Source organism: Nostoc sp. (assembly GCF_036919675.1).
GTDB lineage: Bacteria > Cyanobacteriota > Cyanobacteriia > Cyanobacteriales > Nostocaceae > Nostoc.
In genome coordinates, this window is record NZ_JBALCP010000033.1 from 1 (window position 1) to 115343 (window position 115343).

Annotated in this window: 94 protein-coding genes, 1 tRNA gene and 12 pseudogenes (1 of these 107 running past the window's edge); 50 read left to right on the plus strand and 57 right to left on the minus strand. The window is 42.5% G+C overall.

What is annotated here, in order from left to right:
* Positions 1-1647, minus strand: a 1647-nt coding sequence (locus V7K49_RS04970) for an alkaline phosphatase family protein (protein ID WP_335204735.1), incomplete at its 3' end; no start/stop codon positions are given.
* Positions 1648-1818: 171 nt separating this feature from the next.
* Between V7K49_RS04970 and V7K49_RS04975 the strand changes: the two genes are divergently transcribed.
* Positions 1819-2037, plus strand: a complete 219-nt coding sequence (locus V7K49_RS04975) for a hypothetical protein (RefSeq protein WP_334865712.1) — start codon at positions 1819-1821, stop codon at positions 2035-2037.
* 41 nt (positions 2038-2078) lie between these two features.
* Here the strand turns inward: V7K49_RS04975 and V7K49_RS04980 are convergent, their stop codons facing one another.
* Positions 2079-5180, minus strand: a complete 3102-nt coding sequence (locus V7K49_RS04980; protein ID WP_335204804.1) for an esterase-like activity of phytase family protein — start codon at positions 5178-5180, stop codon at positions 2079-2081.
* A gap of 833 nt (positions 5181-6013) precedes the next feature.
* On the opposite strand from V7K49_RS04980, the gene V7K49_RS04985 reads away from it, so the two are divergent.
* Positions 6014-7549, plus strand: a complete 1536-nt coding sequence (locus V7K49_RS04985; RefSeq protein ID WP_335204736.1) for an FAD-dependent monooxygenase — start codon at positions 6014-6016, stop codon at positions 7547-7549.
* Positions 7550-7979: 430 nt separating this feature from the next.
* Here the strand turns inward: V7K49_RS04985 and V7K49_RS04990 are convergent, their stop codons facing one another.
* From V7K49_RS04990 to V7K49_RS05010, 4 genes are all read right to left on the minus strand, one after another.
* Positions 7980-13436 carry a phytase gene (locus V7K49_RS04990; RefSeq protein WP_335204737.1) on the minus strand — a complete coding sequence of 1819 codons (5457 nt, stop codon included), beginning with the start codon at positions 13434-13436 and terminating at the stop codon, positions 7980-7982.
* 252 nt (positions 13437-13688) lie between these two features.
* Positions 13689-13937 carry a hypothetical protein gene (locus V7K49_RS04995; protein ID WP_335204738.1) on the minus strand — a complete coding sequence of 83 codons (249 nt, stop codon included), beginning with the start codon at positions 13935-13937 and terminating at the stop codon, positions 13689-13691.
* A 310-nt stretch (positions 13938-14247) separates the two neighbouring features.
* The gene (locus V7K49_RS05000; protein ID WP_335204739.1) at positions 14248-15030 is read right to left on the minus strand and encodes a COP23 domain-containing protein; all 783 of its coding nucleotides are present in this window, start codon (positions 15028-15030) and stop codon (positions 14248-14250) included.
* A 441-nt stretch (positions 15031-15471) separates the two neighbouring features.
* On the minus strand, positions 15472-16350 hold the full coding sequence (locus V7K49_RS05010; RefSeq protein WP_442948637.1) for a phosphodiester glycosidase family protein: 879 nt from the start codon (positions 16348-16350) through the stop codon (positions 15472-15474).
* A gap of 452 nt (positions 16351-16802) precedes the next feature.
* On the opposite strand from V7K49_RS05010, the gene V7K49_RS05015 reads away from it, so the two are divergent.
* Positions 16803-17123 (plus strand): hypothetical protein, encoded by a 321-nt coding sequence (locus V7K49_RS05015; RefSeq protein WP_335204741.1) that lies wholly within the window; start codon positions 16803-16805, stop codon positions 17121-17123.
* A 282-nt stretch (positions 17124-17405) separates the two neighbouring features.
* Here the strand turns inward: V7K49_RS05015 and V7K49_RS05020 are convergent, their stop codons facing one another.
* The 3 genes from V7K49_RS05020 to V7K49_RS05030 form a co-directional block, all read right to left on the minus strand.
* The gene (locus V7K49_RS05020; protein ID WP_335204742.1) at positions 17406-19607 is read right to left on the minus strand and encodes a PAS domain S-box protein; all 2202 of its coding nucleotides are present in this window, start codon (positions 19605-19607) and stop codon (positions 17406-17408) included.
* A gap of 534 nt (positions 19608-20141) precedes the next feature.
* On the minus strand, positions 20142-20549 hold the full coding sequence (locus V7K49_RS34525; protein WP_442948638.1) for a Uma2 family endonuclease: 408 nt from the start codon (positions 20547-20549) through the stop codon (positions 20142-20144).
* 389 nt (positions 20550-20938) lie between these two features.
* A complete protein-coding gene (locus tag V7K49_RS05030) occupies positions 20939-21631 on the minus strand; it encodes a TetR/AcrR family transcriptional regulator (RefSeq protein WP_335204743.1) in 693 nt (230 codons plus the stop codon).
* Between the two features lie 123 nt (positions 21632-21754).
* Here V7K49_RS05030 and V7K49_RS05035 point away from each other — a divergent pair, with 123 nt between their 5' ends.
* The 10 genes and pseudogenes from V7K49_RS05035 (at position 21755) to V7K49_RS05080 (ending at position 31020) form a co-directional block, all read left to right on the plus strand.
* Positions 21755-22504: an SDR family NAD(P)-dependent oxidoreductase gene (locus V7K49_RS05035; RefSeq protein WP_335204744.1), complete on the plus strand. Its 750-nt coding sequence runs from the start codon at positions 21755-21757 to the stop codon at positions 22502-22504.
* Positions 22449-22904 (plus strand): aldo/keto reductase, encoded by a 456-nt coding sequence (locus tag V7K49_RS05040; RefSeq protein WP_335204745.1) that lies wholly within the window; start codon positions 22449-22451, stop codon positions 22902-22904. The genes V7K49_RS05035 and V7K49_RS05040 overlap by 56 nt, the downstream gene beginning before the upstream one ends.
* Positions 22905-23019: 115 nt before the next feature.
* The gene (locus V7K49_RS05045; protein ID WP_334865700.1) at positions 23020-24363 is read left to right on the plus strand and encodes an adenylosuccinate synthase; all 1344 of its coding nucleotides are present in this window, start codon (positions 23020-23022) and stop codon (positions 24361-24363) included.
* Positions 24364-24566: 203 nt separating this feature from the next.
* Positions 24567-25178, plus strand: a complete 612-nt coding sequence (locus V7K49_RS05050; protein WP_334865698.1) for a 50S ribosomal protein L25/general stress protein Ctc — start codon at positions 24567-24569, stop codon at positions 25176-25178.
* A gap of 98 nt (positions 25179-25276) precedes the next feature.
* Positions 25277-25852 (plus strand): annotated as a pseudogene (locus V7K49_RS05055) (adenylyl-sulfate kinase); the annotation flags it as partial.
* Positions 25853-26412: 560 nt separating this feature from the next.
* Positions 26413-27957 (plus strand): group II intron reverse transcriptase/maturase, encoded by a 1545-nt coding sequence (locus V7K49_RS05060; RefSeq protein ID WP_335204746.1) that lies wholly within the window; start codon positions 26413-26415, stop codon positions 27955-27957.
* An 86-nt stretch (positions 27958-28043) separates the two neighbouring features.
* Positions 28044-29012, plus strand: a pseudogene (locus tag V7K49_RS05065) (bifunctional aminoglycoside phosphotransferase/ATP-binding protein); the annotation flags it as partial.
* Between the two features lie 13 nt (positions 29013-29025).
* Positions 29026-29532 carry a hypothetical protein gene (locus tag V7K49_RS05070; protein ID WP_335204747.1) on the plus strand — a complete coding sequence of 169 codons (507 nt, stop codon included), beginning with the start codon at positions 29026-29028 and terminating at the stop codon, positions 29530-29532.
* Positions 29533-29946: 414 nt separating this feature from the next.
* Positions 29947-30738 (plus strand): YdcF family protein, encoded by a 792-nt coding sequence (locus tag V7K49_RS05075; RefSeq protein ID WP_335204805.1) that lies wholly within the window; start codon positions 29947-29949, stop codon positions 30736-30738.
* Between the two features lie 60 nt (positions 30739-30798).
* Positions 30799-31020 carry a hypothetical protein gene (locus tag V7K49_RS05080; RefSeq protein WP_094329446.1) on the plus strand — a complete coding sequence of 74 codons (222 nt, stop codon included), beginning with the start codon at positions 30799-30801 and terminating at the stop codon, positions 31018-31020.
* A 5-nt stretch (positions 31021-31025) separates the two neighbouring features.
* Here the strand turns inward: V7K49_RS05080 and V7K49_RS05085 are convergent, their stop codons facing one another.
* The gene (locus V7K49_RS05085; protein WP_442942239.1) at positions 31026-31247 is read right to left on the minus strand and encodes a ferredoxin-thioredoxin reductase variable chain; all 222 of its coding nucleotides are present in this window, start codon (positions 31245-31247) and stop codon (positions 31026-31028) included.
* Between the two features lie 1071 nt (positions 31248-32318).
* Between V7K49_RS05085 and V7K49_RS05090 the strand changes: the two genes are divergently transcribed.
* On the plus strand, positions 32319-34679 hold the full coding sequence (locus tag V7K49_RS05090; RefSeq protein ID WP_335204748.1) for a CBM96 family carbohydrate-binding protein: 2361 nt from the start codon (positions 32319-32321) through the stop codon (positions 34677-34679).
* A gap of 399 nt (positions 34680-35078) precedes the next feature.
* On the opposite strand, the gene V7K49_RS05095 is transcribed toward V7K49_RS05090, so the two are convergent.
* Both V7K49_RS05095 and bchI read right to left on the minus strand, forming a co-directional pair.
* Complete coding sequence (locus V7K49_RS05095; protein ID WP_273767702.1) at positions 35079-35375, minus strand: hypothetical protein; 297 nt, start codon at positions 35373-35375, stop codon at positions 35079-35081.
* 144 nt (positions 35376-35519) lie between these two features.
* Positions 35520-36644 carry a magnesium chelatase ATPase subunit I gene (gene bchI, locus V7K49_RS05100; RefSeq protein WP_335027218.1) on the minus strand — a complete coding sequence of 375 codons (1125 nt, stop codon included), beginning with the start codon at positions 36642-36644 and terminating at the stop codon, positions 35520-35522.
* Between the two features lie 439 nt (positions 36645-37083).
* Between bchI and V7K49_RS05105 the strand changes: the two genes are divergently transcribed.
* Positions 37084-38307: a glycoside hydrolase family 10 protein gene (locus V7K49_RS05105; protein ID WP_335204749.1), complete on the plus strand. Its 1224-nt coding sequence runs from the start codon at positions 37084-37086 to the stop codon at positions 38305-38307.
* A gap of 88 nt (positions 38308-38395) precedes the next feature.
* Here the strand turns inward: V7K49_RS05105 and avd are convergent.
* The 5 genes and pseudogenes from avd to V7K49_RS05130 all read right to left on the minus strand — a co-directional run bounded on the left by avd (position 38396) and on the right by V7K49_RS05130 (position 42187).
* A pseudogene (gene avd, locus V7K49_RS05110) lies at positions 38396-38752 on the minus strand (diversity-generating retroelement protein Avd).
* 99 nt (positions 38753-38851) lie between these two features.
* The gene (locus tag V7K49_RS05115) at positions 38852-40837 is read right to left on the minus strand and encodes a caspase, EACC1-associated type (RefSeq protein WP_335204750.1); all 1986 of its coding nucleotides are present in this window, start codon (positions 40835-40837) and stop codon (positions 38852-38854) included.
* Position 40838: 1 nt separating this feature from the next.
* A complete protein-coding gene (locus tag V7K49_RS05120) occupies positions 40839-41231 on the minus strand; it encodes a sugar ABC transporter permease (protein WP_335204751.1) in 393 nt (130 codons plus the stop codon).
* Between the two features lie 465 nt (positions 41232-41696).
* A complete protein-coding gene (locus tag V7K49_RS05125; RefSeq protein ID WP_334865678.1) occupies positions 41697-41921 on the minus strand; it encodes a type II toxin-antitoxin system RelE/ParE family toxin in 225 nt (74 codons plus the stop codon).
* A complete protein-coding gene (locus tag V7K49_RS05130) occupies positions 41921-42187 on the minus strand; it encodes a type II toxin-antitoxin system ParD family antitoxin (RefSeq protein ID WP_335204753.1) in 267 nt (88 codons plus the stop codon). Before V7K49_RS05130 ends, V7K49_RS05125 begins: the two co-directional genes overlap by 1 nt.
* A 79-nt stretch (positions 42188-42266) precedes the next feature.
* On the opposite strand from V7K49_RS05130, the gene V7K49_RS05135 reads away from it, so the two are divergent.
* The gene (locus V7K49_RS05135; RefSeq protein ID WP_335204809.1) at positions 42267-42545 is read left to right on the plus strand and encodes a hypothetical protein; all 279 of its coding nucleotides are present in this window, start codon (positions 42267-42269) and stop codon (positions 42543-42545) included.
* A gap of 53 nt (positions 42546-42598) precedes the next feature.
* Here the strand turns inward: V7K49_RS05135 and V7K49_RS05140 are convergent, their stop codons facing one another.
* Positions 42599-43336 carry a Ycf66 family protein gene (locus tag V7K49_RS05140; protein ID WP_335204754.1) on the minus strand — a complete coding sequence of 246 codons (738 nt, stop codon included), beginning with the start codon at positions 43334-43336 and terminating at the stop codon, positions 42599-42601.
* A gap of 215 nt (positions 43337-43551) precedes the next feature.
* Here V7K49_RS05140 and gndA point away from each other — a divergent pair.
* A pseudogene (gene gndA / locus V7K49_RS05145) lies at positions 43552-44973 on the plus strand (NADP-dependent phosphogluconate dehydrogenase); the annotation flags it as partial.
* 285 nt (positions 44974-45258) lie between these two features.
* On the opposite strand, the gene V7K49_RS05150 reads toward gndA, so the two are convergent.
* On the minus strand, positions 45259-46419 hold the full coding sequence (locus tag V7K49_RS05150) for a serine/threonine-protein kinase (protein ID WP_335204756.1): 1161 nt from the start codon (positions 46417-46419) through the stop codon (positions 45259-45261).
* 267 nt (positions 46420-46686) lie between these two features.
* A complete protein-coding gene (gene cax / locus V7K49_RS05155) occupies positions 46687-47820 on the minus strand; it encodes a calcium/proton exchanger (RefSeq protein WP_335069382.1) in 1134 nt (377 codons plus the stop codon).
* A gap of 546 nt (positions 47821-48366) precedes the next feature.
* Here cax and V7K49_RS05160 point away from each other — a divergent pair.
* Positions 48367-51081, plus strand: a complete 2715-nt coding sequence (locus tag V7K49_RS05160; protein WP_335204757.1) for a DUF3536 domain-containing protein — start codon at positions 48367-48369, stop codon at positions 51079-51081.
* Positions 51082-51134: 53 nt separating this feature from the next.
* Here V7K49_RS05160 and V7K49_RS05165 read toward each other — a convergent pair whose 3' ends face one another.
* The 6 genes and pseudogenes from V7K49_RS05165 to V7K49_RS05190 all read right to left on the minus strand — a co-directional run bounded on the left by V7K49_RS05165 (position 51135) and on the right by V7K49_RS05190 (position 54564).
* Positions 51135-51380: a hypothetical protein gene (locus V7K49_RS05165; RefSeq protein WP_335069310.1), complete on the minus strand. Its 246-nt coding sequence runs from the start codon at positions 51378-51380 to the stop codon at positions 51135-51137.
* 36 nt (positions 51381-51416) lie between these two features.
* On the minus strand, positions 51417-51662 hold the full coding sequence (locus tag V7K49_RS05170) for an HNH endonuclease (RefSeq protein ID WP_334971769.1): 246 nt from the start codon (positions 51660-51662) through the stop codon (positions 51417-51419).
* A gap of 4 nt (positions 51663-51666) precedes the next feature.
* Positions 51667-52764: a Gfo/Idh/MocA family protein gene (locus tag V7K49_RS05175; RefSeq protein ID WP_334866495.1), complete on the minus strand. Its 1098-nt coding sequence runs from the start codon at positions 52762-52764 to the stop codon at positions 51667-51669.
* A 32-nt stretch (positions 52765-52796) separates the two neighbouring features.
* Positions 52797-53729, minus strand: coding sequence for a beta-1,6-N-acetylglucosaminyltransferase (locus tag V7K49_RS05180; RefSeq protein WP_335204758.1), 933 nt, complete (start codon positions 53727-53729; stop codon positions 52797-52799).
* Positions 53730-53902: 173 nt separating this feature from the next.
* Positions 53903-54104 (minus strand): annotated as a pseudogene (locus tag V7K49_RS05185) (DUF1822 family protein); the annotation flags it as partial.
* 145 nt (positions 54105-54249) lie between these two features.
* Complete coding sequence (locus V7K49_RS05190; protein WP_335204759.1) at positions 54250-54564, minus strand: hypothetical protein; 315 nt, start codon at positions 54562-54564, stop codon at positions 54250-54252.
* 275 nt (positions 54565-54839) lie between these two features.
* Between V7K49_RS05190 and V7K49_RS05195 the strand changes: the two genes are divergently transcribed.
* Both V7K49_RS05195 and V7K49_RS05200 read left to right on the plus strand, forming a co-directional pair.
* Positions 54840-56351, plus strand: a complete 1512-nt coding sequence (locus V7K49_RS05195) for a BamA/TamA family outer membrane protein (RefSeq protein WP_335204760.1) — start codon at positions 54840-54842, stop codon at positions 56349-56351.
* A 325-nt stretch (positions 56352-56676) separates the two neighbouring features.
* On the plus strand, positions 56677-56913 hold the full coding sequence (locus tag V7K49_RS05200; protein ID WP_335204761.1) for a hypothetical protein: 237 nt from the start codon (positions 56677-56679) through the stop codon (positions 56911-56913).
* 249 nt (positions 56914-57162) lie between these two features.
* Here the strand turns inward: V7K49_RS05200 and V7K49_RS05205 are convergent, their stop codons facing one another.
* Positions 57163-57321: a hypothetical protein gene (locus V7K49_RS05205; protein ID WP_335204762.1), complete on the minus strand. Its 159-nt coding sequence runs from the start codon at positions 57319-57321 to the stop codon at positions 57163-57165.
* A 460-nt stretch (positions 57322-57781) separates the two neighbouring features.
* Here V7K49_RS05205 and V7K49_RS05210 point away from each other — a divergent pair, with 460 nt between their 5' ends.
* Both V7K49_RS05210 and V7K49_RS05215 read left to right on the plus strand, forming a co-directional pair.
* The gene (locus V7K49_RS05210) at positions 57782-58285 is read left to right on the plus strand and encodes a sunset domain-containing protein (RefSeq protein WP_335204763.1); all 504 of its coding nucleotides are present in this window, start codon (positions 57782-57784) and stop codon (positions 58283-58285) included.
* 403 nt (positions 58286-58688) lie between these two features.
* The gene (locus tag V7K49_RS05215; RefSeq protein ID WP_335204764.1) at positions 58689-59123 is read left to right on the plus strand and encodes a hypothetical protein; all 435 of its coding nucleotides are present in this window, start codon (positions 58689-58691) and stop codon (positions 59121-59123) included.
* Between the two features lie 146 nt (positions 59124-59269).
* On the opposite strand, the gene V7K49_RS05220 is transcribed toward V7K49_RS05215, so the two are convergent.
* Positions 59270-60178, minus strand: coding sequence for a polysaccharide deacetylase family protein (locus tag V7K49_RS05220; RefSeq protein WP_334865649.1), 909 nt, complete (start codon positions 60176-60178; stop codon positions 59270-59272).
* A gap of 543 nt (positions 60179-60721) precedes the next feature.
* Between V7K49_RS05220 and V7K49_RS05225 the strand changes: the two genes are divergently transcribed.
* Positions 60722-61780, plus strand: a complete 1059-nt coding sequence (locus V7K49_RS05225) for a serine hydrolase (protein ID WP_335204765.1) — start codon at positions 60722-60724, stop codon at positions 61778-61780.
* Between the two features lie 7 nt (positions 61781-61787).
* Here V7K49_RS05225 and V7K49_RS05230 read toward each other — a convergent pair whose 3' ends face one another.
* Positions 61788-62933 carry a SpoIID/LytB domain-containing protein gene (locus tag V7K49_RS05230; protein WP_335204766.1) on the minus strand — a complete coding sequence of 382 codons (1146 nt, stop codon included), beginning with the start codon at positions 62931-62933 and terminating at the stop codon, positions 61788-61790.
* Between the two features lie 87 nt (positions 62934-63020).
* Positions 63021-64013, minus strand: coding sequence for an alpha/beta hydrolase family esterase (locus V7K49_RS05235; RefSeq protein WP_335204767.1), 993 nt, complete (start codon positions 64011-64013; stop codon positions 63021-63023).
* A 537-nt stretch (positions 64014-64550) separates the two neighbouring features.
* Between V7K49_RS05235 and V7K49_RS05240 the strand changes: the two are divergent.
* Together V7K49_RS05240 and V7K49_RS05245 are read left to right on the plus strand one after the other, a co-directional pair.
* Positions 64551-65738 (plus strand): annotated as a pseudogene (locus V7K49_RS05240) (DUF2252 domain-containing protein).
* 99 nt (positions 65739-65837) lie between these two features.
* A complete protein-coding gene (locus tag V7K49_RS05245; protein WP_335204768.1) occupies positions 65838-66479 on the plus strand; it encodes a phosphatase PAP2 family protein in 642 nt (213 codons plus the stop codon).
* 210 nt (positions 66480-66689) lie between these two features.
* Here the strand turns inward: V7K49_RS05245 and V7K49_RS05250 are convergent, their stop codons facing one another.
* Together V7K49_RS05250 and V7K49_RS05255 are read right to left on the minus strand one after the other, a co-directional pair.
* Entirely contained in the window at positions 66690-67556 is an 867-nt protein-coding gene (locus V7K49_RS05250) for a M48 family metallopeptidase (protein WP_335204769.1), read from the minus strand.
* Positions 67557-67963: 407 nt separating this feature from the next.
* On the minus strand, positions 67964-69076 hold the full coding sequence (locus tag V7K49_RS05255) for a phospholipase D-like domain-containing protein (RefSeq protein ID WP_335204770.1): 1113 nt from the start codon (positions 69074-69076) through the stop codon (positions 67964-67966).
* Positions 69077-69619: 543 nt separating this feature from the next.
* Here V7K49_RS05255 and V7K49_RS05260 point away from each other — a divergent pair.
* The 3 genes and pseudogenes from V7K49_RS05260 to V7K49_RS05270 all read left to right on the plus strand — a co-directional run.
* Positions 69620-69838 carry a hypothetical protein gene (locus tag V7K49_RS05260; RefSeq protein WP_335204771.1) on the plus strand — a complete coding sequence of 73 codons (219 nt, stop codon included), beginning with the start codon at positions 69620-69622 and terminating at the stop codon, positions 69836-69838.
* A 170-nt stretch (positions 69839-70008) separates the two neighbouring features.
* Entirely contained in the window at positions 70009-70329 is a 321-nt protein-coding gene (locus V7K49_RS05265) for a phospholipase D-like domain-containing protein (RefSeq protein WP_334872554.1), read from the plus strand.
* An 82-nt stretch (positions 70330-70411) separates the two neighbouring features.
* Positions 70412-70675 (plus strand): annotated as a pseudogene (locus V7K49_RS05270) (transposase); the annotation flags it as partial.
* A gap of 169 nt (positions 70676-70844) precedes the next feature.
* On the opposite strand, the gene V7K49_RS05275 reads toward V7K49_RS05270, so the two are convergent.
* The 7 genes and pseudogenes from V7K49_RS05275 to V7K49_RS05305 form a co-directional block, all read right to left on the minus strand.
* Positions 70845-71102, minus strand: a complete 258-nt coding sequence (locus V7K49_RS05275) for a hypothetical protein (protein WP_335204772.1) — start codon at positions 71100-71102, stop codon at positions 70845-70847.
* Positions 71103-71489: 387 nt separating this feature from the next.
* Complete coding sequence (locus V7K49_RS05280) at positions 71490-72125, minus strand: hypothetical protein (protein ID WP_335204773.1); 636 nt, start codon at positions 72123-72125, stop codon at positions 71490-71492.
* A 43-nt stretch (positions 72126-72168) separates the two neighbouring features.
* The gene (locus V7K49_RS05285) at positions 72169-73323 is read right to left on the minus strand and encodes an Arm DNA-binding domain-containing protein (RefSeq protein WP_335204774.1); all 1155 of its coding nucleotides are present in this window, start codon (positions 73321-73323) and stop codon (positions 72169-72171) included.
* A gap of 187 nt (positions 73324-73510) precedes the next feature.
* Positions 73511-73583 (minus strand) — tRNA-Phe (locus V7K49_RS05290).
* A gap of 74 nt (positions 73584-73657) precedes the next feature.
* Positions 73658-73990 (minus strand): annotated as a pseudogene (locus V7K49_RS05295) (metal ABC transporter permease); the annotation flags it as partial.
* Positions 73991-74083: 93 nt separating this feature from the next.
* The gene (locus V7K49_RS34530) at positions 74084-74284 is read right to left on the minus strand and encodes an ATP-binding cassette domain-containing protein (RefSeq protein WP_442948639.1); all 201 of its coding nucleotides are present in this window, start codon (positions 74282-74284) and stop codon (positions 74084-74086) included.
* 9 nt (positions 74285-74293) lie between these two features.
* Positions 74294-74579: pseudogene (locus V7K49_RS05305) on the minus strand (metal ABC transporter solute-binding protein, Zn/Mn family); the annotation flags it as partial.
* Positions 74580-74860: 281 nt separating this feature from the next.
* Between V7K49_RS05305 and V7K49_RS05310 the strand changes: the two are divergent.
* Positions 74861-76480 (plus strand): iron uptake porin, encoded by a 1620-nt coding sequence (locus V7K49_RS05310; RefSeq protein WP_335204775.1) that lies wholly within the window; start codon positions 74861-74863, stop codon positions 76478-76480.
* A 152-nt stretch (positions 76481-76632) separates the two neighbouring features.
* Here V7K49_RS05310 and V7K49_RS05315 read toward each other — a convergent pair whose 3' ends face one another.
* On the minus strand, positions 76633-77319 hold the full coding sequence (locus V7K49_RS05315) for an Npun_F0296 family exosortase-dependent surface protein (protein WP_335204776.1): 687 nt from the start codon (positions 77317-77319) through the stop codon (positions 76633-76635).
* Positions 77320-77539: 220 nt separating this feature from the next.
* Between V7K49_RS05315 and V7K49_RS05320 the strand changes: the two are divergent.
* Positions 77540-77818, plus strand: a pseudogene (locus V7K49_RS05320) (carbohydrate porin); the annotation flags it as partial.
* A 365-nt stretch (positions 77819-78183) separates the two neighbouring features.
* On the opposite strand, the pseudogene V7K49_RS05325 reads toward V7K49_RS05320, so the two are convergent.
* Positions 78184-78717 (minus strand): annotated as a pseudogene (locus tag V7K49_RS05325) (DUF6745 domain-containing protein); the annotation flags it as partial.
* A gap of 481 nt (positions 78718-79198) precedes the next feature.
* Positions 79199-79492, minus strand: coding sequence for a hypothetical protein (locus V7K49_RS05335; RefSeq protein ID WP_334872541.1), 294 nt, complete (start codon positions 79490-79492; stop codon positions 79199-79201).
* A 462-nt stretch (positions 79493-79954) separates the two neighbouring features.
* On the opposite strand from V7K49_RS05335, the gene topA reads away from it, so the two are divergent.
* From topA to V7K49_RS05370, 8 genes are all read left to right on the plus strand, one after another.
* The gene (gene topA, locus V7K49_RS05340; protein WP_335204778.1) at positions 79955-82606 is read left to right on the plus strand and encodes a type I DNA topoisomerase; all 2652 of its coding nucleotides are present in this window, start codon (positions 79955-79957) and stop codon (positions 82604-82606) included.
* 258 nt (positions 82607-82864) lie between these two features.
* A complete protein-coding gene (locus V7K49_RS05345; RefSeq protein ID WP_273767644.1) occupies positions 82865-83005 on the plus strand; it encodes a hypothetical protein in 141 nt (46 codons plus the stop codon).
* A gap of 7 nt (positions 83006-83012) precedes the next feature.
* Entirely contained in the window at positions 83013-83480 is a 468-nt protein-coding gene (aroQ, locus tag V7K49_RS05350) for a type II 3-dehydroquinate dehydratase (RefSeq protein WP_335204779.1), read from the plus strand.
* Positions 83481-83906: 426 nt separating this feature from the next.
* Entirely contained in the window at positions 83907-84848 is a 942-nt protein-coding gene (locus V7K49_RS05355) for an ADP-ribosylglycohydrolase family protein (protein ID WP_335204780.1), read from the plus strand.
* 594 nt (positions 84849-85442) lie between these two features.
* Positions 85443-88178 (plus strand): HD family phosphohydrolase, encoded by a 2736-nt coding sequence (locus V7K49_RS05360; RefSeq protein ID WP_335204781.1) that lies wholly within the window; start codon positions 85443-85445, stop codon positions 88176-88178.
* An 83-nt stretch (positions 88179-88261) separates the two neighbouring features.
* Entirely contained in the window at positions 88262-88486 is a 225-nt protein-coding gene (locus V7K49_RS05365) for a toxin-antitoxin system HicB family antitoxin (RefSeq protein WP_335204782.1), read from the plus strand.
* Between the two features lie 101 nt (positions 88487-88587).
* Positions 88588-88764 (plus strand): DUF6888 family protein, encoded by a 177-nt coding sequence (locus tag V7K49_RS34535; protein ID WP_442946547.1) that lies wholly within the window; start codon positions 88588-88590, stop codon positions 88762-88764.
* A complete protein-coding gene (locus tag V7K49_RS05370; RefSeq protein ID WP_335204783.1) occupies positions 88764-88988 on the plus strand; it encodes a DUF6887 family protein in 225 nt (74 codons plus the stop codon). Before V7K49_RS34535 ends, V7K49_RS05370 begins: the two co-directional genes overlap by 1 nt.
* Positions 88989-89172: 184 nt before the next feature.
* On the opposite strand, the gene V7K49_RS05375 is transcribed toward V7K49_RS05370, so the two are convergent.
* From V7K49_RS05375 to V7K49_RS05395, 5 genes are all read right to left on the minus strand, one after another.
* Entirely contained in the window at positions 89173-89535 is a 363-nt protein-coding gene (locus tag V7K49_RS05375; RefSeq protein ID WP_335204784.1) for a hypothetical protein, read from the minus strand.
* A 188-nt stretch (positions 89536-89723) separates the two neighbouring features.
* Positions 89724-90497 carry a hypothetical protein gene (locus tag V7K49_RS05380; RefSeq protein WP_335204785.1) on the minus strand — a complete coding sequence of 258 codons (774 nt, stop codon included), beginning with the start codon at positions 90495-90497 and terminating at the stop codon, positions 89724-89726.
* 492 nt (positions 90498-90989) lie between these two features.
* Complete coding sequence (locus V7K49_RS05385) at positions 90990-91445, minus strand: DUF2442 domain-containing protein (protein ID WP_335204786.1); 456 nt, start codon at positions 91443-91445, stop codon at positions 90990-90992.
* Complete coding sequence (locus V7K49_RS05390; RefSeq protein ID WP_334871627.1) at positions 91438-91683, minus strand: DUF4160 domain-containing protein; 246 nt, start codon at positions 91681-91683, stop codon at positions 91438-91440. Before V7K49_RS05390 ends, V7K49_RS05385 begins: the two co-directional genes overlap by 8 nt.
* A 179-nt stretch (positions 91684-91862) precedes the next feature.
* Positions 91863-92519, minus strand: a complete 657-nt coding sequence (locus tag V7K49_RS05395) for a TetR/AcrR family transcriptional regulator (protein WP_335204787.1) — start codon at positions 92517-92519, stop codon at positions 91863-91865.
* 143 nt (positions 92520-92662) lie between these two features.
* On the opposite strand from V7K49_RS05395, the gene V7K49_RS05400 reads away from it, so the two are divergent.
* From V7K49_RS05400 to V7K49_RS05410, 3 genes are all read left to right on the plus strand, one after another.
* Complete coding sequence (locus V7K49_RS05400) at positions 92663-93166, plus strand: Rieske 2Fe-2S domain-containing protein (RefSeq protein WP_335204788.1); 504 nt, start codon at positions 92663-92665, stop codon at positions 93164-93166.
* Positions 93167-93229: 63 nt separating this feature from the next.
* Complete coding sequence (locus tag V7K49_RS05405) at positions 93230-93616, plus strand: hypothetical protein (RefSeq protein WP_335204789.1); 387 nt, start codon at positions 93230-93232, stop codon at positions 93614-93616.
* Positions 93617-93692: 76 nt separating this feature from the next.
* On the plus strand, positions 93693-95054 hold the full coding sequence (locus V7K49_RS05410; RefSeq protein ID WP_335204790.1) for a cytochrome P450: 1362 nt from the start codon (positions 93693-93695) through the stop codon (positions 95052-95054).
* Here V7K49_RS05410 and V7K49_RS05415 read toward each other — a convergent pair.
* Positions 95045-95323 (minus strand): hypothetical protein, encoded by a 279-nt coding sequence (locus V7K49_RS05415; RefSeq protein ID WP_335204791.1) that lies wholly within the window; start codon positions 95321-95323, stop codon positions 95045-95047. The genes V7K49_RS05410 and V7K49_RS05415 overlap by 10 nt on opposite strands.
* 38 nt (positions 95324-95361) lie before the next feature.
* Between V7K49_RS05415 and V7K49_RS05420 the strand changes: the two genes are divergently transcribed.
* Together V7K49_RS05420 and V7K49_RS05425 are read left to right on the plus strand one after the other, a co-directional pair.
* On the plus strand, positions 95362-95592 hold the full coding sequence (locus tag V7K49_RS05420) for a hypothetical protein (RefSeq protein WP_335204792.1): 231 nt from the start codon (positions 95362-95364) through the stop codon (positions 95590-95592).
* Complete coding sequence (locus V7K49_RS05425) at positions 95585-95776, plus strand: hypothetical protein (protein WP_335204793.1); 192 nt, start codon at positions 95585-95587, stop codon at positions 95774-95776. Before V7K49_RS05420 ends, V7K49_RS05425 begins: the two co-directional genes overlap by 8 nt.
* A 387-nt stretch (positions 95777-96163) precedes the next feature.
* On the opposite strand, the gene V7K49_RS05430 is transcribed toward V7K49_RS05425, so the two are convergent.
* From V7K49_RS05430 to V7K49_RS05440, 3 genes are all read right to left on the minus strand, one after another.
* Positions 96164-97399: a DUF445 domain-containing protein gene (locus tag V7K49_RS05430; protein WP_335204794.1), complete on the minus strand. Its 1236-nt coding sequence runs from the start codon at positions 97397-97399 to the stop codon at positions 96164-96166.
* A gap of 171 nt (positions 97400-97570) precedes the next feature.
* The gene (gene ubiE / locus V7K49_RS05435; RefSeq protein WP_334871620.1) at positions 97571-98263 is read right to left on the minus strand and encodes a bifunctional demethylmenaquinone methyltransferase/2-methoxy-6-polyprenyl-1,4-benzoquinol methylase UbiE; all 693 of its coding nucleotides are present in this window, start codon (positions 98261-98263) and stop codon (positions 97571-97573) included.
* A 125-nt stretch (positions 98264-98388) separates the two neighbouring features.
* A complete protein-coding gene (locus tag V7K49_RS05440; protein ID WP_335204795.1) occupies positions 98389-99345 on the minus strand; it encodes a response regulator in 957 nt (318 codons plus the stop codon).
* A gap of 428 nt (positions 99346-99773) precedes the next feature.
* On the opposite strand from V7K49_RS05440, the gene V7K49_RS05445 reads away from it, so the two are divergent.
* From V7K49_RS05445 to V7K49_RS05455, 3 genes are all read left to right on the plus strand, one after another.
* On the plus strand, positions 99774-100862 hold the full coding sequence (locus V7K49_RS05445; RefSeq protein ID WP_334871618.1) for a RuBisCO accumulation factor 1: 1089 nt from the start codon (positions 99774-99776) through the stop codon (positions 100860-100862).
* Positions 100863-101792: 930 nt separating this feature from the next.
* Entirely contained in the window at positions 101793-102545 is a 753-nt protein-coding gene (aqpZ, locus tag V7K49_RS05450; protein WP_335204796.1) for an aquaporin Z, read from the plus strand.
* Between the two features lie 706 nt (positions 102546-103251).
* A complete protein-coding gene (locus V7K49_RS05455) occupies positions 103252-105681 on the plus strand; it encodes an ATP-dependent helicase (protein ID WP_334871616.1) in 2430 nt (809 codons plus the stop codon).
* Between the two features lie 610 nt (positions 105682-106291).
* On the opposite strand, the gene V7K49_RS05460 is transcribed toward V7K49_RS05455, so the two are convergent.
* The 3 genes and pseudogenes from V7K49_RS05460 to V7K49_RS05470 form a co-directional block, all read right to left on the minus strand.
* Positions 106292-106960: a DUF1345 domain-containing protein gene (locus V7K49_RS05460; RefSeq protein ID WP_334871615.1), complete on the minus strand. Its 669-nt coding sequence runs from the start codon at positions 106958-106960 to the stop codon at positions 106292-106294.
* Between the two features lie 408 nt (positions 106961-107368).
* Positions 107369-108250 (minus strand): SDR family oxidoreductase, encoded by an 882-nt coding sequence (locus tag V7K49_RS05465; protein ID WP_335204797.1) that lies wholly within the window; start codon positions 108248-108250, stop codon positions 107369-107371.
* 244 nt (positions 108251-108494) lie between these two features.
* Positions 108495-108623, minus strand: a pseudogene (locus V7K49_RS05470) (DUF1499 domain-containing protein); the annotation flags it as partial.
* 164 nt (positions 108624-108787) lie between these two features.
* Between V7K49_RS05470 and V7K49_RS05475 the strand changes: the two are divergent.
* The 3 genes from V7K49_RS05475 to V7K49_RS34540 all read left to right on the plus strand — a co-directional run bounded on the left by V7K49_RS05475 (position 108788) and on the right by V7K49_RS34540 (position 111177).
* A complete protein-coding gene (locus V7K49_RS05475; protein WP_335204798.1) occupies positions 108788-109936 on the plus strand; it encodes an alanine--glyoxylate aminotransferase family protein in 1149 nt (382 codons plus the stop codon).
* 452 nt (positions 109937-110388) lie between these two features.
* Positions 110389-110832 (plus strand): hypothetical protein, encoded by a 444-nt coding sequence (locus tag V7K49_RS05480; RefSeq protein WP_335204799.1) that lies wholly within the window; start codon positions 110389-110391, stop codon positions 110830-110832.
* 240 nt (positions 110833-111072) lie between these two features.
* Positions 111073-111177 carry a PEP-CTERM sorting domain-containing protein gene (locus tag V7K49_RS34540; protein ID WP_442948636.1) on the plus strand — a complete coding sequence of 35 codons (105 nt, stop codon included), beginning with the start codon at positions 111073-111075 and terminating at the stop codon, positions 111175-111177.
* A 301-nt stretch (positions 111178-111478) separates the two neighbouring features.
* Here the strand turns inward: V7K49_RS34540 and V7K49_RS05485 are convergent, their stop codons facing one another.
* Positions 111479-111883, minus strand: a complete 405-nt coding sequence (locus tag V7K49_RS05485; RefSeq protein WP_335204808.1) for a response regulator — start codon at positions 111881-111883, stop codon at positions 111479-111481.
* Positions 111884-112012: 129 nt separating this feature from the next.
* Between V7K49_RS05485 and V7K49_RS05490 the strand changes: the two genes are divergently transcribed.
* Positions 112013-112345 (plus strand): hypothetical protein, encoded by a 333-nt coding sequence (locus tag V7K49_RS05490; RefSeq protein ID WP_335204800.1) that lies wholly within the window; start codon positions 112013-112015, stop codon positions 112343-112345.
* 670 nt (positions 112346-113015) lie between these two features.
* Here V7K49_RS05490 and V7K49_RS05495 read toward each other — a convergent pair.
* Positions 113016-114443, minus strand: coding sequence for a DUF456 domain-containing protein (locus V7K49_RS05495; RefSeq protein WP_335204801.1), 1428 nt, complete (start codon positions 114441-114443; stop codon positions 113016-113018).
* Positions 114444-115338: 895 nt separating this feature from the next.
* Positions 115339-115343, minus strand: the 3' portion of a protein-coding gene (locus tag V7K49_RS05500) for a VOC family protein (RefSeq protein ID WP_335204802.1). It continues 355 nt past the right edge of the window; 5 of the gene's 360 nt are visible here — the last part of the coding sequence; its start codon lies beyond the right edge, outside the window — the gene reads right to left on this strand; it ends in the stop codon at positions 115339-115341.

Sequence of the window (115343 nt, forward strand, 5' to 3'; positions counted from 1 at the left end):
GACGGGTGCATAGTCTACATAGCCTTGTTTAAAGTCAGGGCCAATAGCCTCCATGTTATTGAAGGTGTCACCTCGACCAAAGCGGAACTGCATCCCCTGCCCTTGCTGCAAAGTTGTGTCAGCAATCTCTACCTCAGCTTGAGGGTTATTTGGGTTATTTCGGTCTGTGCTAAAGGTTTTGAAGTTGATAACAATAGATGGAACTGGTGTTTGAGCATCACCTTTTAGCCCGATCGCACTCAGTGGTAAAGCACCTGGAATAGTTCCATAGGCGTCGTCTACAAAAATACCACTGATGTAGTCTTTTTGTGAGAGCAAATTCACTACCTGTTTGGCTTGGTCAGCATTGCCATTAGGTAAATAAATTAGGTCAGATCCCCCATTCGCAGCTACAACTATCTTTGTGCCTAAGTCAAGTTGGCCATTAATTACCTGACCTGTACCACCAATTACACCATTCCCAGAAATAGGACGTTGACCTTGTGTGGCATCAACAGTCGCATACTGGATGTGCTTCAGGTCTGGGGGGAGGGTCGTAGGGTTAGGATCGTATAGGGGTAGACCTAGATCATGAGCCAAATCAATCGCAACAAAGCCTGCTGGTAAAAATCCCTGATTTACGCCGGTATATGTTTGGGTGGCAGCATAACTTGTAGTTTTTGTGCCTTGGCTATCAATAACTTGTTTGCTGATGGTAGAAAAACCGTGGTCGGAAGTAATAAAGACATCAGTAGTTTTGTCTAAGCCTGTACTCTTGAGATAGTCAAGAAGTTGCTTTAGATTATTATCAGCATTTTTGACCCCAGCTTTTGAAGTAGTACCATTGATACCTGGTGTCAAGGTGTTTAAGCTATCACCCTGATTGTGCTGACTACCATCGGGATCTCTTGACCAGTACACCAATGCGAATGGTTTACCCTCTTCCTGAAACTTGGGTAAAATTACTTTAGTAGTGGCATCTGCAAAGTATTGTTGTTGAGCCACATTGGCATTCAGGGTGCCAGGAGTTGTATTATTACCAGCTGGCTGGACTCGCGTTGTCGGTTTTACATCTAGACCAGCGGCTTGTAAGCGATTGACAATATCTGGAGCAAGTGGAACAGCAGAAGGTGAACCAGCGGCTGTAGTCGGCGGTGTTACACCATTTGTACTGTCATCAATAATTATTGTATTCGGAGTAGGAATAGTACCTGTAGTACCACCTTCTCGGTTAACTTGTGTGACATCTTGGATGGCAACGGGCCCTAATTTACCAACTGCTGCTGTGTTGAAACCCTGCGATCGCGCATAAGCTAGGAGTGACTCTTCATCTAAAAAGTTGTTACCGGGAAACTTTTCGTCAATATCCCCCAGAACAGAATCATTTTCAATGAATGGCGTCACACTACCATTGGCATTAGGACTAGGAAAACCAGTGTAGATAGTGTTACTAAAGTCACCTGTATCACCAAGATAATGCCCCGTTGCGATCGCAGAAGCATTCGGGGTAGTAAATGTCGGAAACAGCGAATGACTATTGGCAAAACTAACTCCCTGCTGACGGACACTATATAAAGTTGGGGTATCAGTGGGGTTTACGGAACCGTTACGCAATCCATCTGCAACAAAAATAATGACATTTCTACCGTTGCCCTTTGTATCAGTCATCCCGACTACTCCTTAAGTATTGTGAGCTACGATTAATCACAGCAATTGTGTGTCTGTAGAGTGAGCAATTAATTACACTTAACCCAAGCGAAAAATTCTTGACTACAAAAACCTGAGTAGTATTTGGCGACAAAATGCTTAGTGTCCACATAAATTGGTGGAGACAATTAAATGAATATAACTTTGGTCACTGCCTCAAAAGATAGTTGTTCAATGTTTAAGGAAAGTTATAAACAAGTTAAGGTTTTGGACAAAAAGCAGAAGGTTCCTTACGAACAAAAAGATCCCCGACTTCTTCAAGAAGTCGGGGATCTGAGCCTTTCGGTGGAGAGCAAATCAAATATGATTGCTATATCACTCCTCTGCATTAGTAAAATCGCGAGAGCTTAACTAATTTTGAATGTTTAATCTAAGCTGTAATCATTTTTCGGCTAAACGACACTAGCAGAAAAAACGAAATCATTTGCAGTCAGGCTAGTTGATGTAATTCCAACTAATGAAGCCAACTCTATATTTCCAGTTTTCACTAAGGTGTTACTACCCTGTTGCAATAGTGTTAGGGCACTAAACTGAGTCATACCAATACCACCAAGCCCAATTTTATCAATGCCGATTGTAAAATCAGTCACGATGTTCTTGCTAGTTGGCAAACTAGCGTTAGCAATCCAGAATTGATCAGCACCAGCACCGCCACTGAGGCGATCGCCACCTCCTTGACCAGCAAATAGCACATCATCACCATCGCCACCAAATAGCAAATCATTGACATTAGAGAAGAGTTTGTCATCACCGGAACCACCGTAGAGATGGTTATTGCTACCGCCACTGCTGAGGGTATCATTGCCTGAGCCACCGAATAATGATTGACGAGAACCTTCAATTACTGTGAGAGTATCATCACCTGCCGCCCCAAGTAAATTATTACTACCACTGGCTTCCACTACGGTAATAACATCATTACCATTGCCACCATCAGCATTGGTATTTTGAGCCGGGCCATTTTGACCAATAAATAGCTGATCATTACCCTCTCCACCGGATACTGAGGAGTCACTGCCGACTAGCACCGTGTCTTCACCCTTTCCAGTCTGGATTGTGTTACCTTTTGTACCTTCTACAAAATCTGCTCCATCACCTGTGAATAGGGTTTGATTTGGCTGAACGGTAATATCATTGCTGCTAGTGGAGCCAAAATTAATTTTTTCAGCTTGAGGTTGACCTAAGCCAGGAGCAAGGTTAAGGGGCTTTTCCAACTTCAGCAGGAGAATTTCATTGTTGTCTATTACTGGATGCTGAGGATCATTGCCAGGACGACCTGTAGAGAAGGGATAATTGTTGTCATTAGCTACCAAAATGGTGTTTTTGTCAACAACCAGAACATTTTCAATGGTTTGGAATGGGAAGTTGAAGGTGGTCTTACCGTCCCCATTCAGGTCGTTGGGGTCTTGGATGTTTAACAAGTCTGCAACTTCTTCTTTAGCTACATAGCCATTAGAATCTGTTTTAGATAGGTCTACTTTGTAGATTTTCTTGAATTTAGCCGCAGCCCCTTGATTGTTATCCCGCTCAATAACTAGGTACTCATTATCATTAATGACTGCTAAATCCCCGATCGAATTTGACGGATTATCCAATCTGTAGTAACGTAACTGATTACTGTATTTGTGGCTAGCAATGTCAAATTCGTTAATCCGCAAAGCACCAGGAGTATCGCCCTGAACAGTCCCCTCTAGCAGTAGGTAGAGCTTAGTTTTGCTGGCGTTAATTGCTCCACCTTCAAAACCTTTGGAGCTACCCAAGTTAGCAAAAGCATCTCCTGAGAGAACATCGGGGTTTTGTGGCGATCGCACCACATTATACTGAGGATCATCTCTGAGTTGATCTCGTACTTTATCGCCAATATCTGGAAAGTCTGTAAATAGCGCATCTACCCCTAATTGATAGAACTGCTGAATTTCTAGTGCTAGCTTGCCTTTGTAATCTGCTGCTAAGTATTGATCTTCTGCACGGAAGGTGTAAGGGTGAACTTGCAAACCTGCGTTGTGAGCATCTTGAATTAAGGTAGTGGGAGGTAACGTTGTTTTGTCAGCATCATTTACTACCCCGTCTCCATTCACATCATCAGCTTTGCCATCGCCATTGGCATCAGTACCTTTGACGCTAACAATCATCCGCTTCCAGGGGCCAATGCCATCAGCATAGGTGGCAACTTCAGTCAAGCCTTTTGGAGTTCGTAAGTCGCCATAGGTGCGAGTGTCACCACTCACCTTCAGGTCATAAGGCTGACTTTCTATGATCTTACCGTTGATGTCAATGTCACTTGCATCTAGAAGTTGAATAAGTGGGATATTCACCCCTGCCGCAGGCATAATGCTATCATGCAACTGTTTGAGATTACCCACTTCAAAGGACTGGATGAAGATCCGACTAGGATCAGTGAAGTTATTTGCCTTCAGTGTATCGATTAGTAGCTGACTAATGTTTCGGTTAATTTTGTTTGTGGTACCTACATAGGTAGCTTCTTGAGCCAAGTATGTCGGGTGCTTAGTTTCAGGATAGATACCAATCTTTTTACCTGTTGTCGCTTCTACATTTTTAACTAGATTGATGATTTCCGTGAAGGTAGGAATTTCAAATTGATCATCAAAGGAGTGATCTCGGAAAGGTAGACGTTCTTCTGCCCGTAAAGTCTTGATTTCAGCTAAAGTGAAGTCTTCAGCAAACCAACCTGTAATTGTGTTTCCATCTAAACTTACTGTTTTCTTGCGATCGGCAAACTCTGGATGTTTGTAAACATTTGTGGTTGTGTTGTTGAAATTGACAGTGCCATCAGCGTTCAAAACTGCTAAAGCAGGCTCATGGCGAGCAATTAACACGCCATCTTTTGTAACTACCAAGTCAGGCTCAATGAAGTCAGCGCCTCTCTCAATTCCTTGCTTATAAGACTCTAAGGTATGTTCTGGACGATAGCCAGCTGCACCCCTATGACCAATAACTTTAGGTGCTTCTCCATCTAGAGTCTTGAATTGGTCAGGTGTAGCAATGGGAGCCTCTAATAACTTACCAGTGGCATCAAAATGTAGCAGGTAGGGGCCAAACTCGTCTCCAACCCAGATTGTCCCGTTTTTATCAAAGACGAATGACTCTACATCAAAGTCTGCACCAGTCAGTAATCTTCCATTAGTTCCCTCATTCACAATTTGGAAAGGAACCTTGTTGTTAGGGTCAGATAGTTGGATGTAATCTAAAACTTTAACACTACCATCTCCATTCTCTGTTCCCTTGAAATTCGGGTCTAGACGATTGATTCGCAGTAGAAAATCTGCACTATTATCTTTGCTACCGTAACCATTATCTGACAGGAAGTAGAAAGAGTTACTATTAGCGAATTGTACACCACTGAAGCCTTGAATTGGCTGTCCTGGGAAAGATCCCGTTCTGCCATTGGCTGAGACTTCCTTACCAGAAGCCGGGCCATCACTAAAGGTATCAGCGGGTAAAGAGGCAAAGCCTACTAACTTAGTTGCCATAATTAGAATGTTTTTTGGTAATTTTGATTTAACTGGATTACAAGCTATTCAAGTTCTCTCATACATTAGTTGTGGGAAAAATAACTTATGTTCTCACGCTAAAAACCGGAATTACGGGTAAATTTGAGAATTACAAAAATATAGTTCGGGCAAGTCCGTTAAGTCCGATTTCGTCTGAACGCCGAGAATACATTTACAAAAACGTATTTTCTCAGAGTTATTGAAAGCTTGAGAACTGATAATGTAATGTCAACTACTAATCTCTGTTAGGGAGTCATGAGTTTGGAAGACTGAGATTTAGAATTTCAATCTGTCGATAGTAGTTATGAGAAAACTTAGCTAGCACTAAAGATGTTTCCATGAAAAGATTAAGATAAGAATAAATTAAACAGAAGAAGTGATTAAAATCCACTCATATCAAAAAATAATATTTATTAAAGTTTATAAATCAATATAGTTCAGTTAAGTATTTTTTTCTTCTCTCTGTGTTCTTAGCGCCTCTGCCAGAGGCTTTGCCAACGCGCAGCGTCTCGCAGAGAAGGCGCGGAGGATGCAGAGAGAACAAAGAAATGCTTAACTGAACTGTATTGATAGCAATTCTAAATAAGTTGTAAGAGCCTGTTTACGATCTTTTTTTGCAAAAAGGCTGAAATGTGCGTAAACTGAGAGGATGAGAGAAAGCTAAGTGAAGCACGCCAAGAAACAACGAAACATTTCATTAATGCTTTTCAAAGCAATCATACGAACTAACTTTTATGGACACGGATGTGCTTGTTGCCGTAGCCGGACTACATGTCATCTCTGCCAACCAATAGGTGATACAAACTGAAACACTCATGAATAACAACAAAAAGCAATCGGTTTACGATGTCATCATTTCCGGGGCTGGCCCCGTAGGACTTTTCCTTGCTTGTGAACTGGCTTTAGGCAAATGTTCAGTCCTGATAATGGAAAAGGCAGAGAATCCGCATTCGCCATTGAAGCAACTTCCTTTCGGGATCAGGGGACTCTCGGCACCAACTATTGAAGCGCTTTACCGTCGCGGGTTGCTAAAAGAACTTGAGATACATAAACGCCTTAAAGACCCTCACAAAACCTCAGCCCTTGGACAAGGGTCACAACCCCGTCGTCAGGGAGGACACTTCGCGGGCATTCCATTTCTTGACAGCAATATTGACCCTTCACAGTGGAAGTATCGCCTCCCAAGCTCAACCGACACCAGTTTGATATCTGAAATCGAGGAGCTTGAATCTGTGCTGTCTCGCCGAGCAGAAGTCTTGGGTGTAGAAATCAAGCGCGGGCTTGCTGTGACTGGCTTTCATCAAACTGAGGACGGAGTCACTGTTCAGTCCGGTGACCAATCTTTCAAGGGTAAATGGCTCGTGGGTTGCGATGGAAGCCGTAGTGTTGTTCGCAAGGCGGGCGGTTTTGAATTCGTCGGTACGGAGCCAGAATTTACTGGCTACTCTGCCCAGGTTGACATCGCCAACCCGGAGAAGCTAAGTCCGGGCCGAAACGTGACACCAACAGGCATGTACTTCCAATCCCAGCCAGGTTACCTAATAATGCAGGATTTTGATGGCGGGGCATTTCATAATGCAGAAAAGCCAATCACGCTTGAACACGTGCAGGAGGTTCTACGCCGCATCTCGAACACCGACGTTACTATCAATGTTCTGCATATCGTGACCACGTGGACTGACCGAGCACGGCAGGCTACAACCTACCGCAACGGACGGATTCTTTTAGCTGGCGATGCCGCGCACATTCATTCGCCGTTGGGAGGTCAAGGGCTTAACCTTGGACTGGGCGATGCCATGAACCTGGGCTGGAAGCTCGCTGCAACCATCCAAAAGAAAGCGCCGTCAGGCTTGTTGGACAGTTATCATACTGAACGACACCCAATTGGTGCACAGGTTCTGGATTGGTCACGCGCCCAGGTTGCAATCATGAGACCAGGCCCACATGCCCGCGCGCTGAATGCAATTGTCCGCGACCTTATGAATACTCGCGATGGTGCCACCTATATTGCAGGAAGGGTGTGGGGCGTTTTCACACACTACAATTTTGGTGGCGACCACCCTCTAGTAGGCCACAGCGTTCCCAACTTTGAATTCAAAGACGGTGCAAGAATTGGCGAGCTCATGCACGATGGCCAAGGGATACTGCTTGATTTTGATATGAATGCATCACTTGAGACTTTGGCGACTGAGTACAGTGACCGAATGAAGTATGTTTCGGGCCGGACGAAAGAACAATTAGGCTTAAGCGCTGTACTGATACGCCCTGATGGGATTATCGCCTGGGCCTCTGAGAGCGAACCTAATGGGGAATCAATCAGACAAGCTGTTGCTCTCTGGTTTGCTCGATAGCCTTAAGTTCCAATATCATCAAATCCATCTAAAGTTGTATTAATTCCGCAATAGGACTGCTATATACTAAATATTTATGCTTTGAGATCCAAACTATTTCTGATCCTTCTCAAAAGATAAAACTTGAATTTTTGCAGTTTTAATTTACTAGCGATCGCATCAATTTTACAGTTACTTGTAAGGCAATACGCTTGGGATGACGCAAGGCGAACAATCTAAGTACAGTTCATATTTAATTAATTCGTAGCGAATAAAATTTGCAATACCTTGCAATGCCAATGCATCCCAATACAATGTTAATGCATCCCAATACAATGTTAATGCGTCCCCCTGCAATGCCAATGCATCCCGATACATTGTTAATGCATCTTTTTACAATGCCAATGCATTGGGATGCGTTAAAAACGCTACGCTTTTACACAAAACTGTACTAAGGCACGACACTAGCAGAGAAAACGAAGTCATTTGCAGTCAAGCTAGTTGAGGTAATTCCCAGTAATGAAACCAACTCTGTATTTCCGGTTTTCACCAGAGTCGTACTACCCTGTTGCAATAAGGTTAAAGCACTAAACTGAGTGATGCCAACACCGCCAAGCCCGATTTTATCAATCCCGACTGTAAAGTCAGTAATAATGTTCTTGCTAGTTGGCAAACTGGCGTTAGTAATCCAGAATTGATCAGCACCAGCACCACCACTGAGGCGATCGCCACCTCCTTGACCAGCAAATAGCACATCATCACCATCGCCACCAAACAGGAAATCATTGAGATTGGAGAAGAGTTTGTCATCACCATCACCACCGTAGAGACGATTATTGCTACCGCCACTGCTGAGGGTATCATTGCCTGAGCCACCGAATAATGATTGACGAGAACCTTCAATTACTGTGAGAGTATCATCACCTGCCGCCCCAAACAAATTATTACTAGCATTAGCTTCCACCACGGTAATAACATCATTACCATTGCCACCATCAGCACTGGTATTTTGAGCCGAGCCATTTTGACCAATAAATATCTGATCATTACCGTCATTCCCGGATACTGAGGAATTATTACCTGCAAGTACTGTATCATCACCGTTTCCAGCCAGGATTGTGTTACCTTGAGCGCCTTCTACAAAGTCTGCTCCGTCACCTGCACTAAAGAATTGTCCTGGCTGAAGATTGACAGTATCGCTGTTACTAGAACCAAAACCGTCCGGGAAAGTAGGCTGTACACCTGTCAGGTTATTGGGTAGTTCGAGAATGCCAAGTTTTTCAGCAGCCGTATTACCCGTAACGTTGAAGTCGTTGTCGTTAATCAAGGCTAGAGTGTTGGGTGCTACCAGTGCTAGACCTTCTAATTTTTCCACTCCGGTATAACCCAACTGAGCAGCATTAGCGATTAGGCTCTTAGTGACAGGGGTAATATTGGCAGCAGCTAACTCAGCAGTGGTAAGTTGTTCAATAGTCTTACCAGCTGGCAAGGTAAAGTTAGCAGGGTTGTTGATGTTGGTCGCCCCGGCTAAATCAATTTGGTAAATTAGTTTATTACCAGCAGATGTAGCATTGTCGTCTCGCTCAACTACCGCAAATTTGCCGTTAGCCAAAGAGACTGCATCACCAATCTTATCGGTTCCTGGTAAACCTTGTAGGCGATATAAATACTCTCCTGTTACTTGCTTGCTGACAATATCAAACTCCAAAATTCGCAGATTGAGAGAAGCTTTGGAAGTCGCATCATTGGCAACATCGGGATTATCGATCGCACTCTGAATAAAAGCATATAATTTATTACCTTCCAGCGCTACAGCTTCAAATCCCCGGTTATTGCGGCGTTGGGCATAAACTGCTGGCAATACCTCAGTGCCAAAAGTTCCAGCTGGTTGATCTGGATTGGGTGCTGTGGCAGTTCCTTGGGGAATAAAGCGGTCAATCAACTTACCATCAACATCAAAGTGGTAAATTGCCGGACGGTATTCATCTACCATCCAGTAATCTCCATTTTTCGCAACTACAATCCCTTCTAAGTCTGCACCCAAAGGATCGTTTGCTAGGGGTTGGTTGTCTAAGTCCACGGCAATTTCATCTGTATAGGCGGTACCATTTGCCCCAGCTTGCAAATTAGGTAGTCCAGTTAATGGCGTCGTCCCATCTTGGCGGAATAGCTTTGTTGTGTTGGTAATATTGATTTCACCTGTACTGCGGTTGAGTTCAAAGCTGACTACTTCAGGCTGGAAGTTGGGTAAGAAAAATGGTCTGTTTGAACCATTAGATTCTCCATTGGGGCCACGGTCTGTATTGGTGACAAATTTCAAGTTGCCATTTGCTGCAAACCCTTGGAAATACAACCCGGAGAAACCACCCAAGAAAATATCTTGACCTTTAGAGGTTGTTCCTAATTTAGGTAAGTCTTCAAATTCATAGATCGTCAGCTTGGGTTGGGCAACAGGATTGCGGGGATCGTAACTTGTGGTGTCAATATTTAGAGAATTGGGGAAGGTATTGGCTATATTCTCCCAAGGCACCAACTTAAAGTTAGAGTTGACGTTTTCACCATCGATTGTCTTAGCAGGTTCATTGGAGCCATCTTGAGTAACAAATAAACCAAATGGGAAGTTAGGCCCCAGTGGCACGTTAATTACATCTGCGCCGTCTGACTCTTGTACACTGTCAATTGAGCCATTGTTACCAATAGCAAAGTTACCCACATATTCGTTATTGCCTTCACGGGTGTAGGCAACAAAGGTGCTATCGCCTTGGCTGGATGCTAGCAGATAACCTGTGCCGTTTTTGCCGTAGTAGATGGTCAACCCTTCTGCGTCATCGGTAAGGTGAGAACCACCCTCAAAACGGACGCGATCGATCAGCTTGCCTGTTGTGCCACCATCTGGTTCTGCCTGGAATTTCCAGATGCCCACATCTTCTTGGGCTATGTAGAGAAAGCCGGTTTCTTGGTCAACCACCATACCCTCTGTTTGGGGAGAACGCCCTGCTGTCGTCGGTGAGGGGATGGTGAACTCCCGCACCAGTTCAGCGCCAATTTTGCCATTACCTTTGTCAATTAGTTTGAACTGAGCTATATCTCCAGTTTGGCGGCGACTGGTAAAGACATAGTAATCATTAGTTACGGGGCTACGGTATAAGGTAAGTCCGTAAGAACTGCGAGTTGATGCAGAATAGGGAGGTTCAAAAGGTGATGCTTGGAAGATAGTGCCAATATTGCGATCGGTGATATCTTCCAAATAGTGACCAGGGGGGCTGGGGTTGGGGTTAATTTTGAAGATTGCTAGTTTATCATTGCCGCGATCGCTAGCTACGGCAATATCAATAGATTGATTGCCTAATTTAAAACCGTATTGCAGGTCAATGTTGTTGTACCGAATGCCACCGGGATTAAGTGTCTGCAACAAATTACCAGATAGGTCATAAACCCGCAGTCCAGCATTTTTTACTGAGGTTAATATTAAACTATCAGCAGCATTTGTGGCATTAACATAGATGGCAGGGTCATCAGCATCAGCCCGTTGAGATGTGGGGAGCGCCGGATCATCAAATAAATTAGGACGAGTTTCTACTGTAGGTGCAGCGGTGGGAACTAAGTCTGCACCTAAAGTGAGGATTTGGGTAAATTGGGTGCTACTAAAGTTGTTGTCACTCACTAGCACAATCGACTGACGACCATCTGCTAGTTTGGGGCCGAAGGCAAGACCCTCAATGTTATCTACTCCATTCGGGTGATTGGCGTCAGTGGGTAGATTCAGGTCATTTAAATTTAACAAAAGACGCTTTTGAGCAGGTTTAATAGCTGCTAGTTGCTCAGCACTCAAATTATTCAGAGAATTGTAGAAGCTAATATCAGTTGCACCTTGCAAAGAAACTTCATAAATTTTGATGGTGTCCCCTACACCTTGGGCAAAGGAGCGTTCTAACGCAAGGAAAGTACCACGATTATCTATTGCCAATAAATCCGCCAACCCATTGTCAGCGGAGCCTGTGCTAGGGTTAGGTGCTTGAGCGATCCCTACGGGGGGCTGCGCCAACGCATCGGTGATGTAAAGGTATTCCTTTTCTGGCTGTCCAGTAACCAGATTGTATTGCAGAATCCGGGAACGGCTACCACTGGTGAGTGAAGCTTTTAATCCATCTTGGGATAGCGCGTTTTCAGTAGCGGTGAATAGGGTTTTCTGGTCAGGTGTAATCGTGAGGCTTTCAAATGCCAAATTATTATAAACACCTGATATCTGCGTATCACCTGCATTTACAATCCCATCGCCGTTAGTGTCTTTTACTACTGGTAGGAATTTGCTGGGGATAAGTAGCGAGCGCACTTCTTGCCCTGTTGTAAGGGAAAATTCCTTAATAAAGGGATTAGTAACGCGACTAGCAGTAGGATTAACTTCGCCTTCCAAAGAGATGAAGACTGTCCCATTATTGGTTAAAGCAATGCCTTCAGGGTCAAGACTGTTGGTTGCAAAAAAGTTGCCTTTGGTATCTTTCAGAGGCGTGACATTGGTAAAAGTCACCCCAGTATCAGCAGTGAAGGTATAAAAACGGGCAGGGGCAACTTGGGAGCGATCGTCTGAGATAGCGTAGTAGCGGTTATTAGCCGCATCATAAGTGACACCTGACAGTCCACCTAATGGAGTAGAAACTCCATTCACAGTTCCCGCAGCACCAGCAGGAATAAAGCTAGTAGCGAAGGTAGTCTGTCTTTCAAAGACCACATTAGAAATGGTTTTACCTGCTTGAGTTGGTCTAGTTTGCACATCTGCGAATACCAAGCGATGGTCAGAACTGGGGAAGGGAAAAATACCTACTGGGGAGAATGTCGGCTCAGTATTCAGCGGCCAAAATATTCCTGAGTTGGCAATTGTCAGGTCAGCGGACGGTAGAACGTAATCAGTCCGCAGGTTTCCGGGAGTTGTATCAGCAAAGTCAGCGGTATCAAAGCTAGGATTACCTTTTTGGCTAGCGTTTGCACCAGCTTGTAAGTTTGCTTGTTGGGGGCCACCAAGACTGGCAGGGATGACATTGGTATTGATATTGGGATTTTGTAATAGTTGCCGGATAGCGTTGTTATAACTGTCACCATCTACGGGGTCAGCATTTTGATCACCCATAATCACAAAGTCTAAACCAGCAACAATACCGCCCGTTTTACCGATATCATCATAGATGTAATCGCCTTTACCAGGAGTTATGTAATCTGCCCAAAAGCGGATCTCATCATGGTTGCGCTTGCCGTTGCGGTCTTCCGGCCCATCAAAGGTTGGGGGTGTGGGGTGGCTGACGAGGACATGAATTGTTTTCCCATTCACCTGAATGGGTACATCCCAATGGCTCTTGGAGGAGAGGCGTAGAACTTTGAGTTCCTGGTCAGAATACCAATCATTTGGCTGTGGTGTTGTGGGATCATCGGGAAGCAAAGCATTGGGCATATCCTTCCAGAGGAAGTTTTGGAAGGTGCGGATGTTGGCAGTGTCAATGGGATATTTGGACAACAGCAACATCCCGTATTGACCAGGAAAATCACCGAATCCGAAGGCATCATCGCCATATCCTGATTTGCCTGGGGTTGTAACTACTGCGCCGTTGTTGTTCAAGTCAAATCCAGAGGCAATACCCGTGTTGGAGGGAGCGATGTAGAAGTAGGGGTAGTCAACGGAAGTCGCACCGTTTTGGCTGATGGCTAAATAATTTTGCCGGAATAGTTTAACTGCCTCTTGGGAGTAGTCAAACTCATTAATTAGCAGCACATCCGGGTTGTTACGCTGGATTATTTCCGCAACAGCTTTTGCCTGAGCATTATCAGGGGTTGACAAATCGGTCACTAATTGACCTTGGGTGTTGCGGTTTAGGGAAGCATTGAATTGGGAAAAGCGGATTGTATTAGTAGTTACCATAAGTTAGTTCTGGAGTAGATTCAAAGTGGGTAAAGATGAGCAAACATTTGAGGCTGAAGAAATGATACTTATTTAGCTCTAACTCCCAATTTTGTCGATATCAATAATTAGTCTGTAAGCGATTTAGTAGTGCTGAGAAACAAACAGCATCAGAAGTCTGAGGGCTAGTACCGCAAGGCGGAAGTCAAAAGTCAAAAGTCAAAAGTCAAAAGAAATACAGCGTAAACGTTTCGTTGATTTGAAATGGGTTGTTTATTTCCGCCGCGCTGTAGTAGTACTGATAATGTCAATGCCACATTCAAAATCCGAAACGTGAAGAAGTTGGAGTGTAAATGTCATTTTTATTACCAGTAAAAGACCGTTGACTGCAAAGATGTACTTTGCAGTTAGAGTGATGGCTATGCCAACACCCTCTGGTGCGTCCGCTACGCGTAGCTTACTTAAGAGCAGGGGTACGGTGAAGGCAATATTAATATGAACAAGATAAAATACGTCTTCCAAACCACTATTCTTAGAGCTTGTGAGAAGACAGCTACATGACTTTTTAGTATTAGTTCTTAATTGGGCATCCTCAAACTATCCCAGTTAGATTAAGAAACAGCTAGCAAAAGGTTAAGACAAAAAATGATTGCAAGTTTGGGGATGCTTTTGTCCCACAGCAATTATTCTCAGCGTGACACTCGCAATCACAGGCAGATTAGAAGTAATTTACCGGACATAATATTAATCAGCGGTTTTTCACTGGATTTGAATTAAGGTGGGTAACAGCCCACCTTAATTCAAATCTGTATTTCAGTATTTCGGTTAGATATTAGCGGAAATTTTGAGGATTTAGACGAGCACCGTTAGGCTGAGACTGACGACGAATTGCTACTCCACTCCGTAAATTGTTTCCGGTGCCGCCATCTTTGCGATCGAGGAAAGGTTTTAGATTAATCCCACTTCTAGATGAACTAACCCGATTATTACCACTGCCTAGAAGTGTGCGTCCTAAATTATATAATTCGTTGCCTCCACTACTGCGATCGCCATAAGTATTAACGGCTATAGTCTGCTGTCCACTGTCAGCAGTAGTCAAGTTTTGGAAAACACTATTGCGGATAACATAGGGGTCTTTCCCAGGCGGTACTGTCAACACAATTCTACAGGTTGGGTTAGCTTCAGTTGTGACGCAGACAATATTTTCGTTATTTTCTACAGCTGTCTGGAGTTCTTGTAAGCCATCTGGGCGATAAAGTTCTAAACGACTGGCAATTGCTGTACAACGCCTTTGTGCATCCCAACCACCGCCCAAAGTCGCAGGTGCCGCCCAAGGAAAGAATTGTCCGGATTGACTTTGTGGCTGATACATGACAGTATACTGACCATTGTAAGTCTGACAGGTAAACCGAGTTGTACCGTCAGGTGAGGGTGAAGGTGGTATGCCTGTCGATGTGTCTATTGGTACTGGTGCTGAACTGCCGCCTGATGGTACTGTTGGTACTACTACACCCTCGCCAGTAGAATCATATTGTGCGATTGCTGCTGAATTGCCCAGACACAAAGATAAGCCAAGACTGCCTAAAGATATAAATCGTAGCAGTTGTGATGACATAAATCATCCTCCAGTAGAAATAGGTAGGGAATTGATAGTTTAAATGACGAAATAATTCTGTTTTTTGATTCATCAAAAAGGCTATTTTTTTCCTCTCTTGCTTTTTTCTCTTCAAGTAGCTTTTTCACTGTGCTTGAATTTCTGCATGATGCCCGACTCCTTTATAGGCATAACGGTTGTAACTACTACGGATAATGAGATTTTCTAAATCACTAACTCGTTTATTACCACCTGGGTGAGAAGATAATCAACTAGGAGGAGCATTTTTTTTTGTTTTTCTAACGTCACCATTAAATTATGCAAGCCAGTGACAACAATTAGGCGTGTGCCTAGTGTATCTGCCTGACGTTCCCTGTCACGGCTGTGAGCGGAATAAATACTTGTGCAAATTTGGAATTAAGAGTGAAAGTAAAGATTTGCTCCCTCAGATAACGTTTTATACTAGTTTTCCTGAACCAGCAAAACTGACTTCACGGGACGCTTGATAGGATTTCCCTCCAAATCAACCTTCCCGTAAAAGGTTTTGCCATTGTAATAAAGCGAAGACGAACTCCCTCCATCCAGATTCATCGCTTTATCAGCACCAAGGGTTTTCATCAAATCAGCTAATGCTGGCAAGGACACCCCAGAGTTCGCGGAAACCGAGGGTTTTTGAGCCACCATAACTAAAACAACGCTGCCATCACGGGTGATACCCACGGCAGTTCTGGCGTTGGGTTGGTTGCTACCAAGTGCATCTCGTTTATTGGCATTATCCACAAAGCCCTCTTTTACTAAGGTGAGTTCTGGTAACAGGCGTGGGCCTGCGCCTATGGCATCGACTAACTGACAACCTGCTGGTGGTGACTGACTGTGTAGGGCAATCGAATAGCGGATAGTTTGCCCACATAAGTAGCGGCGGAATTCTGTGCGATTGAATATTTGACTCAGGTAAGGTTTTAAGTTGGGATTATTCACCAGCCGCTCGTTTTCCTTGGGATTAGCTACTAACTTCCCTTGTATGACAATATATGATGTAGATTTTTGGTTGGCTGGGTCAAAAAAGCCTGCGTTCAAGATAGCTATGGCTCGATGCTTATGGGCAAATTCCTCTATAGTGGCTACTTTCTGTGATAGTGCAGGAGTTACCAAAAATCTGCTATTAGCTGGAATTAACAGGATGTGAGCGATGCTTTGGGGCAAAGTGCGCTCAAAGTAGCGGATAGTTTTTGATTGTGAAGATGCAACAGTTGGTATTGACGGTATTGAGGAACGCAAATTAAACCACAACACCATTGCAAAACTAATTAATATCAAAGCCAGTAGTTTGATTTTTCTCACTTTTAAACTCATTTGTGGTTAGCTCAAACAAAGTTGATTTAATTGAAATACTTTAAGCTTAAAAATAAGCGATTAACTTGGATTAGATGATGTTTTAGTTATAAACAGTCAACCAAAATCCATTGTCAATACTACTCGGTTAAAAAGATTTGTAGGTTGGGTTGAACGGAGTGAAACCCAACAAATCCCTGAAAATGTTGGGTTTTGTTCCTCAAACCAACCTACACCGAAGTGATTTTTTAGGCTTAACCGAGCAGTCTTGGATCCGTTGTGAGTGATTTAGAACAAGCCCATATTCAGGATATTGAAACAATACCCGTTTGTTAGCAAAGATTTCCAAGTCGTTATGTTACCCATTTGTTAGAATTAGGATGTTGCAAAACACCTATCCCTCATAGGGATTGAAACGCTTGAAACTTACTAAATCCCTATTGGGGATTGAAATTAAGACCATGTTACAAACCACAAACCTGAAAAATATTTCCAAAAAATTAGCTATAGCCAGAAATTGTGCTTCTTTCAAAGAAAATGAGGCAATGAGAGCGATCGCATATAGCATGGATTTACTACTACCTGGTTTGTATATATGGTTACTTGGTTTTAGTTTTCGCATTGGTGGGAGCGTACCAGATGATATTCCCTATAAATATCCCGGTAAAATTCACGAGTTAACTGGAATTGCTTTAGTATTACCAGGATATAGAATTTTTACAACTTACCAGGGTAGCTATGACCCTAAACAGACATCAAATACAGGGGATAACAGCTTTTAATTGTACAGTTCTCGACTCAAATACTTTTGAAACCTTAATGACTCAGGCAGGATATTCAATCTCAGGTAGCGCACCTGCACAGTCTAATAGAATAAAAGTATGGTGGATTCATAACGAATACCCAAGAGTCGAATCTGTATATAGTCCAGACAAGAGAATAGTGATAACGGCGTATCATATTAACTAATATTTTTTGTTTCTATTAATCAATTTCCAACATGGGCAGAAAGTTTTGGTTGATAGGATTTTTGTAGTTTGTGATAGTTTCACTAGCAAAATCAATTAGCCATCTCCTATAACCGATTCCAATTCTTGAGAGAGCGAATGTGTGTCTCTGGATGTTGAGGCAGGCAAGTAGACTGTAAATTGAGTCCCTCTACTTATCTGACTGTAAACATTGACAAAACCACCGTGATTCTTAATGATACCCAACGCCGTGGAAAGTCCTAAACCTGTACCTTTGCCTACCTCTTTAGTAGTGAAAAATGGTTCAAAAATCTGTTTCTGGACTGACGACGACATCCCCATACCAGTATCTGTCACTACGATCGCAATATAAGAACCCACTTTAGCATCAATATTTATCTGGGTAGAATGTTCACCAATCACCACATTTTCCGCCGCAATCCTTAAAATGCCGCCATTGGACATAGCGTCGCGGGCGTTGACTACTAAATTAATCAGCACCTGATGTAGTTGAGTTGTGTCTCCACAGACGTTCCACAGATTTTTGGGGATATCTGTTTGATAAATGATGGATTTAGGGAATGTTTGAGCGATAATTTGCTCAATTTCTGCCATCAATGGCTGAATTTGGACAATTGTCTGTTTACTTTCGATGCCCCGCGCAAAAGATAACACTTGCTTGAGCAAATTAGCGCCACGTTTAACATTATTTTCTAAAGTTTGCAGTATTTGCTGACTCTGCGAATCAGGCAATTTCTTCTGCAAGAGTTGAACTGACATTAAAATTGGGGATAGTATATTGTTGAGGTCATGGACGATGCCACTAGTTAAAGTGCCGATACTCTCCAAACGTTGCGATCGCAGAAGTTGAGCTTCCAGTTGTTTCTGCTCCGTAATTTGGGTGTTCACACTCAAGATGGATTTGGGTTGTCCATTATCATCTCGGATCAGTGTCCACCGACTTTCAACGATAATTACTTTACCTTCCCTTGTCAGTTGATGCAACTCACCCCGCCACTCACCCGTATTCATCACCCTTAAGTAAGCATCTTCTACCTGTGGTGAAATCTCTTTATATAAAACTTGCAAAACATCTTTACCCACAACTTCCTCAGCTTTCCAGCCGTACAGACGTTCAGCACCTTTATTCCAAAATAATATTTCGTTATGGATATTTCGCACCAGAATCGCGTCAGTTGATACATCTAGCAACGCAGCTTGTTCACGGATTTTCTGTTCTGCCTGTTTTTGCTGGGTTATATCTCGCGTCAGTGCCAAATAGATAAATGTACCATCAGATTCGTTACGCAATGGTACAGCATAGGTTTCCATGTAGCGGTGGGTGCCTTTAAATCCAACGATTTCAAACTCCAAAGTCCCCTTGTTACCTTGGCAAATACTTTTATGCAAGTCGGCAAAGGCTGCTCTATACTCTGGCACAATTACGGCATCAATTGGTTTACCAATCAAGACATCAGCACTTTCCACTTCCATCATTGCCAGCCCGTAGGCATTAATTTCTAAAAGGGTGCCATCCCTGGCAATTAACTTGATGCATTCTGGTTCTGCATCTATCATGGCTCGTAAACGATTTTCGCTTTGGCGTAGGGTCAGTTCCGTCTGCTGAAGTTGCCTGATATAACGCCACAACAAGTCATACAGCAGCGTCACCAGCACCAAATCCACAATAGCAGCGATAAAAAATGTAACTATCGCCTTTTGGGAACTTGCTTGTAACTGCTGCATTCCCTGCTGTAATAAATTTTGCTCCGCCTTTAAAGAGTCGTGAATTAGCTGCTGGATTCCTTTGCCGATTTGCTTGTCTTTATCAGATAATATTTGCTGCCGAACTGCTTCTAATCCCTGGTTTTGTCTGAGGTAAATTTCTTGTTGCAGAATGTTGAGCCTGTTAGTAATTTTTGGCTCCAGCAAAGAAATCCACTGCTGCTTTTGATGGTTATCAGTAGTTAAATTTCTGAGAATCTGAATATTGCTATTAGTTTGTTGATAGGCTGCAAGATAGGTTTGTAGATCATCTGCATCTGCTGTAATTAGGTAATTACGTTGTGCAGTTTCAGTATCTTTGAGTAGAGATTGGATACTTTCAAGTTGGGTAATAACTTCATAGGAGGATGTCACCCATTGCTGATTGTGAATCAGCTTAACAGTGTTGCTATAGGAGACTACAGCATTAGTCAATACAACTGCCAATGCTAGGATAAATATTGCTTTCAGCTTTTGAACTCGATACCATTTTTTGATCATGCGATCGCCCTTTCTGCCGCAGATGACCTCCATCAATTAAGATTAAAGATTAAAAACAAATACTGAGAATATTTTAAGGATTTTGATAGCACGGGTAACAAAATACAATCTGTTAAAGTTGTAAATATTTGGATTGTTGGGGATGATGATTTATACATAATAGTCATAAATAAATCCGCTGATTTTTAATATAAATTCATTTTTAGCAGTATTATAGCCAATGCAGTTAGGTTCAGATAATTTTCCTATCAATCACATCTGTAGAGACGTTTGATTGCAACGTCTATTGTTTGGAATTGTAATTAACCCCACACTATCCGTAAATCCAAAACAAAACCAGGTAATATATCTTCTCCAGACAAGCTGGTGAGGGACTCTAATACTTCTTTTGGTTGTCATTATGTATAAATTTCGACGTGTTTTTTGAAAAATTAGCTAACCAAGTCACACTTTTGCATCCGTATATTCGCCCATCTTGGCTTGCATCTCGCTCAAACTATCAAATGGAGATTAGCTCTAAAACAAAATCAGGAGCGATGGGAGGAAATTTCTCGCGCTATTCAGTACTTAGTGCATTCCATCTTTGTAATTGTATCCAGGATACATCGGGAGAACGATTGGGGAAAGTTTAAAGCAAGTGGAAAAGTCGAATACTTTTCCAAATTGGGTTTGTTCGTTCCACAGAATAAACCGTGTAGTAAGCTTGGCATTGCATTTTCCAGTTTCTCCCCCCGTTGCTGGCATTACAATTAATTCTCCCTTGGCGTTGCGCTCGAATTTGACATCAGGATTATCCCCAGACAGTTGGTAAAATTGGTCGTTGGTAAGTTTGACGACGTGATTAGGGGTGTGAGTATCAATGGAACAGAAAACCGAGATAAGAAAATCGAGAAGAAAAATAATCAGCTTCGCTAGCCATGTACATACATAGCTGAAAGCATTATTGCAAGAGGGTTTTATAATTTTAGTTAGTATAAAAACAGCGCCTGAATTGTTACATAATTTAAGAACAGATTACCGGGATAAGCCGGAATTCTTAGAAGAAATCGTCCAAAAAGCTGTCCAACTCTTCGCGTGCGTATGGGTCGCGCTGCGGGTCGCAGTTCTCCCCTCACCCCATACTTGGCATCTCGCCAAGCGAGGCATCACGGGAGGCATTACCAGGGGTCGTCTCAGAAAACGGAAAAACAAAGCACGTTAAGACCGCCGCGATGGGTATGACCGCAAGAGGCAACCGGCCAGTCAACTTTGACACGCCTCAGCAAGGTTTCGATCAACTCGTATCATTCGCTTGACTGATAACGCATCTCGCAATCGGCCATACGTCCTATACCTTCCCTGCTTCCGCGCTGCGGTGTGGTTGCTTACAACCGATCTGGCCTGTCGGTCGGTGTCGTGTTCAGATCCGAGCCAACTGACTCGCGCTCGGAAGGCGTGTTCACCGATGGGCTGGCGGTGTATCGCAACCCGTCGACGAGCAGAGCAACCATGCGGCGCGCGTAGTCGGTTTGGTCGTCGTGAGCCGACATACACAGGCTCGCAACCGCTCTCAGTAGGTCGTCTGGCTCGATATCGGTACGCACCTCACCCGCTCTAGCCGCTGCGTCGAGCAATGCTCGTAGCGCGGGCCTGAGTCGCTTATCGAAGTAGGTGGGCAAAGTGTTGAATGCCGGGTTTCCAGAGTGCAAGGCTGTTGCAAGTCCGCGTTTGGTCGCGATGAAGTCCGCGTAGCGCTGCATCCAAAGAGCCAGCGCCTCGCCCGGCGCATATTCCGCCGCCAGGATCGGTGCGGCGTCAGCACAGCCGTCGACTTGGTGACGGAAGACCGCCACGATCAGGTCCGAGCGTTGCGGAAAATGGCGATACACGGTGCCCACGCCGACACCCGCCTTGACGGCGATCTCCCGTACAGGAGCGTCCACTCCCGAAGTGGCGAACACCGCCAGCGCCGCTGCCAGCAACGCGTCCGTATTCCGTTGCGCGTCGGCACGCAAGGGTCGGGACTTCGGGGCTTCGCGCCCGTGGTCATCACTTTTCCCGTCCGCCTTCTTGCTCATTTTCACTCTCCACTTGACAATACGGAACACTGTTCCGTATGATGCGGAATGTAGTTCCGCTTGAGCCAATTTAGCACAGCACAGCGGCGTAGACCACACATCGATGCAAAAAAGGAGATTACTATGCAGGACAAACCCGTCGCCCTGGTCACCGGGGCCAACAAAGGAATCGGTATTCAAATCGCGAAGGATCACGCGGCGCACGGCTTCACCGTGCTCGTCGGGTCGCGTAATTTCAAGGATGGGGAGACCGCGGCGAAGAGCATCGGCGCGGATGCCCACGCCGTCCAGCTTGACGTCACGGATCAGGCCTCCATCGATGCCGCAGCGACGCGCATCCGGAACGAGTTCGGCCGCCTCGACGTGCTCATGAACAATGCGGGCATATCGCATGCGCCCAAGCAGAGCGGGCAGTTCGCGGAAAGCGCGAAGTCCGGTCTCCTGACCGTCGCGCCTCTCGACGACGTGCGCGCGGTGTTCGAGACGAACGTGTTCGGCGTCATTGCCGTCACGCAAGCGATGCTGCCGCTCCTGCGTGAAGCGCCAGCTGGGCGCATCGTCAATACCGCAAGCTCAGGTGGCTCGCTCACGTTAAACTCAGACCCCGCGAACCCGCACCGCGCCATGTTCGGCAACTACTCAGTGTCGAAATCGGCGGCTCACGCAGTGACGCTCGCCTTTGCCCTTGCCCTCGAATCGACAGGCATCAAGGTCAACGCCGCGTGCCCCGGTTTCACCTCTACGGCTCTCAACAACTTCGCGGGCACGCGCACCGTCGAACAGGGCGCACGTGAAGCCGTCCGCCTCGCGCTCATCGGTGCGGACGGTCCGACGGGCACGTTCTCAGACGAGGACGGCCCGGTCCCATGGTGATGTAGTCTCGATCGAACGACTTATTCCAATAGTAGAGGAAACCGGGCTGTCGCTAATGCACATGGCATTGCCCTTCGTGATGGCTCACACCGGCGTAACGTCGGCGATCATCGCTCCGCGCAAGATGGAGCACCTCGACGATTTACTCGCGGCCTCCGAGGTCATCCTAGACGACCAGGTTCTCGACCAGATCGACAAGATTGTTGCGCCTGGCACCGATGTAGGATCGCTCGACGCGTCCTACAACCTACCCGCGATTATGCAGTCGAACCTGCGTCGCCGACCAACCGCCGAGCGCACTGCCTCCTTTATGCCTCTTAACCCGTCCATCGCAGTGGCTCCCCATGAGCGACTGGCGTCCGGCGAGCCACTCTTATTGCAACTCGCGTGTGGTTTGTAACCGCGCTTTTAACTGAATTGAGAACAGCAAAGTTATTCTGGAATAAGCTTGACATGATTCAAACAATATGTTAATAATTATAGTTTGTGGAAACTTTACTTCTTAATATAAGCTCTTGGCTAACGTCATTGTCATAGGTGCCCAATGGGGCGATGAAGGAAAAGGTAAAATAACTGACTTACTCAGCCGTTCAGCAGATGTTGTAGTACGTTACCAAGGGGGTGTCAATGCTGGACACACGATTGTAGTAAAAGGTCAGACCTTTAAACTACACTTGATTCCCTCTGGTATTTTGTATCCAAATACCGATTGCATTATCGGCTGTGGAACAGTCATCGATCCACAGATTTTGATCGCAGAAATCGACCAACTAAAAGAATTAAATATTTCCACTGACCACCTGCTGATATCTGAGACAGCCCACGTAACCATGCCTTATCATCGGTTGATTGATCAGGCATCGGAAGAACGACGTGGAAGCCATAAGATCGGCACAACAGGTCGGGGCATTGGGCCGACTTATGCTGACAAATCTGAACGTACAGGCATTCGAGTTTTAGATTTGATGGACCCCGATGGGCTACGTGAGCAGTTGGAGTGGACGATTAATTATAAAAACGTCATTTTAGAAAAGCTTTACAACTTGCCGCCTCTAGATGCACAAGAGGTGATTGAACAATATCTGGGTTATGCAGAACGCTTGCGACCTTACGTTATTGATACATCGTTAAAAATATACCATGCGATTCAGCGACGGCGCAATATTTTGTTTGAAGGCGCACAAGGCACGCTTCTGGATTTAGATCATGGAACTTATCCCTATGTCACCTCCTCTAATCCTGTGGCCGGGGGGGCTTGCGTTGGTACAGGTGTAGGGCCGACAATGATTGACCGAGTAATTGGGGTGTCGAAAGCCTATACGACACGAGTGGGAGAGGGGCCATTTCCCACCGAATTGGATGGAGAGTTGGGAGAATTGTTGTGCGATCGCGGTGCCGAATTTGGCACAACCACCGGACGTAAACGGCGCTGTGGCTGGTTTGATGCCGTCATCGGTCGCTATGCCGTGCGGATTAATGGCATGGATTGTATGGCGCTCACCAAACTGGATGTCCTCGATGAATTAGAGTCAATCCAAGTTTGTGTCGCCTATGACATAGATGGCGATCGCACCGAACACTTCCCCACCAGTTCCCGTAAATTTGCCAGATGTCGCCCCATCTATAAAACCTTACCAGGATGGCAAGTGTCAACAACTCACTGCCGCACCCTAGAAGAGTTGCCACAGCAAGCACTGGACTATCTAAAATTCCTCGCTGAATTGATGGAAGTCCCGATCGCGATCGTCTCACTAGGAGCTAGCCGCGATCAAACCATAATCGTAGAAGACCCCATCCACGGGCCCAAACGCGCTTTATTGCAGGCCGACGGCACACCTGCTACCTTGCTAAGTGCTTAGTTAAAAGTTAAGAGTGAAGGAGTTAACAGTTAAAAGTGAAGAGTGAGTAATTAAATCAAAACTCCAAACTCCTGTACAGACGCGATTAATCGCGTCTACTCCAAACTCCTGTAAAGACGCGATTAATCGCGTCTCTACTCCAAACTCCTGTAAAGACGCGATTAATCGCGTCTCCTAACTCTAATTAACAACTAACAACTTCTATGGCTATTACAGTCGAATCTCAAAAACGCCCAGAAGGCAGCAAGCCCAGAGCTTTACGCCGTTCTGGACTGATACCTGCCAATTTGTACGGTCACAAGGGTACAGAGTCAATTTCTCTGACCATTGATGCCAAAACTGTTGAGCGCTTGCTCAAGAGAGCTTCAGTCAACAACACCTTGATTGATTTAAACATTACTGATGTACCTTGGCGCGGCAACGCCCTGCTACGGGAACTTCAGCTCCATCCCGCAAAAGGTACGCCCTACCACCTCAGCTTTTTCGCGGTTGCTGGTCACGGCGACACCACTGTAGAAGTACGCTTGCGTTTTGTGGGAAATCCAGTTGGTGTTAAACAAGAAGGTGGTGTGTTAGATACTGTTGTCACGGAATTGCAAGTGAGTTGTGCGCCTGAGAATATCCCAGATGTAATTGAAATCGATGTTTCTAACCTGCAAATTGGAGACAGCTTGAGTATTAGTGATATACCCTTTCCTGAAGGTGTGACACCTTTAGCGGAATTGGAGCGACTTGTTGTCAGCGTTTTGCCACCGCAAATTGACGCTGATGCTGAAGAGGCAGAGGCAGAGACAGAGGCAGAGACAGCTTCGTAAGCTAGTTAAACTGTGTAATAATTTTTGATGATGCCAGGGGGAAACTCCTGGTTTTTCGTATTTGAACCGCATAAGCGCAGAGAGCATAGAGGAAAGAGATGACAGAAGCGACTCTTCCAGCTTTAATTCAGCAAATGTTGCAACCGGGATTTTATCCCCATGCGGTAACAGAACCCATTCAACTAATTCAAACCCACATTTCTTATGTGCTGTTAACTGGAGATTACGCCTATAAGCTGAAAAAACCTGTGAATTTTGGCTTTTTGGACTTTTCTACCTTAGATAAGCGGCAGCATTTTTCTCAGGAAGAGTTGCGGTTAAATCAGCGGGGTGCTGGTGAACTGTATTTAGAAGTTTTGCCCATAACTCAGGTAGGAGAGCAATACCAGCTAGGGGGAACGGTTGAGGCTGTAGAATATGCGTTGAAGATGCGCCAGTTTCCTCAAGAGTCGCTATTAAGTACACTTTTTGAAGAGGGTAACTTAAATGAGACACATTTAGAAGAGTTGGGACGGGTCGTGGCTCAATACCATGCCCAAGCACAGACGAATGATTATATTCGCAGTTTTGGTGAAGTGCCAAAAGTCCAGGCTGCATTTGACGAGAATTATCAGCAAACTGAGAAGTATATTGGTGGTCCCCAAACTCAGGCGCAGTTTACAGAAACAAAGCAAGTGCGATTCGTTGATTAGTGAATCACGGTAATCAATCCGTAAATAACTAATCCAGCCCGACAGCAGATTACTGTCATCAAAGGCTGAACTCTCGGTCAGATGTAGGTGAAAGCCCTACCAATCAGACTCAGATTTGACTCCTTAACTGCCCACACCGAACAAGCTCGGTTCTTGTAGAGTGAAGCTGGGAACAGGGCGCAATCAGACAGCCGTTGCGGGTTGACACTGGCGCTAATAGGGAGTTCCCACGGTGAAACCGGGTCAAGAAAAACAACTTAGTTTCAAGCAGGGCGTAACACAAAATCCCTGACTTCACTGGAGAATTAATTCCCGCCGCATCTTTGTTTAATAACGGCAAGAGTCAAGGGAATCCAGTAGTTGAAATGACCACACCTAACGGAACAATCAATCTCTCCGAGGGAACGAATAAAAACGAATTGTCGGTCTAGGGGCAGTCGAACCCCAAGTAGCCCAGACGAGCGGAGGAATCCCCACAATTCGGGTAGGACAGACCGTAATTGGTCTGAGGTGTTCAGAAAATACAAACTCCAGAAGAGAAAATGATTAGACACAGTTACAGAACTAGTGAATCTTGGAGAGCATTACCGTGGAAGAAATTCCGCCGAAATCTTTTCCGCCTTCAAAAGCGCGTATTGAAAGCTGTTCAAGTTGGAGACAAGCGGAAAGCCCGGTTACTCCAAAAGCTTATTCTAAAATCAACCTCGGCTCGATTTCTTGCAATAAGACAAGTATCTCAGCTAAATGCTGGTAAAAAGACGGCTGGCATTGATGGTAAGAAATCCCTCTCATTTGAAGAACGCTTCAACCTTGAAGAACTACTGAAAATGAATAGTGGAAATTGGAAGCATCAAGGACTACGGGAAATTCCCATCCCTAAGAAGGACGGGACTACCAGAATGCTTAAGATACCTACCATCGCGGACAGAGCTTGGCAATGCCTTGCAAAATATGCACTGGAGCCAGCACACGAAGCCACTTTCCACGCCAGGAGCTACGGGTTTAGAACTGGGCGCTCTGCCCATGATGCACAAAAGCACATCTTTGACAACCTACGCTCACAAAGTAACGGAATAGATAAAAGAGTTATAGAACTCGATATCGAAAAATGCTTTGACCGGATTAACCACTCAGCAATTATGGATGAACTCATCGCCCCGAAAGGCTTAAAACTCGGTATTTTCCGATGCCTCAAGGCAGGAGTTAACCCAGAATTCCCCGAACAGGGTACACCACAAGGGGGAGTAGTTAGCCCACTACTAGCTAACATCGCGCTCAACGGGATTGAGAGTATCCACAGACACAAAGATAAATGGAGAAAGTGGAGAGAACCATCAATCCGGTATGCGGATGATATGGTTATTATACTTCGACCCGAAGATAACGCGATAGAGATACTTGAAAGAATCAGCGAGTTTCTCCGTAAACGCGGAATGAATGTAAGCCAAAAGAAAACCAAAGTTACCGCCGCGACAGATGGGTTCGATTTCCTCGGCTGGCACTTTAAAGTCCAGAAAAACGGAAAATTTAGAAGTGTTCCCTCAGTGGATAATTACAAAGCATTCCTAAGACAAGTAAAACACATCGTCAACAACTCGAATTATGGTGCTACCACAAAGGCTGAGAAATTAGCCCCGGTAGTTAGAGGCTGGAGAAATTACCATAAGTTCTGCAAGATGGAAGGCTCCAGGAATTCCCTGTACCACATTCAGAAAAGAACATACACGGTATTTAATAAGGAAGCCAAGAAAGACCGCTACTCTAGCAAGAAATTACTAGATAAGGCGTTTCCAGCAGTTCCCTACTCCGAAAATAAACACGTCATGGTGTCAGGAATAAAATCCCCCTATGACGGTGATATAGCCTACTGGAGCGAACGTAAAAGTAAGCTCTACGACGGTGAAACCTCTAAAGCCCTGAAAAAGCAAAGCCATAAATGTGCTTCCTGCGGTCTGAAATTTTTCGATGAAGAACGGGTTCACCTGCACCACATCGACAGAAATCACGCCAACTGGAAGAAAAATAATCTTGAAGCAATTCACGAGAGTTGCCACGATTACAAGCACATGAGCAAAAGCGCAAGCTGAGAACATCGGAAGCTGGGTGCGGTGAAAGTCGCACGCCCAGATTTAATTGAGAGGTGCGGGGAATAATATCCCCCATCGACTCAACCTATACAGATAACTTTTTTGCAGAACGTCCAGAATTATTTGCTAGCAGAATTCACAACAATTATATTCGTGAATGTCACGGGGATTTACACCTGAGAAATATTGCGCTGTGGCACGATAAAATCTTGCTGTTCGATTGCATTGAGTTTAACGAGCCGTTTCGGTTTGTTGATGTCATGTACGATGTGGCGTTCACGGTGATGGATTTGGAAGCACGGGGGCGTCAAGATTTAGGTAATGCTTTTTTGAATTCCTACATAGAGCAAACTGGAGACTGGGAAGGTTTACAGGTGCTGCCCTTGTATTTGAGTCGTCAGGCTTATGTTCGAGCAAAGGTAACTTCATTTTTGCTAGACGATCCGAGTGTACCTGCGACAGAAAAGGAAGAAGCGACAAAAACCGCCGCTGATTATTACAAACAGGCTTGGGAGTACACTAAACCAAAACTGGGACAACTGATTTTGATGTCGGGGTTGTCGGGTTCTGGTAAAAGTACCATAGCAAGGTATTTAGCCCGTCAACTGGGAGCGATTCACCTTCGGTCTGATGCGGTGCGGAAACATTTAGGGGGAATTCCCCTGTGGGAAAAGGGTGGCGATGATTTGTATACACCTGAGATGACCGAAAAAACCTACACACGCCTGTTGTCATTGGGAATTATCCTGGCTCAACAAGGTTTTTCAGTGATTTTGGATGCCAAGTATGATCAACAGCAGTTACGGCAAGAAGCGATCGCTCAAGCTACGAAGCACCAACTTCCCCTTCAGATTATCCAATGCACAGCACCCCTTGAAGTTCTAAAAGAGCGTCTGAATAACCGCACTGGTGATATCGCTGATGCTACCGCCGATTTATTAGCCTCACAACTGAAACAAGCTGAACCCTTCACTGAAGAAGAACAATCCTACGTAAAGATTTTGGATACAACTCAACCACAACAGGCACAATTAAAATTAGTAATTCCCCAATAGGTTTTTTTATCCTATGCCAGACAAAAAGAACGACTTTTTCAGTATTTCTCCCAGCTTCTTTTCTCAGCTGTTATTTGGGGCATTTTTAACATTTATATTAATAATGACCGGCTCTGCACCAGCCCTGAGCATCTTCTTAGGAATCATGGGGGGTTTCATCCTCACCTGGATCACAAATTTAACCAGTAATAGCGCCCAGCCCCCAACTGTAGCCTCTTCTGATGGCGTTGATACAGGACTGAAATACTGGTTATTTTTCATGCTTGGCTTTGTATATTTAGGGTATCCAGCACCCATGAGTATCTTGCTAGGTGGATTAGGCGCTTTAGCTGGAGGCTGGATTACTGCTTGGTGGGGAAGTAAGGAAGAAATTAGAACTCAGTTGCAAGTTGAAGAATCAGAAGAGGGCGAAGTTGAACCAACGAACGAGAGGATCAACAAACGGCAAACAAGAAGAACCGCCCGCCGTTACCGTCGCACTCCTGGAAGTAGTTTCAATTTCAAGTTTTGGGAAAAGTAATATTAGGCATTGGGCACTTGTACTGAGCGAACGCAAGAGCGTCTCGTAGAGAAGCCGTTGGCGCAGCCTCTCCAAGAGTTGTATTTGGGCATTGGGGCTGAGTCTTTAATACTCGTGAATGAGTCTTTAATACTCGCTGACGAGTCTTTGATACTCGTGAACAAGTCTTTGATACTCGCCAACGAGTCTTTAATACTCGCCAACGAGTCTTTAATACCCGTGAATGAGTCTTTGAACTCCGTTAATGAGTCTTTAATACTCGCTGACGAGTCTTTAATACCCGTGAATGAGTCTTTGAACTCCGTGAATGAGTCTTTAATACTCGCTGATGAGTCTTTGAACTCCACTCCCTTGCCCCCTGCCCCCTGCTTCTTTCCTAGCCCCCAGTCCTCTGACTATGCCCCATGCCCTAATATGTTTTTATATCTTTCCAAATTACTGCCACTATTCTTTTATCCACTAGGACTAGCCTGCGTCAGCTTGGTAGTAGCATTAGTCACGTTGTGGAAACGACCGTTCACTGCGGCGATCGCAATTGCCTTTGCCCTAACTTTATTGCTATTTTGTAGTAATGCTTGGATTGCTAAATCATTAGTGCGATCGCTAGAATGGCAAAATCTCCCACCCGCCCAAATGCCAGTTGCAGAAGCAATTGTGGTTTTGGGTGGCGCAACCAAATCAGCTTTTTTCCCAAGACCTACTGTCGATTTGAGTGAATCAGGCGATCGCGTGATTTATGCTGCACAACTATATCGCCAAAAAAAAGCGCCTATAATCATTCTCAGCGGGGGTCGCATTGATTGGCGTGGAAGTGGTTCACCAGAGTCGGCAGATATGGCAACAATACTCACATCTATTGGTATCCCAACTGAGGCAATTGTCCAGGAACCTGAATCTCTGAATACTTATCAAAATGCAGTAAATGTCCAAAAAATTTTGTCATCTCGTGGCATTCGCCAAGTATTATTGGTAACATCCGCAATGCATATGCCGCGATCGCTTCAGATTTTCCAGCGTCAAGGAATTAATGCCATTCCTGCACCCACTGACTTTCTTGTGAGTGAGGGTGAACTGCAAGAACTCGGCAGCACTCCCAAAGCCGCTATACTGAATTTATTACCTGATACCGACAACTTGCACGAATTTACCAGCGCTTTAAAAGAGTACATTGGTTCTTTAGTTTATCGCTTACGCGGTTGGCTCTAATCAAATTATGAATTATGAATTATGAATTTTTAACTCCGAACTCCTAACTCAATTAACATTATGTCTAAAAATTTACCTTATATTATGCCATCCCCTCAACCCCAAGTTGAGGAAGCTTTTGCTGCTTACCAAACAACCCACCAGTTCTACCACGAAGTTCGGTCACGGTCAGAGTTTCAGCGTTATTGTGAATGGTATTATACAACAGCAGAACAGCATCGGCAAGAGCTTAAAAGAATGCGCGGCGAACTGAATATTTTCCAGTGGTTTCGCCGGCGATAAGTGATTTAGATGACTTCTAACTCATTTTCACGTAAATGGGCTTTAAACTTTTTACTAAACTGGACTACAATCGGCAGATTAGCGCTTACCGGTCTGCCTCGCCATTGGGTGGCAATACCTACGACATCACCTTCTGTGCCTTTGATGTCAAAAGCCTGACTCCGATGTTCAGGATGATGATACACTACTACCGAATCTTTAACACGGACGCGATCGCCAACTTTCATAACAACATTTACACCTTGCATTTGCTTTTCCACAAGTATCTGCTACAAAATATATGATTAAATCGCTTAAAATTTGATTTAATCGCCTATTTCTTGACGCTTCACAGGGGTGTAACGCGACGGCGCGTTTAACCCTCTGCATCCAGGCACGTTTTAGCTATCCGTGCATACTTTTGCAAGTTTTTGCCGCGTTAATACGTATCGCTCTCACCCTCCGTTTTACCCCAAAACCAGGGAAACGAAAGAAAATGAAGCGATATCAAATGTGCTTAGTACTTTGGCAAGAGATATAACCCTTTTATCTTCACTCTAGGATGTTCCCCAGGTCAACTCTCTCACCAATTTTCATGTATAGCAGACAAGGCTTACTCTAATTCCCTCCTTAGAAGGAGGCTTAGGGGGCATAAAGTTTTATAAGATGCGATAGAGTCTAACCAAAATTTGCTTGCTTACAGCTATTTTCAGGTAAATAGACCACGCGGTAGGGGCGCAAGGCCTTGCGCCCCTACTACGACAGATGTGGTTCAAATACATGAAAACTGCTGTAAGAAATCGCGGAAGCTAAAATCGTACAGACAGTAGCGGCTGCATCAATTTGTTGGAGTGATTAAAACTCACGCCAATTTTCCAGAACTTTTTCGACATCGTATTCATCAATATCAATTGTGCTATAGTAATCCGATTTTATTGTGTGAAAAAATCCAAGTATATGTAGGGGAGCCAGCCGTGTGGGCGCGTTTTCCGACTTGAGTGGACTGGCGTTGTGTTATTGCTGAGAGTACAGCACCCTACGTGTATTTCAAAAATCAATCAAATATGAGTCCTGTAGCAATTGCTGCTGATATTGCAATTGAGTTCGTAGTAAGCGGCTCCAGCCCTTTTTTGTCCGCTACGCGAACACTACAAACCTTTAATTATTTACGCCGTCCTACTTACTCGATTTCAAACACCTGACTGTTATTTCTAAAGATAGAAGGACAATCAGCAAATTTATTTAGCGCCTCACAAAAGTATTTTTCACTTTGTAACACTTTTACCGTTTTATAGTTCGTATCGAATTGGAAGCTACCCATGCTGTCTTGGATTCATTGTTCTCTTTTAACATCTTTTTTATTTGCCGGAGTTCTCCAGAGCCTTCCGGTACAGGCTCAGGACACTTTGATGTTTCATGGCAACCGTCAACGTCATGGCTGGAACAATGCAGAGACAATTCTCACTCCTGCAGTAGTTCGCAACGGTGGTTTCGGCCGACTCTGGGACTCGCCACGCTTTAACAGCGTAACTATCAGTGGGGTCACCTACGCGCCGCATCTCTACGCCACGCCGCTCTATGCCGATAAGGTTTTCATTTCTACAGGTTCTTTCACTGGAACCTTCAACGTCGTCTTTGCTGCAACTAATAATGGCGATGTCTATGCAGTCAATGCGATCGCAAATGGCACTGTTGCAGCTGGTACAATCCTCTGGCACACCAGTTTGGGTAAACCGGTTGTCGTGCCGATCTCCTCGCTTCTGGAAGGGCCAATCCCGATGGGTGTCCTGAGTACTCCAGTGATCGATCGCACCAACTACTCTCCAGGGCGGCTTTATGTCACAAGTGTGGTTGACAACGGCACAGGGGGTGAGTGGCGTGTCTTCGCACTGAATCTGAGTAACGGTACTACCGCTCCCGGTTGGCTGACTGCGGGTGTTGCAATCAACAACAGGGCACTCAACATAAACAACATCAACAAAAACGGTGGCAACGGGAAGGCGACCTTTGAAGCGGCAACTCTGATGTCGCAGCGCGGTGCGCTCAATATCAGTTCCCTCGGCAGCAAGCTCTACATTCCGTTTGGCGGCTATAACGACACTGCGGCTGGCTGGCTGGTCGTGATCGACACTACAAAAGCAAAGATCCTCAGCGCCTTCTCCGGCGGTCAGTCGTCCCAGGTAGTCAACGGCGGGATGTGGGGCGCAGGCGGCGTCAGCATCGACAACGACAAGAATGTTTATGTGACGACGGGGAACAGTAACCACCCGAACGATGACACTACCCCCAATACCTGGGGTGAGTCGCTGCTCAAATTTGACTCACTGTTGACTAGCTTGAAGGGCAGCTACACACCTGCCAACTATATAGCTCTAGAGATTGGCGATATTGATATTGCTGCCAGTTCTCCGGTTGCGATCGACCTTGATCCGGCCACGACGGACGCACCAAAATTAGTTGTCTTCGGTGGCAAGCAAGGCACGATGTACCTAGTCAACCGGGTGTCGCTTCCAGGCAGCCTGACTAACCGTTCTGCAACTAGCTCTCCGGAGAAGTCGCTGCTTGCCTCGCCCATTGCCCATCCGCTGAATATCTTTGGCCCCGATTCCGATCTGCGTGGGAATTCTGAATATGCAAAGATGCGGAGCACACCAGCCTATTTTAACAATGGCAGCACTAACTATCTGTATATCTCCGGTGTCAGCAAGACAACTGATGGCGATGGTGGAGCGACAATAAACAGCGTGCCACCATCCATCGTGCGGCTGCGGATCTCCCCGTCTGGTGGCTATAACAATGGGGTCGTCGGGCGCTGGCCCTATCTGATCAACGATTTGAGCAACAATAATCTGCTCTTCCTTTCGCCCGGCGCACCGGTAGTCACCAGCAACAAAAGCAATAACCCGCTCGTCTGGGTGCTGGCGGCGAATGTGCGGCGCTCATCCTCGCTGCTTAGTCCGACCACACCGCATCCAATCCTCTATGCAATCGACGGCAACGATCTCACCCTGCTCTGGAACAGCTCCAATTCCTGGAACTTCTGGAGCGATCCAACGACCTGGCATCAAAATGAGGCGCAGCTTCAAGTCGGTGGTAAGTATAGCACTCCAACCATTGCCCACGGAACGGTCTTCGTTGGTACTGACCGCATTCAAGCTTTTGGCCTGCCTGCCACCACCCCGAAAGTGCTGACTCCGACTGCTGACACCTACGTCCGCGATGGGATCTATGCCTCCACCAACTTTGGCACTGCCAGTACGCTTGAGGTGAAGACCACCTCTGCTGTTGGTTCGAATCGCAACGCTTACTTCGCGTTCAGTCTCAACGGTGTCAGCAGTATCAGCCGTGCGACACTACGCATCTGTGTCGATACGAGCGACGGCACAAGCATTCCGCTCGATGTCTTTGCGGTGAGTGCGCCCTGGTCAGAGAGCACGATGACCTGGAACAATCAGGTTGGATTGGGCACATCACCACTGAATCCAACCCCCATTTCACTTAATGGAACGCAGTACATCTGGTACGAATTCGATGTTACCAGCTATGTGCAGGCGCAAAAGTCTAGTGGTGCGACAGCAATTAGCTTTGTGCTGCACAGCAAAAACAATGGAGGCACCAATATCAACCTCAAATCCCGCGAGGCGAGTGTCAATCAACCACAGCTCGTGATCAATCCTTAATCTGTCACCAATGGTTAAGAAAAAATTTGTTTTGTCAATAGTAATTACGCTGTAAATAATCTATAGTATCGAGTATCCAATTAATCTTTATAATGGGTTTTTCAGGTAAGGATGAACGATGCTTTTAAATATGACGCGTTGACGCAAAGCGGCTTGTCTTTGGCATCGCTGGCTTAAAATTTGTGTTTGCAACCTCAATTTTTGACGGAATTTTAAGCAGTATTACTTGTTAGCAAACGGTTAATGATATTAACATGTGACGAATTGGGTGAGCAGATTCATCTAGTTGAGTTGCTAGCTAGCTCCTACTTTGGTGCAAGATGTGGTGTAGATTTATTTATGGTGCGATCGCCATAATATATCAACAGAACATTCCATAAATAACCGTAGTTGCATGTATTACTGTTGGTAAAACAATTCCCCGAATTGATAGAGGCTGATGATAAGCAATAGCGATGCTGTTAGTTGGGTAATTCGCGTCTGGGGTGAGGGGGCGATCGCTTCCCGCACTAAGATAGAAATAGATGCCCCAACTACTAGGCTCAAGCCTAAGATTAAATAGGGTCTGTCGGGTAAAATAGTGGCTATTGCTAGCATAGCGATCGCTAATAAGAGCATCAATAATTCTACAAACCTGGGCGGATTGTATTGACTAGATAGAACGAAGCTATTGAACCAAAAAGACCAAAATCTCATAGTCAGTGTTGAATGTTGTTAGCGGATAGCTATGGTTTAGCCCGTGCTGACTTAGGAGTTAGACTCTGCCAATTTTGGATTTTAAATTTTCGATTTTTCCTTCAATCCAAAATCCAAAATCCAAAATCCAAAATTAATTGCCTCCTAACCCCTAGCCCCTAACTTTTGACCTGTGCCATTTTTTTGTGCAGTATCACTTTCTGGTAGTTCAACGCCAAAGACGCGGCTAAAAGCTTTAGCGACTTTGTAGCCCGAATCAATCGATTCTAAGGGATCTTTCCGCAGTCTGTGACGCAAGCATAGAGTAATTACGCGGTGGATATCATCAACTGTAACTTCAGTGCGTCCTTCATATGCTGTTAAGGCTTTGGCGGCGCGGTTACTAACAATGTCACCCCGCAAACCATCTACATCCAGTTCAGAGCAGACTTCAGAAATTTTTACCCGCAGATCATAGTCAATTTTCACCTCTGGCAAAAGCTGTTGGGCATTAACAATTTGCTCTTGTAATGCTTCTTGTTCGGGTTTGTACTTTTCGAGAAATACTGGAGGATTTTGGTCAAAATCCGCCCGTTGTTCCACGATTTGCACCCGCAAGACTGGTTCTTTTACTGTGTGGATTTCTGCGTGCATCCCAAAGCGATCGAGCAGTTGAGGGCGCAGTTCGCCTTCTTCAGGGTTTCCAGAACCCACAAGAACGAAACGCGCTGGGTGACGGATAGAAATACCTTCCCGTTCTACAGTGTTCCATCCACTGGCAGCGGAATCGAGTAGCACATCTACGAGGTGGTCATCTAGTAAGTTGACTTCATCTACATAGAGAATGCCTCGGTTAGCCTTTGCCAGCAGTCCTGGTTCAAAGGCTTTGACACCTTCAGATAAAGCTTTCTCAATGTCGATTGTGCCGCAAACTCGGTCTTCTGTAGCTCCTAGCGGCAGGTCTACCATTTGGACTTTTTTCTGAGCTACAGGAATTTCTGCCCCTTGTTCTAACAGTTGGCGGACTTCATCGCTCATCAAGTCGGGGTCGCTAGGATCACTACTGAAGGGGTCATTGGCAACCACGGAGATTTCTGGCAGCAGATCCGCCAGCGCCCGGATAGTTGTGGATTTACCGGTGCCGCGATCGCCCATGATCATTACACCACCAATTTTGGGATCAATCACGTTCAATAGCAGCGCCAGTTTCATTTCTTCCTGGCCGACAATTGCCGTAAAAGGAAATACTACGCGACGCGCACTTGCCGTGGATTGAGCAGTTGGACTCACTAAATTACCTTAACAATATTTTTCTTATTACAGTTCTTTATTGTGACACAGGTAGGGCGTGGGAGAAATCAATTCAAAATTCACTCATCCAAAATTCAAAATTGTTCGCGCAGCGTCTGGTAGAAAAGAAAAAGGCTGAGGGAGATGTAGCTTTAGCTTCGTGCAGCGTGGGAGTTCAGACAGATGAAGTATGACCAATCCCCAATGCCCAATAGACATTGGGCACTAATGACTACTAGCTGCGTCAAACATCTTATAACTTTGCTAGGTCTGCTTTAGTTTTTCTGGTGCAAAAGTTCCATAAGCAGGGAATGAACAACTACCAACTCATCAATCCTGTAGTAAGCATAAATACTTGTAGACTATATGAATGGTTAGTAGATTCAATCATCAAAGCGAGCAATGGGGTGTGTAGGTAGCTAATGCATCATTCAAATCTATGAAATTACCTTTTCTTGTTCAAAGTTGGCGGCGTAGATGCACAGCAGCTTGTCGTCAGACATTGCTCAAGTATCTTTTTCCGATTCTCATTTTAATATCCTTTGTTACGGTATTGCTGGTAGATAACTTCATGCCTGCGATCGCACAGTTACCGCGTCAGGAAATTCGCGGGGTTTGGATGACCACCAATGATTTTGACACCCTCAAGAGTCGCGATAAAGTACAGGATGCGGTGAGTGAACTACAACGGATGAACTTCAACACAATCTATCCTGTGGTGTGGAATTCTGGCTATGTGATGTATCCCAGTGCCCTAGCACAACGTGCAGGTATTCAACCTTTTGTCAACAAAGGTTCAGATGGGCATGATATTCTGGCAGACCTGATTACCCAAGCCCATCACAAAGGATTGCTAGTAATTCCCTGGTTTGAATTTGGTTTTATGGCTCCCCCAACCTCAGAACTGGCACTGAATTATCCTGATTGGTTCACACAAAAGCGGGATGGTAGCCAAATTTCCATCAGTGCAGCTGGTGAGGTGATGTGGCTCAATCCCTTCCATCCACAAGTGCAACAGTTCATCACCAATCTCGTGCTGGAAACTGTCACTCAATATGATGCTGATGGCATTCAGTTTGACGATCATATGAGTTTGCCCTCCGAATTTGGCTACGATCAATATACAGTTGCCTTGTACACCCAAGAAACCAATAATGCTCCTCCAACCGATGCCCAAGATGCGGCATGGATACAGTGGCGGGCAGATAAAATTACGGCGTTCATGGTACAACTTAACCAAGCTGTGAAGCAGAGAAAACCCCAGGCGATTTTCTCCGTTGCTCCCAATTACTATGATTTGGCTTACAAGTTTCACCTGCAAGATTGGCTGAGTTGGATGCGGCAAAATATTGTAGACGAGTTAATTGTGCAAGTTTATCGTCCAAATCTGCAAAGTTTTGTGGCAAATATTTCCCGCGCAGAAATTCAAGAAGCGCAACAAATAATTCCAACTGGAATTGGCATTATGACAGGGTTACGAAATAATCCAGTTCCCATGCGGCAAATTAAGTCTCAGGTGCGGGCTGCCCAAGAACGCGGTCTAGGCGTAACCTTCTTTTATTATGAAAGTCTTTGGAACGATTCTCTAGAACCCTTAAACGAGCGACAAGTTGGATTTGAAAGTTTCTTTACCTCTCCTGCACTCCGTGCCAGAGTTGAATAACTTTTCTATTTTAAAATGATGTTACTGTTCCGTATTTTTTCATCAATTTAACCCACGGAGGTGAGTTTTGTCTGTGTAGCCGCGATTTCTAATCGCCAGGTATATTTGTTTTGATTTTTTGCTGTTTTATCCATCCACCCAAATCGATACCGATATCATTTAAAAGTTTTTGAGCATATTCATAACGCTCTGTTTTAATTAAGTTAAATTCTAAAAGTAACCGAGTTTGATAACGTAAAATATCTAGCTTACTATTTCAACCTTCTAATTGAGCTAATTTTTGCCTTGCATACCGTGCTACAATTAAATTATCTAATAGGTCATATAGTTCTGTAATAATCCGATTTCCTAGTAAAAATTTATGGTCTCTAGGAAGGTGGTTTAAAATTGGCACATACCACTTGATTAAATCGTATGTTTTCTGTATTATAGGTAAATCAGCCATACATACAAAATTAAAAAATTGATCGCGCAGAGCGCGAGACATTAAGAAGGGTAAAGAAATAAAGAGTAGAGTGCTAAAGGGCAAAAGTGTAAAGAGCTACTAAGTCCCGCCCCCAACCACCACAACCCGAAAACCCACGTTGCTATCCCTGACGGCACGCGCGTCCCTGCCGCGATTCACCGAGCAGCAATTACTGGGAAAGTTGTACCAAGAACAACCACGCAGTAGCCGATTATCATTATCACCTATCCAAGCGCTTCCATCTTTTGGCGCTTCGTTATAATTTTCGTGCCACTCATCCAGACACCATTCCCATATATTACCATGCATATCAAATAAACCAAAGGGGTTAGCAGGGAATTTTCCTACATTTGTTGTTTGCTGGCGAAATTTACCCTTTGGGCCCTGAGCATAATTACCTGGATATACTGTTCCCTTATAATCCCAGTCAGTACCTCGATAATTTGCTAAATCAGTTGTAATCGTTTCGCCAAAATAAAACGGCGTAGTTGTTCCCGCCCGACAAGCATATTCCCATTCTGCTTCACTGGGTAAGCGATAGATTTTCTGAGTTTTTTGAGATAGTCGAGCGCAAAACTCAATTGCATCATCCCAAGAAACCTGTTCAACAGGTCGATTAGCACCTTTAAAATTGGATGGGTCGTTTAAATCACTATTAACCTTGGGTAAGGCGGCAACAGATGCCCATTGACTCTGAGTTACTGGAAATTTCCCCATGAAAAAGGGTTGAATGGTGACGGGGTGTTGGGGACTTTCAGAGTTATATCGTTCTGGATCATTGTCTGGCGAACCCATGAGAAATTTACCGCCCGGAATTGCAACCATCTCCAGAACTACACCATTACCCAAGTTTTCTGTAAAAAACTCAGCGCGTCCCTGACTGCGGTTGATGGGTTGTCCCTGAACATTTACCGTCACTATATCAAAGTCAAACTGATTGGCTTGATTTTGTTTAATGGCTTCAGGTAATTGTTCCACAGATAAAGTTGGTTTTCGTTGACCAATAATCCGTGCTTCTATTGATGCTACATCTTCATCTCTCAAACTTAAATGTTGTTGATAGTCTCTCAGGTCGTTGAAAGTTGTTTCACTTAGGGTTGGCTCACTTTCAATTGTCTCAACCAGTGTTAACTCGTACTCTTCTAATTTTCTCTGATACTCTCGATATGGTTGTTGAACTTCAGCTTCAATAGCATCAGCAACATCAGAAGCAAGGTTAAAGGTTAGGCGCAATGAGTCTAACAGGCGACGGGCTGGAATGGTAAACTTACCAGCGCGATTGAAACGTTCTACTTGCTTGCGATATTTCAGGCTGGGGTCATCCTTGGGCGACTTTGCCAGAAAAATCCGATAACCATCCTTAAAAGGATAAAATTCTGGTGTCATAGCCGGAGATGCTTCTTGCACTTTGCTTTTCGCATACCTATGCAATTCATCTACCGCAATCAAGCCATCCCCGTCTATATCAGCTGCACCTTTCTCAATTCCTTCTACCAGATAGTGAGTGTAAATCGAAAGCTCCAAGCCATCGGACTCAAAAGCATATTGTGTGGAAGTGGAAGCAGTGAGAATTGCCCTCCCCTCGCCCCCTAAATATTGTTGCAGGTCAATAGTACCACTATCTTTAGCTGTCAAACCCTTGGCAAAAGCACCACTAAAGCAGCAATCTAAAATTATTACCAGTCGTTTGGACTTGCTGTGGTTCATCCAACTATGTACACTTGTGGCTCCTACAGCTGAAGTGGGGTTTAATTTTCCCTGATTTTTCACCGTGATGGAAGTCGATAAGTAAAAATCACCACTTTCGACTGTCACGCCATGACCAGAAAAATAGAAAAGCACCAAATCATCTTTCTGACAATTGGCATACAAGTTATAAATAGCACTTTCCATCTCCTGCCGTTGGGGATTTTTCAGCATCGTGACATCCGCTTCGGCAAAATCACCCATTTCTGGGTTTACCAAAACTCGCCGCATCGCCTCGACATCGTTAACAGCATTTGGTAGCCGTGCTAACCCTGGCTCATATTCACTAATCCCTATCAGCAGTGCGACTTTTGCCATGTTAGCTGTTTGACTTATTGTTCAAAAAATCCTGTGCTTTCTCTAGAGCAAATTCAAACTCTTCTCGACTACTGGCTTCGACGTTAAGTTCTCTACCATCAGGGGCTTTCACCCCAATTTTAATTGGTTTGTTGCCGAAGCGATCGCTCAAAAATTTAAACAAACTCTTGATATTAGAAGCGTTAACTTGTGCTTTTAACAATCCCCACACAAAGCCGCTGATATTTTTTGTCCCCTTGGGTGCGTTTTCCACTGCAACTAAATCTGCATCTTCTACCCCGTTGACTTCTCTTAACTGAGGTAATAAATTTTGTACTTCTGTTTGCAACTCCTCATTGTCTAAACCCAGTTCAGCTAGAGAAATCGTCACCGGAACATTAGATATCGCTGCCATGTGAATCGCTTAAGTATTTTTAGGGTCTTTTTTAATGATTGTATCGGTAATTCTGGCTAATTTAGTTAGGACTTACGCATACTCTACGATTCTTGGCGTTCTTGGCGTCTTGGCGGTTCGATAAATTAAGCTTTTTGGCAATTTTGTGTAAGTCCTATTAGTAAATATCCGGGGAGCCATGCTTACAGCAAAGACTTCACCCGACGCTAATTTTACGTCGTAACGCACTCTACTGGACTAAAATATCTGAAGTGGGGGATTATGGTATTGCGATCGCTCATGGAAGGCGAGGCTTTTTCTGATATTGCGATCGCTGTATGATTTTATATATTGTGATGGGACTGCGAACACTGCATAAAATCGATAGGGTAATTTTTATCAAAAATCTACTTATCGTCCACATCTGCAAATATAGATTTTAAATCCCTATAACCGTTAACTACTCGCACAATCACAACACTATCTTCAAAAACTTGATAAAACAATAATGTAGCTATCTAAGGATATTCCTCTAAGGCTTGGATCAAACTTTGTGTAACTTCGTCCTATATTCGGGAATTGAGCTATGTTTTGGCACTTCTTATTAAATCCTTGAATAAATCTTTCCCCTGCGTTAATATTGCGAACTAGAAAATAATCCAAAATTTCATCTAAATCTTGGCTTGCTTCTTTGGCAATAAAATATTCCATTATCCTTGAGTCTCACGCGCTTTGCGTAATTTATCCGACAGTCGCGCCATCACAACTTCACCATCTACTACGTCTCCACATTCGATAGAAGCAAGCCCAACAGCTATTTTTTTCTGGATTTCTTCTTCCCATTCCTGATAACCCTTCTCCCATTCTTCCAGCAGTTTCAATGCTTTAGCAATCACATCTTCAGCATTTTCATATCTCCCTGTAGCAATTCGGGTTTGTATAAATTGCTCGTATTCCGCTTTAAGTTGGATGTTCATAATTTTTATCCCTAATTAGTTAAGAGCGTTCCCCAAACTATGCTCTAAAATTTATCTAAATTCATTAAAGCCTTAATTTATGCTTGTTACCGAACTCATACCGCTGCTTAAAGAATTATCCCACACTGATAAACTCTTACTAATACATTTTCTGGCAGCCGAATTGTTGAAGGAATCAAGTTTAGTCCCATTGGATGCTCATAATAAAATAGCAAGTCTTGGCTTATATGATTCTTTTGAAACTGCTAGAGATAGAAACGCCCCATTGATTTTAGGATACATGAATTTCTTTTTAGCGTTTGATGTGTGCTTCTATCGTTCTGAATTAGCATTTGAAATTACCCCTAAAATAGTCTGATGGAAATAGTGAAACCCAACATCATATTAGGTTAACGTTGGGTTTCACTGCATTCAACTAACTTGATTCGGTGGTATTGCTTCCGGTGGTGTTTCCACTGGGGGAGCGAGTACCGCATCTGGCGCAATTTCTTCTACGGAAATCGGTTGCTTGTCCTCAATTTCAACATTTGCCTGCGCTGCTTCCACCAATTCCGGAGATGGGGGATGTGGTGGAATCGCTTCCGGTATACTCTTGGTTTTTGCTTTGGTGTCGGTAGTAACTGTCTTCTCTGCTGGTTGTTCTGGTAGAGAAATAGTTTTGTCGATAATCTCAACAGCAGGTTTCTCTGCCAGTACAGAGGTAATATCTTCAGGTTTGGGGGTTGTAGGTGGCTTTTTACTCACAGTCTGTTGCACCTTATCTTTCACGCCACTGAAGGTGCTACCAAGACCTTTTTGCAACTGGCCCAGCCGTTCCTGAAGGGACAACTTATTCACCTGTTCCTGAATGCCAGTTTTCACCGTCTCAGGACTGGGTACTTGGGTTTGTTGTGCCTGCGGAGTCAGTTGCCGACGTAATGATAGAGTTTGCCAGCCAAACCAGACCAAAAGAGCCACACTAGCCACATGACCCAGCAACAAACCCCCAGTAATGCGGGGTGCAAACACCCATAAGACTAAGGCATAGAATAGTCCTACACCACTCCAGATAAAGTCATTCTTGCGGTGGATTTCTGGGAAAAAGAAAGCTGCTATATAAATGGCTAAACTACCAAGACCGACCACCAAAGCTAGGACATATGCCAGCATTATTTGGTTACTCCTTACTACGTCCTTTGACTATTTCAATTTTGCAAATTTTGCAAGTTAATAGTTGATTTAGATACAATTTAAAATTAATTATCCGTGTTAGTTGTGGATTTTTGTCGTTTATTCAACTCTTAAGGTCTTCTTTAGGAGAGAACGGAAAATCTCGGACTACGCTTAAAGTAAAAGGATCTGCAAGAGTTAGCCAGAAATTTTTTATGACACTACAAAGCTTTGGTGTGATTGGATTAGCCGTTATGGGTGAGAACATCGCTCTAAACGTGGAGCGCAATGGCTTCCCAATCGCAGTATACAACCGCTCGCGCGATAAAACCGACAGATTCATGGCAGAGCGTGCGCCAGGACGGAACGTTAAAGCCGCCTTTACCCTGGAAGAATTTGTCGCTGCATTGGAACGTCCTCGCAAAATCCTAGTGATGGTGCAAGCTGGTAAGCCAGTAGATGCAGTAATTTCTCAACTCAAACCCTTGTTAGACGAAGGCGATATCATTATCGACGGTGGCAACTCTTGGTTTGAAGATACAGAACGACGCACTCAGGAATTAGAACCCGCTGGACTTCGGTTTATCGGTATGGGTGTCAGCGGTGGTGAAGAAGGTGCGCTAAATGGCCCCTCACTGATGCCTGGAGGTACAGAAAGCTCCTACGAGTATCTCTCACCAATTTTTAATAAAATTGCTGCCCAAGTTGACGATGGGCCTTGCGTAACCTATTGCGGTCCTGGTGGTGCCGGTCACTACGTCAAAATGGTACACAACGGCATCGAGTATGGCGATATGCAGTTAATTGCAGAAGCATACGACTTGCTGAAAAATGTTGCTGGACTAGACCATAATCAGCTACATGAAGTTTTTACCGAATGGAACACCACCGACGAACTGAATTCGTTTTTGATTGAAATTACAGCAAAGATTTTCCCATACATTGACCCAGATACAAATCTACCCTTAGTCGATTTGATTGTTGATGCCGCAGGGCAAAAGGGAACTGGACGCTGGACAGTGCAAACTGCAATGGATTTGGGAGTTGCTGTACCAACAATGATTGCAGCGGTGAACGCCCGGATAATGTCTTCTTTCAAAAAAGAGCGGGTAGAAGCATCCAAGATACTTACAGGTCCTTCTGGCAAGTATGAGGGAGATACCAAAGCCTTTATCAACATGGTGCGAGATGCCCTGTATTGCTCGAAAATCTGTTCTTACGCCCAGGGCATGGCGTTGTTGGCTACAGCTTCAAAAACCTACAATTTTAACTTGCATTTAGGTGAACTGGCGCGGATTTGGAAGGGTGGCTGTATTATTCGCGCTGGATTTTTGAATAAGATTAAGAACGCATTTAGCGAAGATCCAGCGCCACCTAACCTGCTATTGGCTCCGGAATTCAGGCAGACAATTCTCGACAGACAAACAGCTTGGCGCGAAGTGTTGGCAACAGCAGCAAAACTGGGAATCCCAGTGCCAGCATTCAGTGCATCATTAGATTATTTTGACAGTTATCGACGCGATCGCTTGCCCCAAAACCTCACTCAAGCCCAACGCGACTACTTCGGGGCGCACACCTACGAGCGACTTGATAAGCCTGGATTCTTTCACACCGAATGGACACCGATTTCTGAAGCATCCGTGCACACTTCCACACCGCAACCGATGCAAGCTACAGAACCTACAACACCTACAACACCTACAACTTCTCCAAAAGTTTAAATAGTTTTAGTTTGTAAATTTGAAAGTGGCTCTTTCAGAGTCACTTTTTTTGTCACTTATCAGCTAATGCACTTTTAACTTACATCTTTTTCATTTTAGAGAAAAGGTATCAATCTTTCTCCTCTGTTCCTCTGCTCCTCTGCTGCTTAAATGTGTTTTCTTAGATGTGTAACAGCTTATGTCCTCCCTAATACCTTAATATTAAGAGTTGTTATTACCAAGATATTTAGCTTTTAATTCTTCTAATTCTTCATCTATTTGGCTTTTACTAGAAGGCTGGATTGATTGTGTTTTCGGTTGATTTTGATTGTTATTTTGGGGTTTAGCTTTGCCAATAAATAAAGTTTTCATTTCCTCTAATTCTAAATCAATTTGGCTGGGAGTTTTCGGGACAACCGCAGGTAAAGAAGTCGGTTGTGTAGTCAGGGTTTTTGCTGGGGGAGCAAGCGTGGCTGCTGCTTGCGGCTGGTGATTTAAGTCTTTGAAAACTTCATCTACTGTTTGATAACGCCGCACTGGAATACTTTCTAGCATCTTGTTGAGAATGCGACTCAATTGATTACTGATGGGAGTTTGCAAGTATTGCTGCCATACCCAAGTATCGTTGTTGGTATCATAGGAATCGAAGGGCGATCGCTTAGTTAATAAATTAATACAAGTAGCACCCAAACTGTAAATATCACTGGCGAAAACAGCCCTACCTCTCATTTGTTCAGGTGCAACATATTCTGGACTACCAATACTAGTACCAGTTTGATTTAAGGCAGTGCCAGTGGCCGATTTAGCAGCACCAAAATCTACTAATACTAGTTTGCGTTGGGCTTCGCCCTTGCCGTAGACATCGCTTTCGCGGATAATATTTTCTGGCTTAATATCGCGGTGAATTACGTGTCTGGCATGACAAAATTGCAAAACTGACAATAAATCATTTAATAGTTGCCGGATTTGTATTTCATTGAAAGCACCTCTATATGCCAATTCCTGGGCTAAGTTTTGCCCGTCGATAAATTCTTGGACAAGATACTGCCGGTCTTCTTGGGTAAAATATGCTAGTAGTTCGGGAATTTGGGGATGTTTGCCCAATTCATCTAACTGCACCGCTTCTTGGTTAAATAACTCTACGGCTTTTGCAAGAGTGTTAGTGCCTTGGGATTGGGGATAAAATTGCTTAATTACGCAGCGTGGTTTTGAGGGTTTATCCTCATCCACAGCTAAGAAGGTTTTGCCAAAACCACCTTGTCCGATTGGTTTGATAGCACGGTAACGTTCTTTGAGGAGTAGCTTAGAACCGCAAGTCCGGCAAAACTTCACATCAGCAGGATTTTCCGGCTTGGGACAATGGGGATTAAGGCAGTAGCTCATACAGGCGATCGCTCTTATATGTCTTTATTTTCTCCTGTCCCTGGCAAAAGGGTGTAATCAACAGATTTTGGATTTTAAATTTTGGACTTCGACTTCTCTACGAGACGCTCTTGCGTTCGCTCAGTCGAACGATTTTGGATTTGTGTCATCCAGAAGCAGTGAAAGCGTGTAGCGGAACGTTAGTCTGGCATGAACCAAAAGAATCTAAAATCTAAAATCATCAAGAGCGATGTCTACGACGGGCTACGCCTACGCACTGCTAGCTAACTACCCCATACCTTCCATAACTGGATGGAAGTAGAAGGCGAACCCCAACACTGTATAAGCAGCTAATAATAAAGTGCCTTCCAGCCAATTGGACTTACCATCAGAACTAATACTGTTTGCAATCAACACTGACACAACCACAGCTACTAATTCAAAAGGTTTGAAATCCAAATCCATTGGTTTACCCAATATCCGCCCTGCTATAACTAACACGGGCGCGACAAATAGGGCAATCTGCATACTTGATCCCACAGCTACCGAAAGGGAAAGATCCATCTTATCTTTCATCGCCACGGTGACTGCTGTGGCGTGTTCAGCCGCGTTACCGACGATGGGAACCAAAATCACCCCTGTAAACAGCGCCGTCAAACCTAGCTGAGATGTGGCCACCTCCAGAGAATCCACTAGCATTTCTGACTCAATTGCTACTAGCAAGGTACACACTAGCAGCACGCCAACCCACAACGCTATATTTGGTTTAGCATGAGATATTGATATTTCTTCTGCTTCTGTTTCTGCCTCCGCTAAACCCACATCATATAGATAGGAGTGGGTTTTCATGGAAAATAGTAGCGTTAGGGCATAAACCAGAATTAACACTACGGCAACAGCAATAGAAAGATTTTGGACTGTTTGTTGGTTAATTCCTTGAGAGGTATAATTCATCGCCGTTGGCATCAAAATGGCAATCACTGCTAAATTCATTGAAGCAGCATTCACCCGCGCCACAATTGGCTGAAATGTCTGTTCTTTGTAGCGCAGTCCTCCCAAAAGCATGGAAAAACCCATCACAAGTAGTAAGTTGCTAATAATCGATCCCGTGATACTGGCTTTGACTACATCTATTAACCCAGCGTTTAGCGCGATTAGGGCGATGATCAGTTCTGTAGCATTGCCAAAGGTGGCGTTTAACAAGCCCCCCAATGATGGCCCCACTACGACAGCAATTTCTTCTGTGGCTGTACCCATCCAAGCTGCTAAGGGCAGAATTGCTAATCCAGCTGTAATGAAAACTATCAATTCTCCCCACTCCAGAAAGTGGGCTGCTAGGGAAACCGGGATAAACAGCAATAAAACCAGAAGAATAATGTTTTTTGTTGACATTTGTTGTCTTGAGTTGAGGGTATCATCCACAGCGAGGAATCCTAAGTTTAAAATTTGGAGTGTTGAATAAAAATAACTTTCAATTCAGCACTCTCATAGGATACTCTCAACCATCTGTAGAGCAATTCAGAAATTGTACTGTTTTCAGTTCACTGCTGTGTATGTAAAATAAGATTGCGATTTAAGGAGTTTTTGTCATCTTTTGTTGCAAAAGTATGAATTTGAGCCAAACTACTACACCAGGAATGGGGTTTAATAATTAAAAGACAATTAAAATTTTGATTGGCGCTGAAGAACAGAAAACCCCTAACTGAGGTTTTGTTCAATGGCTAATTACTTTGAGCCTTCAGGGAAAGGGCTGTCTTGCAAAGTTCCTTTAAGTCGGCAGAGCCGCCCAACGGACTTTGCGCTGTGCGATAACGCAGATTTCCCACTACAATAAGACTGCTTTGTCAAAAATTAGGTTGGATTCCATAGTTGTTGTTTATACCGGATTTTGTGTTCAAACCATTGGAGAAAGGTTTATGCACAAACTTTTCGGTGCAACTGCAAGTTTTTTGTTTTGGATAAATATACATGACTTCTGCTGACCAAATGCCAGCTAGTGGCTCAACGTTAACATTAGATTCAGATCCCAATAACACCAAAGAAACCAATCCCCTGAGAAAGGCCAATGGTGTTTATGTGACGGTGCATGGTCATTTTTACCAGCCACCAAGGGAAAACCCTTATCTGGACGCAATTGAACGCCAGCCGAGCGCTGCACCTTTCCATGACTGGAATGAGCGGATTCATTGGGAATGCTATCGCCCGAATGCTTTTGCCAGAGTCTTAAATGATCGAGGCGAAGTGGTGGAGATCGTTAACAATTATGAGTATTTTAGTTTTAATATTGGGCCAACGCTGATGTCGTGGCTAGAACGCTACGATGTAGAGGTTTATCAGCGAATTTTAGAGGCAGATGCCAAGAGTGGCCAACGCTTGCATGGTCACGGCAATGCGATCGCGCAAGTATACAATCACATCATCATGCCTCTGGCGAACGAACGCGACAAATATACCCAAATTCGCTGGGGTAAAGAAGACTTCCGCTCCCGCTTTGGCCGCGATCCCGAAGGCATGTGGCTAGCAGAAACCGGTGTAGACTATGCCACCCTAGAAACTCTGGTTGCTGAAGGTATTCGCTTCATTATCCTTGCACCGTCTCAGGCACTGCGTTGCCGTCCCCTCCCCACTGAAGATCATCCCAATCCGGAATGGATCGAAGTCGGGGGTAGTCAGATTGATTCCACTCGTCCCTATCGTTGTTATTTGCAGCCCACACTAAGCACTTCATCTTCAACTTTGAATGCGATCGCCACTAGCCGCAAGGATAGTGGTACAGAAGAATTACCTTATATTGATATCTTTTTCTACGATGGCCCGATATCGCGGGACATGGGTTTTAGTGATGTCGTTTATAATTCGACTCACTTTGCCGGACGTATCGGTTCAGCGGTGCGTGGGGATCATCGGCCAACCCAGTTAATCTCTGTGGCGACGGATGGGGAAACCTTCGGACATCACAAGAAGGGAACTGAGAAAACTTTAGCCTACGCCTTTACCAAAGAGTTTCCTCAACAGGGTTGGACAGTGACAAACTTCGCCCACTACCTGAGCTTAAATTCTCCCAGTTGGGAAGTGGAATTGAAGTCAGTCACAGCCTGGAGTTGCGCCCACGGTGTAGACAGATGGCAGGATGACTGTGGTTGCGGTGGAGAAGGCAGCGCTTGGCATCAGAAATGGCGTCGTCCCTTGCGGAATGCTCTAAATTGGCTGCGGGATCAGCTAACTGAAGTGTATGAGGAACATGGGAGGCAGTTATTTCGTGATCCCTGGCAAGCACGAGATGAATATATTCAAGTAATGCGCGATCGCTCTGCTGGCAATGTCAACCGTTTTCTTTCCCGTCATCAAACCCACAAACTAACAGCAGCCGAACAAGTAGACGCCCTGCGCCTGTTGGAAATGCAGCGTCACGCTTTATTGATGTTCACTAGTTGCGGTTGGTTTTTTGAAGAAATTTCCCGTCCAGAGGGGACGCAGATTCTCCGCTACGCCGCCCGGGCTTTGGAATTGGCAGGGGATGTGGCAGGTGTACAGTTGGAAAAAGGCTTTGTCAAACGTCTTGGTTTAGCTCCCAGTAATGTCGATGAATTCAAACACGGTGCGGAAATTTATCGGCAACTCGTGTTAACTGCCCAGCTTGGCTTTAAGCAAGTAGCAGCCCATTACGCGATTACTTCCCTGTTTAGCAATCAGAAACTAGTAGAGACGCGCAATTCTCTGCCAAGAAAAGATGCTGCTGACAAACAGTCTCAGCGTTACCACAAAAAGGTTTATTGCTATGCTGCTAATGAGTTAGATTACCAACTGCAACGCATGGGATCGCTAACTCTGGCTGTGGGAAATTTAAAGCTGGTATCAGAGATTACTTGGGAAAGTGAGCATTTGGTATTTGCAGTTCTGCATTTGGGAGGGTGGGATTTCCACTGCTGCATTCAACAATTTACCGGGCGGCGTGACTACAGCCAAATCAAAGAAAAGCTGTTTGGGGCACTGCAACAAGCTAGTGCGGCTCATACTATTTTGGTGATGACACAGCTATTTGGGGAAGAAGCTTTCAGCTTGCAAAATCTATTTGCTGAAGAACGCCACCGGATTATGCGGCTGCTTAGTCAGGAAACACTGACACGTTTAGGACAGTTGTATACCCAAGCCTACCGTGATAATTATGGGGTGCTGATGGCGTTTCATCGAGATGAAATAGCTGTACCGCAAGAATTGCAGGTAGCAGCAGATATTGCATTAGGGCATCGCTGTCTGATCACATTGCGATGGCTTGAGCAAGATATCGCTGATCCCCAGAAGAGTTGGAATCACATATTAGAATTGGAGGCGATCGCTACTGAAGCAAAACATCTGCGTTGTCGGCTGAATATTCCCGACGGTAAGCAGATGTTAGAACAGTTAATTGCGCGATCGCTTTGGCAATTGTTGCACGATGCCAATGGTAGCTTTAATGCAGATATCCAACTATTAGAGCGATTGATTGATGTCGGGGATCAATTAAATATCGATATTTCTCTACAGCGATCGCAAGAGCTATATTTTAGTTGTCTGCACAGTCAGATAGCGCCGGTGTGTGTCACTAGCCTTGAGAATGAAGGAGATAATCAGTGTCTTCAGTTGCTCAAGTTGGGCAAAAAGTTAGCCGTTGATGTCAGTATGATCTCAAATCAGTTAGGATAAAAATCTCACACACAGAGAAGGGGATAATTTTCCCCTTTTCTTTTTAACTTCCTTTACTTAACCTGGGGGCGATCGCAATGGTAGGGATAAAGCCACTCACACTTGAAGAGTCCGTGGGTATGTTTCTCAAAAAAAGTTCCTGCATGGCGTCCAGGTGATATATCGATCCCAGCTTTCGTTTTAATCTCATATAGCCAAGGAAAGGCTACTACTAAAACAGCTATGACAGCGAAGAGGTAGAGAATCGTAGTTTTAATATTGAGGAATCTTCGGGAATTGCTATTGTGATTTTGAGGCATAGATAATCAGAAACTAATAGCCCGTCTGATCCTAACCTAAAGCTGAAAATATCGCCGGAAGCGGGGATCAATGTTGTCTGTTTTCTGCTGATTGCAGGTAATACAGAGAGTTTGGAGATTGCTGATATCGTTTTGACCACCACGGGCAAGGGGAATGATATGGTCAATGCTGAGGTTAGTTTCTCCAGTAGTTTTACCGCAGCTTTGGCATTGGTATTTGTCACGTTGAAAGACATATTTCTTTACTTCCAGTGGGATACGAATGCGGGGAGTTTTGCTCATTTTCTTAGTTGCGAAGAAATCCTTCCAAGCTGGGTACATCTACCCAACTTGCTTTTGTATGAGATTCATGGGATAAATCCATCAACAACTGAGAATAAATTCCTTCTCGCAGCGATGGTGTAATTTCCTGATTGCGGTCAATTCCTTGCACCCATTGGTCTACTACGCGGATAAATGCACAAATGCGCCCATCAACATAATTTTTGGGAAAAATTAACCGATTCGGTATTTCTATTTCCGTTAGAGGTTTACCTGGCTGGGAACCCCAAACACGAAAGCCGTGGATATAATCTTTTTGATTTTCACTGCCCACAATTAATGTACCGCGATCGCCATATACTTCTACCCAATGGGTTCTTGGTGCATGAACAACCGCACTGATCGAAAGTTGGCAAGGTGTGCCATTTGCTAATTCCAGCGTTAATATACAGTTGTCATCTGTATTCACTGGCTTAGATTCCCCACTAACAGGGTCAACTCGTGTGGGAATAGCAGTAGTTAAATGGGCGTTTAATCTCCGGACTGGCCCGAATAACCAGTGGATGTAATCGAAGGCGTGGGAACCTAAAGATCCCAATGCACCGCCTCCTTTATCTTTGTCAGAATACCAATTCCAAGGGCGTGAAGTATCAGCACGAGAAGAACCTAACCAATCAATTTTAATTAAGCGCAACTCACCCACATAGTTTTCTGACAATAGTTCAGCAAATAACTGCCATGCAGGTACAAAGCGAAATTCAAAGTCTACGGTTGCAATGACGCTTTTTTCTCTAGCTAACTGATAAAGTTCTTTAGCTTCAACTGCATTTAAGGTTGTCGGTTTTTCTAGTAATAAATGTTTCCCACCTTGTAGTACGGTTTTTGCCATTTCATAGTGCAAAAATGGCGGTGTAGAGATGCTGACTGCTTGCACTTCTGGCAATGCCACAATATCTGTAAGTGAATCGGAAGCGTGGGGAATATTATGGGATTCTGCTATGGCTTTGGCTTTATTTATATCCCGGTGATAAACAGCAACTACCTCAGTTTGAGGATGTGCTTTGAATCCAGGGATGTGGACTTTTTGACCAAATCCAGTGCCTGCGATCGCAATCCCAATCATATCATCCTTTACTCGCATACTTCTACAAGTTATTATTTACCTAATAATATCATTTTATCTATCATATCTAATATATCCGAGTCTTTACTTGGATCAAACTTCCTAGCAAATAATTTTTCTGATTGCCTAATTTTTTCAAAATCCTTTTTCTCTAAAATTAGTGGATGATAGGCATTAATCTCGTCACCCCAATCTATATATTTCAGATTATCGTTAACTACCTTATCTTTAAAAGGTGAATTTAAGATAAGTGTCTGAAAAAATATCTCATCTGCACAATAAGTGTAATTAAAACGTTTAACAAACTTAGGATTTTGCTTTACAAAAATATTTATCCATTTTATACATTCTCCTGTTAAACACCAAAATTGAGAACCTCCATAAATAGCAAAGCCTTCAGGAAGTTTGCGTTTTTTAATTAAACGCGAAATTAAAAATGAATATAATGAAGATACAATAGTAGATTTAAATTCACCATTTTCGGCAATACAATAATATTGATCATTAATACAAAAATATTGATCATTCCAAAATATGTGCCAATATTCTATTCTTAGAAAACCGCCTTCTTTCCATTGACTATAAGGTAGTGAAAAATATTCTATAAATTCTTTCCCTTGATTTTTTTGTAGAAATCTATTGAGATATGCATTTGTTTTTATCAAATAGTCTTGACCTGATAAGAACATAACATAATCAAATTCCAGTCCTGTTTTTCCTATTACATTTATTGCTTCCAAAGTAGCTTTTATCAGATTAAAAGTTCCCCATTGGGAATTATATCTCTTGACAAAAAATACATTTGATAATTTATTTAATTGACTAAACATCTGATGATATATTGTCTTATCTGTTTTTTTATCTATATGGATAAAAAATGAAACATCATCTGTATTCAACTTAAAAATAAGCCGTGCCAATTGTTCAGGATAATTATGTGCCAAAATTATATATGCTATTCTCATAAAAATTATCTTGGTAGAAAAACAAATTTGTTTCTTTTATTACCCTCATCCTATAGCATTTAATTTAAGCTTTATTACGAAATAATGAAAAGCTAAAAAAATAACCAGATATAAAGGCAAACTTTAAGATTGTATCATGCTAACCGGAGTTCGATATAATAAGTTAGCTTGAAAGGCTCTAAAACAATTTCTATATAAAGTTGTTTTCCGGCGGTTATAGCGATATCTTCGTTATTGGGAAAGGGCTGTAAATCTTCAGTGAGTAGTCGGAGTTTAAAACCACGCGGAATGGCTGCACCTACAGTGAGGTTACGTAACTCAAAGCGCCACTTCAGGTTCGCTTTGTGGTATAATTAGCAATTCGTAGATTTGACCGAATTTTAAATTTTGGATAATGGAAAAAAAGATTCTTGCGTTCCATTATTTAATGTATGTTTGAGATCTGCGAATTTAAACACGAGAATAATTCTATTATTCAAACATGTTTTGACAAGCAAGTGACTTGATTGTTGGGGTCAATCTAAATTCTATTTTTCCATATATCCAAAATAGATTGACCTGCGTAGGCGTAGCCCGCCGCAGGCATCGCTAGTTGACAAGATAAAATAGCCTCTGGTCGCGTTTGGTCAACACCCTGCACCCTAGCCGCACTCAGTAGTTGTACAATCTTCTGTAATTGCGGTTCAAGTTGAGCGATCGCCATGACTAAAACTTTGTTAATCTCTGTTTGCTGAGAGATTCTACTTTGTTCTTCTTGGGCTACAATTTCATCAATTAGGGATTGTTGTTGACTTCCGGTAAGATTGTCCAGCCACTCCCACGAATCATTAGACATCTGATTAAATTAAATATGCGTTATCCAGAACCCTTGTAGAGACGCAAGTTTCGCGTCTCTACATTCTTTTTCACCAGATGTCTATTGCCATCTTTGGAGGTATTGAGAGACTTCGGGGTAGGATAATCATACTTGCGTACATATTTAGCAGAATTTAGCAGCCATTTTTACACTTATTGAGATGTTCCCGATGTCTCCTGCTTCAGAACTATAAGACTTACGCACAATAGATTCGCTCTATGTCGTAAACTTAATAACACTAACGGATTTTCAAGATGCGAGTTCAAATAACTGTAGTTGCGATCGCGGTAATGTTATTGGGTGGGAAAAATCCAGCAGCCCTTGCAGACTCGCAATCTTCTACTCAGGATGGGGCTAGTGGTATTGTAACGCCGGAAGCTACGATCCATATAGAGGGAGGGTATGCCAAATATGGTAATTATATAGGAGCGACTTCAGGAGATAGCCAAGCGCTCGAATTTTCCCAAAAAGTTGTCAAAGATATCCAGATTCGTTTTATTAATCACAAAAATGAGTCACTTGATGACAAAGGTCAGTTAATTAAAGGGCGGACTCAGACAGATTTTATCATTGGTCTGCTGCGACTCAAACCCGGTCAGGTATTCCGTGAGGATTTGCTTCAAGCAGACTTGCAACGATTGAGGAGATTAGAGTCATTTAATCAAGTAGATGTTAATCGAGTAGAAGATGCCTCCAGTGTTAATATCATTTATAAAATCAAAGAGCGTCGCTTCCCTTCTCTAATCTTAGGAGGCGGTAGTAACGATGATGTTGGGCTATACGGTCGAGTGGGTTATAAAGATGCAAATATCAGCGGTCTTAACGATAAATTAGATACAACTGTGCAGTTGAGCACTAAAGATGTCCAGTTTAATAGTCAGTTCATTAGTCGTTATCGTCCTGAAGAACCAAACCGCTTAGGCTATAGCATTAGAAGTTTTCGTAGTCGAAATATATCGGGAACCTTTAACGAAGATATCAGATTGGCTAACGGCAACAAAGTGCGCGAGGGAAGGTTTGGCGGTTCTGTGGGACTCTTACGCTCTTTCGATGACTGGGATACATCTGTGGCTCTCAACTATACCAGGATTAGCCTCCGCGATCAAGAGTATAACGTTGCACAGGTCGATAGATTAGGGAGTCCCCTATCTGTCAGCGGTACTGGTATTGATGACCTATTTACAGTATCATTTGCTGTATCCAGAGATCAACGCGATCGCCGAGACAATCCGACTCAAGGATCAATCCTCACCCTCAGTACAGAACAAGCGATTCCCATTGGACTGGGCAATATTTCCAGCAACCGCCTACGGGGAGACTATATTCAGTATTTACCAGTCAGTTGGATAGGTAATGGTAGACCAACCGACAATCCAGAAATGTTGGCTATTAATTTACAAATTGGCACAACTTTTGGAGACTTTCCACCAGCTGATGCTTTTAATATTGGTGGGCTAGATTCTGTTAGAGGTTACGGTTATGGAAAAGTTGCCAGTGGTCGGAGTTATGGTTTAGCTTCTGTGGAATATCGTTTCCCAATTCTTCAGTCAATAGGAGGAATTCTCTTTACTGATTTAGCCTCAGATTTCGGGTCTAGCGAAACCGTGCTAGGAGAACCAGGAGTGCTGCGAGACAAACCTGGAAGTGGCTTTGGCTACGGCTTAGGATTGAGACTGAAGTCATCCTTTGGGCTGATTCGAGGTGACTTAGGAATTAGCGACCAAGGAGAAGTTAGATTTGAAGTTACTACAGGTCAGCGATTTTAATCCCAACTGTAATTACTTTGCGTTTCTTTGCGTTAATCGATACTTTTTTGCTAACATTCATTAACAAATACGCTCAGTAGATCGAAAGTCAAGAAAGTTTATCAGACACAATTAAATGTTTATCAGAAAATATTTCGCTTAAAACAAAGGGAGCATCTGATGTCAAATTATTATTTCAAATTTTAGTAAGGGCAGCAAGTTCGGGATATATAATTTGCGACACGCTACAAGCCATTTGTCCAAGATAACTGGTAATCAGCTTTCGCTTTATGCCAGATTCATGCCACTTTATGCCTTATGTCAGAAGTGAATTTTGCTGTAAAGTATGCCAGGAACCGGACTTGAACCGGTGATACGAGGATTTTCAGTCCTAGTACAAATCTTATATATCAATGGTTATAAATTACTAAATGGTAATTTACACCCATTTATTAGCATGGAACAAGTAATCGAGTTATTTGTATTGGCGTATTCGGCACAGGGGAAAACCGCAGTGATTCCCCCCAGACGTAACCATACCAGACCTCGTGACTATAACCGAGATTTACACAAAGCTCGTTAATGCAAGTGAAAACTTTTTTGCCAAACTCAAGCAGTACCGAGCGTAGGTGCAGCCCGTCGTAGACATCGCAACGCGCTACAAACTTTCTAGGTGCAATTTATCTGGCTACTTCTGTCATTTGGCTCAATTGATGACACGCCCTAATAAATTCCCTGTTTGTGGTCACAAAATATTAAGCCTTGGTTTAACACTGACCCCGGATCAACTCTTGGTCTACTAAAGTGTAGAAAGATACATTGCAAAGCCATTTCAAAACATACAATAGCGATTAGCGTTAGCGATCGCATCTCTACCAACAGGAGAATTCAAACCTGATATACAAAAAATCACGTTGCTCTCGTAGGGAGGTGGATTGTTGTCGGGGAGTGGCAGGAGGATTGTTTGTGATCGCTCTAATGAGGAATGCATACTCAGACAAGTTGCAATTGGTGAGAGTGACAGGAAACATTATCCAAACAAGAACAAAAAACTGCTTTGGTCTGCCTGAAAAAGGAAAAACAGGCACACATAGTATAATCAGTCGAGTTACACTTTTGTCACAACTTTGTCATAATTTTATCAAGAGAATGTAATAAAACCCTGATAAAGTTAGACTGCACATTTACATTTAAGCTTTTTATGTAGCTGACTATCTAAGTTGATTTTGATGCTCAGCACTAGCTCTTTATAGTCAGTTAAGTATTTCTAAGTAAAATTTCCTTTAATTCCTAGAAAATCTCAGATGGTGTGGGTTATTAAAAATATTTTTTGAATAAATAATGCCGCAGTTTATTACTTCAATTATAATTATGCGTATTATCTAATTTATTTGCATTTATTGTGCAGTACTGTCAACTTAATGTATCAAACTTTAAAAAAACTTATTTTAATGAACACTGAAATGAAACCTCGTCTATTGAGCATAGGGTTAACACTATTAGCGATAGTAATGCTTGCTAGTTGTAGTAAAAAGCCTGAAGAGGCTTCTAGCAGTATATCGTCAACTCCAAGTGCAATTGAGCAAACTCCAAGTTCTGGCAATGCTGCGACATCAACCCCTCCAAAAGCTCAAGAGTCTACTAGCAGTACACCGTCAACTCCAAGTGCAATTGAGCAAACTCCAAGTTCTGGTAATGCTGCGACATCAACCGCCAAAAAGCGACCATCGCCTGCAAATAAAACGGCTGTTTTAACAGGAGCAGAAAAGCTAGGGGTTAAACCTCAAGGAGAAACTACTTGTCCGAGTCAGGCACCTGTTAAGGGGAAAATAACAAAGAACCGAGGCAACATATACCATGTCGCCAAATCACGCAATTATGACCAGACCAAACCCGATATCTGCTTTAAAGATGAAGTAACAGCAGAGAAAGCTGGCTTTCATGCGCCTAAGTAAAGACTTTTGTTTAACTAACTTTGGGGGTTTAAGTCCCCTGCTTCTAGAGGCACTTCTGTTTTGTGTCAGGGTTAAATCCCTGTTACAAAACGTAATTGTGAACTTGTAATGAGCGGCTTGTAACGAGCAAAGTCGAGGTAAGCCGAAATATTGCGAATTAGTTTAATTTGTCGCTGGAGTTCTAAATAACAGGTAATCAGTTTTGCTCATTACCAATTATGCTCTTTAATATTCAAGAAAAACAGATATATACTTATCCTCATGTATAGGTTAAAAAGGATTTAAATTCTCAGTCAAAAGATATTTTGGAATAACAATATATAAAAACTATTTTCCCAAATAAATTGGTGATGTATGTTAAATATCATGAAAACCAAAAGCTAGTTTAATATTTTTTATCAAAATGATAGAAACCTTACTCTTAGCATCCTTTTTGGTTTCCCAATTGCCAACTCCTGAAGAAAAATTTCTAAATTTAAAAATTCAATTAGAAAAGAAAGGGTTTCAAGTAGTAATTGAGTTACCACCAAAGCGAGGAGCTTATGGTTTATTAAGAGAAGCTGACAAAAAAATTTGGATTAATCCAGTAGTGTTTGAGTTACACATTGGGACTCAGACCATAATTCATGAAGCTGTTCATGCTGCACAGGTATGTGCAGGAAAAGGAAAAATAAAAGTTTTGGGTCTAAATATTCAGCCTAGCAATTATACTCGACCTTTTTTTATGCGTTATACTGATGTTCACAGACAAGATTTAGAAAGAGAAGCCTATGCAATACAAACTCAACCTAATAGTTATGAATTAGCTGTATCTCTTCTGCATAAGTATTGTCAATAAATTGTAAGATCGTTTCAAGAATATCTGAAAAACTGTTTAGAGACTTGGGAATAAGATTACACTAACCATGTGATTAAAACTCTAATTTTGCTTTAATATAGTGTCAGCATGATCAGCAATTACATAATTTCAGGAAAGAACCAAGATTACTTTTTATTTCTAATCAACTTTTGGTTTAAATCTTGAATTTGTAAGAGTTCAGGGATAGTGACAAAGCGATAGCCCTGATTACGAAAGTTGGCAATAATTTCTGGTAAAGCTTGTACAGTCTTAGAACGATTACCACCACCATCATGCATTAAGACAATTCCACCAGGTTTTGCTTCTCTGAATACATTACCGATTAATTTGGGAATAGCAGGACGGGAATAGTCTACAGAGTCAGATGACCACAAAATAATAGCATATTTACTATTTCTAGCGTAGTCAACTACGCCATTATGCATAAATCCTCCAGGTGGTCGAAATAAATTTGTTTTTAAGCCTGTAGTTTGAAAAATCAGATCAGAAGTGTGGTCAATTTCATAAGCGGCGGCTTGTGGATTCAAGAATTGATACCAATGATGCCAAGTGTGGTTACCAATAACATGACCTTCAGCAATCTCCTGCTTGAGTAAGTTGGGATAATTTTTCACATTCTGCCCAACCACAAAAAAGGTCCCTTTGATCTGATTTTTTTTCAGGATATCTAAGACTTCTGCTGTACTTTCAGGCCAAGGGCCATCATCAAAGGTGAGAGCAATTATTTTCTGAGGCGGAGAGAGTTTTGCCGCCTCAATTATCGCACCTTGGAAACTTGATGGAATAGAATCAGAAAAACCCTTTACTTGCGCTTCTTGCTGCCAACTTTTCAGCATCACTGTCTTAAATTCCTCAACTCGCTGTTGAGTGAGTACATTTGCTGCTATATTATTTAGATTTAGAGTCTGTTTTGATTGAACTGGAAGAAGATTTATTTTGTTCAAGATGATTAAAATCAGACTCAAACTACCACAGAAGACAAGCAGCCCAACTAATTTTCCTGAAGTCCAAAGACTCGGTTTATTATTGATCACATGAAGTTCCCTTAATGGTCAAACAATCAGTCACCGTGCTGATCGGAAGTTAGACTTTTTATCTGCTTACCTTCAGAGAAAGTATAGCGATGTATTCATGTATTGCCAAGAGTGTGATTACGTACTATTCGATTTAGTTGCTTAAGATTTATTTTGTTGAAGACTCCGTTGAAAAACTCTGTTTTGCTCAGTCTCCTATTCGTGTCAGCTGATATTGTTCATATTTATAAAACCTGTACTTGATAGAACAGGTTTGGCTGGGCTTCAATGCAATTATGTAAACAAAACACACTTTCGTCATAATTTTGTAATATTTTCCTCAATTAAGTATGTAATAATTTTTCCATAATCAATCCAGATTAACTGTCAATTACTAATCTCCCAAATAAACAACATAGTAATTTTATTTGAGTAATTAATAGAGGATGTATTGATATTGACACTGGAAAAAAAATACGTATAATCTGCTAAGATTATACGTATTTTGCATAAAGTCTGACTAAAAAGCTGTCGAATAAATAAAATTATCCAGGAAATAACTCCATGAAATTATGTGGTTTTTTACTAACTATTATTAGTACTTTCTTTTTAACATCACCCAGTTTAGCAGCTAGCATAAAATCTCAAAAATTTGATGATAATCAGAGTCATTTAGAGTCAACAACGGATTGGAAGTATTTATTGGCTAGCTTTCCAAGTGGAGTAACTGTACAAAAAAGTTTGATTCCTCAACTCAATCAACCAGAGATTTTCCCGAATGTAAATGAGCCTTCTTTATTTGGTGGAATTATCCCATTAGGCAAAGAAATACCAGAATTAAAGTCTCAAGTGAGAGCATTAATGGTTCATTACAGTTTTCTCAAACCGGGAATGTTTTTCTTAGATATAGAAACAGGTAATTATTTGAATATTAATGGCGAAAAGGTATTTCCGGCAGCTAGTACTATTAAATATCCGATTTTAATTGCTTTATTTGAACAAGTAGATGCTGGGAGAATCAAACTTGATGAAAAGCTAGTCATGCGACTTGACTTAGTAGCAAGTGGTTCCGGTGACTTGCAGTATAAACGGGCAGGAATAAAGTTGAGTGTAATGGAAACTGTTAACAAAATGATTACAATCAGCGATAATACTGCTAGTAACATGATTATCGACCGTCTAGGCGGAAAAGCAAAACTTAATCAGCGTTTCCACACTTGGGGACTAAAAAACACAGTAATTCGCAACATGTTAGGAGACTTTAGAGGCACTAATACTACTAGTCCAGCAGATTTAGTCAGGTTGTCAGCCTTAGTTGACCAACATAAGTTGATTTCAGAGGGTAGTCAGTTCCAAGTTTTAGATATATTACGTCATTGCCATAATAACAAGTTGCTGGCAGCTGGTGTGGGTAAAGGTGGAACTATTGCTCATAAAACTGGGGATATTGGATTTTTGGTTGGGGATGCAGGAATTATTAGTTTGCCAAATGGTAAGCATTACTTGGCAGGAATTTTTGTGATTAGACCTCATGACGATGAGCGAGGAAGGGAGTTTGTACGGCAAGTTTCACGGATAGTTTATCAGTATCTAGATCAACCAAAATTATCCCAGAAGTATTAATTTCATGTTACTTTGCTTGGATTGTGCTTAAAGCTACGCCTTGATAATAATGCCCTAAAATTTGCAGGTAATTTACTCCTCTTTTGGCTAAATTGTATGCGCCCCATTGACTCATGCCTAAAGCATGACCGTAGCCAAGTCCAAGAAGTACAAAACTACCATCTGCTGCTTTGCTAAGGATAAAGTGAGTACTTTTAATCTTCAGGGCTGTACGTACTTCTTCACCTTGCAGTAATTTGGTTCCTTTGTCACCAACAATTTTTAAGACTTTAACACTACCAAAAGGTGAGTAGGTTTGTGCAATCATATCTAAAACATTGCCTACGCCAGAAATCCTAGCGCTAATTTCTGTAGGGGAGAAAGTTTTCACCCATTTGCATTCGCTAACATTTTGATCGTAATCTTCAACAGCACGCAAATAAGGTTCGTGGCTTCCCCAAACATCTTCGACATTTTCAGTATGTCCTCCAGAACAATCATGGAAAACTGAGAGAATAACACTGTCTTTATAAGTTAGTACCTGTTTATCAGTAGCATCGACGGCGGCATAAGTACTAGTAGTTTCATTAATTACTCCTTTATAATTTTGCCAATGATCTGGACTATCACCTAAATCATAAACAGGATTATTGCGCTGTTTTTCTCGCTCATAGAGAGCAAAAGTCCGGGCAGCAACTGCTTGCGCTTTCAAAGCTTCAATAGGCCACTCAGTATCCATTTCGCCACCAACAACACTGTAGAGATATTCTTCGTCATCAACCCAGTTAACAGCGGTTAGCCCTTTATCTGTTGGTACAACAAGAGTTCTGCCTCGATACCAGTGTTCACCAATGTAAACGAATCCCTTACCTGTCGGCTCAATCCAAAATAAACCAGACTGCCACTTATCTAAAGCCACACCGCCTGGAACTGAAGAGGCATAAAATGAACTCATTGCTGGTAATTTTCCGAGAGTTTGACCAGTACTATCTTTAACCAACGCAGTCGTTGAACTGCCAACTGTTACCTGATTAACTCCTCTCTCAATTGCGATTCGCAATATTACAGATGCTTTGCTTGGGGTAGCTAAAATCATCCACAATAAGGCACTTATCCACCAATGACCTACTTTCATCTGTGCAAACAAAGCGTTTAGTAAGAATTGGCATTTCATGTAATGCATTTTATTGATAGTGTTCAATTTCTATACAATGTTATCGCTAATACCGTGCTGTGCGTATAGGATCAGCTGTTTAGGAGATTATCTTTTAGCTTTTTTAATAGTTAGTGCTTTGGAAGTACTCAAACTGTGGTGTTGAAAAAAGCTCCAAATTGCCTTACTGGCATTAAAACCAAGCTGAATATTGACCTGCTTTAATTTCGTATCAGTTGAAGCACCACCAGGCCAGAAATGCCCACCATTGACTACAGCGAACTGCAAGACTTCTGAACCGTTTCTACAACCCGAGTAACGAAAAGCTTTGACTTGCAAGTGATTACGAAATTTAGTTGGAGTTAAGTGTTGAAATTGAGATGATGAAGTGCATTGGTCATGCCTTCGCCAAAAATTCGTGGCTTCTGGAATAGAGACAAGTGCCTCTTTTTGAGTAATGGGATCACGATGATAATGTACACTGAAATCGTTTGTACCATTAATCATCATCATTGATATCGAAACCGTCGGATGGCAGCTACGGGCAAATCGAGCAGTTAGAGAGCCAGCTACTGATGCGAAAGCAGCAATTTTATTAGAAAGTTTACAGGCCAAAGCTTGAGTGAGTATCCCACCTTGAGAAAAACCAGTGGCATAGATTTTATGGCTGTTAATATTTCTAATTCCCTCTATATGCCCAATCAATGCTGCGACAAATGAAATATCATCCACTTTTTGTCTGAGATGACCTGTAAAGCTCCATTGATGGTCAAGTCCATTTGGATAAACTGCAATAAACCCGAATGCCTCTGCTAAATTATTGAAGCGAGAGATTTTAGCAATAGAATTACCGCTGCCATTATCTCCATGAAACACTAAAACTAATGACATCGCATGTTTATGATTGTAAGATTTTGGCGTATACATATAGTAGGTACGTAACTTTCCTTGGTTTCTTAGTGTTCCATAATTCTCGCCTCGGAAGATTTTTTCTCTGGGTATACTTTTTGCTTCTACCTGAAGGAAATTAGAGGTAACAGCCAGAGTAGTCGAGAGTAAGCCAAGGAAAATATATTTAGAAAAATCAGATTTATTATACATTGGTCTAAGTAAGTGAAAAAATTTATAAATATCTAACGAAAACTTAAGTAGAAAGATGGGAGTAAAAGTTCATACATTCCTTACTGTAATTTTCTATTTCTCCTCTAGCTTGATGGCTTGTTTTTTAAGAGAGGAATTAGCATGGGCTACGCCTGCACTTTTCTACGAGACGCTCTTTGCGTTCGGCAAAGTGACACAGTGAGCCTGCGTTGCCCTGAGCTTGTCGTAAAGCCTGCGGCATAGCTACGCTTAGGGCGCAGCCCAAGGTAGAGAAGGGTCGAACTGCCTAGTGACCACCGCAGGCATCGCTATTGGGGTAAGCATTAACAGAATTTGACAACTATTTGTGGACATTTTACTGAAAACCTTGGGGCAAGTTAGGAGGTCTAACATTTGCTATAAGCCCAAACAGTAGTGCAAAAGGTGGTAAGAAAGTGCCAACTATTAGGCTTGTCAAAGATCTAGTCCAGTGCATAATGGCATAATCGGAAAGACGAAAGTACCAATTGTTATTTGATAGCATGAAAACCACAAATTATGACAAACAATATAATTGAGAGAATTTATCGCTTTAACGAAGGACGCAACCCAAAACTACTTGAATTAAAATATAAAGCAATGCGTTCTGATGTTTTTACTTTTTATCGCGGCACGTGTCATTTATTTTATGAAGACTTCCCTAGAGATTTGCCATCGAATGTAGCTCCATCCGTATGGGTTTGTGGTGACTTGCACCTGGAAAACTTTGGTAGTTATAAAGGTGATAACCGATTAGTTTACTTTGACATGAATGATTTTGATGAAGCATGTCTTGCACCTTGCACCTGGGATTTGCTCAGGTTTATTAGCAGTACGATAGTTGGCTCTCACGCGCTGAAGGTGAATGAATCAGAAGCATTGCATCTAAGCAATTCTTTTCTTGATGCTTACAGCAATACGTTAGCTAAAGGTATTGCTAGAAATGTAGAAAATAAAACTGCTTTGGGCTTAGTTAAAGATTTATTAAAAAGTTTAAAAACCCGCCTTCGTCAAGATTTTTTAGATAAACACGCAAAGAAAAAGAAAGGTAAGCGGCACTTAATTATTGATAATAAGCATATTATCGAAGCCACAGAGGCAGAATAGCAAAGGATCAGAGAACTCATCTCAACTTGGCAAAAATTTACACAAAAAGATGCGAATTTTTATCAAGTTTTAGATGTGCAACAACGAATCGCTGGTACAGGTAGTTTAGGGTTAGAACGTTATGCAGTTTTGGTAGAAGGTAAAGGTTCTCCTGATGGCAATTATCTATTAGATTTGAAGTTAACAAAAACTGGCTCATTACAACCCTATTTAACACTACCTCAGCCGGATTGGTCTAGTGAATCTGCACGAGTAGTAGCTATCCAAGAACGGGTACAAGGAACGCCACCTGCTCTTTTGGCGATGATAGTTGACGGCAATAAATCTTATGTTTTACGAGAGTTGCAACCAGAAGAAGATCGGGTGAGTCTACAGGCGTGGGATGGAAAGCTAGAACGCTTAAATAAGTTGATGCAGACAATGGGTGAAGTCACAGCGTGGGATCAATTACGCAGTGGTGGTAGACAAGGTTCTGCAATTGCAGATGATTTAATCAAGTTTGCTCACTTATCTGATTGGCGTAATCAAATTCTTGAGTATGCAATCAGCTACTCTAAGCAAGTAGAACTAGATTACCAGGAATTCTGTCAAAAATCGTGAATCTTGCCTAGTCAAGAATTGCTATGTAATTAATTCTGTTTGATTACTTATGCCGCTAGGATTAGAGAAAGATTAATTAATTAATGCAGGAGCAAGTTGATGCGCCTCACCAGAAGCCCGAGGGCACTACTACTTTTACTGCTTGGCGGATTTATTCCCTTACTGATATTTGGGGACTTAGCAGAGGATGTCTGGAAACAAGGTGGATTTCCCTTCGATGTTCCCCTATTATTAGCTATTCACAGCACTGCCCAACCGAAACTAGATGTTTTTGTCTCATACTTGACAAAGCTCGGAGTGTTTTGGGGGGTATTCCCAGCAGCAGCAATGATTTCACTGCTGCTGCTGATTCGACAAAGGTGGCGTGCAATAGAATTCTTACTCACAGCCTCGGTGGGCAGTATAATCATTAATCAGACGGTGAAGCGGTTGCTGCACCGGGCACGTCCTCATCTGTGGGTAACACCTGCTCCAGAATTTGATTATGGCTTTCCGAGTGGTCATGCAATGGCTAGTATGACTTTGGTGGCAGTTTTGATTATTTTGAGTTGGAACAGCCGTTGGCGTTGGTTTGTTGTGATTATAGGAACCCTGTTTGTCTTAATAATTGGTTGGACACGTTTGTATCTAGGAGTCCATTATCCAAGTGATGTATTAGCCGGATGGATGGTGGCATTGGGCTGGACAGTTGGAGTCAGTTTCCTAATCAGCTCACATCCAGTTCGCCGGAGATATCAATAGTAAACAAAGTATGTTCAATCGGGGAGGGGCAACTTATGCAACAGCGAATAGTCCGCACTTCGACAAAGCTCAGTGACCGTCACAGATATCGCTCTACTCAATTGCTTGGAAGTGTTGTCTGTGCTTTAAGTTCTCTTGAAAAGCCAAAGCCGATTCTGTTTTGTCCCTATACTCGAAGCTGCAACTCCAGTTTTGGCTTTTCAAGATAGTCTAACTATTTAACCTGGAACGAATTGTTGCTTTATAATTGGTATTGCCTAGCCCAAGAGAACCATTATTTAAGTGGTTCTCAGTAATCAATTGGTTAAGAGTGCGAATTCGGTCTGGAGTGGCAGGATGAGTACTTAAAAATGCTGGCACTGAGCTAGAGTTAACGAGTTTCTGCATAAAAGCTGGCATTGCACTGGCATCGTAACCGGCTTTTGTAAAAGTGAACAGTCCCTTATGGTCTGCCTCAAACTCATGCTGGCGGCTTCCAGGTAAGTTCAATGCTAATTGAACTCCCAAATTAACGGCAGTGTTTTTGTTCAGCCCCACAGCACTAACAATTCCTGATTCGATGGCTTGCTGCTTCATCTGTTTGATTACATGCCGCGCCGCAATATGTCCCATTTCATGACCAAGGACGCTAGCAAGTTGAGCTTCATTGTCAGCTGCGGCTAGTAAAGCAGTGGTAACATAAACATAGCCACCTGTAGTCGCAAAAGCATTAATTTGTTTGTCCTTGACCACTTGGAAATGGTAAGGAATATTTGGACGCTGACTGTAAGAAACTAGGTGCTGTCCGACTCTGTTCACATATTGAGTAATCACCGAATCATTAATGGGATGGAATTGAGTTTGTAGAATCTGCTGATTCATTTGACGACCTAAGTCAATTTCTTGTCGATCAGAAAGATTGGACAGTTGAATAACTTGGATGCCACCAGAGAACAGGTCAAAGAATGAAGCATTAGCAGGCCATGCAGAAGATGTAGCCCATATCCCAAAAGCTACAATCATCGAAATCATAGGGAATATCCATTGAGAACGGTTGAACCAACGAGTGAAGCAGAATTTTTTATGATCGTTTTTCATCGCAGTTAGCATCTAAGTTAAGGGATTTGAGCAAAGTTAATTCCTTTTATTTCAATCTGGGAGGGCTGCGAAACTCTAGGTTTGACAAATTGATACCTCTTTATTAAGACTATCCTTAACTAAGATGGACGTGAGCACGATCATTAAGGTTGCCGTTTAATTAACCTTTTGTTTAGTATGACTTAAGAGAGTAGCAGATTCAGGCAAAGGGTGAGACTATAGAATGAATTGCGCGATCGCCTGTCTCAAGCAAATTAAATTCTCAATCAAATTGTGGACGAAGAAGGCAGGAATATCTCAATTTTGTCAAGCAGTAGATTCCTGAAGAATTGACCTCAGTGAAAAAAGAATCCGTTTGCCGCCCTGTTGAGTTTATTCAGAAGATAGTGGTCTGGCTGTTGCTGTGACTATACTTTGCTATACTGCGCCAGTAGTTGGTCAATGTAATCGCTATATTGCTCTGCCAAGCTTGGATCATGTAACACAACGATATTTTCAGCATTTTGTGTAGCACTGCGAGAAAAGTTAAAACTGCCACTCACTACAATGTTGTCACATACCACAACCTTATTGTGCATGAAGTTGTGCTTGCTATCTGGTTTATAAGGCTCGGAGTGCTTACCAACGAGATGAGATGATACCTCTTTAAAAGTTTCAGCAACACCAACACTTGCTTCTGTTTTCTGCCAAAGTTTCACCACATGAGACATTTGTGTAGCATCGTACACGCCACTAAAATCTTTGACCTGTTTGTGTCTGAGGGCATCATCAAGTGCAGCGAGAATTGCATGAGAAGTGATCATCATGGAAGCAATCTTGATTCGCTTTTTTGCTGAACCAATCAAGCTAGAAATAATGTGGTCGATAGTCTGACCTTCTCCTGGTGAGAAGGCGAAATCAACTTCTGTAGTAGCAATATAAACTTTACCACTATCCCCAACACCTGTGGTTTTAATATTGCCACTGACCCACAATTCCTGAAAGTCAGTTTCATAGTATGAGCAAAGCTGCGGCGAAGAAATTTGCAATATATTGTTGTCTTGGTAAGTCCAAGCATCGTCTGTGAAATTGGCTGAACCAGTCCACAGAGTTGCTTCGCTGGTATTCACATCTCGAATGACATATTTATTATGCATCAGTTTTGAGCCAGCAATGCTCTCAATTTCAACTTGGGTTCCCTCAAATACAGCTTCTAGGAATGCTTTGGTTCCTTTCGGTGCTGGATCACTGCCACTAGCAATGAAGGGATCAACTGTTTTAGTTTCAGGTTTTCCATGATCAAAGGCGATTCTCACTTTCACACCCGCTTGGGCTTTATTCTTAAGTGCTGTAATTACGGGTTCTGCAAGGGTTGGTTCAGTTAAACGAAAATCATAGATTGCAATGTGCAGATTTGACTTTGCTCTATCAATAAATTCGGCTAATTGCTCTGCAATCTTCTGTGGTTGCCCTTTTTTTCCACCATGATTTACGTCTGTTAAGAAAGTCGGATTAATTGCTGAACTCACTTTTTTCGACATCAGTCAGTTATTTTTAATTATTTGCTTTTACTTTACTTCAGATTGATGAAGTAGTTTGACAAATAAGGGAAGTAAAAATCTTAAATAAATCTGAAGTTTCTCTAAAAAATAGAGAGATTAATATTTGTTTATCATGAGTTTAAGCTAAGTTTAAGTAGAGGAGTATAGCGGATTGATATATTTGGTTCTACCGCTCGCCGCCAGGATATTTACAGGCTGAATGCCTTTATTCAAGCATCTCTACCACATTCATCGCAGGAGAACTAGCACGGTTACAGGGTGAATACATAGATGCATCTATGGCCTATGCGACTGAAGATAATCCCGGGTTGTCTGTACTGCATTTTACTCATCATCCAGTGGGATTCGTAGAATTTCCCATTCGTAGTCAAGATTCACATGGGCCAATTTACACCTAAATAAGTTGCGGTTGCCTCTAGGAAGTAAGTTTTCCAAAGGCAACTGCAATAGAGGATTAATCTTTTGTAATTAAAGGCTGATAATCTCCATGAAATTATCTCATCTTCTATTATTAGTAAGTTTATGCTATCAATTCCAGCTGTTACTACTGTTCAAGAGCAATTGAGAGCGATCGCTCCCCAGTTTGGCTATAATCCTACGGATACAACATATATTAAACAGTTTCGCACCCCTGTGCTAAGTTACTTATCTGCTGAACGATTGCTAATTATTTATGGCAATCGTGGGCTTGATGGTGTAATTGCAGAAATCCGAAAGCTTAATCAAAAAAAGATTATCTAGCGGGAGTGATGTATCTTTCAAATTTAGAAAAGCTTATATACTTCGATGTAAAAAGTAGCTATTCAATTACTGATTTTTTACAAGATGTAAAAAACAAATATACATACTTAATTACTAAAGAAGTAACTCTTCCAAAAGAAAAAATTAAGTTTCCTGGCTTGCAGTATATTATGCTGCATTCTCTTTTATTGAGAGAATTTGCACACACCTTTCGCCGCGATATCTGGACAGGGGAGAGATTACCAGAAGTTTTTTATGATTCGCGATCGCTAGCGGTGGATGTTAAGCAAAAGTCATCTTTGCACGCCAAGTGCATTGTTGTAGATGAGGAATTTGTGCTAATTACATCAGCTAATTTTACAGAAGCCGCCCACGAACGCAATATTGAAGCAGGTGTGTTGCTCACTGACTCAGCAACAGCCCAAGCGTTGCGCTTGCAGTTTGACAGTTTGGTGTCTCACAAAATCCTGCGTCCTATTCCTGGGATTTGATTGTTGTAGCGATCACCTACGGTGGGGTGTAAATCCATCGCACTCAAACTATATCAACCTGAGAAACAACATTTCCTTCACTATCATTTGGGTGGATGGCGGTTTTGAAAGTGAGCCGTTCATGCAGTGGGTGATGAACTTTTATCGGTGGATTGTGCAAGTGGTTCTGCGACCAGAGCAAACCAAGGGCTTTGTATTGCTGAAAAAACGCTGGGTCGTGGAGCGCACTTTTGCTTGGTTGATGGGGTGTCGGCGATTGGTTAGAGATTATGAGTTATTGCCGGAAACATCAGAGACGTTTATCTACCAAGACAAGATCCGGATCATGGTGAGGCGATTGGCATAAAATTTGACCACTCAAAACTTTTCAAACACCCTCTAAGCTCGACTTTATCCAAAATTAAGAACTCGGTTTTCTTTATCCGGCAAAAACCCTGGCTTTTTGGCAAATACTTTTTCCACGTCACAGATTATCGATGAAGTTAAAAAAGTCAAACTAGTGAACCACAAAGGTTTTAGCGATAGCGAGCCTGTTGCAAAAAAAATGGATAAAGTCGAGCTAAGACTCCATCAGCGATCGCTTTTATGGCTGAAGCATCAAGTTGACATTTACCAACTTTAACAATGACTTGAACTTGACTAAATCCTGGTGTAGCAAAACTTCTGAAGTAGGATTTGTCATCACTGGCATTGACACCTGAGTTTTTTAGTGTAGCAACTGAATCGCGTTGTTGCTTTTCTGGTATAAGTTTTTCAAACGGATCTGGTGACATAAGCTTTTACAGTCAAAATTTTTACCGCAATCTTTAGCACTGTTTTCAAAATAATCTCTACCTTGAGACTGTGAGAAAAAATGCAGTTGCATACATAAATATCTCAGTGTCCACCCTACATAGTTATCTATTCAAATAGATAAGTGCTATTGGTAACTCTATATAACTTTTAACTGCATAGAGGGTTTGGTGATCGCCTCCCTATCTCACCACCCTTACCCAGTCCTGACGGTGAAGTTTACAGGTGGAGTTTTTCCCGCACTGTAAATAGCTGATTGTATAGCTGATGAAGTAACCTTGCTGGCAATTCACATCGTCAATCCTGCCCTTGATCCAGTCAATATTACAACTGTCAGGGTGCTTAAATTCGACGCGATCGCCTACTTTCTATTCTGGTTGCGATTGGGACTGGGGTGTCATGACTGCGCCCGTCGTAGCCATAACTACCTGTGTCTTTTTATTAAACGATAGACATTCTATAGACGTAATTATAGACGGGCTATGTATTGTTGGATTGCTTGCTACATCAATACTTTCAAGATTCGATAGACCAAATAGACAGGGGTCGTCTATTGGTTGTCTATTCAATATTGTGGTGTGGGGTGTGTTGTCAGATATTGTATCTGAGTGTTTGAGGTCGTCTATTTTATCTATATTTTGGAAAACGCCTTGTATCACAAGTGTTTCAGGAATAGACACGGTGTCTATAGTTTGTCTATTCTTATCTATTTTGTCTATTGAGTTTTGTAAAGATGTCTTAAACTCAATTTTTGAACCTTCACCCCTGATAATTCCATATCCAAGGTTAGAGGCTTGAATCATCCAATTCCGTGCCTCAACTGCTGATGGACGTTTGGCTCGTGTGGTATTTTTTTGCACATCTGATGCTTTAATCCATCCCTCTTCACCGGCCAACTGATTTCGTTTTGATAACTCGATTACTTTGAGTAGAAGCGGTGCAACACTGTCGCCATCATCAACGAAAGCATGAACCATCCGAACTTGACCAATATAGAACTTCATTAGTGCGATCGCACTACTTGTGAGAAATGCAGGTGAAGTCCTCCTATGAAAGGTCAGGTGGTCTTAAATTTGTAAAGTTAGTAGCACCGTAGTGATTGTCAATTATCTTGGCGGATGTTCCCGTCCATCGCCCAATCGCTGTACTGTTAATATGTGATTCCACACACAAACTGATAAAGGTATGTCGTGTCTGGTAGCTTTTGCGATAGGGAATGCAGGATTTGGCTAACATAGACTTCCATGCACGATTAGAAAAGTTGTGATGGTCGATAAATTTTCCTTTTGGACTGGTAAAAATTAATGCTTCAGCATTAGGTTCTGTAGGCCTAATCTCATCCAAAATCGCTTTTAGTTCCGAATTAATTGGGAAATCTCGCTTTCTTTGTGTTTTAAGTCCCTCTTTTAACACTAAGCCGTCTTCAGAGACAACAACTGATTCCCGGAACTGAACCACATTATTAGTGATGTGTTTCCACTTCAAACCAATTGCCTCAGATGGTCTACATCCTGTAAAGAAAAGGAAGCGGACATAGTGAGTGTAGTGGCTGTAATGGCGATCGCTAGCAAAAGTACGAATAATTAAATCTCTTTCTTCTTTACTGAAAGGATTAACATCTTGTTCTTCAGTAGCACCTTTGGGTGTTTTGATTTTCATCGCAGCAAAAGGGTTCGTGTCAATTAACCCCTCTTCCATTGCCCAATTACAACAAGCTTTGAACTGAATTAGACAACGTTTAGCAGCATCTGGAGTTAAATTGGCTAAAAGATAATCTCGAATAGCGGATGCTTCATCTAGCGATCGCGTTGGTAACTTAGCAATGTGATTCCGATGCTTGGCAAAATCTTTGACGTACGTACTAGGACTAATTTGCGGTTTCTTGAACTCGCTATACCTATCCCAAAGTTCATTTAAATTGGGTTTAGGCTTCTTGATGGGTGTAACGGGTGTAATCGTACTTAAAGCAGATTGAGGTTGGTACTTCTCTAGAGTTAAGTCTAATCGCTCGCAGAGTATATCTTTCTCAATCTCAGAGGCCTTAAGTTCAGCCAATTTACGGTTATTTGGGGTATCTGCTAAACCAGTAGAGATGTAATAACGCTTGCCCCTATATCTGAACCGTAACTGCAATCGCTCATTAGAGTTAAGGATAGAGACAGAACCTTTAGATGCCCGCCCTGTAGGAGTTTTGGAGAACATAGATTTATAAGGTGTAATTACTCCTCTACTCTATCTCTTTTACACCCATTTTACACCCGTTTTTTGTCTAAAGGTATCCAAAAATGTCCAAAATTTATCTCTAATTTAGTACGCTAGCTCTCTATTAGTTAGCACTTAATAAACTGAAAACCTTTGAAACTATTGAGTTTCAAGGGTTTTTATTAAGTGCCAGGAACCGGACTTGAACCGGTGACACGAGGATTTTCAGTCCTCTGCTCTACCAACTGAGCTATCCCGGCTGGGGCTTTTGTGAGCCACGATTAATCAATGTAGCAAACATCAAAGAATATAGCAAGTCTTTGGAGAAAAATATTTATGCAGCTTTCAATCTCAACTTGAACCAGATCAAAACGGCTACAAATAGCAGAAACTGAAGCAAGGTTGAAAATACCTGATCCAATGATGCCAGCAATGCTGCTAATGGAACCAACTATCATCGACATGACTAGAAAGCAGCTAAAGTGGTGACTCATCAGTTTGGCGTAGAGGCGGGAATAGTCAAAAAAGCGTTCACCAGTAAAACGCCAACAGCTTTAATCGCTACAGCAACGGCGAGTGAAAGCAAGACCACAAACACGTAGCGGTACAATTGGACGGGAATACCTTGAACTTGCACTACGTCGGGGTTAAGGGTCAACAAAATTTGCTACTAACAGGTTTTGCAGTCAAAGGGCAATTTCCGGCTGACTAGTACAAACAATGCTTTGGTTAATGCAAAGCACGCGATCGCAATGGCGATTTACCATATAAATATCATGAGAAACTTGCAATACGTCCAACCCTCCTCCCGCTTTAATTCATTTAGCAAAGCGTAAAAATCTGCTGAACCTTGCACATCAACACCAGCAAAGCATTCATCTAGTATCAACAGTTTCTGAGGCATTACGAAACAGTAAGCCAATAAAACCCGCTTAAGTTCACCACCGCTAAGAGTACCAATAGCTTGATACTGTAAATCATAAGCATCGGTTTGCCGTAAAGCTTCTACTTCTGTTCCACCAGTTTCCAGAGAATCCAGAGGACGCAAAGTTAACTTCAAGTCTTTCGAGAGGCTGGTTAAATTTGTTATCTACTCCTGGTTCACTAAATAAAGCTTTAACTTTGTACTTTTTCACAGCATTGACTGCATTTTGCACATCCGTTGGTGAAAGTTAATCCTCGGGAATTTGCACCATAGCAACTTGCTTGAGGTTATAGCGTTTAGCTAAATATGGAAACGCATCATCAAAGGTAATAGCGGATTACCTTTTTCTAAATTGTATTCTATAATGATTCTTATTCTCAAAATGGACAAAGAATATCATTCTGGGTTTCCTGTGTAATGAATGACAACAAAACTTTTTCAGACGGTACAGCCCTCTGCAATTTAATTTTCCCTTAATAATTAGGATTTATTGACTTTTTTTGTTAAAAAGGTTGCTTACTTCTGATAAGATTGCTGACAAATATTCTCATAAAAAACACGTTTAAAAAAATGTGGTTTGGGTGTGAATTGGAGATCAGTGTGAGGAGAAAAATGCAAAAATTCTGTAAATATCTGCTAGTTAGTCCTGCAATCTGCGGTGTAATGCTATTTGTGAATACTGCTACATTTGCAGGTGAAACATCTGGCCCGTCTGAAATCAATCAAGCGCAAGTTTTAGCTAATCCAGACACAAGAGCTACGAACACAGCGCCAGATCAGACAATGGCGCAAGTTACCTCCGTATCTCAATTTTCCGATGTACAACCCACTGATTGGGCATTCCAAGCATTGCAGTCTTTGGTTGAGCGCTATGGCTGTATTGCCGGATACCCAAATAGCACTTATCGCGGTAATCGGGCATTAACACGATATGAGTTTGCTGCTGGTTTGAATGCTTGTCTTGATCGCGTTAACGAACTTATTGCTACAGCTACTGGCGATTTAGTTAACAAACAAGATTTAGCCACATTACAAAAGCTGCAAGAAGATTTTTCAGCAGAACTCGCGACACTCCGAGGTCGTGTAGATGCAGTAGAAGTACGCAGTGCTGAATTGGAGGCGAATCGGTTTTCAACCACAACCAAACTGAATGGGGAAGTAGTAATAGCGATCGCGGATGTCGTAAGTGGAAATACAGTTAATGGTCAAAAAGTCAACCAAAATACTGTCCTTGCAGATCGGGTGCGTCTGAACCTCGATACCAGTTTTACTGGTAAAGATTTACTCAGAACACGACTTCAGGCAACAAACCTAGACCCCTTCTCTCAGACTGCCACCTTTACACCAGAAGGTGACTTCCGATTTGCTGGTGGTAACAACAGTAATGGAGTCGTGATAGACGCACTGTTGTATCAGTTCCCTCTCGGTGATAAAACAGACATTATCCTGGAAGCAAATGCAGGTGCAATTGATGATTTTACTAACACAGTCAATCCGTACTTAGATGGGGACGGTGGTAGCGGTGCCCTGTCCCATTTTGGGACTCGTAACCCAATTTATTATCTAGTCAATGGTACTGGTATAGGAGTCAAACACGAGTTTAGTGACCAGCTGGAACTAAGCTTCGGGTATTTAGCGAATGATGCTGCTAACCCTCAGCTAGGCTCTGGACTGTTCAACGGTGCTTATGGTGCTATGGGGCAGTTAACTGTTAAGCCTAGCAAGCAAATTACCCTTGGTTTGACCTACATTAACGCCTACAAAAATACTTTTTTTGCCAATGGTAGTGGTGGTAGCAATAACGCTAATGACAACATATTGCAGAATGCTTCTAGCAACTCCTACGGTATTGAAGCATCCTTTCAACCTAGCTCAAAATTCGTGATTGGTGGTTGGGCTGGCTTAACCAAAGCTCGCGTCCTTTCAGTTGGTGATGCTGACATCTGGAACTATGCCGTCACACTGGCTTTCCCGGATCTTGGTAAAACAGGTAACATTGCAGGCATTATTGTGGGTATGGAACCTAAAGTTACCAGTGTGAGCAATTCTCTCAGCAATGCAGGTATCAACAAAGATCCAGACACTTCATATCACGTTGAAGGTTTCTATCAATATAAGCTGAGTGATAATATCAGCATCACCCCAGGAGTTGTCTGGCTAACAGGGCCAGATCATAACAATGACAACGATGATATCGTCATTGGTACAGTCAGAACCACATTCACTTTCTAATTTTCACAATGTTAGCTGAAGACGCAAATTAATTCTTTGCGTCTTCGCTTTTTCGGATAATATCAAAATAAAAACCTAGTATTTTTGCTGGGTTTTATATCTTAAAAGGAGAACGACATTGTTAGTTTTTTAAACGGTGTAAATAGATGATCTTAAACTGACTTTAATTTCCGTTTCACAAATGAACCAGCACTCATAACACCAAACGCTAGCAAGCCCAATGTTGTAGTAGGTTCAGGGACATTAGCTACTCTGTAGCTATGGTTATCACTTTCAAATGCAATATCAGTTGAGCTTAAAACTATTTTATCAAAAGTCTCTCCCGGACCTGCGAGGAAATTAACGAAAACATTGTCCTCAGGACTTATCTGATTACCGCTAGCCCTAGTTCCAGGAACTTTGTCGCCAGTAAAGGTATTCAACAGAGTACTGCCGTTAAAAAATGCGATCGAATTATACGTGTCAACTGAACCCCAGTACAAGCCAAAGTAATCAAGTGCTTGCTTAAAATTAATCGTCACAGAACCAGTGCTGCCTATAACGTTGGAGCCTACGGGAGAAATAGTTAAATATTTGCTTTCATCACCAGCCGGTTCAGCATATTGACTAGGTACAGTCCCTTGGACAATTCCATTGGGTGTAGAGTAAGTAGCAAATCCAGTGGTCGGTGCGCCACTTTCAAAATCAACTGTAGTGACTCCAGGAACAGAGGAGAATATCCCTTTTGTAGCAGAAGGTGTGCCTCCTGTATTCAGGGTAATAGCGTTAGCTGGGTTAGCACTCATGAAAACAACTGCTGTTCCAATTAAAGCCAATGATAGTTTTTGCACAGTAGACATTGATTTATTTCCTTAACCATTTGATACCCATACCTTGGCATATCATCCGAGTATTTGTGTAGTAATCAAGAATCATTTTTACCAAAACTATTTATTGAGTCAATAAATCTGAAGATAGCAAAAAGGTATTCAAAATATAGGATATGAAGATAATAGCGGACTAAAATATCTTATATATATATACGTAGATGAATATTAAGCCTGTATTATTATTTGAGCTAACATCTGGAACTCTACCGTCACACTGGCTTTCCCGGATCTTGGTAAAACAGGTAACATTGCAGGCATTATTGTGGGTATGGAACCTAAAGTTACCAGTGTCAGCAATGCTCTCAGCAATGCAGGTATTAACAAAGATCCAGACACTTCATATCACGTTGAAGGTTTCTATCAATTTAAGCTGAGTGACAATATCAGCATTACCCCAGGAGTTATCTGGCTAACAGCGCCAGATCATAACAATCAAAACGATGATATAGGACTCATATCTGATTTTTGAACAAGATTTCAAATAAAAACCTGATAAAACGGGCTTTTCAGTCTCAGTATGTTTTCAGAAATCAAATCGGAGTCCTATATCGTCATTGGTACAGTGAGAACCACATTGATTTTCTAATTTTAAAAATTTCCAAAGAAGATGCAAATTTATCTTTTGCGTCTTTTGTTTTTTGTGTGAACTCAAAAATTAAACCCAGCATTTTTGCTGGGCTTGATATTTCAAAACAATATAGAAATTCCAGGGCTATTTCATTCTCATTTAGCCCGTGAACAGAAGGAAAGGGTAATAATATTACACTTTTTTAGTGTGGTTCTAAATGTGCAAAGTCCCTAAAGCCATTATGTTTGTATAGCAAATTCTTCTGGTTATATTCCCCAATTTACCCAGCAAATTGCCTCACGCGCTGAGTTCATATTCGGTGGAACACGCAAGGCGTGAATAAAGCTTGTGCTAGGGCAAGTCATTTTTAATAAATAAATCGGCTCGATATCCACATTATTATCAATTTTTAATAGTGTATATTCTTGCCAATTATCTAATTCAATAGCTTGTAATTCTTGGCAAATTCGGGCGTAACCAATACCTTGAATTAACACTCGGCGTAATTCGGCGTTTCCCTCTGATAAAAGCCATTGAGATTGCCATTGCTGCGGGTGGATTTTACCGTATTTTTCAGGTAAGGTTACACCGTGGTACGAGTAGAGGCTAAATCCATCGGTAAATTCAATAGCGGGTTCGCCTTCAGCGTGGAGAATATTTTGATTATCGAAGCGCAGGTGAAGGGGGCGATCGCATACTATACAAAATTTTTCAAATGGAGAAATTCAACCACAAAACCTTGATAAAGACTGTAAAGTTTCCTATCTTTTTTTGCTGTAATAATAATTTAATACAGAAACGTAAAAATCCACATGACAACAACGATTTGCCAAACTTTGTAAATTTAACCAGAGACGATCTCCTAAATATATATTGAATTTAGGCTGATTTTGGAATTTATCTTCTAATATATATTCTTGGGGAGTAAAACTTGGTTCAACAATAGTTAATTGTTTAAACATGTGCGTATTTATTTGATCTGAAAATTCTCTATCTTGATTAGTTAGATTTGCAATAATATAGTCGCAAACATTATTATTTAAACTTAGGACGTTTATATTATTAAAATTTAAATTAGGTAACTTTTTAAAAATAATTTTTAAACCAGCATAAGGACTTTCACAAAAAATAATTTCTGGCTGTTGTTTACCGATAGCTGTATATGTAGCTTTAAGAACTTCCACCGCTTTATCTCTATCAATCCGCTCAGTTGAAAGCGCGATCGCTCTCCACTTCTGGCGATAAACTGGAATTAAAGCCTCTTCTTCAGGCGTTAACTTTTCAATCAGCGACATAGCGCCAACCTTCAGGCTCGTATTCCCGCTGAATTTTCACCATCCAATCACCTTGGGGAATAGAAATAGCTTTATGCTCCTCATGAGCTAGCAATGCCGACTCTGAAAACACACGCAAATAGACTGTGCTATCTTTTTCGTATAATTCTGCGTTTCCCTCAGTAATGCGATGTTTATGCCCGGTAACTTCGCCTTCTGCCAAAGTTAAGTGAGGTATTTTTTGTCCTTCAATTTGCTGCACAGGCAGTAAGATTACATCACCTTGACGAATCGGTTGCATGGTTTTGCTTTCCTGACATGGGTACAAACCCCACTTCGCTTTTGCTCTCAAGTTTGGTTTAATTTTGGCACAAGCTTTATGAAAGTGGGCATTGGGCATTGGGGAGAATGAAAAATTTTATATCTTTCGCCTCTGCTGTTTGCTCCCTTGCTTCCCCATGCCCCATGCCCCATTCCCCAATTGACGTATTACACTTCTTGCAGGGTATTTTGAAAACTGTAGTCGCCAATTATGCGTTAGATAAGTTAAAGATTGAAATAGCTGGAAATTCACACCCAGCGTTACCCTCCCCTATCCTCTGAGAAAGACTGGGCCCTAAGTTCAGCGCATTTTCTCCCAAGCAGGCAGTTTATGTGAGGATTAAATCACCGCCCTAAGCGCGACCTTTTATCTTGACAATTTGCAAAAATTACCTCAATTTGACTGTTTAGCTTAGCAGCTATTCTTTTTATTGAAATTTCCATGTCAACTCTCGTCATCGTCGAATCTCCAACCAAAGCTCGTACCATTCGCAACTACCTGCCATCAGGCTATCGGGTGGAGGCGTCTATGGGTCATGTGCGTGACCTCCCCCAGTCGGCTAGTGAAATTCCCGCTGCCGTCAAAGGGGAAACATGGGCGCAGCTAGGGGTAAATGTGGACGCCGACTTTGAACCGGTATATGTTGTCCCGAAAGACAAAAAGAAAATTGTCACCCAGCTCAAAGAAGCCCTCAAAGATGTAGATGAACTGATTCTGGCAACGGATGAAGACCGGGAAGGTGAAAGCATTAGTTGGCATTTATACCAATTGCTCAAGCCGAAAGTTCCGACTAAGCGGATGGTATTTCACGAAATTACCCAAGACGCGATCAAAAAAGCTCTGAAAAACTGCCGCAATATCGATGAGCAGTTGGTTCGCGCCCAAGAAACGCGGCGGATTTTGGATCGACTGGTGGGCTATACCTTGTCTCCACTCCTATGGAAAAAAATCGCCTGGGGATTATCTGCTGGGCGAGTGCAATCTGTAGCCGTGCGACTTTTAGTCACAAGGGAACGCCAACGCCGTGCTTTCCATGAAGGTACGTACTGGGATTTGAAAGCCAGTTTGTCAAAGGAAAAAACCCCCTTTGGTGCCCAGTTGGTCACATTGGGAGCAAGCAAAATAGCTAACGGCAGCGATTTTGACGCAACGACTGGACAAATTACCGCAGGTCGCAATGTCTTGTTGCTAAACGTTGACCAAGCGGTAGCCCTCAAGGAACGCCTGACTGGGAAAACCTGGAATGTTGCCGACATCGAAGAACGCCCAGTGACGCGCAAACCGTCGCCACCGTTCACCACCTCGACGTTGCAACAAGAATCTAACCGGAAACTGCGCCTCTCAGCCCGTGACACGATGCGGGTTGCCCAGAATTTGTACGAGCAGGGGTATATTACCTATATGCGGACAGATTCGGTGCATTTGTCAGATCAGGCGATCGCAGCTGCTCGTAGTTGTGTAGAAAAGCTCTACGGTCAACAATACCTCAGTCCCCAACCTCGGCAATACACTACCAAATCCAAAGGCGCACAAGAGGCGCATGAAGCAATTCGTCCAGCAGGTAGCACCTTCCGCACCCCCCAAGAAACTGCTTTGGGCGGTCGAGAACTTGCCGTTTATGATTTGATTTGGAAGCGGACTGTCGCCTGTCAAATGGCTGATTCCCGCCAAACTCAAATTACCGTGCAATTGCAAGTTGAGGACGCTGGATTCCGTTCTTCTGGCAAACGGATTGAATTTCCTGGATACTTACGTGCCTACGTCGAAGGTTCAGACGACCCAGAAGCAGCACTGGAAGACCAGGAAGTAATTTTGCCGAATCTGAAAGTGGGAGATCATCCGAATTGTACAGATTTAGAAGCAGTTGGTCATGAAACCCAACCACCAGCTAGGTACACCGAAGCTACTTTGGTGAAAACCTTGGAAAGCGAAGGTATCGGTCGTCCCAGTACCTACGCCAGCATCATTGGCACGATTATCGACAAAGGTTATGCCCAATTGGTGAGTAACGCTCTCATTCCTACCTTCACCGCTTTCGCCGTCACCGACTTGCTGGAAAAACATTTCCCGGACATCGTTGATCCCAGTTTTACCTCGAAAATGGAGCAAACCCTCGATGACATTGCCACAGGTGAAGCGAAATGGCTACCCTACTTGCAGCAATTCTATCTGGGAGAAAAAGGGCTGGAAACCCTGGTAAAAGAACGGGAAAGTCAAATTGATCCCACCAAAGCTAGGACTGTAGAACTGGAGAATCTAGATGCCAAAGTCCGCATTGGTAAATATGGCCCCTACATTGAAGTCGAAAATGGTGAGGGGGTTATCACCGCCTCAATTCCCAAAGACCTGACACCAGCAGACCTCGACCCCAAACAGGTAGAAGTATTGCTGCGTCAAAAAACCACAGGCCCTGACCAGGTAGGTCGGCATCCCGAAACTGGCGAACCGATTTATGTGAAAATTGGTGCTTATGGACCCTATGTCCAATTAGGTGATAAAACCGACGAAAACCCCAAACCGAAACAAGCCTCCCTACTCAAAGGTGTCACCCCGGAAACCGTTACCCTGGAAATGGCTGTTGGTCTGTTGGCATTACCCCGGACATTGGGAGTTCATCCAGGCACTGGCGGCAAAATCCAAGCAAGTTTGGGACGCTTTGGCCCTTATGTCGTTCATGACCAGGGTAAAGAGGGGAAAGACTACCGCTCCCTGAAAGCTACTGATAATGTATTGACAATTAACCTAGAACGTGCAGTGGAATTATTATCCGAACCAAAAAAGGGGCGCAGTTCCACCAACAGTAAGTCCAAGGCCGCCTTACGCGAATTGGGTACACATCCAGAGGATGGGGAAACAATTAACATCTACGATGGCCCCTATGGTCCTTACATCAAGCATGGCAAAACTAATGTAAGTATCCCAGAAGGTCAATCGGTAGAAGATGTAACCCTAGCTGCGGCGCTGAACTTATTGGCAGCTAAGGCATCGACAGCGAAATCGACTCGCAAAACGAGTAAATCAACGAGTTCCAAATCTAAGTCAACTGCTAAGTCATCAACGACTGCTGCGAAAAAAAAGAGTACAGAAGGTTAATTGCAAGTCAAGAGTCCAAAGTCTGATCCTTAACTCTTGACCCTTGATATTTATCCTTAATAGGATGCAGTTCGGTAGGTTGCAAGTGTGATACTCTAAAAAGTAAGGGAGAACACAACGCCAAATTTTAGAAGTGGCTTATGTCCCAAATACGGGATTGTGGATCAGCCCGGTTGGAAGCCAGAGGTGCGAAAATATGCCATTTTCTGCTTACCTGTTAATCAAAAATTGAGGTAGTATCTCAGGAGCGGTCAGTTCATGGACTATATAGAAAAGGTAGTGGAAAAGCTTAAGGAATTAGCACGTAGGCTAATTGAGAGCCTGTTAGGACCAGAGGCTGAACCGGAACCGGAACTGATTCCGATTCCTGTGAACGATCGCTCGCGTCGTCGCCACTAGCCCGAAAGTGCTGAACTCGACTTTACAACCCTTAAGCATTCTGGCACTGCATGGGCCAAACTTGAATTTGCTAGGACAGCGAGAACCAGGAATTTATGGTTCTCTGACATTAGCTCAAATTAACCGCCTGTTAGAAGAAGAAGGATTCAAGTTACAGGCGAAAGTTTTTCCTGTGCAGTCAAATCATGAAGGAATTTTGGTAGATACTATTCATGGGGCATTAGGACAACATCAGGGAATTTTGATTAATGCAGGGGCATATACCCATACAAGTGTGGCATTGCGAGATGCGATCGCTGCTGTTAATTTGCCCACAGTAGAAGTACATCTGAGTAATATTTACCGCCGGGAAGGTTTTCGCCATCATTCGTACATCGCTCCAGTAGCAATCGGGCAAATAAGTGGTTTTGGCGGACAAAGTTACTTGTTAGGCTTACAAGCTTTGGTGAATTTTTTAAGAAAAGATGAAGGATGAATCAGTTACAAGTAGCTAGGCGTAAATAAATTAAAGTTTGTAGTGAGTTAGCGCGGTCTTCTCTGTTGGCGTTAGCCTGCCTCAATGTGAGAAGTGGGGGACTGACAAAAAATAAATTATCCAAAATTATTTGTCCATTTGTAGGGGCGCAAGGCCTTGTGCCCCTACGATGGGATGTTTTTTAACTGGAAGTCCCCGGAGCCACTGCGGTCTTCTCCTAAGGGGAGACGATGCCTGTTGGAGTCAGACGCTCCGACATCGCTCTAAGCGTTCGCGCAGCGTCTCGTTGGCGGAGCCTCTCGTAGAGAAGAGAAGCCATGCCGCAGGCTTTACGCTGCGCTACCCTATTGATGCCTACCTACTTAGAGTTTAGACTTTGGATTAAATTCTTCAATCTAAAATCTAAAATCCAAAATCCAAAACTGTATGCGTTATTCTCCTATAAGTCGGTTTAGAGGTACTTTACTCGGAGCATTCCTGGGGGAAAGTTTAGCCACTGGTGGTAAAATCAAGTCTCAGAGTTACCTGGATTTGGGCAGAATGGCGGTTTTGGGTACTGAGAGTTTGATTGCGTTGGGTAGATTAGATTTAGATGATTGGATCGGGCGTCAGCAACAAGAATCTCTTCATTTAGCAGCAACTGATGACATCTCGATAAAAATAATTCTTGCGACACTACCAGTAACACTTTTTTTTCACGAAAATCCAATTAAGCTCCGACAAAACTTGCTGCATGTACTCAAAATCTGGGAGGATGACCCAGTAGTAAGGGATGGAACACTAGCAGTAGGATATGCGATATCTCTTGCCTTAACTGAAAAACTCAACCCCCTAACCCTCATCCCGCAAATAATTTCTTTTCTCGGAGAAACACCGACATCAATACCAAAAAAATTATTAAGAGTTCAAAATTTATTAGAGCAAGGGGCTGGATTGTCAAGGGCACAAGCTGAGTTTGCTAGAGAAGAAGAGCTAAGTAACACTATTGCTATGGCATTTTACTGCTTTTTGAGTACCTTGGAAGACTTTCGGCTTGCAGTTTTGCGGGCTACTCACAATGGCAATTTCAAAGTGGAAGATGCAACGCCTCTAAGCTCACAGGCTATAAGTGCAATTACTGGTGCTTTATCAGGAGCATATAACGGTACAGGTGGAATCCCCGTAAATTGGCAAGTCTTGCTTTTGCAGAGGAATTCCTCGGTAGGGGGACTAACTAGCTTTTCCCAAATGTTAAAATTAATCGATACGTTTGTGGCGGTGTGGTCAGGAGTGTATAGTCTTGCCCTGCATCCAAGCGAGTTAACAGAGGAGGGATCTGAGGCTTTGCTTGCAGTTTACGCAGCTCCTCGCGTTATTCGGTCGCGTTAATCCTAATTTTCACCGAACAACAGTGCGGATGCCAAACGCTGAAGACTACACAATCTAGCCAATAACTAAAAAACTTACTAGTACAGCTTGGCAAAAATCCAGCTACCATCTCAAACAAAACTTGGGTCTTAAGGTTCTTGTTAAAGGTAAGTAAGTGGGCAAGAATAAATAAAACTATGTTACGCAATGTAAAATTAATTAAATTAGCTTGTAGTAAGGCCTTCAGCCTTTAAAATAGGTCTGGAGCTGCTTATTACAAACCTCTAATTATTCACGCCCACTTACTTAGGCAAACTGACGCCACAATGTACTAGTACGCCACGGCGTAAATAGAGCAACCATTTAAAATCCCTAAAAAGCCCATTCCATAATACTTTTGACTTTTGACTTTTGACTTTTGACTTCCGCCTTGCGGTACTAGTCTTATATACTAGAATTTTTCAGCAAACCTTCGGACTGATTCTGTAGGTAGCTATTGTGGTAAATCGGCAACAAAAAAGCCCCCGCTACCGTAGTTGCAGCAGCCGCAGATAAAACTTCCCTGATGATTGTCTTATTTTGAGCTATCAAAGTCAGCAATTGCAGGCAGAGATAATGAAAATCCAGCAATTTTTGCAGTTCTTAACCCAGCAATTGACTCACTGGCGGCGACAGTACAAAGGACTACGCCGTAAAGGAAAGTTAATGAGAAGTCCCAAAAGCAAAAGCCATAGAAGGGAACTTCTAAAGACTATTCTTAAGAATGTAATCTTATTTTTATCAAAAACCAATGACAAAAGCGTAGGTGTAGCCCGCCGTAGGCATCGCCAAAAACAAGAAACAGCGCTCAAGTTAAAGGCAAAATCGGTCAAAACTAAGAGTAGCATTTATACAGTCTGTTTAAATTGGGTGCATGAACAGCGTTTCTTGGTGATTTTAGCGATCGCTGTACTGTCCCTCACAGGCGTTATTGGCCATAAATTATACAACCAGACTCAACTCCAAGTAGGAAATCCCGCGCCCCAAACGATTAGAGCACCTTACACAGCTAGCATTGAAGATCAGAAAAAAACAGAAGCCGAGCGCAAAGCCGTTAGTAAAAGTTCCTTACAAATGTTGATGGTTGATGCACGAATGAATCAACAAATCAACGAAAATTTGCAACAACTTCTAGATGATGGCTATGAAATTCGCACCATTGCTGGAGCTTTTCCTTTTTTTGATCCTGTAGTTTTGTCCATCTCTACCCAGCGTTATCTTCGCTCTTGTCCTAACCCGGAATGGCAAGCACTGCTAATAGCTGTAGAAAATAGTAAAAATCAGCAGAAGAAAGGAACAGGACGAACCGCCGCCTCCCGTTCATCATCTATAGCTGCACCTAATCAGGAACGTCAGCCGCGCACAATACCCAAATCTGATTCTCAGAATCCAGAAAAGACAGAGCCAGTTGATTTTTCTCAAAACACTGACTTTACTCAAGCAGTAGCAGAACTAGAATCTTACCGTGTCACAACTTCTGAGAAAAACTTGTCTTTACTGATTGCCCAAATTTCCCAAGCACGCCAAAGATACATCCAAGCCACTGCCAAACTTTTAAAATTAGAGACTGTTACCCCAGAAGTAGTATACGAGGAGTCCCTGCTTTTGGATTTGTCAGATGTAGAGTGGGAAAAAACACAAATGGGAATCCATCAGAGTGCAAAGCGGATTCTCACCCAAGGCATCCCACAAGGACTGCCAAAAAATATCTTAGAGGATGCGGTGAGTTTACAATTGCAGACCTCTGTACCAGAATCCGCTGAAACTTTAGCAAAGAAGCTGTTGTTAGCTGTACTCAAGCCGAATTTGCAAGAAGATGAAGAACAAACGAGACAAAACGCTCAAAAGGCTGCTGCTGGGGTGCCACCCGTGATGGTGAAGATCCGGCATGGTGAGGTGATTGTCAAAAAAGGAGAGCAGATTACTGCATGGAACTTTGAGGTGTTGGAGCATTATCACCTGGTTCGCCGGGAGGTAATATGGCGGGAATTGGTGAAGTTAGCAGGCGTGATTGCGATCGCCATTAGTATTTTTGTCTGGGTAGAACGGCATATTCATTACGAATTGCGACAACGCGATCGCCTGTTGGTGTTATTGCTGACTCTGAGTGTACCAGGTGTGATCACGATCGGATTGCCTTATACAACCTGGAGTGCCCTTGGTTTATTGTTGGGAAGCTTCTACGGCCCCACTTTGAGCTTGACAATTGTCGGACTGCTGTTGCCGATATTAGGCATTAGCTTGGATATGAGCAAGGCTGCGCTTTTAGCTGGTGTTGGGGGAGGAATATTAGGTAGTTACATTGCACAACGATTGCGATCGCGTGAAGAATTAGCATTATTAGGTGTTGCGATCGCTTTAACTCAGGGTGGCATTTATCTGGTTGTTAAAATCTTAATTGGTCAAGCATTTGGTTCAACCTGGTATATCGTCCTCCGAGAAGCCGGATTATTTGCTTTATCCGGTTTAGGCTGGAGTATCGTAGCTTTAGGGTTGAGTCCTTATCTAGAAAAAGTTTTTGATTTAGTCACTCCCATCCGTTTAGCAGAGTTGGCAAATCCTAACCGCCCTTTATTAAAACGACTCGCTACTGATACTCCCGGAACTTTTCAACATACGCTATTTGTGGCTACCCTTGCCGAAGCTGCTGCCAAAGAACTAAGATGCAACGTTGAACTAGTCAGGGCTGGTACATTATACCACGATATTGGCAAAATGCACGACCCCCTTGGCTTTATTGAAAATCAAATGGGGGGGCCGAATAAACACGATACCGAGATTAAAGACCCTTGGAAGAGTGCAGAAATTATCAAAAAGCACGTAACTGAAGGGTTGATGATGGCGCGTAAACACCTTTTGCCTACAGCGATTCAAGCTTTTATTCCAGAGCATCAGGGAACGATGCTGATTGCCTATTTCTATCACCAAGCCCAGCAAATGGCTCAGGAAGATCCAAGTTTAACAGTAGACGACGCAGATTTTCGCTACGATGGCCCAATTCCGCAATCGCGGGAAACCGGAATTGTGATGTTAGCAGATTCTTGCGAAGCAGCGCTGCGATCGCTGCAAGCATCGGCTAAATCTCTGCCAGAGAAGCGATCGCTCAAAGATGTCTCCACCGAACAAGCTTTAGCAATGCTCAATAATATTCTGTGTGCCAAATGGCAAGACAATCAACTCGTAGATTCAGGACTAAAACGGGAAGAAATGTCACAAATTGCTCAGATATTTGTGGATGTTTGGCAGCAATTTCATCACAAACGGATTGCTTATCCTAAGTTGAAGGCTAGTAGTGCTGTGCGGAATTCGTAATTAAAGATTTCCGAAATCCTGAATTGTTATTTCCTAACTTATCAATTTTAAAACCTGAATAAATTATTAGGAGTTAAACAAAAATGGCTACTTTAACTATTCGTTTACCAGACGAAAAACACAACAGATTAAAAGAACTTGCTCAAGCCAAAGGCATAAGTGTCAATAAGCTGATTGAAGAACTTTCCACCATAGCTCTAGCAGAATTTGATGCCAATACCAGATTTAAAGCAATGGCTGCAACTGGCAACGCAGAAGAAGGCTTAAGAATACTGGCTAAACTTGATGCTCTGACAGAATCGAAATAAGAGAGCTTGTAGCGGGATGATGCAAGCAGCCACCTAATTTGCGAGAAAAAGCTTAAAGCAGTTATGGAATAAAATGAAGAGGTGTTGAGTGAGCGCCCTGAATGCCGACTGATGCCCAATTGAGAGGTCTATATCGTCTTAGCTACTGGCTAACGTATATTACGCTTCAACCCATACATCTTGTATGCATAGATGATCGAACTAGCAATCTTTATGTTTTGGCTGGAAGCACTGAGAATCTTGAGTTCCAAATTACGCCGGATGGAGAGGTGTTCTAATGAGTCAAGTCAACTATGCAGCCATGTCTGATGAGGAATTGAGGCAATATTTTCTCCTACATCGTGAGGACAAAATAGCTCTTCGAGCATATCTGGATAGACTTGGCGATCGCCCACGCAATATTATAACAACTGTAGATGATCCTGATTTTGATGCCAAAATCCAAGCAGCAATTCTCAAGCAGATGCAAGCAGCAGGAGGTAATGGTGAGACGGCGGTTTAACAATCTTGGTACGGCAAACAGTGGAAAAAAAACCACAACTGAGCAAAAGTCTTGCGAGATCGTAGTTTAATTTTCCCCAATTGCGATCGCTAAAAAGCAAACCTAAAGATTTAGCCCAAAATAGGCATTTTATCCTGATTCACATACTTTAGTTTTTGTCCACATATATTAGTGGACAGACTCTCTAAGCTACCTTAGTCTTTTGCCAATCTTCTAACGCACCAATTATAAAGCTGGCGGCGGGATGATTGAGGAATTGCTCAAAAGCAGAGACACCACCTGCTTTGAGGGCACTTAAGACACGTTTTGACAAAGACTTATCACCTTCAATTCGTGCTAATGCTTCTGTTGCGATCGCCATCTTGCCTGTGGTGGTATTGCTTAGATACGACTTGTCTAACTGTTCGAGCAGTTGTTGTATTTCAGCGGCAGCATTAGCGACGCTTTGCGGTTGTCCGGCAGCGTAGAAATTGCCTTGGATATAGCTGCCGTCGATACGTTCGTTGTAGTTGCCGCCGCCAGTATTGATAGTGCGATCGCCTACCATTGATTTATCTCCAAAAACGTTTCATTCCGTATATTCTAGTTAAAATCACGGTAATTTTTCTGCAATGCGATACAAAGTTCATTATTTATTATGAGTTTGATGCCTAAATGAATCTTGTAGCCAAAAATGCTAGTCACAAAAGTTTCACTACGCATTAACGTAGTTAATTATTGGATAATGGACTTAATTTACTCAGGGTTATTTCTATTATTTTTCCAATTAGCCATCCTGTCTTTATCAATTTTTCTCTTCGCTGTTCCAATAGCGTTATCTTTACTTGATAAGCGTCGTTGCTTACTTAAATCTAAAAGAGAACCATCCTCTCTTTGAATGTCTAAATTCCACATATTTGCATCGTCTTGAGCTAAGTAAATTGTATATCCATTATATGGTATGACATCTCTGTCATTGTTATTGTTAGGAATATAGTATGTGTATTCCAAAGCACTAGAATTATTTAATGTTTCAATTTGGCTGCTTTGATTAATTTGGCCAGTTCGAGTTATTTGAGTAATTTGATTGATTTGGCTAAGTTGGTCATAACTTTTAGTCAATAAATCTATAATAATCTTATTTGCTAATTCTTGTTCGCTAGTATCTTCTTTGTCATCAAAACTAGCTTTGACTTCTGGCTGTTTGCGTAATTCTTCAGCTAACTCTTTAGCAAACTGAGATATTACTTCTCCGGGATCTGAGCTTTTAACTATTATCTCATTCAAGATATCTTTAAAATCACCAAGCGTTTCAGAAATATCTGCACTAATTTCTACTTCTTCATTTTTAATATTAATATATTTCTTTACATAATCTCGTCCAATATAATCTCTTCCAATTTTTTCATTATAAGCCCCACCATTTGTATTAACTGTTCTTTGCTTATTTGTTGTTGGTATTATCTGCTTTATCGGTGCTAATCTACATTGTATTTTTACTATAGTTTGATTTTTTAAATGTAAAAACATACCTGATAAAAATAAAGTTAGTCCGAATATAGTAATAAGAATATTTATTGTGAATGCAGTATGAATTAATGCAAGTAATAATGATATGGAAAACGAGCCGAATACTATAAATAATAATGAATTTCTTGATTTTATCCTCAAAAAAAACATTTATATAAGCACTAAATAGTGTAAAAAGTACCTGTAAATCATTTATTAATTAGTATTTATGCTTAAACATTTTTACCAAGTTATTACGATAAAGTATGTAATATAAATAACTATTTATCTGTGATTTCAGTCATATAACACAAAGTAAGCCTTTGGAAGCGGTATTGTTACAAATACCTTTCTCGCACTCGATTGCGTCCACTGCTTCGACTACCGATAATCTCAAGGCTTCTCTAATCCTGGCTGACTTTACACCCCAGCTTTAGATGCGATCGCTTGATAATCGCTGGAATAATTTAATTTGACCATTTGTAAGCGATCGCCAGATTTAGTTTTAGTAAGTCAAGCTTCATCTTCATCAATAGGCAGTACAATTTCTTTTCGGGGGCGATCGCCCTTTGTACCGTTTAGTCGAGATGCCTCAGATTTTGCAAAAGAAGTGGAACTTCCACCCTTTCTGGCAAGTTCAGCCATCCATTTTTTGGTTCCAAATATTCCGTTCATCAAAGCAGGAATACTCAAATCTACATCTAGGGTTTTCCAGTGTAATCCTTCACCAGAAGGTGTTACCTCTACTTCTGCTAAGTCTTTGATCGAAGCACCCGCCAGTCCTTCTCCTAGCTCTGAAGGGAACCCAAACATACATTTGTTGGACAAGAAAATTATAATCATTCCTAAATAAGCGTCATAAAAAGCACGAGTAGCCCGTGGTTCAGATGTGGCGGTAGTATCTGAGTTTGCTCTGGCATTGGCTAACTTTTCTTTTAATTCTTCTGTAGCCGCAATCTTCTTAACCATGATATTCTCGCCACTTTTTTAGTAGTTCCAATTGGTGATTCGCAACTAACTGTAAGGCTTTCACTGCATCTTTATCACTCATTCCTGGGGATACCCAAACCCACTCTGGAGGTAGGTTTTCATCTCCTATATTGATTTTTGCCTCTCCGCCCCCCTTAAAAACATGGACATGAGCAGGAATATGATCGTTAAGGTAGATACGAACCTTGAAACCGCCTTTTCTTAAAATTGTTGGCATTTGATATTTATTTTATCAGATATAACCTAAGCGCTTAGGTTTATCAATAGATCGAGTAATTGCTATACTTTTGTCACCCTATTTCCGGCGTGACGTATTAGTACTAATAAATTGGCTAAGGGATAATATTGAAGACTGGGGACTAGTTACTGGGAAAGAGTTTTCCCAATATTCAATCCCTAATTCCCAGTCTGTCGCACACCAGCCAAAATAAAATTAACTGCTGCTTGAGTATGCTGCTCAATCATTTCTGGACTCAGCAGTTGCAAATCGGGTCTAGTATGCTTGATGTTTTCGTAAGCGTTGAAGTATAAATTACAAACCCCAATAATATGCAGGGTGGTGAGAAATGGATCGAGTTGACGGAAACAACCTTCTGCTATCCCCCGCTCTAAAATCTTGATAAGATACGCGAAATTTTCTTGCCAATTCCCCTGTTTGAAATACTTTCCTTGATTTTGGTTTGCTTCTTGGAACCAAAGCATCCCTCTGTGCGGGTGAGCAGCTTCATAAGCGATCGCTTCCTTGACAAGCAACTTCAAGGCTGACTCTGGTGGGAATTGATCCAGATTTAGCTGCCCAAACCCTTCGTGCATCTCCACCGCCGGACGTTGCAGAACAGCTTGATATAGTCCTTCCTTGCTCTGGAAATAGTAGTAAATCATCGCTGTGGTTACACCTGCACCTCTGGCGATCGCTTCTGTCCGCGCCCCACTGAGTCCATTTCTGGCAAACTCCGCTTCCGCCGCATCGAGAATCTGCTTTTTCGTCGCTTCTGCATCGCGCACCTGACGCGGCTTTTTAGATGAGAATTTTGACTGCGTTGAACGACTCACGTTGCTCCATGATCATAACGAAAATATATTAACTAAAAAATTGGTTAGTAGTTGACATAAAAGATGAAATTTATTAAATTAAGATTAACTAACTAAAAAATTAGTTATTTAAATAAACAACTTCTCGAGATATTGGAGGAAAAATGGAACCAATTTTACGTGGTGCGCCTTGGTTAATCGCGCACAAATCTATATTAGGAGTGAATCAACCTAATAAAATCACTTTAAACGGACAGGATTATGTGATTTGGCAAAACCAAAAAGGCGAAGTGTTTGCCCTTGATAATATCTGTCCGCATATGCAAGCACCCTTATCAGACGGCTGGGTTTGTCAAGAGAGAGATACTATTACTTGCCCTTTTCATGCACTAGAATTTGATGGACAAGGCAGACTACAGCAAGGAAAAAAAAAGGACACTCAGGCAATTACTAAACCATTAGAGCTAATTATTAGCAATGATTGTATCTGGACATATGCTGGATTTGAGCCAAGATTGCCCATCCCAGATTTGCATCAGAAAATTGTCGATGAATACGAGTTCATCGGAGTAACTGGCGACAAAAGTATTCACGGTGACTTTTTAAGTAACCTGATGGTTAACTATGACTATAACCACCAAAATGGTATTCATAAAGAACTATTTTAAATTACATCTTGTCATGTCAGTTTTTTTAAAGAAAAAGGATACTATGCCACAGTCAAACAAGATTTGACGAGAGCCAACAACACGCTAGGAGAAATTATCAAAAATCCTATTTTGGGAATCTTTCCTAAAACGCTTGCTAACACACTTGAATACGCCTTTCCTTCAACTACAGCTTTTTTTGCGAAAACGCCTATTGGTGATATTGCTCAAATTCATATTCTCTATCCTGAAACAGAAAAAATCACCAAGACGTTTATTTTGATGTATGCCAAAATCGTCAATCCTTTGATGAAATTTCTGTTTAAAAACTCAGTTTTACAAGCGGCATCCACTGTTATTGAACAGGATATAAGTGCAGTTGAAAGTTTGTATCCTCGACAAAAACCAAAAATTAGACTGCCAAATGAAGAGATTATGTTCTACGCAGAAAAACTATACCGTAATTGGTAATTTGGATTTGCAAAGCCTAACTACGCTTTACAATTAAGTAGATACTGTAGCTAATTACTGCTGGAGATACTCAAATATGAGGCAGCTAAAATCCGCCGAGGAAATGCCTGGTAGCTATGGCTTGCCCATCTTGGGGGAGACTTTGGAAATATTCCGCGATTCAGAGCTGTATTTGTGGCGACGATTCCAGCAGTATGGTTCAGTTTTTAAGACGAGCGTTATGGGACGTAAACGTGCTTATTTAATTGGCCCCGATGCTAATCGGCTGGTGCTGGTGGAACAAGCGGAACATATGTCGTCGCGCATAGGGTGGTATTTTTTAGAATCAACATTTGGCAACAATATTTTATTACAAGATGGGGAAGAACATCGCCTAACTCGTCGCTTAATGTATCCAGCATTTCACGGAAAAGCGATCGCTACATACTTCGACACCATCCAAAATATTGTGCAAGACTTCCTCAAAGATTGGGGACAGGGAACAATTCCCTTAAATTCTAGTTTCCGCCAGCTTACCCTGATAGTTGCAACTCGCCTCTTCTTGGGAAGTCAGAACAAGAGCGAAGTTGAACAAACCAGTCAGTGGTTTACACAACTGATAGATAGCAGTATGGCAATATTCAAATGGAGTGTCCCTTTTACTTTATATGGTCGCGGTCAAAATGCCAGACGTGAGTTAGTGGCTTACTTACGTCAAGCGATTGCACAGCGTACCGAGCAGGGTAACTTAGAGGAATCAAAAGATGTTTTGGGATTGCTGCTTGCAGCTGTTGATGAAGACGGCAATAAGTTAAGCGAAACACAGGTAATCAACGAAGCATTACTACTGTTGTTTGCTGGACATGAGACAACAGCCTCCTTGCTGACTTGGGTAATATTTGAATTAGGTAATCACCCAGAGTGGCGAGAGCGACTGCGCCAAGAACAGTTAGCAGTTGTGGGAAATAATCCCCTGAACTTGTCCCATCTCAAACAACTTCCACAGTTAACCAACGTACTAAAAGAAGCAGAGAGGCTCTATCCCCCAGTCTATGCCTATAATCGTGGCGTCCTCAAGGATATTGAGTATGCAGGCTATCGCATCCCAGCGGGTTGGTTTGTGACTATTTCGCCAATGTTGACTCACCGTCTACCAGAACTATACACCGATCCTGATCGCTTTGACCCCGATCGCTTTGCACCACCTCGTGAAGAAGATAAGAAACATCCCTTGGCACTAGTGGGTTTTGGTTATGGTTCGCACAGTTGTTTAGGCATGGAATTTGCCCAGATGGAAATGAAAATTGTGCTTTCCACACTGCTTCGCCATTACGACTGGACAGTAAAACCGGATTATTCTGCGATCGCTCCAGTTCGTCAGCCTTCTAAGGTTAAGGACGCTCTACAAGCATATCTTGAGCCTTTAGTGATAAAGCATCCCTTGAAGATTCAAACATAAATCTTGGATGAAACAAATCGATTTTCCGCATCTAGTATGAAGTCATAGGTATTTAAAAAATCAGACTGCCACTTTTCAGGCTTTTGGCAAATTGCAAGCGGAAATCCTGCTAAATCAAACCATTGAATATCGTCTTCAATTTCTACTGGTACTACTCTCCAATTTTTACTTGGAGCCTTACTGAAATCTTTCAGCGGATAGACGTTAATTTGATTAGGAGGTTTAGGTGTTGGTAAATATCGTTCAACATTAGAAAATGATTGCTCCACCCAGTTTTTGATATTGATTGCATTAACCCGATGTTAATATGCCATTTCGCATGATTGACTATCGGTTGCGAGTGTATCGCCGCTTTCCCCAAAAGCAGATGCGCCAAGTAGTGATCTATCTCAAAGAAACAAGCTCAGAACTCGTGCAACAAAATACTTTTTCTATTGGTGGTACTCACCATGAATTCGAGGTGGTTCGCCTGTGGGAACAGCCGCCAGAGGTATTTTTACGCTATCCAGGTTTATATCCCATTTGCAGTTTTGGGTGAAACGAACGACCGTGGAAGTACATTACAGCTAGTAGCACAGGAAATTATCGGGATTACTGACCAACGGTTGCAGAGGAATGTGGCAGCTGCCACAGCAATTTTAGCTGGTCTAGTATTAGAGAAAGGCTTTATTCAAAGAGTATTACGGAGAGACATTATGCGCGAATCTGTAATTTATCAATAAATTGAGGCTGAAGCTAAAGCAAAAGGTAGAGCAGGAGGTAAGGCAGAAGGTATTCGCCTGGTGGCTGCGAATCTGCTCAAAAGCCAAATGCCTTTAGAGGAAGTGACAAAATTAACTGGGTTATCAGTTGAAGATGTACAGTTGTTGCAAACAGAGATAGAAGGTGAGTCAAGGTAATTAGTAATACTCGCCTTGGGCGAGAAGCAAGCTACGTAATTCGTTATTATTACCTCACGGATGAATCCGGGTGTCTCTGAATAAAAACGAGAGCGATCGCCTCTTACTCACACCTCTTATTAAAAGGCGATCGCTCAATTTCACTCATTTCAGAATAGGGGTAACTTGCAACTATAATTTGATAAAAATTTTACAGACAAAAACAAAAAATTAATATTGACTTAAGATTAAAAACACTGTCTGCAATAACCCTATGACAAAACCCAAAACACCACCTAAAGTCACAATCGCTTGCAATTCATTTTTTACAATTCCCTCAATTGCAGCTTCTAAATCAGCCGGTGAAGTTGATTTTACACGGTCAACTATCACTTGATCTATCGACAAAATCGGAATCGCCTGCGCCACAATTACTTCTAAATCTTTTTCCAAATACTTATCTAAAAGTAGAGCCAACTCTTGACTCATGACTTCTAAAGAAGTACTGACAACAGGTGAAGTACTAAGACGATTCAGCAGGACTCCAGCAATATTTTCCCAATCAACAGAATCAGTTAATCCTTGTAAAAAATCGCTGCCACTGTTTTGCAGATAATGGCGGACACTTTCGCGGGTGGTCTTTCTAAGTTGACGCACCGTACCCATTGGCAAGTTTTGTAATGATAAATTTTGCAGTAATTTTCTAATGCGATCGCGCATTTGTAAATCTTGAGTCAATTCCTGCAAGCGAGTATTAGTAGCCTCCTTTTCATCCAAGCAAAAAGTCCGTAACCGTGTAAGAGTATTACGTAAGCCAAACAAATTTGCTACTACCCAATAAGTACCACTGGTTTTTTCGCGGAAGCCTTCATCAATAATTTGAATTGTGCGATCTGTCAAAAAATCAACTATCGTCTGCCGCAGCACATCTGGCGGTAGAACTGCTTGTAATAACCAATCAGCAAGCCGCGTGGCTTGTTCTTCACTCAATTGAAATTCCAGTAATATCTGGTCAAAAATTTGATTTATTTGCGCTTCCAAAAAGTCTTCACGTCGCGCCAAAACCTTGAGTAACCGTGGCAAGGATTCCCCTAGTAAATCCCGCAAAATTCCCGCCACAATTTTAGCACTTTTCTGGTTTTTATCTGTTTTGATTTGTTCGATCGCCAGCTGCAACAACCAGAGAATTCCTGCTTGCACACGTTCTGTTTGCAACAAACGCCGCGCTAGATTTTGCAATTCTTGTGGTGTCAACAGTGACCCCATGATTGTCTTGGAAATGTTCAGAGCCAGACGTTCCTGGTTGCGGGGAATCAATCCAGGGGTGAAGGGTACTCTTCGTCCAGCAATATAAATTGCTCGGAAAGGACGGAACAACATTTTGATGGCTATATCATTTGTGAAATAACCAATGATTCCACCCAGTACCGGGGGAGACACATAAAGCCAAAGATGAGACCAGTCCACAGGATTTTGAATTTTGGATTTTGGATTTTGGATTCTAGATTATAAATTAGGGATTGGGGATTGGTAATTGGCGGTTATTAGTTATGAGTTATTTTTCCACTAACTACTAACGATTTTCCATTAGCCATTACCTATTCCGCAGTCCCCAATCCAAAATCCCAAATCTAAAATCTAAAATTTGCTGACTACCAGCACTCCCATCATACCGTTCACGATGGGGTAGTGTGTGGCAACAGCAAAACCAACTTGACGCGCTAAGTCTATTTGCTCTTTTCCCATGGGAAAACGGTCTAAGCTGGGACTGATGTAAGCATATTCTTCTTTTAAACCTAAATAATTGGCAACTGGGACCACGAAACCGTCCAAATACCACTGCTGAAAGGTACGTAGCTGAAGATTACTTGGTCGATGAAAGTCTAAAATTGCGGCTTTAGCACCCGGCTTCAAAACACGGTATAACTCTTGGAGACTGCGGGGAATATCTTTAACATTTCTTAAACCATAGCCCATTGTTGCGGCATCAAATTGGTTGTCATCAAAGGGTAAATTTAGTACATCGGCTTCTACCCAGGTGATAGCAGGTTGAGGGTACTGCCTTTGGGAACGTAATGAAGCAGTTTCTAGCAGGTTTGGGGAAAAATCTACTCCGTACACCTGTCCTGTTGCTCCTACACGCCGTGCCAAACGTAAGGCTAAATCACCACTACCGCAACACAAATCTAATGCAGTATCACCCGATTTAGCTGCACTCCATTTCACTGCCATTTCCTTCCATATTCGATGCTGTCCCAGACTCAACCAGTCGTTCAACTGGTCATAAACTGGAGCAATACGGTTAAAAATGGACTGAATTTCGTTAGTCATTGGTCAAGAATCAAGGGTCAAGGGGAGCCAGTCATGTGCGGGGTTCCCTCCGTTGAGGGGAGTGGCGTTGAACTGGCGTTCAAAATTCAAGGGTCAAGAGTTGAACTTGGACTCTTGACTATTGACTAAATTTTTGTTTTATGGTAACCACTACTAGTAAGAGCGATCGCCAGCAGTTCGGCTGATAAATTAATTAGCATTAATTCATCTTCCCGCAAAGTGCAGGGTTGTTTCCACTGTAATGACAATACACCCAAAAGTTCATTACGGTAGCTAATTGGGATAACTAAATGTGCTTGCACACCCGTGTTGTAGTAGTGAATAGCATCAACTAATTTAGCGTCTTTAAGTACATTTAAGGAAACTTGCATTTGCCCGGTGGCGATCGCTTCCCTTGTTAGTGAGTCAATAGATAGCCAATTCTCTATTGTACCTGTATCGCTGTAAGTTCCTTGAGTCGCAACCAGAGTATTTCCATCTGTAAGTTGTAATATACAGCCTTCTGCTCCAAAAGTCTGACTCACAGCCCTAGCAATTGGAGCGAGAGTTTCCTCTAAGCTAGAAGCTGCTTGAGTTATCTGTACCAAAACACTCAGCAGCGCCATTTGAGCATGAGCACGGCGTAATTCTTCTGTACGTTGCTTGAGCAAGTCGTAAGTTTCTGCTGCTCTTTGCACCACTGCCTTCAGTTCCCCTGGGTCCCAAGGCTTGGTGATATATTTGTAGACTTGTCCGGCATTAATCGCCTCTACCAAGTCTTCAATATCAGTAAATCCGGTGAGAATTATCCTTACCGTATCGGGAAACTGAGGTACAGTCTTGCTGAGAAACTCAGTTCCTTTCATTTGTGGCATTCGTTGATCGGAGATAATCACCGCTACCTCCCCTTCTGCTGCCAAAACTTCTAGGGCGTTCACCCCACTATCAGCTTTCAGAACATTAAAGTCGCGGCGAAAAGTGCGATAAAGCAAATCGAGATTATCTGGCTCATCGTCAACTACCAGGATTTTGAGCTTTTTTGAGCGTTCGAGAGTCATCACTTGATATTGGACTTTATCAATTTCGAGACTGGCCTTATCCATAAGATATTTCCTTTAAATATTCACTATCTTGTTATATTCCATACCAAGTTTAGTTGAGAATAGCTCAAAATTACCAAGGGTTTTTACGGACTTAATTTGCATTTTTAAATACGTTTATTATGAATGCTACAGAGGATATTTATCTGCCTAAATATCTGAATTAGAAAAAATTGCACTAGAAAAAACAACTAAATCAGCCTAAATATGGCGGTTTTCATGATGGATGAGGTAGTTTAACAAACCTCTTACGTGCAGTAGGGGTGCACAGCTAACTGTGCTACCCGACAATCTGTATTCCACACAATTAAAGTCGAGATAAGTTTCTACAGATGAACTCAAGGCAGTAGGTCTGGGTAGTTCATAGATTAGAATAAGACTTGCTCATGAGGTGTTAATTAACCTCTCAAGTTGAAGCTCGCACTCCGATTATGACTGATCTACCACCCAACGCTCAGAATCCCGAAGAAAATACTACTAACGATGTAGCACAAGAATTACTGCGAAGGCTGAGGCAAAAACAAGGCAACTGGGTGGAATGGGGAACGGCGATCGCCTCGTTGCTAAAAACCGGTTACAACCCCCAAGACATTTTTGAGGCGACTGGATTTGAGCCGATTCAACAAAATCAGGTGGTTGTTGGTTCCCAAGTTTACAATTCTTTAGAAAACTCTGGAGTATCGGAAGAAACGCGATCGCACTACGCCACACGTGGCAGTGATGTTTTATACGAACTGCGTTTGCTTACTCAAGAAGAACGCGCCGCCGCCGCCGAACTGATCTTCGTCCACAAAATCGACGCCGATGAGGTGAAGGAAGTAGCAAAAGCAATTAAAGAGTTCTCCTATTTCCGCACTTTGCCAGAAGGGTTTTCTGCTCATCCGGGAGATGCTGTTGCTCACCAAGTTTGGAAACTGGCACGTCAAAATGCAGATTTACAACAGCGATCGCGCCTGATTGCCAAAGGTTTGCGTTTTGCTCACACGCCAGCAGCAAGGCAAAAAATAGAACAGCTACTGACTGATTTTACTACCGTTCCCCAGCGTCCAGCGCCAATTTTACCCTTTTACCGCCTGGAATTTGAAGAACAATTACCCCGCATTTTGCCCGTGGTAGGCGAGTTGCCATTATCACGGCAAGACTTGCAAGCTGTGCCGATAGTCACAGAAATTGAACCATTTCGCCTAGTCAAGTTTTCTGGAGAACAAGCTTGGGTGCCCTTACCAGGTTGGCAAGTGCTGTTGGCGGCGGAAGATCCAGTAGTGATTTTAGCGAATAGCGATCGCTTCCCCATCCAAACCCAAACCCAAATAGGGCCCGTTGTAGTTGTGGTAGATCGTGCCCAACGACAATGGGATGCCTCCAGCTATTTTGTCGTTGAAAATGGTAGTGAATTAGATTTTCAGTGGTTTGAAACTGAGCCAGAAATTCCTCTACTAGGACAAATTATTATCATTGTTCGTCCTAAGAAAATTCTGGATGAAGAATTAACTAAGGATTCCTGGCAGATTGACGAATAAATTTAATTTTAGACAGAACTAACTGCGTGATCTGATCTGTTAAGACTGTCCAAACAGCAGATAGCAACTGGTGGCATTGGTTCAATTTTTTGTTTGGCCAATGCCGCCAGTTGCTTTAATTCTCTTAACATGAACTTGGCATTGGCTCCGCAATGCTTTGCCTAAACCCTTGATTTTTCGTTGATCTGTGTAAGAGACCGATTTATAAAGTAAATCAAAAGTTAGGGTGTGTTACGACTTTAGCCTAACGCAACGTGTTATATAGCGGTGCGTGATGGCCGAGAGTCATATTTTTCGTGACAAATCATATTGAAATATCCGCTTAAGACAACGCCAGTTGCAACTCCTGCGGGGAGATGCTCTTACTTGCTTCTCCGTAGGGGTAAAAGCCGAGCAAGCCGGACAAAGCACTGGCTCCCTTATAAGAATTTTATTTTTACTTTATAAATAGTCTCTAAGTCCACATTTTGAGGGATGATAATATCCCCTGAACAGTTACGAAGTAACGACCGTAACAGGAAAAACCCAAATTTTTTAAGCTGAAAGTGTATAGAGCACAAAACCTATTTAAATTTTGTAATAACTTTTAATAGAACGCACTGGATCAAAAATCTCAACAGATATATGCCAATACGATTTGATTTTTGAAAAAAACGCACTGGCTCCCCTACGGATATTTCAAAAATCAAATATGAGTTTTATATCATGAGAGCAAAATTCTTAATAAATTAAGCATTTTTTAGGAATTTGGGCTTTTCCAACATCTTCATCTTTTATCACCACAATTATTGAGGAAAAAACCAAATCCTATTTTTTCGATTTAGTTTCATAACGAAACAAACGCAATGGATTTCCTGTTGACAGGAATGAGTCAAGCATTATTCAACATAGCCATTACTCGTTTTTAGCTGAACAAGGAGTTTTCCAAAAATGTCTCTCACGAAACGTTGTTTGGCCAAATTTATCGGTACATTCTGGCTTGTTTTAGGTGGCTGTGGTAGTGCTGTTTTAGCCGCCGCCTACACAGAAGATGCTGCAAAAATCAGCGAGAATACTTCTTTTCCATTGGGTATTGGATTAGTAGGTGTATCCCTGGCATTTGGGCTTACTGTCCTCACAGGGGCTTATGCTTTTGGTCATATTTCTGGTGGTCATTTCAACCCGGCTGTTTCGTTTGGACTATGGGCAGGTAAGCGCTTTCCGGGGTCTGACTTACTACCTTACATCCTCTCTCAAGTGCTCGGCGCAGTTGTTGCTGGGGGCATTATCTACCTGATTGCTAGCGGCAAAACTGGATTTACGCTGACTGGCTTCAACCCACTGGCTACCAACGGCTATGGTACTCATTCTCCAGGTGGTTACACGCTGTTTGCTTGCCTGATTACTGAAGTTGTGATGACTTTCATGTTTCTGCTGATTATTCTGGGTGTGACTGATAGCCGCGCTCCTCAAGGATTTGCACCACTGGCAATTGGTTTTGGACTCACCTTAATTCACCTAATCAGCATTCCTGTAACCAATACCTCGGTTAATCCTGCTCGTAGTACTGGAGTTGCTCTATTTGCAGGTGTAGAACTCTTTTCGCAAATCTGGCTGTTCTGGATAGCTCCTATCTTCGGGGCTATTTTAGCAGGATGGTTGTACGTAGCCATCTTTAGTGAATCAACTGTGGAAGAACGGTAAAATGTCAAGGAGCTAGTCTAAAAGTCATTTTCAACTGTACGAGTTAGCCCGGTATTTCTGGTTTTTATAGCAGTTTATCAAAACGGGCAATAGTTGGATCTGCATTGTGCCTATAATCAATCTTCAGGTGAGGCTGCGTAGGTGCAGCCCGCCGTAGGCATCGCTTGAGATTTCGTTTTTAGATTTCTTAACAATCCTGTGGCTGAACAAATAACGCTTCGCTAATTTGTTTAGTCACAGGATTGACAGAATATTTAAGTTTATGAAAATTCCCGGTGTCCAGATCCCCGACTTCGTAAAAGTTGTCGGATATCTTACTTTTCACGAATGATTTAGGGTTGCTATATACACTCTCTTTTTAAAAAAAATTAGATTACTATTTTACTAGTAAACAACCGATTTATTAATTATTCTACATTTTTAATCATTAGACTTGTCTGCGAATTAACTAATACAGCGGGCGCGTAAATCTACATACCATCTCAATTAACAAGACTAGGGTCTTAAAAAGGGGCAAAATCTCCTTGTTAAAGTTAGGTAAACTTCCGCCTCAGTGTACTAGTTAGTGATATTTCGAGCCGGAAGATCCCCGCAACCCTCCTTTTTAAGGAGGGCTTAAGATATATTTACAGAGAATCACCAAAGATTATTCATATCTGTGGTTTGGGAATTACATTCAACATCTATTTAAAATATAAAATTTGATATGTCAGACTCTAAATTTACTGCTTCTGTGGCTCAAGAATCACTCCACTCAGAATTATCTGAGCGATCGCCTGTTCCTAACCTGCGGGAGAAGATTCTATCAATCCGCAACGGTCTGCGCCCTGGACAACAACAAATGGCTGACTGGCAATCTGGCCCTCTAGCTATTTCCGCCGTTCCTGGCGCAGGCAAATCTACTGGGATGGCGGCGGCGGCGGCGATCGCGATCGCCCGTCAGTATGAACGTTCATCCTCCCGCCGTCACTTGGTGGTTGTCACCTTTACTCGCTCCGCTGCTGCCAATATTAAAGCGAAGATCCGCAAAGACTTAAAGAAATTATCTTTACCTCAGATGGGCTTTTTTGTCTATACCCTACATGGTCTAGCGTTGAACATTGCCAGTCGCCATTCAGATTTATCGGGTTTGCAGTTAGAAAATGTCACGTTAATTACACCAACCCAAAGTCACCGCTTTATCCGCACAGCCGTAGAGCAATGGATTGCGAATAATCCAGGAATATATTTGCGGTTATTAGAAGGTCATCAATTTGACGGAGAAGAGACAGAAAGATTACGTCGCCAATCTGTGTTGCGAACAGAAGTATTACCAGAATTGGCTAATACGGTAATTCATGAAGCAAAAAGTTCTGGGATATCCCCAGAAAAGTTGCGAGAGTGGAGTAAACAAACCACAGACGAATATGCAATTTTGAGCGTAGCGGCGGGATTGTATGAGCAATATCAAAACTTAATGCGATCGCGTGATTTCATCGACTACGACGATATGATTTTAGCTGCACTACGCGTTTTAGAAAACGACAGTGCCCGTCGGATCGAGCAAAACCAAGTTTTCGCCGTCTTTGAAGACGAAGCCCAAGATTCTAGCCCTCTACAGACGCAACTGTTAGAAATTTTGGCGAGTGATGGAGACAAGGGAGATAACTCCTCACTCCTCAGTACAGACGCGATTAATCGCGTCTCTCCTCACTCCTCACTCAATCTAGTACGAGTTGGCGACCCCAACCAAGCGATTAACTCCACCTTCACGCCAGCCGATCCAATTTATTTTCGGCAATTTTGCGAAGAGTGCGATCGCATCAAACGATTAGCAACGATGGATCAAGCTGGACGTAGTACTAGAATGATCATTGAAGCTGCTAACTTTGCCCTTAAATGGATCAATAATCAGTGGTTAGCAACAACCAACAATAAACAACAGACTCCTGACAACCGACAAGTACCATTTCGCTTGCAAACAATTCACCCTGTTGAAGCTGGTGATCCACAAAATAACGCCAACCCAGCACCAATAGGACGAGGATTAGAACTTTATACCCCGCGTGACATTCATCACACCGTTGAATTGTTATCTCAAAGAGTGATCGAGTTATTTGGTGAAGATCCAACACAAAATAGTGCAGCGATTTTAGTGCGAGAAAATCGCCAAGGAAGATGGTTAGCAGAGGCTCTGACACCTGTGTGCAAAGAGCATAATATTATCCTCTACGATGTGGGAGAACGCGATCGCCGTTCCCATGTTCCCCAAGAGATTTTAGCATTACTGCAATTTTGCGATCGTCCCCACTCCCCCGATTACCTCAAAGCTGCCTTAGAGGCATTAGTACAGCGCCAATTAATTCCTACCCAAGACCTCAACGCCCTTGCTAGTCTCCCAGAAGAATTTTTGTATCCTGGCCCTCTAGCAGCACCCCAGTCAGAAACAGTCCAAAAAGCCGCTCGCTTGTGTCGCAGTTTACTCCGCGCTCGCTTGGAATTGCCCCTGTACCAGCTAATTTCCTTTCTTGCCTTAACCTTAAATTATGACCAGGCAGAATTGGCAACTGCTGACAAACTTGCAGAACGGGTAAACCAGCAGATAGCTGGTAATAGTTCGATGGGGGGAATGCTATCAGCTTTAAGTGAAATCGTCAGTTCCGAACGGTTTGAACCAGTAGAAACCGAAGATTCAGAAGAACGTTACACCCGTCCCGGTCAACTGACCATTATTACCATGCACAAAGCTAAAGGGCTGGATTGGGACTATGTGTTTCTTCCCTTTCTCCACGAAAACTTGATTCCTGGGAGATTTTGGGTTCCTCCCCAAAGCCAGTTCTTAGGGGATTTTACCTTATCAGAGGTAGCCCGCGCCCAAATTCGTGCTGCTCTCCACGGAGAATCTACTATACCAGATGTTACGCAAGCATGGGAACAAGCAAAGCATTTGAAAATATCTGAGGAGTACCGTTTACTGTATGTTGCGATGACACGAGCAAAGCGCCTGGTGTGGATGTCAGCAGCGCAAAAAGCCCCCTTTACTTGGAGTAAGCCGGACAATTTACAAGAACAAGCGCCTTGTCCCGTGTTTCCAGCATTAAAGCGCCAATTTCCTGAATGTGTGGCGAATTTAGCAGTAATGGCCAAACAAGCGTGATCAAAACTCTTAATAAATTGAATGCAATCCACAGTTACTAGTACAGCTTGGCTCAAATCCACCTACCATCTCAATTAACAAGACAATATGTAGGGTGTGTCATCGCCGCGAGTACGGTACCAAAACCTTGGGGAGGTGCGTTACGCTTTGCTAACGCAACGCCAGTTGCTACAACGGAGGGAACCTCCGCAACGCACTGGCTCCCCTAGGTATATTTCAAAAATCAAATATAGCAATCCTAAATGAGTCGTGAAAATCTCCGATTCCTCTCTCTGCGTTGCGCCAGTTGCTTCAAGTCGGGGAACCCGCCCAACGCACTGGCAACTCTATTGCCTCTGCGGTTAATTTATTTTTACAAATGATTTAGGACTGCTATATGAGTCCTATATATTTTTTCTAGGAATAATTTAAATAATAAATAGGCGTTGCTGAATCATGGGATGATTTCGCCCAATTTGGAACGAATTTTCAATAGTTTCAACCGCCAATTTATCCCACATTTATACAACGCCAATAAATATAGTTTGTTAAAAATATCTATCCTCTGGCATGAGTTGTAAAAAAGGGAAGGGAAATTCCATCTCTGCTTCGTGAGAATGAAATTCCCCTTTTAAATCAGCGATGCAACGATATTAATAGTCATAGCTAAAATGGTGGTATTGAAAAAGAAGGATAATATGCTATGTAACAGAGTCAAGCGCCTCATATCGGGTGATGTAGTTTGCACATCTGAAACTTGACTAGTCATGCCAACTACAAATGAATAATATAAAAATTCCCAATAGTCTGGACAGTCGTTATTAGGAAAATCTAATCCTCTGGTGATTTCTTGACTATTATTACGATTAATATATTTGTAATAGCTGTGTGCATATTGCACTGCAAACATCGTATGCACTAGTAACCAGGAACCGACAATGGTCATAATTGCAAGTATGACATGTACGGTAAGCAGAATTGTTGACAACCCTTTTTTATCATTTAGTAAAAACCCAATGGCTAAAACACTAGCACAAGCCGCAGCTATCACCAGCATGAATATAGCCAAATGTCCTTCATATTCATTCTCAGCATAACGGCGAATTTTTTCTGGCGTAGCCTTGATCATTTTCCACCACGTTACGGCTAAGAAAAAGTCTATACCGGAGTTCCAAGCGCAGAGGATGCGAGTGGGTAAGTGGAGCAAATGCGGAAGGATTACTGAAACTAATACAGCCAGTCCGACAGCAATGATTAGTCGCGGTCGGGGGTCAAAGTTTTTAAATAAATTCAGGTTCACAGATATCTTGCCCCAAGTGATAGAGATTAGAAATTGTACTCCAGTTACTATCCTTTGGAGAACCCGAAGGAGTACAAGTCTATGAAGTCACCCAACACACTGACTCGGTTATGCAAAAGCGGCTTCCCTTAGTCCGTAGGGAAACAAGCTACGCGCAGCGTCAGCCAAAAAAGAAGGGTAGTCCGCCTAATGGTTAACGCTCTTTTATGTCTCTGAGGAGAGAAAAATAAGATGCTGACCTTGAATCTTTTTCAAAGCCTCGCTTGATAAGCATTGCCAAAAAATCCTTGTTTGGAATCAAGCACGGAGAAAGAAGGTTTTAAATATTCTCTAATGAGAGTAATAAAAGAGCGTTAATTGAGATGGTAGCTGGATTTGAGCCAAGCTGTATTAGAGCGTGTTGCATTATCAACCCTTTGTAGGTGTAGAAAAATCTTGAGCGTGAACCTGGGCGTAATACTCAGCAAACAATTCAAATGAAGTTGCAGGCTTGTGTAAGATATCTGTGATCAGCGTTGTCACCATTGAGCCCGCTCTAGCTTTCCAGCACTCAAATAACTGCCCTTCCGCATCCAAATACCATTCGGGTTCTCCATTGGCGAGTCGAGCCGCTTTGAGGTCGGCTGGTGTGAGATTGACGTATTTAACTTCTTGGTTTAAGACTTTAGCAAAATAGTCCGCAACTTGATCAAAAGAAACGGCTTCGGGGCCGGTCAGGTCGTAGGCTTGATTTTCGTGTCCTGACTGAAAAAGACAGACGGCTGCCACTGCCGCTACATCTCGCGCATCGACATGAGAGATTTTTGTGTCTCCGACTGAATTATATAATGCACCTTGTTGCGCGATTGTTTGAGCAAACCAGCGCATATTCTGCATCAACATATTCGGCCGTAAATGTGTCCATGCCATGCCTGATTCTTCCAAGTGTTCTTCAATTTGGCAATGCCACTGTTGAAATTTACTGGGTAATTCCCCAGGATGAAGCACAGAAACCTTTACAACATGGCGAACGCCTGCTCGTTTTGCTGCATCAATAAAATTGCATTCTAACTCAACTTGACGTGGCTCGTTGGGCGTAACCAGAAAAGCGGTTTCACAGCCTTGAAGGGCAGGGTCTAAAGTCTGTGGCTGCGAGAAATCACCTTGTGCCAGTTCGATCCCTTGCGCTTGAAGTTTGGCAGCTTTTTTTGGATCTCGCACCAGTCCTCCAATTACAACATCTCGGTTCAGCAGATGCTGAATGACTTCTCCCCCAATGTTCCCAGTTACACCAGTTACTAAAATCGTCATTGGCATTCTCCTAAAAGAAATAAAGCATTAGTACAACCTATTTATTAGCAATTTTAAAAAGTGCGTCGTCACGCGTTAGTTTCGATTCCAATTTCTTGCGGTAAGTCTAATTGTTCATGTTTTTCAATGCAACCTTTGAACATCTTTAACCTACTTATTCCACTAAGGGTAAGCTTTTAAAAGGTCTCTCGCTAGGAATTTTTTACACTTAATCAATTTTAGAGTATCTGGTTCTCTAAAATAAAGTCAGTGGTGCAATTTTGTGAACTGCATCTGCACTCTGACTAGAAAGGCAGTTAGGGGAATTAGGACAAGGTGCTAATTTACTGTTTTTAACACCTAAATTATTCGGACGTTTGCTAGTAAAAACCATAATTATGTCTTAGGGAAAGTAAATAAGTATACTCTCACACTTTGGTTTTAATCACTCTAATACTTTAGTGCGATCGCATCTTCTGGCAAATAACAGATTCACTAAAATATCGGTGATGCGATCGCTCTATGATCCGGTAAGTATCGTCTAGGCGAAGACAAATAATGACGCAAACAATTTCCATCAACGACTCTGGGCGCTTGCAACTCACACCGCTAGAAATCCCATCCCGTCTACTGTTGGGGCCTGGGCCCTCCAATGCCCATCCTACAGTTCTCCAGGCGATGAATACTTCACCCGTTGGGCATCTTGACCCAGCTTTTCTCGCACTCATGGATGAAATTCAGTCGTTGCTACGCTACGTATGGCAAACAGAAAATCCATTCACGATTGCAGTCAGCGGTACGGGAACAGCTGCAATGGAAGCAACCATCGCCAATGCCGTTGAACCCGGTGATGTGGTTTTAATTGGTGTAGCTGGTTACTTTGGTAATCGCCTCGTGGATATGGCTGGACGTTATGGCGCAGATGTGCGAAGCATTACCAAACCTTGGGGACAAGTCTTCAACCTCGATGAACTTCAAACAGCCTTAAAAACTCATCGTCCAACTATTTTAGCTCTAGTTCATGCCGAAACCTCCACCGGCGCCCGTCAACCGTTAGAAGGAGTCGCTGATTTGTGTCGTGAATTTGGCACTTTTTTACTAGTGGATTCAGTCACAAGTTTGGGTGGCGTGCCCTTGTTTTTAGATGCTTGGGGAGTTGACTTAGCCTATAGTTGTAGCCAAAAAGGGTTGGGTTGCCCACCTGGTGCTTCGCCCTTTACAATGAGTGCGCGTGCAGTTGAGAAATTGCAACAGCGCCAAACGAAAGTTGCAAACTGGTATTTAGATATGTTGTTGCTGGGCAAGTATTGGGGCCCTGAACGCACCTATCACCATACAGCACCGATTAATTTATACTATGCATTGCGCGAAGCACTACGTTTACTTGCAGAAGAGGGGTTAGCAAACTCCTGGCAGCGGCATCAGAAAAACGTAGAATATCTCTGGGAAGGGTTAGAGAACTTAGGATTGAGTATGCACGTTGAGCAAGAGTATAGACTGCCAACGCTTACCACAGTCTGCATTCCAACAGGGGTAGATGGGAAAGCGATCGCTCGGCAGTTACTCAATGAACATAATATTGAAATTGGCGGTGGTCTTGGCGAACTCGCTGGTAAAGTTTGGCGCGTGGGATTGATGGGCTTTAATAGTCGTAAAGAAAGTGTTGACCAACTTTTAGCAGCACTGCGGCAGGTTTTGCCTAAGTAGTTTTCGGGTTAGAGTGGTGCGTTAACAGTAGCTTAACGCACCTGATAAAAAAGGCGTAGGCGTAGCCCGCCGTAGGCATCGCGCTAACATTGTTTGATAATTAAAGCAAAGCTGATACTCCACACTTGTATTATGTCCGGTTAATCAACCTGAGTAAAATCGTAGTCAGGACTTCAGCCCTGATTTTGTTCGCCTCTGGTGTCGTAGAGATGACTAGAATCCTCACTATAAACCAATTCCAAGTAAGCAATATATAAAAATTATGTCTAAAAATCAGATATAAAACTTATTTTACTTCTCAGTGCTGAACTCTGCTTTGTGTTATTTAAATAATATTAAGAAAATCTAAATATTAAAAAATTATCCCTGTTAGGGGGATTGTTAAGAAGAAAAAAATGTGGTCTTCTAAACATGTTAGTAATGAATTCAACTAAGTAATCAAGAAAGTTAAAATGTTTCTGCAAAAAATTAAAACACTGCTTGTAGCAGCAGCTATTTTGCCATGCTTTATCCAACCAGCATCAGCACATGTTGTCTGGTTTGATTACAAAAGCGGTGAATATAATATTTTGTTTGGACATCCAGAAGAGGGGCCAGAATCTTATGAACCCTCTAGATTTAAAGAGGCAATAGTTTATGATAGTGATAAACAAATACTTCCTTTTAATTTCAATGGAAAACAAGATGCTTTATCTCTAACTGCTGGTAAAAATGTAGCAGCCATTCAAGGGTTTTTTGATAATGGCTATTATGCCAAACTATCGAATGATAAATATCTCCGGATCACAGAACCGGAAATTAATAACTATGATAATGTTGGTCATTACCTGAAATACACTAAAGCTTTTTATGATTGGTCTGATGCTTTAGCCAAACCATTCAATTTGCCATTATAAATTCTACCTCTACAAAACCCTTTAGCTCTCACTCCAGGTGGAAGCTTACTAGTTCAGGTATTATCTGAAGGGCAACAAATTACTGATAATGTTACGGTAGAATATTTTGGTCAAGTAATAGCAAAAAACCCAAATGGCACTTTTTCCATACCCATTGGTCAAAAAGGACTAGAGCAACCTATTGAAGCTAGCTACTCACTTCCATCTAACAGTAATCTGACTATTTCTTACGAAACTAGCTTGACAGCACAAAGCATCTCTGTCCCAGAACCTTCAGATTTATTAGGATTAGGTTTTCTTGGATTACTAATTTTATACAAAAAGAAGTTACTGCTGAATAAATAGCAGAGTAATTCTATTATTATAAAAAGCAGGTATATACAGCCTCGTTGTTAGCACTGGAGATAATCCACTATCATTGCTACAACTTGATTTCTCTCAGTCTCCCCAAGGTACAAACTTCATGGATAACTGCTTTTTCAAGTCGTCTGTAAATAATCTGGATAGCAATTAATCTTATTGGTGATATTTTTGCAAAGCTACAATTTTTGTAACCTATATCAATTCTGGTATTGCAAGAAAGCACGATTATAGTTTTGACTAAACCTCTGCCTCCCAATCTTAAAGACATCAGGCACTACAATCGTTACCAATTACAACAAGCAACCAAGCTAGCCACTATCTCAACTAGTTCTTCTGGATCAATCGGTTTAGATACATGAGTGTCAAAGCCACCTTCCAAGGCACGGATACGAGCCTCACTATCAGTATAGGCTGTTAAAGCAATAGCCGGGACTCGTCCACCATTCTTTGGTTTGAGCGCACGAAATTTGCGGATGAAAGTGTAGCCATCCTCCCCAGGCAACCCAATATCAGAAATTAAAACATCGGGCTGCAATTCGGATAATACTTTGCGTGCCGCATCTGCTGATATTACTGGTATAACTTTTGCTCCATCCATTTCCAACACAGTAGTGATGAAAAAGCGAGTATCATTATCATCCTCAACTACCAGAATATCTAAACCAGCAAGAGTTCCAGAAGGTTCCATAAATGACATTTTATTCTAACTTTCTGTAAGGCATTCCCCACGATTAAAGTCGCGGGCTTTTAGTAGAAAAAGAGAAATAGCGGTTTGGTTCCTGTACAGGTTCCGAAACACTATCCCCCGAACCTCTAGGTGCGGTTACGATTAATAGAGGATGGACTCATCCCCACGCCCCACAAACACATTGGTTTGCTAGTAGCAATCAATACTTTGGTATCGCTAGACACTTCTGGAAGCTCAGTGCATCGCTGCGCCCTTCTCTACGAGAGGCTGCGCCAACGGCTCCCTTCGGCTCCGCTCAAGGCAAGACGCTCAGAACAAGCTCACCAGCCGCTCAGTGACCATATGCTTCTACCCAGTACGAGACTACGCGACAGTCTCTTATCTACTGGAAAGCCGTTTTTATTGGGTAGTAGTGCCTTATCCGATTTCGACATCACAATATTATCTCATGATTTACCATAAGTAATTGAGCAGCGATTAAAATCGTCTGTGGTCACTGAGCCTGTCGTTCGCGCAGCGTCTGGTAGAGAAGTGCGCTTTACCCCCATGCATAATCGAGAGAATATATCTTCTGTTGAGTATTCCTCACTAGCTTCACTGCGACAAAAAGCCAGCAAACAGCAGAGGTAAGAATATTAGGAGAGACACAATTAAAACTAGGGTTGCCGGCTCGATTTTAATGTGGTTATTCTGTGGATCGCGCATTTGGCATTCTCTCAAACAATAAGTATATTAACTCAGCCTAAAGGATGTTTACTTCTTTTTCCAAGCCCAATGAGGTTTAGAAGTGTAAACTTTTTAGCTATTCCAGCCCATTCAATTTGCACAGGACTTACGCAAAAACTCTCTCAAACTCTTATTCCTTCGTGTACTTCTCTACGAGACGCTACGCGAACGTGTCTTTTGCAGTTCGTTTTTCCGTTACTGGTGCATAAGTCCTGTTGCAGATTTTTGATTTTAGCAATTTTATCCCCCCATCTGCTTATTTCTTCCAGGGTAGTTTAGTTCCCATTTCAGTCAATGCAGAAAAGATGAGATAGACAATAAGTAACCCAGCACCCGCAAAAAAAGCCAGTAAATCGTTATCCATAAATCCTATTTGCTAAAACTTCGCTAATCATAACGGAATCACCTAATCTTTAACATTTTTCTGAGCCTGCAATCTTTGGTCTTCCGGGTGCAAATTGTACCAGCCATGCCAGTAACGAACTGCTAGCCAAACGGCTGAAAGCAAACCCGCTAGGCTGAGGGTGAGGCCGCTAAACGGTACTAATAATCCAAAGATAGGTAATACTGCTCCAGCAATAGTGCAGATAATCGCAGCCAGGGAAGCACTGCGACTGGCACCCAATCCCCATGTCAAAATCAGTAAGATGATAGAAATTAAAGTCCAAGCCAACTGAGCATTGATGACGCGAGCTAGATAGGTCAAAATCAACAGACAAGCAAAGAAAATGCTACCAGCGATCGCGACATTTTTGAAACTCATTGGCAGTGACAAATATAACAACAATATCCACCACAAAAATATTGCTGGTGCTAGTAATAAAAGACGCGGAATTACTCCCGTGTGACGAATAGGTTCCGTGTTGGTAAACACTCCAAATGGATTTTTGACTGAAACATTATCGTCAAATTTCCAAGTAAATTGCGTACTGCGTCCGTCAGATTTAATCTCATCAGGTTCAATACCACTGGCAAAATTAGCCGGAGCAAAGTTAGCAATTGCTGTGAGGCGGAAGTTAGATAGCATCTGTCCCGCTGCACTATAAACCCAGCGAGGCCCGCCTCTAGCCTGATAGGTGACTCGAAACGTGGTTTCTTCCCCTGGTTGCAGCTGGAAGGGAAAACCATAGTCTCCCGGATTGGTTTGTTGTAACCTAGTACTGTCACGCTCGATTTTGTAGCTAGCAAGCAATGTATAGCCGTTGGGTGGCGGTGCTTCAAAAAAAAAATTATTAATATCCTTGAGTTGGTTAACTACTTTATAATCGGCAGTATAATTTACCCGATAAATTGAGCTGCGGCCTGGGACATCTACACTTTGGTCAAGCTTGACTTGAATTTGCGAACCAGCCAACGTCAAAAAGCGGTTGATCTCTCGTGTCTGGTTTACTTTAACTATTTTGCCATTGACTTGAGTGGTATAAGAGTATGGCTCTCGAATAGAGTAGCGCACTTGGGGCGCAAATTGTTCGAGCTTCTCACCTGCAACACTTTCAGCTACTTGAGCCACCTTTGCTTGTTCCCAGTAGTGGTAGCGATTGCTTAAAGTTGAACAGAGAAAAAATCCCGGTACTAACAGAACTAATACCAGAGTTAAATGCTGTAATCCCCGCAACAGTTGGGAATAACGAACAGCCCATTCGCCGATGAATATAAGTTGTTCCGGCTGGCTTCGACGGAGAGAAAAACTGATCAGAGCGATCGCAATTCCTAAAGCTACAAGCAAAAATACTAATAACAGTGAGGCTTTGAGCGCTTGGGTTCCAAATTGTACAAGCTCAATCGGATGCGTCAAATCAGGTAATCCGGGAATACCTTGAGCAGAAGATGACATTGGTTGATTTTTGTAGAATTTGGAGAACCAGACCGATAAAATCTTTTAAAAGTTTCTGAACAAGAGTTTTATTTGATACACGGACAGGTTAAACAAGGGCTGTGTAGGCGTAGCCAGCCGTAGGCATCGCTCTAATACCAATTTTAAAAAAGAATGTGACAGATAGATTCTGAAAACCTGGTTACAGAGGGCGATTCCCAATTCCATTATCTAAAATCCAAAATCCAAAATGGTATAACTCGGAATTGCTCGACTGCAACTTGGTATAAACATCAAAAACCCGGTCATGAAGACCGGGCTTTTGAGCGGAAACAATGGGGCTATATTCCCCGAAGGTTATGTTATAGAGGTTCAGTATAATATCGATGCTCTAATAAGTGATACCACCCCGCTGTTATCGATTCCGGAAAATTCGCTAAGAATTTTTGAGTAGCCTTTATCTGCCAAAATACAGCAAGCGACTAGTACCGCAAGGCAAAAGTCACTCATTCAAAAGTCAAGGCTTCGGCTTCTCTACGAGACGCTACGCGAACGCTCAGCCTTGACCCTGAGCGCAGTCGAAGGGTCAAAAGTCAAAAGTATTATGGAATAAGCTCTTTAGAGATTTTAAATGGTTGCTCTATTTACGCCGTGCCGTACTAGTGCAGCACAGCAGAAATAACCATCCAGTTGAAAAAAACTAAAAAGCTTATACAGTAAGCTTTTTTACTTCTTGAGTTATAGCAATCCGATTTGAAACGTGAGAAAATACGGAGATTAAAAGTACGTATTTATAGGCATCTGGGCGATTTTATCTCTCACGAATGATTAGGATTGCTATAGCGCTGTTGGATCATTTTGATTAGCCAGTCTGATTGCAGCCTTCACAGCAAATCCTTTTTGGGTTAAAAATTAATTATC

Excerpts from the sequence above, each read along its gene's own strand:
- V7K49_RS04975 (WP_334865712.1), top strand. The coding sequence starts at position 1,819 with ATGAATATAACTTTGGTCACTGCCTCAAAAGATAGTTGTTCAATGTTT.
- V7K49_RS04985 (WP_335204736.1), top strand. The coding sequence starts at position 6,014 with ATGAATAACAACAAAAAGCAATCGGTTTACGATGTCATCATTTCCGGG.
- V7K49_RS04990 (WP_335204737.1), bottom strand. The coding sequence starts at position 13,436 with ATGGTAACTACTAATACAATCCGCTTTTCCCAATTCAATGCTTCCCTA.
- V7K49_RS05000 (WP_335204739.1), bottom strand. The coding sequence starts at position 15,030 with ATGTCATCACAACTGCTACGATTTATATCTTTAGGCAGTCTTGGCTTA.
- V7K49_RS05015 (WP_335204741.1), top strand. The coding sequence starts at position 16,803 with ATGTTACAAACCACAAACCTGAAAAATATTTCCAAAAAATTAGCTATA.
- V7K49_RS05020 (WP_335204742.1), bottom strand. The coding sequence starts at position 19,607 with ATGGAGGTCATCTGCGGCAGAAAGGGCGATCGCATGATCAAAAAATGG.
- V7K49_RS05030 (WP_335204743.1), bottom strand. The coding sequence starts at position 21,631 with ATGAGCAAGAAGGCGGACGGGAAAAGTGATGACCACGGGCGCGAAGCC.
- V7K49_RS05035 (WP_335204744.1), top strand. The coding sequence starts at position 21,755 with ATGCAGGACAAACCCGTCGCCCTGGTCACCGGGGCCAACAAAGGAATC.
- V7K49_RS05050 (WP_334865698.1), top strand. The coding sequence starts at position 24,567 with ATGGCTATTACAGTCGAATCTCAAAAACGCCCAGAAGGCAGCAAGCCC.
- V7K49_RS05060 (WP_335204746.1), top strand. The coding sequence starts at position 26,413 with ATGATTAGACACAGTTACAGAACTAGTGAATCTTGGAGAGCATTACCG.
- V7K49_RS05070 (WP_335204747.1), top strand. The coding sequence starts at position 29,026 with ATGCCAGACAAAAAGAACGACTTTTTCAGTATTTCTCCCAGCTTCTTT.
- V7K49_RS05075 (WP_335204805.1), top strand. The coding sequence starts at position 29,947 with ATGTTTTTATATCTTTCCAAATTACTGCCACTATTCTTTTATCCACTA.
- V7K49_RS05080 (WP_094329446.1), top strand. The coding sequence starts at position 30,799 with ATGTCTAAAAATTTACCTTATATTATGCCATCCCCTCAACCCCAAGTT.
- V7K49_RS05085 (WP_442942239.1), bottom strand. The coding sequence starts at position 31,247 with ATGAAAGTTGGCGATCGCGTCCGTGTTAAAGATTCGGTAGTAGTGTAT.
- V7K49_RS05090 (WP_335204748.1), top strand. The coding sequence starts at position 32,319 with ATGCTGTCTTGGATTCATTGTTCTCTTTTAACATCTTTTTTATTTGCC.
- V7K49_RS05095 (WP_273767702.1), bottom strand. The coding sequence starts at position 35,375 with ATGAGATTTTGGTCTTTTTGGTTCAATAGCTTCGTTCTATCTAGTCAA.
- V7K49_RS05105 (WP_335204749.1), top strand. The coding sequence starts at position 37,084 with ATGAAATTACCTTTTCTTGTTCAAAGTTGGCGGCGTAGATGCACAGCA.
- V7K49_RS05115 (WP_335204750.1), bottom strand. The coding sequence starts at position 40,837 with ATGGCAAAAGTCGCACTGCTGATAGGGATTAGTGAATATGAGCCAGGG.
- V7K49_RS05120 (WP_335204751.1), bottom strand. The coding sequence starts at position 41,231 with ATGGCAGCGATATCTAATGTTCCGGTGACGATTTCTCTAGCTGAACTG.
- V7K49_RS05125 (WP_334865678.1), bottom strand. The coding sequence starts at position 41,921 with ATGGAATATTTTATTGCCAAAGAAGCAAGCCAAGATTTAGATGAAATT.
- V7K49_RS05130 (WP_335204753.1), bottom strand. The coding sequence starts at position 42,187 with ATGAACATCCAACTTAAAGCGGAATACGAGCAATTTATACAAACCCGA.
- V7K49_RS05135 (WP_335204809.1), top strand. The coding sequence starts at position 42,267 with ATGCTTGTTACCGAACTCATACCGCTGCTTAAAGAATTATCCCACACT.
- V7K49_RS05140 (WP_335204754.1), bottom strand. The coding sequence starts at position 43,336 with ATGCTGGCATATGTCCTAGCTTTGGTGGTCGGTCTTGGTAGTTTAGCC.
- V7K49_RS05150 (WP_335204756.1), bottom strand. The coding sequence starts at position 46,419 with ATGAGCTACTGCCTTAATCCCCATTGTCCCAAGCCGGAAAATCCTGCT.
- V7K49_RS05160 (WP_335204757.1), top strand. The coding sequence starts at position 48,367 with ATGACTTCTGCTGACCAAATGCCAGCTAGTGGCTCAACGTTAACATTA.
- V7K49_RS05165 (WP_335069310.1), bottom strand. The coding sequence starts at position 51,380 with ATGCCTCAAAATCACAATAGCAATTCCCGAAGATTCCTCAATATTAAA.
- V7K49_RS05170 (WP_334971769.1), bottom strand. The coding sequence starts at position 51,662 with ATGAGCAAAACTCCCCGCATTCGTATCCCACTGGAAGTAAAGAAATAT.
- V7K49_RS05175 (WP_334866495.1), bottom strand. The coding sequence starts at position 52,764 with ATGATTGGGATTGCGATCGCAGGCACTGGATTTGGTCAAAAAGTCCAC.
- V7K49_RS05180 (WP_335204758.1), bottom strand. The coding sequence starts at position 53,729 with ATGAGAATAGCATATATAATTTTGGCACATAATTATCCTGAACAATTG.
- V7K49_RS05190 (WP_335204759.1), bottom strand. The coding sequence starts at position 54,564 with ATGTCTAATGATTCGTGGGAGTGGCTGGACAATCTTACCGGAAGTCAA.
- V7K49_RS05195 (WP_335204760.1), top strand. The coding sequence starts at position 54,840 with ATGCGAGTTCAAATAACTGTAGTTGCGATCGCGGTAATGTTATTGGGT.
- V7K49_RS05200 (WP_335204761.1), top strand. The coding sequence starts at position 56,677 with ATGCCAGGAACCGGACTTGAACCGGTGATACGAGGATTTTCAGTCCTA.
- V7K49_RS05205 (WP_335204762.1), bottom strand. The coding sequence starts at position 57,321 with ATGCATTCCTCATTAGAGCGATCACAAACAATCCTCCTGCCACTCCCC.
- V7K49_RS05210 (WP_335204763.1), top strand. The coding sequence starts at position 57,782 with ATGAACACTGAAATGAAACCTCGTCTATTGAGCATAGGGTTAACACTA.
- V7K49_RS05215 (WP_335204764.1), top strand. The coding sequence starts at position 58,689 with ATGATAGAAACCTTACTCTTAGCATCCTTTTTGGTTTCCCAATTGCCA.
- V7K49_RS05225 (WP_335204765.1), top strand. The coding sequence starts at position 60,722 with ATGAAATTATGTGGTTTTTTACTAACTATTATTAGTACTTTCTTTTTA.
- V7K49_RS05230 (WP_335204766.1), bottom strand. The coding sequence starts at position 62,933 with ATGAAATGCCAATTCTTACTAAACGCTTTGTTTGCACAGATGAAAGTA.
- V7K49_RS05235 (WP_335204767.1), bottom strand. The coding sequence starts at position 64,013 with ATGTATAATAAATCTGATTTTTCTAAATATATTTTCCTTGGCTTACTC.
- V7K49_RS05245 (WP_335204768.1), top strand. The coding sequence starts at position 65,838 with ATGCGCCTCACCAGAAGCCCGAGGGCACTACTACTTTTACTGCTTGGC.
- V7K49_RS05250 (WP_335204769.1), bottom strand. The coding sequence starts at position 67,556 with ATGAAAAACGATCATAAAAAATTCTGCTTCACTCGTTGGTTCAACCGT.
- V7K49_RS05255 (WP_335204770.1), bottom strand. The coding sequence starts at position 69,076 with ATGTCGAAAAAAGTGAGTTCAGCAATTAATCCGACTTTCTTAACAGAC.
- V7K49_RS05260 (WP_335204771.1), top strand. The coding sequence starts at position 69,620 with ATGCTATCAATTCCAGCTGTTACTACTGTTCAAGAGCAATTGAGAGCG.
- V7K49_RS05265 (WP_334872554.1), top strand. The coding sequence starts at position 70,009 with ATGCTGCATTCTCTTTTATTGAGAGAATTTGCACACACCTTTCGCCGC.
- V7K49_RS05275 (WP_335204772.1), bottom strand. The coding sequence starts at position 71,102 with ATGTCACCAGATCCGTTTGAAAAACTTATACCAGAAAAGCAACAACGC.
- V7K49_RS05280 (WP_335204773.1), bottom strand. The coding sequence starts at position 72,125 with ATGAAGTTCTATATTGGTCAAGTTCGGATGGTTCATGCTTTCGTTGAT.
- V7K49_RS05285 (WP_335204774.1), bottom strand. The coding sequence starts at position 73,323 with ATGTTCTCCAAAACTCCTACAGGGCGGGCATCTAAAGGTTCTGTCTCT.
- V7K49_RS05310 (WP_335204775.1), top strand. The coding sequence starts at position 74,861 with ATGCAAAAATTCTGTAAATATCTGCTAGTTAGTCCTGCAATCTGCGGT.
- V7K49_RS05315 (WP_335204776.1), bottom strand. The coding sequence starts at position 77,319 with ATGTCTACTGTGCAAAAACTATCATTGGCTTTAATTGGAACAGCAGTT.
- V7K49_RS05335 (WP_334872541.1), bottom strand. The coding sequence starts at position 79,492 with ATGCAACCGATTCGTCAAGGTGATGTAATCTTACTGCCTGTGCAGCAA.
- topA (WP_335204778.1), top strand. The coding sequence starts at position 79,955 with ATGTCAACTCTCGTCATCGTCGAATCTCCAACCAAAGCTCGTACCATT.
- V7K49_RS05345 (WP_273767644.1), top strand. The coding sequence starts at position 82,865 with ATGGACTATATAGAAAAGGTAGTGGAAAAGCTTAAGGAATTAGCACGT.
- V7K49_RS05355 (WP_335204780.1), top strand. The coding sequence starts at position 83,907 with ATGCGTTATTCTCCTATAAGTCGGTTTAGAGGTACTTTACTCGGAGCA.
- V7K49_RS05360 (WP_335204781.1), top strand. The coding sequence starts at position 85,443 with ATGAAAATCCAGCAATTTTTGCAGTTCTTAACCCAGCAATTGACTCAC.
- V7K49_RS05365 (WP_335204782.1), top strand. The coding sequence starts at position 88,262 with ATGGCTACTTTAACTATTCGTTTACCAGACGAAAAACACAACAGATTA.
- V7K49_RS34535 (WP_442946547.1), top strand. The coding sequence starts at position 88,588 with ATGCCGACTGATGCCCAATTGAGAGGTCTATATCGTCTTAGCTACTGG.
- V7K49_RS05370 (WP_335204783.1), top strand. The coding sequence starts at position 88,764 with ATGAGTCAAGTCAACTATGCAGCCATGTCTGATGAGGAATTGAGGCAA.
- V7K49_RS05375 (WP_335204784.1), bottom strand. The coding sequence starts at position 89,535 with ATGGTAGGCGATCGCACTATCAATACTGGCGGCGGCAACTACAACGAA.
- V7K49_RS05380 (WP_335204785.1), bottom strand. The coding sequence starts at position 90,497 with ATGTTTTTACATTTAAAAAATCAAACTATAGTAAAAATACAATGTAGA.
- V7K49_RS05385 (WP_335204786.1), bottom strand. The coding sequence starts at position 91,445 with ATGGTTAAGAAGATTGCGGCTACAGAAGAATTAAAAGAAAAGTTAGCC.
- V7K49_RS05390 (WP_334871627.1), bottom strand. The coding sequence starts at position 91,683 with ATGCCAACAATTTTAAGAAAAGGCGGTTTCAAGGTTCGTATCTACCTT.
- V7K49_RS05400 (WP_335204788.1), top strand. The coding sequence starts at position 92,663 with ATGGAACCAATTTTACGTGGTGCGCCTTGGTTAATCGCGCACAAATCT.
- V7K49_RS05410 (WP_335204790.1), top strand. The coding sequence starts at position 93,693 with ATGAGGCAGCTAAAATCCGCCGAGGAAATGCCTGGTAGCTATGGCTTG.
- V7K49_RS05420 (WP_335204792.1), top strand. The coding sequence starts at position 95,362 with ATGCCATTTCGCATGATTGACTATCGGTTGCGAGTGTATCGCCGCTTT.
- ubiE (WP_334871620.1), bottom strand. The coding sequence starts at position 98,263 with ATGACTAACGAAATTCAGTCCATTTTTAACCGTATTGCTCCAGTTTAT.
- V7K49_RS05440 (WP_335204795.1), bottom strand. The coding sequence starts at position 99,345 with ATGGATAAGGCCAGTCTCGAAATTGATAAAGTCCAATATCAAGTGATG.
- V7K49_RS05445 (WP_334871618.1), top strand. The coding sequence starts at position 99,774 with ATGACTGATCTACCACCCAACGCTCAGAATCCCGAAGAAAATACTACT.
- aqpZ (WP_335204796.1), top strand. The coding sequence starts at position 101,793 with ATGTCTCTCACGAAACGTTGTTTGGCCAAATTTATCGGTACATTCTGG.
- V7K49_RS05455 (WP_334871616.1), top strand. The coding sequence starts at position 103,252 with ATGTCAGACTCTAAATTTACTGCTTCTGTGGCTCAAGAATCACTCCAC.
- V7K49_RS05465 (WP_335204797.1), bottom strand. The coding sequence starts at position 108,250 with ATGACGATTTTAGTAACTGGTGTAACTGGGAACATTGGGGGAGAAGTC.
- V7K49_RS05475 (WP_335204798.1), top strand. The coding sequence starts at position 108,788 with ATGACGCAAACAATTTCCATCAACGACTCTGGGCGCTTGCAACTCACA.
- V7K49_RS05480 (WP_335204799.1), top strand. The coding sequence starts at position 110,389 with ATGTTTCTGCAAAAAATTAAAACACTGCTTGTAGCAGCAGCTATTTTG.
- V7K49_RS05485 (WP_335204808.1), bottom strand. The coding sequence starts at position 111,883 with ATGGAACCTTCTGGAACTCTTGCTGGTTTAGATATTCTGGTAGTTGAG.
- V7K49_RS05495 (WP_335204801.1), bottom strand. The coding sequence starts at position 114,443 with ATGTCATCTTCTGCTCAAGGTATTCCCGGATTACCTGATTTGACGCAT.